The 115,343-nt window shown below is 65.9% G+C and carries 101 protein-coding genes, 2 tRNA genes, 1 other RNA gene and 2 pseudogenes (2 of these 106 cut by a window edge); 38 read left to right on the top strand and 68 right to left on the bottom strand.

The features are described 5' to 3' along the window. A protein-coding gene (locus tag BJL86_RS05545; RefSeq protein ID WP_075844869.1) for a hypothetical protein crosses the window boundary here: on the bottom strand, positions 1-590 show its beginning. It extends 1,621 nt beyond the left edge of the window; the window shows 590 of its 2,211 coding nt (coding positions 1-590); it begins with the start codon at positions 588-590; its stop codon lies beyond the left edge, outside the window. A gap of 484 nt (positions 591-1,074) precedes the next feature. Between BJL86_RS05545 and BJL86_RS05540 the strand changes: the two genes are divergently transcribed. After that, a complete protein-coding gene (locus BJL86_RS05540; protein ID WP_067478686.1) occupies positions 1,075-3,192 on the top strand; it encodes an ATP-dependent DNA helicase in 2,118 nt (705 codons plus the stop codon). Positions 3,193-3,201: 9 nt separating this feature from the next. On the opposite strand, the gene BJL86_RS05535 is transcribed toward BJL86_RS05540, so the two are convergent. Then, the gene (locus tag BJL86_RS05535) at positions 3,202-3,558 is read right to left on the bottom strand and encodes a winged helix-turn-helix transcriptional regulator (protein WP_231887339.1); all 357 of its coding nucleotides are present in this window, start codon (positions 3,556-3,558) and stop codon (positions 3,202-3,204) included. Between the two features lie 67 nt (positions 3,559-3,625). Between BJL86_RS05535 and BJL86_RS05530 the strand changes: the two genes are divergently transcribed. Further along, a complete protein-coding gene (locus BJL86_RS05530; RefSeq protein WP_075844868.1) occupies positions 3,626-4,105 on the top strand; it encodes an anthrone oxygenase family protein in 480 nt (159 codons plus the stop codon). A gap of 82 nt (positions 4,106-4,187) precedes the next feature. Next, positions 4,188-4,856, top strand: coding sequence for an O-methyltransferase (locus BJL86_RS05525; protein WP_067475027.1), 669 nt, complete (start codon positions 4,188-4,190; stop codon positions 4,854-4,856). A gap of 40 nt (positions 4,857-4,896) precedes the next feature. Here the strand turns inward: BJL86_RS05525 and BJL86_RS05520 are convergent, their stop codons facing one another. The 4 genes from BJL86_RS05520 to ctaD all read right to left on the bottom strand — a co-directional run bounded on the left by BJL86_RS05520 (position 4,897) and on the right by ctaD (position 10,360). Further along, positions 4,897-6,276, bottom strand: a complete 1,380-nt coding sequence (locus BJL86_RS05520; protein WP_067474989.1) for an MFS transporter — start codon at positions 6,274-6,276, stop codon at positions 4,897-4,899. Positions 6,277-6,437: 161 nt separating this feature from the next. After that, positions 6,438-7,253 (bottom strand): aminoacyl-tRNA hydrolase, encoded by an 816-nt coding sequence (locus BJL86_RS05515; protein ID WP_156515322.1) that lies wholly within the window; start codon positions 7,251-7,253, stop codon positions 6,438-6,440. Next, positions 7,246-8,469 carry a phosphoserine phosphatase SerB gene (serB, locus tag BJL86_RS05510; protein WP_067474984.1) on the bottom strand — a complete coding sequence of 408 codons (1,224 nt, stop codon included), beginning with the start codon at positions 8,467-8,469 and terminating at the stop codon, positions 7,246-7,248. Before serB ends, BJL86_RS05515 begins: the two co-directional genes overlap by 8 nt. Before the next feature lie 193 nt (positions 8,470-8,662). Further along, positions 8,663-10,360: an aa3-type cytochrome oxidase subunit I gene (gene ctaD, locus BJL86_RS05505; RefSeq protein ID WP_067474981.1), complete on the bottom strand. Its 1,698-nt coding sequence runs from the start codon at positions 10,358-10,360 to the stop codon at positions 8,663-8,665. Positions 10,361-10,582: 222 nt separating this feature from the next. Between ctaD and BJL86_RS05500 the strand changes: the two genes are divergently transcribed. Further along, positions 10,583-11,716: an ABC transporter substrate-binding protein gene (locus BJL86_RS05500; RefSeq protein ID WP_156515321.1), complete on the top strand. Its 1,134-nt coding sequence runs from the start codon at positions 10,583-10,585 to the stop codon at positions 11,714-11,716. A gap of 100 nt (positions 11,717-11,816) precedes the next feature. Here the strand turns inward: BJL86_RS05500 and nrdF are convergent, their stop codons facing one another. The 5 genes from nrdF to ykgO all read right to left on the bottom strand — a co-directional run bounded on the left by nrdF (position 11,817) and on the right by ykgO (position 16,596). Then, entirely contained in the window at positions 11,817-12,836 is a 1,020-nt protein-coding gene (gene nrdF / locus BJL86_RS05495) for a class 1b ribonucleoside-diphosphate reductase subunit beta (protein WP_067474978.1), read from the bottom strand. 75 nt (positions 12,837-12,911) lie between these two features. Beyond that, positions 12,912-15,017, bottom strand: coding sequence for a class 1b ribonucleoside-diphosphate reductase subunit alpha (nrdE, locus tag BJL86_RS05490; protein WP_197487590.1), 2,106 nt, complete (start codon positions 15,015-15,017; stop codon positions 12,912-12,914). A 56-nt stretch (positions 15,018-15,073) separates the two neighbouring features. Continuing rightward, positions 15,074-15,529 carry a class Ib ribonucleoside-diphosphate reductase assembly flavoprotein NrdI gene (gene nrdI, locus BJL86_RS05485; RefSeq protein WP_067474976.1) on the bottom strand — a complete coding sequence of 152 codons (456 nt, stop codon included), beginning with the start codon at positions 15,527-15,529 and terminating at the stop codon, positions 15,074-15,076. Between the two features lie 70 nt (positions 15,530-15,599). Further along, a complete protein-coding gene (nrdH, locus tag BJL86_RS05480; protein WP_067474973.1) occupies positions 15,600-15,833 on the bottom strand; it encodes a glutaredoxin-like protein NrdH in 234 nt (77 codons plus the stop codon). Between the two features lie 640 nt (positions 15,834-16,473). Next, a complete protein-coding gene (gene ykgO, locus BJL86_RS05475) occupies positions 16,474-16,596 on the bottom strand; it encodes a type B 50S ribosomal protein L36 (protein ID WP_003852698.1) in 123 nt (40 codons plus the stop codon). 158 nt (positions 16,597-16,754) lie between these two features. On the opposite strand from ykgO, the gene nadE reads away from it, so the two are divergent. The 3 genes from nadE (at position 16,755) to BJL86_RS05460 (ending at position 19,072) form a co-directional block, all read left to right on the top strand. Further along, the gene (gene nadE, locus BJL86_RS05470) at positions 16,755-17,627 is read left to right on the top strand and encodes an ammonia-dependent NAD(+) synthetase (RefSeq protein WP_082908532.1); all 873 of its coding nucleotides are present in this window, start codon (positions 16,755-16,757) and stop codon (positions 17,625-17,627) included. A gap of 83 nt (positions 17,628-17,710) precedes the next feature. Continuing rightward, entirely contained in the window at positions 17,711-18,283 is a 573-nt protein-coding gene (locus tag BJL86_RS05465) for a dihydrofolate reductase family protein (RefSeq protein ID WP_067474968.1), read from the top strand. A gap of 84 nt (positions 18,284-18,367) precedes the next feature. Continuing rightward, positions 18,368-19,072 (top strand): hypothetical protein, encoded by a 705-nt coding sequence (locus BJL86_RS05460; protein WP_067474965.1) that lies wholly within the window; start codon positions 18,368-18,370, stop codon positions 19,070-19,072. Here BJL86_RS05460 and BJL86_RS17555 read toward each other — a convergent pair. Next, positions 19,069-19,419: a dihydrodipicolinate synthase family protein gene (locus BJL86_RS17555; RefSeq protein WP_231887228.1), complete on the bottom strand. Its 351-nt coding sequence runs from the start codon at positions 19,417-19,419 to the stop codon at positions 19,069-19,071. The genes BJL86_RS05460 and BJL86_RS17555 overlap by 4 nt on opposite strands. A 57-nt stretch (positions 19,420-19,476) precedes the next feature. Continuing rightward, a complete protein-coding gene (locus BJL86_RS17550; protein WP_231887227.1) occupies positions 19,477-19,971 on the bottom strand; it encodes a dihydrodipicolinate synthase family protein in 495 nt (164 codons plus the stop codon). A 156-nt stretch (positions 19,972-20,127) separates the two neighbouring features. On the opposite strand from BJL86_RS17550, the gene BJL86_RS05450 reads away from it, so the two are divergent. From BJL86_RS05450 to BJL86_RS05410, 8 genes and pseudogenes are all read left to right on the top strand, one after another. Then, positions 20,128-20,916 (top strand): SGNH/GDSL hydrolase family protein, encoded by a 789-nt coding sequence (locus BJL86_RS05450; RefSeq protein WP_231887226.1) that lies wholly within the window; start codon positions 20,128-20,130, stop codon positions 20,914-20,916. Continuing rightward, complete coding sequence (locus tag BJL86_RS05445) at positions 20,913-21,677, top strand: SGNH/GDSL hydrolase family protein (RefSeq protein ID WP_231887225.1); 765 nt, start codon at positions 20,913-20,915, stop codon at positions 21,675-21,677. The genes BJL86_RS05450 and BJL86_RS05445 overlap by 4 nt, the downstream gene beginning before the upstream one ends. Positions 21,678-21,852: 175 nt before the next feature. After that, positions 21,853-23,382 carry a CitMHS family transporter gene (locus BJL86_RS05440; RefSeq protein ID WP_067474962.1) on the top strand — a complete coding sequence of 510 codons (1,530 nt, stop codon included), beginning with the start codon at positions 21,853-21,855 and terminating at the stop codon, positions 23,380-23,382. A 30-nt stretch (positions 23,383-23,412) separates the two neighbouring features. Continuing rightward, positions 23,413-25,098 carry a sensor histidine kinase gene (locus BJL86_RS05435; RefSeq protein ID WP_231887224.1) on the top strand — a complete coding sequence of 562 codons (1,686 nt, stop codon included), beginning with the start codon at positions 23,413-23,415 and terminating at the stop codon, positions 25,096-25,098. 12 nt (positions 25,099-25,110) lie between these two features. Then, positions 25,111-25,797: a response regulator gene (locus BJL86_RS05430; protein ID WP_067474955.1), complete on the top strand. Its 687-nt coding sequence runs from the start codon at positions 25,111-25,113 to the stop codon at positions 25,795-25,797. Positions 25,798-25,941: 144 nt separating this feature from the next. Next, positions 25,942-27,228: pseudogene (locus tag BJL86_RS05420) on the top strand (IS3 family transposase). A 647-nt stretch (positions 27,229-27,875) separates the two neighbouring features. Further along, a complete protein-coding gene (locus BJL86_RS17840) occupies positions 27,876-28,535 on the top strand; it encodes a class I SAM-dependent methyltransferase (RefSeq protein ID WP_075844865.1) in 660 nt (219 codons plus the stop codon). Between the two features lie 523 nt (positions 28,536-29,058). Next, a pseudogene (locus tag BJL86_RS05410) lies at positions 29,059-29,344 on the top strand (ArsR/SmtB family transcription factor); the annotation flags it as partial. On the opposite strand, the gene BJL86_RS17545 reads toward BJL86_RS05410, so the two are convergent. The 6 genes from BJL86_RS17545 to BJL86_RS05380 all read right to left on the bottom strand — a co-directional run bounded on the left by BJL86_RS17545 (position 29,313) and on the right by BJL86_RS05380 (position 33,783). Continuing rightward, positions 29,313-29,690 (bottom strand): cation efflux transmembrane domain-containing protein, encoded by a 378-nt coding sequence (locus BJL86_RS17545; protein ID WP_082908531.1) that lies wholly within the window; start codon positions 29,688-29,690, stop codon positions 29,313-29,315. The pseudogene BJL86_RS05410 and the gene BJL86_RS17545 sit on opposite strands and share 32 nt — an antisense overlap. Continuing rightward, the gene (locus BJL86_RS05400) at positions 29,690-30,076 is read right to left on the bottom strand and encodes an ArsR/SmtB family transcription factor (RefSeq protein WP_075844864.1); all 387 of its coding nucleotides are present in this window, start codon (positions 30,074-30,076) and stop codon (positions 29,690-29,692) included. Before BJL86_RS05400 ends, BJL86_RS17545 begins: the two co-directional genes overlap by 1 nt. A 232-nt stretch (positions 30,077-30,308) precedes the next feature. Next, positions 30,309-31,055, bottom strand: coding sequence for a M23 family metallopeptidase (locus BJL86_RS05395; RefSeq protein WP_231887223.1), 747 nt, complete (start codon positions 31,053-31,055; stop codon positions 30,309-30,311). Between the two features lie 334 nt (positions 31,056-31,389). After that, the gene (locus BJL86_RS05390) at positions 31,390-32,631 is read right to left on the bottom strand and encodes a trans-sulfuration enzyme family protein (RefSeq protein WP_067474949.1); all 1,242 of its coding nucleotides are present in this window, start codon (positions 32,629-32,631) and stop codon (positions 31,390-31,392) included. A gap of 172 nt (positions 32,632-32,803) precedes the next feature. Next, positions 32,804-32,876: transfer RNA gene (locus BJL86_RS05385), tRNA-Ala, on the bottom strand. A 142-nt stretch (positions 32,877-33,018) separates the two neighbouring features. After that, positions 33,019-33,783: a DsbA family protein gene (locus BJL86_RS05380; RefSeq protein WP_067474946.1), complete on the bottom strand. Its 765-nt coding sequence runs from the start codon at positions 33,781-33,783 to the stop codon at positions 33,019-33,021. Between the two features lie 253 nt (positions 33,784-34,036). On the opposite strand from BJL86_RS05380, the gene BJL86_RS05375 reads away from it, so the two are divergent. Next, positions 34,037-35,005, top strand: a complete 969-nt coding sequence (locus tag BJL86_RS05375) for an arsenic resistance protein (RefSeq protein WP_067474943.1) — start codon at positions 34,037-34,039, stop codon at positions 35,003-35,005. A 26-nt stretch (positions 35,006-35,031) separates the two neighbouring features. Here the strand turns inward: BJL86_RS05375 and BJL86_RS05370 are convergent, their stop codons facing one another. From BJL86_RS05370 to prfB, 9 genes are all read right to left on the bottom strand, one after another. Then, on the bottom strand, positions 35,032-35,730 hold the full coding sequence (locus BJL86_RS05370; RefSeq protein WP_067474941.1) for a hypothetical protein: 699 nt from the start codon (positions 35,728-35,730) through the stop codon (positions 35,032-35,034). A 34-nt stretch (positions 35,731-35,764) separates the two neighbouring features. Next, the gene (locus BJL86_RS05365) at positions 35,765-37,315 is read right to left on the bottom strand and encodes a serine/threonine-protein kinase (protein WP_067474938.1); all 1,551 of its coding nucleotides are present in this window, start codon (positions 37,313-37,315) and stop codon (positions 35,765-35,767) included. A 196-nt stretch (positions 37,316-37,511) separates the two neighbouring features. After that, positions 37,512-37,887: a transfer-messenger RNA gene (gene ssrA, locus BJL86_RS05360) on the bottom strand. Between the two features lie 35 nt (positions 37,888-37,922). Next, on the bottom strand, positions 37,923-38,990 hold the full coding sequence (locus tag BJL86_RS05355; protein ID WP_231887222.1) for a zinc-binding dehydrogenase: 1,068 nt from the start codon (positions 38,988-38,990) through the stop codon (positions 37,923-37,925). 24 nt (positions 38,991-39,014) lie between these two features. Continuing rightward, entirely contained in the window at positions 39,015-41,111 is a 2,097-nt protein-coding gene (locus BJL86_RS05350; protein WP_067474933.1) for a RecQ family ATP-dependent DNA helicase, read from the bottom strand. Next, complete coding sequence (gene smpB, locus BJL86_RS05345; protein WP_067474930.1) at positions 41,108-41,620, bottom strand: SsrA-binding protein SmpB; 513 nt, start codon at positions 41,618-41,620, stop codon at positions 41,108-41,110. Before smpB ends, BJL86_RS05350 begins: the two co-directional genes overlap by 4 nt. A 95-nt stretch (positions 41,621-41,715) precedes the next feature. Beyond that, positions 41,716-42,567, bottom strand: coding sequence for a hypothetical protein (locus tag BJL86_RS05340; RefSeq protein WP_067474927.1), 852 nt, complete (start codon positions 42,565-42,567; stop codon positions 41,716-41,718). Between the two features lie 11 nt (positions 42,568-42,578). Then, a complete protein-coding gene (locus BJL86_RS05335) occupies positions 42,579-43,433 on the bottom strand; it encodes a mechanosensitive ion channel family protein (protein WP_067474924.1) in 855 nt (284 codons plus the stop codon). Positions 43,434-43,494: 61 nt separating this feature from the next. Beyond that, complete coding sequence (gene prfB, locus BJL86_RS05330) at positions 43,495-44,595, bottom strand: peptide chain release factor 2 (RefSeq protein WP_067474921.1); 1,101 nt, start codon at positions 44,593-44,595, stop codon at positions 43,495-43,497. Positions 44,596-44,727: 132 nt separating this feature from the next. Between prfB and BJL86_RS05325 the strand changes: the two genes are divergently transcribed. The 4 genes from BJL86_RS05325 (at position 44,728) to BJL86_RS17090 (ending at position 48,634) form a co-directional block, all read left to right on the top strand. After that, complete coding sequence (locus BJL86_RS05325; RefSeq protein WP_067474918.1) at positions 44,728-45,540, top strand: inositol monophosphatase family protein; 813 nt, start codon at positions 44,728-44,730, stop codon at positions 45,538-45,540. A 107-nt stretch (positions 45,541-45,647) separates the two neighbouring features. Beyond that, complete coding sequence (locus tag BJL86_RS05320; RefSeq protein ID WP_067474915.1) at positions 45,648-47,009, top strand: acyl-CoA dehydrogenase family protein; 1,362 nt, start codon at positions 45,648-45,650, stop codon at positions 47,007-47,009. Positions 47,010-47,046: 37 nt separating this feature from the next. Then, positions 47,047-48,249 carry an acyl-CoA dehydrogenase family protein gene (locus BJL86_RS05315; protein ID WP_067474912.1) on the top strand — a complete coding sequence of 401 codons (1,203 nt, stop codon included), beginning with the start codon at positions 47,047-47,049 and terminating at the stop codon, positions 48,247-48,249. 211 nt (positions 48,250-48,460) lie between these two features. Then, positions 48,461-48,634, top strand: coding sequence for a hypothetical protein (locus BJL86_RS17090; RefSeq protein WP_156515320.1), 174 nt, complete (start codon positions 48,461-48,463; stop codon positions 48,632-48,634). An 83-nt stretch (positions 48,635-48,717) separates the two neighbouring features. Here BJL86_RS17090 and BJL86_RS05310 read toward each other — a convergent pair whose 3' ends face one another. From BJL86_RS05310 to BJL86_RS05300, 3 genes are all read right to left on the bottom strand, one after another. Continuing rightward, positions 48,718-49,476 carry a S1 family peptidase gene (locus tag BJL86_RS05310; protein WP_231887221.1) on the bottom strand — a complete coding sequence of 253 codons (759 nt, stop codon included), beginning with the start codon at positions 49,474-49,476 and terminating at the stop codon, positions 48,718-48,720. 295 nt (positions 49,477-49,771) lie between these two features. After that, entirely contained in the window at positions 49,772-50,614 is an 843-nt protein-coding gene (locus BJL86_RS05305) for a mycofactocin-coupled SDR family oxidoreductase (RefSeq protein ID WP_067474911.1), read from the bottom strand. A gap of 247 nt (positions 50,615-50,861) precedes the next feature. Continuing rightward, complete coding sequence (locus BJL86_RS05300) at positions 50,862-51,203, bottom strand: transglycosylase family protein (RefSeq protein ID WP_067474908.1); 342 nt, start codon at positions 51,201-51,203, stop codon at positions 50,862-50,864. Positions 51,204-51,638: 435 nt separating this feature from the next. Here BJL86_RS05300 and BJL86_RS05295 point away from each other — a divergent pair, with 435 nt between their 5' ends. Beyond that, on the top strand, positions 51,639-52,004 hold the full coding sequence (locus tag BJL86_RS05295) for a VOC family protein (protein ID WP_067474905.1): 366 nt from the start codon (positions 51,639-51,641) through the stop codon (positions 52,002-52,004). Between the two features lie 170 nt (positions 52,005-52,174). Here the strand turns inward: BJL86_RS05295 and BJL86_RS05290 are convergent, their stop codons facing one another. Next, complete coding sequence (locus BJL86_RS05290) at positions 52,175-53,680, bottom strand: peptide MFS transporter (protein WP_067474902.1); 1,506 nt, start codon at positions 53,678-53,680, stop codon at positions 52,175-52,177. Between the two features lie 106 nt (positions 53,681-53,786). Between BJL86_RS05290 and BJL86_RS05285 the strand changes: the two genes are divergently transcribed. Beyond that, positions 53,787-54,647 (top strand): class I SAM-dependent methyltransferase, encoded by an 861-nt coding sequence (locus BJL86_RS05285; protein ID WP_067474899.1) that lies wholly within the window; start codon positions 53,787-53,789, stop codon positions 54,645-54,647. Positions 54,648-54,725: 78 nt separating this feature from the next. On the opposite strand, the gene BJL86_RS05280 is transcribed toward BJL86_RS05285, so the two are convergent. The 3 genes from BJL86_RS05280 to BJL86_RS05270 form a co-directional block, all read right to left on the bottom strand. Further along, positions 54,726-54,799 (bottom strand) — tRNA-Met (locus tag BJL86_RS05280). A gap of 67 nt (positions 54,800-54,866) precedes the next feature. Beyond that, positions 54,867-57,938, bottom strand: coding sequence for a UPF0182 family membrane protein (locus tag BJL86_RS05275; protein ID WP_075844863.1), 3,072 nt, complete (start codon positions 57,936-57,938; stop codon positions 54,867-54,869). A gap of 156 nt (positions 57,939-58,094) precedes the next feature. Then, a complete protein-coding gene (locus BJL86_RS05270; protein ID WP_067474896.1) occupies positions 58,095-59,273 on the bottom strand; it encodes a YlbL family protein in 1,179 nt (392 codons plus the stop codon). A gap of 148 nt (positions 59,274-59,421) precedes the next feature. On the opposite strand from BJL86_RS05270, the gene BJL86_RS05265 reads away from it, so the two are divergent. Beyond that, positions 59,422-60,996: a zinc-dependent metalloprotease gene (locus tag BJL86_RS05265; RefSeq protein WP_067474893.1), complete on the top strand. Its 1,575-nt coding sequence runs from the start codon at positions 59,422-59,424 to the stop codon at positions 60,994-60,996. A 24-nt stretch (positions 60,997-61,020) separates the two neighbouring features. On the opposite strand, the gene BJL86_RS05260 is transcribed toward BJL86_RS05265, so the two are convergent. Then, positions 61,021-61,644 carry a M48 metallopeptidase family protein gene (locus BJL86_RS05260; protein ID WP_075845152.1) on the bottom strand — a complete coding sequence of 208 codons (624 nt, stop codon included), beginning with the start codon at positions 61,642-61,644 and terminating at the stop codon, positions 61,021-61,023. 77 nt (positions 61,645-61,721) lie between these two features. Here BJL86_RS05260 and BJL86_RS05255 point away from each other — a divergent pair, with 77 nt between their 5' ends. Both BJL86_RS05255 and BJL86_RS05250 read left to right on the top strand, forming a co-directional pair. Continuing rightward, positions 61,722-62,669: a hypothetical protein gene (locus BJL86_RS05255; protein WP_067474887.1), complete on the top strand. Its 948-nt coding sequence runs from the start codon at positions 61,722-61,724 to the stop codon at positions 62,667-62,669. Next, positions 62,666-63,991, top strand: coding sequence for an ABC1 kinase family protein (locus tag BJL86_RS05250; protein ID WP_067474883.1), 1,326 nt, complete (start codon positions 62,666-62,668; stop codon positions 63,989-63,991). The genes BJL86_RS05255 and BJL86_RS05250 overlap by 4 nt, the downstream gene beginning before the upstream one ends. 25 nt (positions 63,992-64,016) lie before the next feature. Here BJL86_RS05250 and BJL86_RS05245 read toward each other — a convergent pair whose 3' ends face one another. Continuing rightward, positions 64,017-66,143 (bottom strand): ATP-dependent DNA helicase UvrD2, encoded by a 2,127-nt coding sequence (locus tag BJL86_RS05245; RefSeq protein ID WP_067474880.1) that lies wholly within the window; start codon positions 66,141-66,143, stop codon positions 64,017-64,019. Between the two features lie 192 nt (positions 66,144-66,335). Between BJL86_RS05245 and BJL86_RS05240 the strand changes: the two genes are divergently transcribed. Continuing rightward, the gene (locus BJL86_RS05240; protein WP_067474877.1) at positions 66,336-66,626 is read left to right on the top strand and encodes a mycoredoxin; all 291 of its coding nucleotides are present in this window, start codon (positions 66,336-66,338) and stop codon (positions 66,624-66,626) included. A gap of 8 nt (positions 66,627-66,634) precedes the next feature. Here BJL86_RS05240 and nudC read toward each other — a convergent pair whose 3' ends face one another. The 9 genes from nudC to BJL86_RS05195 form a co-directional block, all read right to left on the bottom strand. Further along, on the bottom strand, positions 66,635-67,606 hold the full coding sequence (gene nudC / locus BJL86_RS05235; RefSeq protein WP_067474874.1) for an NAD(+) diphosphatase: 972 nt from the start codon (positions 67,604-67,606) through the stop codon (positions 66,635-66,637). 54 nt (positions 67,607-67,660) lie between these two features. Beyond that, positions 67,661-68,737 (bottom strand): potassium channel family protein, encoded by a 1,077-nt coding sequence (locus BJL86_RS05230; protein ID WP_067474872.1) that lies wholly within the window; start codon positions 68,735-68,737, stop codon positions 67,661-67,663. Positions 68,738-68,810: 73 nt separating this feature from the next. Continuing rightward, a complete protein-coding gene (locus BJL86_RS05225) occupies positions 68,811-72,308 on the bottom strand; it encodes an ATP-dependent helicase (RefSeq protein WP_082908535.1) in 3,498 nt (1,165 codons plus the stop codon). Then, positions 72,305-75,700 (bottom strand): PD-(D/E)XK nuclease family protein, encoded by a 3,396-nt coding sequence (locus BJL86_RS05220; RefSeq protein ID WP_067474866.1) that lies wholly within the window; start codon positions 75,698-75,700, stop codon positions 72,305-72,307. Before BJL86_RS05220 ends, BJL86_RS05225 begins: the two co-directional genes overlap by 4 nt. Positions 75,701-75,778: 78 nt before the next feature. Continuing rightward, complete coding sequence (locus BJL86_RS05215; protein WP_231887219.1) at positions 75,779-77,062, bottom strand: MFS transporter; 1,284 nt, start codon at positions 77,060-77,062, stop codon at positions 75,779-75,781. Between the two features lie 38 nt (positions 77,063-77,100). Then, positions 77,101-78,027 (bottom strand): hypothetical protein, encoded by a 927-nt coding sequence (locus BJL86_RS17540; RefSeq protein WP_231887218.1) that lies wholly within the window; start codon positions 78,025-78,027, stop codon positions 77,101-77,103. Between the two features lie 118 nt (positions 78,028-78,145). Beyond that, on the bottom strand, positions 78,146-79,360 hold the full coding sequence (locus BJL86_RS05205) for a ThiF family adenylyltransferase (protein ID WP_067474862.1): 1,215 nt from the start codon (positions 79,358-79,360) through the stop codon (positions 78,146-78,148). Then, positions 79,360-80,358, bottom strand: a complete 999-nt coding sequence (locus BJL86_RS05200) for a DUF3152 domain-containing protein (protein WP_067474860.1) — start codon at positions 80,356-80,358, stop codon at positions 79,360-79,362. The genes BJL86_RS05205 and BJL86_RS05200 overlap by 1 nt, the downstream gene beginning before the upstream one ends. Before the next feature lie 80 nt (positions 80,359-80,438). After that, positions 80,439-80,666, bottom strand: coding sequence for a DUF3107 domain-containing protein (locus BJL86_RS05195; RefSeq protein WP_067474857.1), 228 nt, complete (start codon positions 80,664-80,666; stop codon positions 80,439-80,441). Positions 80,667-80,918: 252 nt separating this feature from the next. Here BJL86_RS05195 and BJL86_RS05190 point away from each other — a divergent pair, with 252 nt between their 5' ends. Together BJL86_RS05190 and BJL86_RS05185 are read left to right on the top strand one after the other, a co-directional pair. Next, positions 80,919-82,412, top strand: a complete 1,494-nt coding sequence (locus BJL86_RS05190; protein ID WP_067474855.1) for a DEAD/DEAH box helicase — start codon at positions 80,919-80,921, stop codon at positions 82,410-82,412. Between the two features lie 78 nt (positions 82,413-82,490). Beyond that, positions 82,491-83,882 carry an Rv3212 family protein gene (locus BJL86_RS05185; RefSeq protein ID WP_156515319.1) on the top strand — a complete coding sequence of 464 codons (1,392 nt, stop codon included), beginning with the start codon at positions 82,491-82,493 and terminating at the stop codon, positions 83,880-83,882. Here the strand turns inward: BJL86_RS05185 and BJL86_RS05180 are convergent. Further along, positions 83,879-84,295, bottom strand: a complete 417-nt coding sequence (locus BJL86_RS05180; RefSeq protein WP_231887217.1) for a hypothetical protein — start codon at positions 84,293-84,295, stop codon at positions 83,879-83,881. The genes BJL86_RS05185 and BJL86_RS05180 overlap by 4 nt on opposite strands. A gap of 789 nt (positions 84,296-85,084) precedes the next feature. Between BJL86_RS05180 and BJL86_RS05175 the strand changes: the two genes are divergently transcribed. After that, on the top strand, positions 85,085-85,333 hold the full coding sequence (locus BJL86_RS05175; protein WP_067474849.1) for a WhiB family transcriptional regulator: 249 nt from the start codon (positions 85,085-85,087) through the stop codon (positions 85,331-85,333). 109 nt (positions 85,334-85,442) lie between these two features. On the opposite strand, the gene BJL86_RS05170 is transcribed toward BJL86_RS05175, so the two are convergent. Then, on the bottom strand, positions 85,443-85,658 hold the full coding sequence (locus BJL86_RS05170) for a biotin/lipoyl-binding carrier protein (RefSeq protein WP_067474846.1): 216 nt from the start codon (positions 85,656-85,658) through the stop codon (positions 85,443-85,445). Between the two features lie 260 nt (positions 85,659-85,918). Here BJL86_RS05170 and BJL86_RS17835 point away from each other — a divergent pair, with 260 nt between their 5' ends. Both BJL86_RS17835 and BJL86_RS17085 read left to right on the top strand, forming a co-directional pair. Next, on the top strand, positions 85,919-85,993 hold the full coding sequence (locus tag BJL86_RS17835) for a 50S ribosomal protein bL37 (protein WP_414836068.1): 75 nt from the start codon (positions 85,919-85,921) through the stop codon (positions 85,991-85,993). A 119-nt stretch (positions 85,994-86,112) separates the two neighbouring features. Next, positions 86,113-86,355 (top strand): hypothetical protein, encoded by a 243-nt coding sequence (locus BJL86_RS17085; RefSeq protein WP_156515318.1) that lies wholly within the window; start codon positions 86,113-86,115, stop codon positions 86,353-86,355. 61 nt (positions 86,356-86,416) lie between these two features. Here BJL86_RS17085 and BJL86_RS05160 read toward each other — a convergent pair whose 3' ends face one another. Continuing rightward, entirely contained in the window at positions 86,417-87,073 is a 657-nt protein-coding gene (locus tag BJL86_RS05160; RefSeq protein WP_067475004.1) for a sigma-70 family RNA polymerase sigma factor, read from the bottom strand. Between the two features lie 180 nt (positions 87,074-87,253). Here BJL86_RS05160 and BJL86_RS05155 point away from each other — a divergent pair, with 180 nt between their 5' ends. Beyond that, on the top strand, positions 87,254-87,778 hold the full coding sequence (locus BJL86_RS05155; RefSeq protein WP_067474840.1) for an aminoacyl-tRNA deacylase: 525 nt from the start codon (positions 87,254-87,256) through the stop codon (positions 87,776-87,778). Here BJL86_RS05155 and BJL86_RS05150 read toward each other — a convergent pair. Then, positions 87,775-88,596 (bottom strand): SOS response-associated peptidase, encoded by an 822-nt coding sequence (locus tag BJL86_RS05150; protein ID WP_067474836.1) that lies wholly within the window; start codon positions 88,594-88,596, stop codon positions 87,775-87,777. The genes BJL86_RS05155 and BJL86_RS05150 overlap by 4 nt on opposite strands. Positions 88,597-88,676: 80 nt before the next feature. Between BJL86_RS05150 and aroA the strand changes: the two genes are divergently transcribed. Beyond that, complete coding sequence (gene aroA / locus BJL86_RS05145; RefSeq protein WP_067475002.1) at positions 88,677-90,008, top strand: 3-phosphoshikimate 1-carboxyvinyltransferase; 1,332 nt, start codon at positions 88,677-88,679, stop codon at positions 90,006-90,008. Next, positions 89,975-91,030, top strand: coding sequence for a ribosome small subunit-dependent GTPase A (rsgA, locus tag BJL86_RS05140; RefSeq protein WP_067474833.1), 1,056 nt, complete (start codon positions 89,975-89,977; stop codon positions 91,028-91,030). Before aroA ends, rsgA begins: the two co-directional genes overlap by 34 nt. 6 nt (positions 91,031-91,036) lie before the next feature. On the opposite strand, the gene BJL86_RS05135 is transcribed toward rsgA, so the two are convergent. The 3 genes from BJL86_RS05135 to BJL86_RS05125 form a co-directional block, all read right to left on the bottom strand. Next, a complete protein-coding gene (locus BJL86_RS05135; RefSeq protein WP_067474830.1) occupies positions 91,037-91,555 on the bottom strand; it encodes a DUF6912 family protein in 519 nt (172 codons plus the stop codon). Positions 91,556-91,641: 86 nt separating this feature from the next. Beyond that, complete coding sequence (locus BJL86_RS05130; RefSeq protein WP_067474827.1) at positions 91,642-93,102, bottom strand: wax ester/triacylglycerol synthase family O-acyltransferase; 1,461 nt, start codon at positions 93,100-93,102, stop codon at positions 91,642-91,644. Positions 93,103-93,112: 10 nt separating this feature from the next. Next, a complete protein-coding gene (locus BJL86_RS05125) occupies positions 93,113-93,553 on the bottom strand; it encodes an HAD family hydrolase (RefSeq protein WP_075845151.1) in 441 nt (146 codons plus the stop codon). A gap of 228 nt (positions 93,554-93,781) precedes the next feature. On the opposite strand from BJL86_RS05125, the gene BJL86_RS17080 reads away from it, so the two are divergent. Continuing rightward, positions 93,782-94,375, top strand: a complete 594-nt coding sequence (locus BJL86_RS17080) for an Rv3235 family protein (protein WP_156515317.1) — start codon at positions 93,782-93,784, stop codon at positions 94,373-94,375. Positions 94,376-94,398: 23 nt separating this feature from the next. Here the strand turns inward: BJL86_RS17080 and secA are convergent, their stop codons facing one another. From secA to BJL86_RS05060, 12 genes are all read right to left on the bottom strand, one after another. After that, positions 94,399-97,164, bottom strand: a complete 2,766-nt coding sequence (gene secA / locus BJL86_RS05115; protein WP_067474998.1) for a preprotein translocase subunit SecA — start codon at positions 97,162-97,164, stop codon at positions 94,399-94,401. A 256-nt stretch (positions 97,165-97,420) separates the two neighbouring features. Beyond that, the gene (hpf, locus tag BJL86_RS05110; protein WP_082908525.1) at positions 97,421-98,170 is read right to left on the bottom strand and encodes a ribosome hibernation-promoting factor, HPF/YfiA family; all 750 of its coding nucleotides are present in this window, start codon (positions 98,168-98,170) and stop codon (positions 97,421-97,423) included. Between the two features lie 226 nt (positions 98,171-98,396). Then, positions 98,397-99,110 (bottom strand): ComF family protein, encoded by a 714-nt coding sequence (locus tag BJL86_RS05105; RefSeq protein WP_075845150.1) that lies wholly within the window; start codon positions 99,108-99,110, stop codon positions 98,397-98,399. Positions 99,111-99,114: 4 nt separating this feature from the next. After that, on the bottom strand, positions 99,115-100,872 hold the full coding sequence (locus BJL86_RS05100) for an LpqB family beta-propeller domain-containing protein (RefSeq protein ID WP_067474822.1): 1,758 nt from the start codon (positions 100,870-100,872) through the stop codon (positions 99,115-99,117). After that, a complete protein-coding gene (mtrB, locus tag BJL86_RS05095; RefSeq protein WP_231887215.1) occupies positions 100,869-102,671 on the bottom strand; it encodes an MtrAB system histidine kinase MtrB in 1,803 nt (600 codons plus the stop codon). Before mtrB ends, BJL86_RS05100 begins: the two co-directional genes overlap by 4 nt. Continuing rightward, entirely contained in the window at positions 102,668-103,348 is a 681-nt protein-coding gene (gene mtrA / locus BJL86_RS05090; protein ID WP_067474816.1) for an MtrAB system response regulator MtrA, read from the bottom strand. The genes mtrB and mtrA overlap by 4 nt, the downstream gene beginning before the upstream one ends. A gap of 48 nt (positions 103,349-103,396) precedes the next feature. Next, positions 103,397-104,059 carry a dTMP kinase gene (locus BJL86_RS05085; RefSeq protein WP_082908523.1) on the bottom strand — a complete coding sequence of 221 codons (663 nt, stop codon included), beginning with the start codon at positions 104,057-104,059 and terminating at the stop codon, positions 103,397-103,399. Positions 104,060-104,066: 7 nt separating this feature from the next. Next, positions 104,067-105,530 (bottom strand): adenosylhomocysteinase, encoded by a 1,464-nt coding sequence (ahcY, locus tag BJL86_RS05080; RefSeq protein ID WP_067474813.1) that lies wholly within the window; start codon positions 105,528-105,530, stop codon positions 104,067-104,069. 73 nt (positions 105,531-105,603) lie between these two features. Next, the gene (gene manA / locus BJL86_RS05075) at positions 105,604-106,821 is read right to left on the bottom strand and encodes a mannose-6-phosphate isomerase, class I (protein ID WP_067474810.1); all 1,218 of its coding nucleotides are present in this window, start codon (positions 106,819-106,821) and stop codon (positions 105,604-105,606) included. A 110-nt stretch (positions 106,822-106,931) separates the two neighbouring features. Continuing rightward, positions 106,932-108,068, bottom strand: coding sequence for a hypothetical protein (locus tag BJL86_RS05070; protein ID WP_075844861.1), 1,137 nt, complete (start codon positions 108,066-108,068; stop codon positions 106,932-106,934). After that, positions 108,061-109,455, bottom strand: a complete 1,395-nt coding sequence (locus BJL86_RS05065; RefSeq protein WP_075844860.1) for a phosphomannomutase/phosphoglucomutase — start codon at positions 109,453-109,455, stop codon at positions 108,061-108,063. Before BJL86_RS05065 ends, BJL86_RS05070 begins: the two co-directional genes overlap by 8 nt. A gap of 151 nt (positions 109,456-109,606) precedes the next feature. Then, positions 109,607-109,993 (bottom strand): DUF3499 domain-containing protein, encoded by a 387-nt coding sequence (locus BJL86_RS05060; RefSeq protein ID WP_067478741.1) that lies wholly within the window; start codon positions 109,991-109,993, stop codon positions 109,607-109,609. Positions 109,994-110,250: 257 nt separating this feature from the next. On the opposite strand from BJL86_RS05060, the gene BJL86_RS05055 reads away from it, so the two are divergent. After that, positions 110,251-110,697, top strand: coding sequence for a metallopeptidase family protein (locus BJL86_RS05055; protein WP_082908768.1), 447 nt, complete (start codon positions 110,251-110,253; stop codon positions 110,695-110,697). A 72-nt stretch (positions 110,698-110,769) separates the two neighbouring features. Here the strand turns inward: BJL86_RS05055 and BJL86_RS05050 are convergent, their stop codons facing one another. Then, on the bottom strand, positions 110,770-111,078 hold the full coding sequence (locus BJL86_RS05050; protein ID WP_067478744.1) for a WhiB family transcriptional regulator: 309 nt from the start codon (positions 111,076-111,078) through the stop codon (positions 110,770-110,772). A 191-nt stretch (positions 111,079-111,269) separates the two neighbouring features. Between BJL86_RS05050 and cofD the strand changes: the two genes are divergently transcribed. Next, positions 111,270-112,250: a 2-phospho-L-lactate transferase gene (cofD, locus tag BJL86_RS05045; protein ID WP_067478747.1), complete on the top strand. Its 981-nt coding sequence runs from the start codon at positions 111,270-111,272 to the stop codon at positions 112,248-112,250. Continuing rightward, entirely contained in the window at positions 112,247-113,614 is a 1,368-nt protein-coding gene (locus tag BJL86_RS05040; RefSeq protein ID WP_232229012.1) for a coenzyme F420-0:L-glutamate ligase, read from the top strand. The genes cofD and BJL86_RS05040 overlap by 4 nt, the downstream gene beginning before the upstream one ends. Here BJL86_RS05040 and manB read toward each other — a convergent pair. Both manB and BJL86_RS05030 read right to left on the bottom strand, forming a co-directional pair. Then, on the bottom strand, positions 113,596-114,666 hold the full coding sequence (gene manB, locus BJL86_RS05035) for a mannose-1-phosphate guanylyltransferase (RefSeq protein WP_067477861.1): 1,071 nt from the start codon (positions 114,664-114,666) through the stop codon (positions 113,596-113,598). The two genes, BJL86_RS05040 and manB, sit on opposite strands and share 19 nt — an antisense overlap. 26 nt (positions 114,667-114,692) lie before the next feature. After that, positions 114,693-115,343, bottom strand: the 3' portion of a protein-coding gene (locus tag BJL86_RS05030; protein WP_067477864.1) for a glycosyltransferase family 2 protein. The gene runs 246 nt beyond the window's last position; the window shows 651 of its 897 coding nt (coding positions 247-897); its start codon lies beyond the right edge, outside the window; it ends in the stop codon at positions 114,693-114,695.

Below are 115,343 nucleotides of genomic sequence, written 5' to 3'. Positions count from 1 at the left end.
AGCGAATCAGAATCCAGCGAGCCCTTGCCGTCCTTGAGCGAGCCAAGAGCAGCCAGCGAACCGGCCTCTCCGGAGGATCCGGCATCGAGGAGCGAACCGAGGTTCAGCTCACCGAGCGAGCCTTTATCGAGCGAGCCTTCGCCGATCTTGTCCAGCGAACCGAGTTTGTCCGATGAACCCCCCTCGAGCGAACCCTTATCCAGCGATCCCTCACCGATCTTGTCCAGCGAACCGAGCTTCAGGTCGACGAGGCTGCCGAGCGGAGCGAGCGAGGCGAACGGAAGAGCGAACACGGAACCGATTCCGTGCGACGATCCCTTGTCCGTGCCCTCCGATCCGGACTCGGATCCCTTGCTGCTTCCCTTGTCGCCGATCTTGCCGAGCGAAGCGCCGTCGAGGCTTCCGTGATCGATCGAGCCAAGTCCGCTGCCGCCGCACTCACACGGCTTGGGGTTTCCGTGGTGACCCGTTGCGCCGGCGGTCGGAGCGACCACCGCGCTGATCCCCAAGGCGCCGATTGCCGATGCGGCAGCTACGTTGCGCGCGGTGAACGTGCGCTGCTTGCCTTTTCTCTGGTTGACACTTGCCATCGAGAACCTCCGATTGGATTTCTTTTCGTTCGCAAAGATACCGTCGGTATCTTTCAGTGCTTAAGACTAACCATAGAAATGCAAAAGTGGAATAGAACATTCGCTGAGCCCAGCTGGATTGAGAGCGAGGAAAGCCAAAATTCGGCCGACCGAACGACACTTCGCAAATTCCGTTTCAGGCCATCTACGTGCAAAGTTGTCGCCACCCCCTGCTCGCAAGAGGGCCGGACGACCGATTTGAAACCGCCGCGCCCGGCTGACGAATTTTCCGAGCACAACTCGCATGCCCACCATCCCCGCAGCGGTTATTCACACGTTCCCCGCTGTGACCAGGCGGCAAAAGAACGGGGAAGCGGTATGTTTCGGCGGCAACGTTGGAGGTCTCCCGCTCGAGGCCATGTGAGGCACACCGAGTCTCCACGCGCCCTCACGAGAAGCGTGCGCCGTTTACGTCCCCAAGTGGCAGCCGACTACCATTGCCCGCGTGAGCCCTTCCGATCTACCCAGCGTGCCCGAGCTTCTAGACACCGCCGTGGCCGCGCTCGGCGGGACGCGGCGCGAGGGGCAGATTCGGATGGCCAAAGCCGTGGGCGACTCGATGTCCAGCGGCGAACATCTCGCCGTCCAGGCAGGCACCGGTACCGGTAAGTCCATGGCCTATCTCGTCCCGTCCATTCGGCACGCGGCGACCTCGGGGACCCCGGTCGTCGTGTCGACCGCGACCTTGGCACTACAGAACCAGCTCGTGGAACGAGACCTGCCACGACTGGCGGAGGCGCTCGAACCGGAACTCGGGACCACCCCCAGCTACGCGATCCTCAAGGGCCGCGGAAACTACCTGTGCCTCAACAGGGTCCGATCGGGTCCGGCCGATCAATCCGAAGAACTCGACCTCTTCGACTCCCCGGCGCAAGGCGCTCCCGCCGGCGGTCCGACGTCATGGCTGGGTAAGGAGATCTCGAGGCTCCACGACTGGGCGGACGAAACGGAGACCGGGGACCGCGACGAACTGGAGCGCGGCGTGTCCGATCTTGCCTGGCGCCAGGTCTCGGTCACGGCGCGAGAGTGCATGGGTTCGCTGTGCCCGGATTTCAACGACTGCTTCGCCGAGGCCGCCCGCGAGGAAGCGGCGCAGGCCGACGTCGTCGTCACCAACCACGCGCTGCTCGCGATCGACGCGATGACGGACGCGGCAATTCTTCCCGAGCACGACGTCGTGGTGATCGACGAGGCGCACGAGCTGTCCGACCGGGTCACCGGGGTGTCGACCGCCGAGCTCACCGGCGCGGCGGTGTCTGCCGCGGCGAAGCGTGCTCGCAAGTACGCGTCGGACTCCACCGTCCAACGGCTCGAGGAAACGGCCGACGGACTATCGATGGCCCTGGCCGAGGCCAAGCCCGATCGCTGGGATCACATCGACGACGACTGCGAAATGGCGATCGGCGCGGTCCGAGAGGCCGCCGCCAATGCCCGCGCCACCATCGCCGCGGCCAAGCCCGGCGAGGCCGCCAACGACCCCGAGGCGACGTCCGCCCGCCGCAAGGCGGCTGCGGCGCTCGACGAGATCGCCGAAGCGGCCGAGCGCATCCTGGCGTCATTCGACCGACCGCTCACCGAGCGCCTGGAAATCGTCTGGCTCTCGGACGAGAACCGCCGCGGGCTCGTTCTCCGCGTCGCGCCGCTGACCGTCGCCGGCCTGCTGCGCACCCGGCTGTTCGCGGAGTCCACCGTCATTCTCACCTCGGCAACCCTCACGACGGGCGGGAACTTCGCAGCGCTCGCAACCGCGTGGGGCCTGCCTAGAGCCACCGAGACCTCGGGCTCGGCCGGATCCGCGTCAAGCTCGGCCGAACTCATCCCCGCAGAGAAGTCTCTGGGGTCCGCGGACTCCGAATCAGGCGCCTCCGATGAGGTCCATCTCCGCTGGACGGGCATGGATGTCGGCTCGCCCTTCGACTACGGGACCCACGGGATCCTCTACGTCGCCAAGCACCTCCCGGGCCCCGGGCGGGACGGCGCCTCGGAGGAAACCAAGGCGGAGATGGTTTCTCTCGTCAAGGCTGCGGGTGGCCGGACGCTCGGACTGTTCTCCTCGATGCGCGGAGCAAAGGAAGCCGCCGAGGTTCTCCGCGAGCGGCTCGATACCCCGGTGTTGCTGCAGAACGAGGACTCGATGCCCAACCTCGTCCGTCGTTTCGCCGAGGATCCCGCGACCACGCTCGTGGGCACGCTCACCCTGTGGCAGGGCGTCGACGTTCCCGGTGATTCCCTGTCTCTCGTGCTCATCGACCGCATCCCGTTCCCCCGCCCCGACGATCCGCTGTTGTCCGCCAGGCAACGGGCGATCGGCTCCCACGGCGGCAACGGTTTCCTCGCGGTCGCGGGCAATCACGCGGCGCTCTTGCTCGCCCAGGGGGTCGGGCGACTCATCCGCTCGACCAACGACCGCGGCGTCGTTGCGATCCTCGATTCACGCTTGGTGACGGCGCGCTACGGAAGTTTCCTGCGTGCCTCGCTCCCCCCGTTCTGGGAAACGACGGATTCGAAGGTCGCCCACGGTGCGCTCGAACGATTGAACGCGGCGTCCACGGCCAGTTCGTAGCTTCCGCGGCTACCCGATGCGAGCCTGGTGCGCTCTCCCCCACGCGCACAGCTGCTCCACGAGCGGGCCGGCGGTCGCCCCATACTCGCTGATCTCGTAGGACACATGGAGCGGCCACGTGCCATGGTCGGTGCGGACGACGAGACCGTCGTCCACGAGCTCGGCGAGTTGGCGCAGGAGTACCGCCTCGCTCACCCCGGAAATCTCCCGGCGCAGCTCCCCCGGTCGCATCGCACCATTCTCGTGGAGCCGCCATAGGATCGACCCCTTCCAGCGCCCGGAGAGAACCCCCATCGCCGTATCCACCGGGCACTGCGGCTCCGCGAGTCCCCGCATTTCCTGGTCGCTACTGCTGTGTTCGAACACGTCGCCGAGGGTACTGACTTACGAATAAGTACTGTTCGGACGCGCCGCGCGCATCGTTGAATGGGGCATGCCCTCTTTCGAACTCGCCTCCGCTGTCATCGCCCTGTCCGTGTTGTCCTCGCTCACTGGTGTCGAGTTCTGTGTCGCCGCGTTCTTCCATCCGGTCGCCGCTCGCCTGCCCGAACCCGCAGCGATGGCGGCGCGCGCCCTCAGCGCCGCACGGCTTGGCGCGGCCATGCCGGCCTGGTACGCGCTCGCCGCACTCACCGCGCTCCTCGCCGCGTGGGGAGCCGTCTCCCCCGCTGCCACGTGGATGTGGTCACTTATGACGGCGGGCCTCGCACTCATCATTGCCGCCACGATTCTCGTGCTCGTGCCGATCAACTCGGCCATCGCGCGCGGCGCTCGCGAAGCCGGCGCGGCCGCCGATGCGGCCGAGGCCCGCCGCATGCGCGGCGATATCGCCCGGTGGGATCGCCTCCATCGGCTGCGTTCGCTCGCACTCGCCGCGGCGGTTGTGGTCGAAATGGTGGCCGTCCTGGTGTGAGCCTCGTTCTGCGGTGTGGCAGAAAGACTTTGGGCCGGCGAATCCCTTCCTCCGACGTCATGGGTCTGCTTGAATGAGCGCCATGAGCGAAACGAGCTGGCGAGCGGTAGACGCGTTCTTGTCCGGTCGGCTGTGCCCCGACGACGATGCCGTGCTGATGGCGCGGGAACGCGCCCGCGCGGCAGGGCTCCCCGACATCGAGGTATCCGTGTCGCAGGCTCAGCTCCTGGCGCTGCTGTGCCAGATGACCGGGGCGAAACGGATTCTCGAGTTCGGCACGCTGTTCGGGTACTCCGCTATCACCATGGCGCGCGCGATTGGCGAAGAAGCCGATATCACGACGTTCGAGATCGACGAGGTCCACGCAAAGGTGGCGCGGGAGAACTTCGAGGCCGTGGGGGTTGCCGGGCAGATCGAGCTCGTCGAGGGCGTCGCCGCGGACAATGCCCGCGCGCTCATCGACTCGGGCGCAGAGCCATTCGACCTCGTGTTCATCGACGCCGACAAGCCGAACAACCCGATCTACGTCGAGGCTGCGATCGAACTCGCGCATCCCGGCACGCTCATCGTCGTGGACAATATCGTGCGCGACGGCGCCGTGATCGACCCCGATCCTGCCGACGAGAAGGCCGTGGGCGCGCGAGCGGCGGTGGACCTCATCGCCGAGCATCCGCGCCTCGAGGCGACCGGTATCCAGACGGTCGGGACAAAAGGATGGGACGGATTCCTCCTCGCCCGAGTGTCCTCGTAGGCGGGAAAGAATCCGTCCCCGGTGGCGAGCGCTGCGGCTGCTAGATTTCGGTCATCTCCCGGTCGCGGGTCTCGCGCATGATGATGAGCGAGATCAACGTGAGCGCGCCGAGGAACGCCAGGTAGAACCCGACCGGTGTGGGCGAATGAAATTCCGACACAAGCCACGTCGCAACGAACGGGGTGATCGCTGCGCCAAGGATCGAGGCGACGTTGTAGGAAATGCCCGAACCCGTGTAGCGCACGTTGGTGGCGAACATCTCCGGCAGGACCGCCGACATCGGTCCGAAGGTGAGCCCCATGAAGAACATGCCGATGCCGAGGAAGATGCCGACTTGCAATTCGGTGGTGCCTTCGCCGAGGAAGAACTCGAAGCTCAGCCCGTAGACGATGATGAGCACGGTCGCCGCGATGAGCATGGGGCGGCGGCCGACCTTGTCCGCGATCCAGCCCGACAGCGGCACGCCCGCGACGAAGAACCAGATGGTGATGACCTGGAGGATGAGGAAGTCGAGGTACGGGATTCCCAGTCCGCCGTTCTCCGGCTTCGCAATGCCATAGGACAACACCCACGCGGTGACGAGGTAGAACAAGCCGTAGGTCGCGAGCATGACGAATGTGCCGAGGATCAGCGTGCGCCAGGCGCTCGTGAACACCTCGCCGAGCGGGACGCGCACCTTCTTGCCCTCATTGAGAGCCTTCTGGAACACGGGCGTCTCGTTGAGCTTGAAACGGACGTAGAGACCGATGGCGAGCATGACGATCGAAAGCAGGAACGGCACACGCCACGCCCAGTCGATGAAGCTGCCCTCGGATTCGGTGATGTCGTGGCCGGTCAGGAGCACGAGGACCAGGAACAGCCCGTTGGCGAGGATGAACCCGAAGGGAGCACCGAGCTGCGGCCACATCGCCGCCCACGCACGTTTGCCCGGCTGGGCGTTCTCGGTCGCGAGCAGCGCGGCGCCGGACCATTCGCCACCGAGGCCGAGCCCCTGGCAGAAGCGGAAGATCGCGAGCAGAGCGGGCGCGGCGACGCCGATCTGCGCGTACGTCGGCAACAGGCCGATGAGGAACGTGGCGATACCCATGGTGAGAAGGGAGCCGACGAGCGTGGCCTTGCGGCCGATGCGGTCGCCGAAGTGCCCGAAGATGATCGAGCCGAGAGGGCGCGCGACGAATGCGAGCCCGAACGTCGCGAACGAGCTGAGAAGCGCGACGGTATCGCTTTCGCCCTTGGGGAAGAACAGGTACGGGAACACCGCGACGGTCGCGGTGGCGTACGCGTAGAAGTCGTAGAACTCGATCGTGGTGCCGATCGTCGACGCGACGACAACTCGACGACGCTGAACCTTCGGCGGGATCGAATCCGGTCCGGAATCGGCGCCGGAGATGGATGCTACGTCCGTAGAGACCTCGGCCATGCGCGGCTCCCCTTTCTTCTTTTGGGTCCATCTCTGGACGAAAGGGTCCGCGGCGAAGGCGCAACCGGGAGGAAGGTCGTCCGTTGAGAGGGTCGGGAATTGTTACCTGGAGCACTTTACGCCCACGGATTCGGTAAGTGGAAATAAACCCGAATCTTTTTCTAGACGCCTTTCGCGGTCTCCGGATCCACACCGATCACGGTGAGCGACCCGGGCGCGACCTCCGTATACCCGGCGTCGCGAACGCCCGCGTACCCCGGCCTCCCCGCGTCGACGGCGGCCTTCGCCCCGGCCCAATCCTCGCGATCTGCGCGGCGTGCATCGATCGGCATCCCGTCGTCTATCCACCGGGACACGCGCTCCTCGTCGAGCGCGGCGAGCAGGAGCATGATCGCATGCCCCGCTTGCGCAGCGGCCTTGCCCGCGCTCATCTCCAGCTCGCCGTCAACCAGCAGTATGACGGCGGACGGTACATCCGCCCGGCCCTGCGGGGTATCCGTCGGCGCATCGGTGCCGCCGACCTGGAGCCGCTGGATCAGCGGATCCACGGCGTCGAGGGGACCGGGGACGAACACGCGTGCCGCAGCCTCGCCCTCCCGCGCCTCGACGCCGGCAAGGGTTTCGGTCGCGGTCCAGTGGCTACCGCGGGCGCGGCGGGCTACCTTGCGCATTTGAGAGCCGACCCACGCCGTGTACGCCTCGTTCCACTCCCCGCCGGGTGCGACCCGAGCGTCGAGGCAGAAGCGGGCCACCGCGCGGGCGGCGGCCGCGAGGATCAGCGAGCGGCCGGGGCGGTCGTCGAAAACCTTGGGCAGTTCGAGCGCGATCTGCATTGCGCGGGGACGCTCGGGCGGCGCGAACCGTGGCGGCCCGCCTGCGACCTCGCGCAATTTAGCCAGGCACCACCCGCGTTGTTCCCCTCGCGCAGGCAGCCACTGCATCGGGCCGGTCGCCCCGGCCCCTGCGTCCTCACTCAAGAGGCACACGCCGGAACGTATTCGCCGCGCGATCGGCAGCCTCGATTTCGTCGCGCGTGATCCCCATGAGGAAAAGTGCCGCGTCGAGGAACGGCTTGGACAGCGAGGCGTCTGCGACCTCGCGCAGAGCCGGCTTCGCACAGAACGCGATGCCGAGGCCGGCGGCCGAGAGCATGTCGATATCGTTCGCCCCGTCGCCCACTGCCACGGTCTGGGTGAGAGAAATCCCGAGGTGGTCCGCGCAGCGGCGCAGGTATTCGGCTTTGGCCTGGCGGTCGACGACCTCGCCGACCACGCGACCGGTCAGCACGCCGTCCTCGATCTCCAGGGTGTTCGCCTTGTAGAAGTCGAGACCGAGATCGGCGGCCAGAGACTCGATAACCTGGGTGAACCCGCCGGAAACCACCCCGCATCGAATGCCGAGGCGCTTGAGGGTCCTGATGGTCGTGCGCGCACCGGGCGTCAGGGTGATCTCCGCGGCCACGTCGTCGATGACGGTGGCAGGCAGGCCCTGGAGCGCCCGAACTCGCTCGTGGAGAGACTCGGCAAAGTCGAGTTCCCCGCGCATCGCTCGCTCGGTGACGGCGGCGACCTCGGCCTCCCGGCCTGCCCTCGCAGCGAGCATCTCGATCACCTCGCCCTGCACGAGCGTCGAGTCGACGTCGAACATCACCAATCGCTTGGCGCGGCGCGCGAGCCCTGCCCGCTCCACCGACAGGTCGACGCCCAGACGGTCCGACAGCGGAGCCAGCGCCATGCGCAGTTGCTCGTCACTCGACCGGCTTCGGTCCGAGGTCGACACCTCGAGCTCGAGGCCCGTAACCGGGTAGTCGGCGATCCGCTTGATAGCGTCGATATTCACATCGATTGCGGCGAGCGCCGACGCCACCCCGCCGAGTGCGACGGCGGACACCGGCTGACCGAGAAGCGTGACGACGTGCGTGCTGGGCCCGGTGTGGGGATCCGGGGAATCGAGATGGATCGACGCTTCCTCCCCGAGATCCTCGGCCACTTCTGCGACCTCGCGCCTCATCTCGTCCGCCTCGCCGTTCGCGTCGACGAATAGCCCGAGGGTGAGATGCCCGTTGACCACGACCTGCTCGACATCGAGGAGATCGGCTCCGTGCGAGGACAGGACGGACACCACCGATGAGGTGACGCCAGGATGGTCGGGGCCGGAAATCGTGATCAGCAGCGTCGATTTCGTGGTGCTCACGGCACCTACCTTTCGGGAGGGTGGATATGTGTGTCTGAAAGTTCGGGGCGCACCCGGTCGAGCCCGCGCGACCCCTACCAGCCTAGCCGCCGTCGGATTTCGCCGATGAGGCCGTGAAACGAAAGTGGCGCATGCCCCAATTCCGGGACATGCGCCACTTGTCGTCACATTCTGTTCACGAAGGTGCGGCGAGCTAGTGCCTGCCCCCCACGTGAGCTTCGGCGCGGTTGCGCTCGATCATGTGCGGGTAGTGCAGTTCGAACGCCGGGCGCTCCGAGCGGATGCGCGGCAGCTTGACGAAGTTGTGGCGCGGCGGCGGGCAGCTCGTGGCCCACTCGAGCGAGTTACCCGCACCCCACGGATCGTCGGTGGTGACGATCTCGCCGTAGCGCCAGCTGTGGATGATGTTCCAGATGAACGGCAGGAACGAGATACCCAGGATGAAGGCGCCGATCGTGGAGATCATGTTGAGCACCGTGAAGTTATCGGTGGCCAGGTAGTCCGCGTAGCGGCGGGCCATGCCCTGGTTACCGAGCCAGTGCTGCACGAGGAAGGTGCCGTGGAAACCGATGAACATCAGCCAGAAGTGCCACTTGGCCAGGGTCTCGGAGTACATGCGGCCCGTCATCTTCGGGAACCAGAAGTACACGCCGGCCATCGTCGCGAACACGATCGTGCCGAAGAGCACGTAGTGGAAGTGCGCGACGATGAAGTACGAGTCCGAGATGTGGAAGTCGATCGGCGCGGACGCCATCATGACACCGGTGAGTCCACCGAAGAGGAACGAGGTGATGAAGCCGCAGGCGAAGATCATCGGAGCCTCGAAGGTGATCTTGCCCTTCCACATCGTGAGGATCCAGTTGAAGAACTTCACGCCCGTCGGGACGGCGATGAGGAACGTCATGAACGAGAAGAACGGCAGCAGCACGGCTCCGGTCACGAACATGTGGTGCGCCCACACGGCCATAGACAGGGCTGCGATGGAGAGCGTCGCGAAGATCAGGCCCGCGTAGCCGAACATCGGCTTGCGCGAGAATACCGGGAAGATCTCGGAGACGATTCCGAAGAACGGCAGGGCGAGAATGTAGACCTCGGGGTGCCCGAAGAACCAGAACAGGTGCTGCCACATGATGGCGCCACCGTTCTGCGCGTCGAACAGGTGCCCGCCGAACTGGCGGTCGTAGTACACGCCGAGCGCGGCCGCGGTGAGGATCGGGAAGATGAAGAGGATCAGCACGGACGCGACGAGCACGTTCCACGTGAAGATCGGCATGCGGAAGAAGGTCATGCCCGGGGCGCGCATGCACACGATGGTGGTGACGAAGTTGACGCCACCGAGAATCGTGCCGAGGCCGGACACGCCGACACCGAGGATCCACAGGTCAGCGCCCACCTGCGGCGAATGGACGGCATCGCCGAGCGGCATGTACATCGTCCAGCCGAACGCGGCGGCACCGCCCGGGGTCAGGAAGCCGACCAGGGTCAGTGAGGCGCCGAACACGAACAGCCAGAAGCCGAACGCGTTGAGGCGCGGGAACGCTACGTCGGGAGCACCGATCTGCAGCGGCATGATGTAGTTCGCGAAGCCGACGACGATCGGGGTGCCGTAGAACAGCAGCATGATCGTCCCGTGCATGGTGAACAGCTGGTTGAACTGCTCGTTCGACAGGAACTGCATGCCGGGCAGTGCGAGCTCGGCACGGATCAGCAGCGCCATGAGGCCGCCGATGAAGAAGAAGACGAAACATGCGGTGATGTACATCAGACCGAGCTGCTTGTGGTCTGTGGTCGTCAACATCTTCCAAATGAACGAGCCCTTACGACCTGTCCCGGTCGGCGTCCCAGCCGGGTGGTCCAGCTCGTGCACCGGGCGCGGTGCCACTGTGGTCATGGGGCTCCTCCTGAAAGTCTTGCCCTGGTCAAATGCTCACCGAAACGTCGAAGCCGTCCATCTTGACTGCATATTTCGAACATCACGGATGTGCTGGCAATAATCTTAGACCCCGCCACTCGGTATTGGACATCGACCCCACCCCTTTCTGTGTATTTCTTAGGCCTCCGTTTGGGAGTGTCCGTGTCGCCACCTTCCGCCCGCGTCTCTTAACCTGGTGAGGTGCGTAATTTCACTGTTGACCGAGCCCGCCGTCTCCCGTCGCTCGAGGGCGCGAGAAAGGCCGCTCCGGCAGCAGTCGGCCTCCTGGCCCTCGGGGTCGCGCTGAGTGCCTGCGGCCCCTCGCCAATGGACATGGAGGAACATCCGATCACCGAGTCGACGCCTTCGCGCGCCGCCGGGGAGGAGCTCCTCCGCTCCGGCGACCCGGAGGAGGCCTGCCCGGAGGAGCCGTTGCGCGTCGATTCCGGGTCGACGGTGTCTGTCGCCTCCTCGCCCGGCGATGACGCCGACAAGGTGCGCGTCCCCACCGAGCCCGAGCGAATTCTCGCTCTCGGTTACGGCGCCGCGGACACGGCCTGCGCGCTTGGGCTCCAAGACCGGGTTGTCGCCACCTCGCCTTTGCCCGCGGACGCGAACGCCGTGCTCCCGCCTCGGCTCACATCAGTGCCCATCGCCGATCCGGCGACTTCCGAGTTCTCGTCCCAGGTACGGGATCTCGACCCCGACGTCATCCTCGTAGGCGCCGACGCCGGCGTTACCGCGGCCGAACTACGGAAGACTCTGGGTGACGACGGGGCGCCGATCATCTCCTACGAGGATCCGGGTGCCGAGGTGCCGTGGTCGGAGTCCGCCCGGGTGGCGGCGGCCGCGCTGGGCCGTGAAAAGGCGATGGACACGCTGCTCACCGACTTCATCGGTTTCTACGAAGGCGCCGCGGAGGCTTCCACGCCATCGGATACGCAGGTGTCGGTAGTGCAGTTTGACGGCGGAGAGCCGCGAATCGCGGACCCGGATATCCTCGGCGTGCGTATCCTCACCGCGATGGGCGCGCAGCGCCCGCCGGCGCAGCTTCTCGAAGATGGCGAACCGGTGGATCCGCCGGACTACTCCCCCATTGCCGGCGACGAGCTGTCAGGGGATGTGGTCTTCGCGATCAAGCCACCGGGCCCGAACGGCGAGGCCGAGATGCGCTCGGTCTTCGAGTCCGAGCGTTGGGAGGAGCTGTCTCCTATGAAGAATCGTCGAGTGTTCGTCGTCGAGCCTTCGGTGTGGCAGGGCCGCGGGATCGTCGCCGCACGCACGGCGGTCCAGGACATCGCCGCTAATATCAATCGCTACTCCGCAGACGGATAGTTTGTCCTTTTATATAGGAAACAAGAACGGCGGCGCCGCTCCCTAACGGTCGAATGACCGAGCAGGTAGCGGCGCCGCCGCGAGCCATGTTGGGTGAGTGCTAGAAGTCCCAGTCCTCGTCTTCGGTTGCCACGGCCTTGCCCATGACGTAGGAACTGCCGGATCCGGAGAAGAAGTCGTGGTTCTCGTCGGCGTTGGGGCTCAGCGCCGACAGGATCGCCGGATCGACGTCGGTCTCGTCCTTCGGGAACATCGCCTCGTAGCCAAGATTCATGAGCGCCTTGTTGGCGTTGTAGCGCATGAACTTCTTGACGTCCTCGGTCCAACCGACGGCGTCGTAGAGATCCTCGGCATAGTCCGATTCGTTCTCGTACAGCTCGAACATGAGCTCGAAGGTGTAGTTCTTGAGCTCTTCGCGCTCGGCCTCGGTGAGCTTTTCGAGCCCGCGCTGGTACTTGTAGCCGATGTAGTAACCGTGCACGGCCTCGTCGCGAATGATGAGCCGGATGATGTCCGCGGTGTTGGTCAGCTTGGCCCGCGAGGACCAGTACATCGGCAGGTAGAAGCCCGAGTAGAACAGGAACGACTCGAGAAGCGTCGAGGCGATCTTGCGGTGCAGCGGATTCGTTCCTGCGTAGTCCTCGAGCACGATCTTCGCTTTGCGCTGGAGGAACTTGTTCTCCTCGGACCAGCGGAAGGCTTCGTCGATCTGCGGGGTCGAGCAGAGCGTGGAGAAGATCGTCGAATAGCTCTTCGCGTGGACCGACTCCATGAAGGCGATGTTGGTGTACACGGCCTCCTCGTGCGGGGTGATCGAATCCGGGATCATCGACACCGCGCCGACGGTCCCCTGCATCGTGTCGAGCAGGGTCAGCCCGGTGAACACGCGGATTGTGAGTTGCTGCTCGAGATCGGTCAGCGTCTGCCACGACTGGATATCGTTGGAGACCGGCACCTTTTCTGGCAGCCAGAAGTTGCTGGTCAGACGATCCCAAACCTGGTCATCGACATCATCGGAAACGCGGTTCCAGTTAATCGCCGACACGCGGTCGACGAGGTTGGGGCGAACCCCTTCGGCAGGGCTGTGCGAGCCGGGAGCGTGCTGCTCGGTGGAGGTCACGTGAGGTGCCTTTCTAACGAGGTTGAACCGAAATTCCGCTGGCTTCGGTTACGGAGACATGGCGAGATTTGACGGTCACAGCATGCAGCTGACGCAACCCTCCACCTCGGTGCCTTCAAGTGCGAGTTGGCGCACGCGGATGTAGTACAGCGTCTTGATGCCCTTGCGCCATGCGTAGATCTGCGCACGGTTGACCTCGCGGGTGTCCGCCGTGTCCTTGAAGAACAGGGTGAGCGAGAGCCCCTGGTCGACGTGCTGGGTGGCGGCAGCGTAGGTGTCGATGATCTTCTCGTAGCCGATCTCGTACGCGTCCTGGTAGTAGTCCAGGTTGTCGTTGTTCAGGTAAGGCGCCGGGTAGTAAACGCGGCCGATCTTGCCTTCCTTGCGGATCTCGATCTTCGAGGCCACAGGGTGGATCGAGGACGTCGAGTTGTTGATGTAGGAGATCGACCCCGTCGGCGGAACGGCCTGCAGGTTCTGGTTGTAGATACCGTGCGCCTGCACCGATTCCTTGAGCTCGCGCCAATCCGACTGCGAGGGGAGCTCCACCTCGGCATCGGCAAACAGCTGGGCAATGCGCTCGGTGGCCGGCGCCCACTCCTGATCGGTGTACTTGTCGAAGAACTCGCCGGAGGCGTACTTCGAATCCGCGAAACCGGCGAAGGCGGTGCCTCGCTCGATCGCGATCTGGTTCGAGGCGCGAAGCGCGTGGAACAAGACCGTGTAGAAGTAGATGTTCGTGAAGTCCACGCCCTCTTCAGAGCCGTAGTAGATGCGCTCACGGGCGAGGTAGCCGTGCAGGTTCATCTGGCCGAGGCCGATGGCATGCGACTGATCGTTGCCCTTCTCGATCGACGGCACCGAGGAGATGTCGGTCTGATCCGACACCGCCGTCAGACCACGGATCGCGGTTTCGATCGTCTTGCCGAGGTCCGGGGAGTCCATCGACTTGGCGATGTTCATCGAACCGAGGTTGCAGGAGATGTCCTTGCCGATCTCCGAGTACGACAGGTCGTCGTTGAACGACGACGGGGTCGACACCTGGAGAATCTCCGAGCACAGGTTCGACATGGTGATCTTGCCCTTGATCGGATTCGCCCGGTTTACCGTGTCCTCGAACATGATGTACGGGTATCCGGACTCGAACTGGATCTCGGCGAGCGTCTGGAAGAACTGGCGCGCGTTGATCTTCTTCTTCGAGATCGCCTTGTTCTCGACCATCTCGTTGTAGTGCTCGGACACGTTGATGTCGGCGAACGGCTTGCCGTAGATGCGCTCGACGTCGTACGGCGAGAACAGGTACATGTCCTCGTTCTTCTTCGCCAGCTCGAACGTCACGTCCGGAATCACAACGCCGAGGGACAGCGTCTTGATGCGGATCTTCTCGTCGGCGTTCTCGCGCTTGGTGTCGAGGAACTTGAGGATGTCGGGATGATGGGCGTGCAGGTAGACCGCACCCGCGCCTTGGCGTGCACCGAGCTGGTTGGCGTACGAGAAAGAGTCCTCGAGCAGCTTCATCACGGGGATGACGCCGGACGACTGGTTCTCGATGTGCTTGATGGGTGCGCCGTGCTCACGGAGATTCGACAGCAGCAACGCCACACCGCCGCCGCGCTTGGACAGCTGCAGCGCGGAGTTGATCGAGCGGCCGATGGACTCCATGTTGTCCTCGATCCGCAGGAGGAAGCAGGACACGGGCTCGCCGCGCTGCTTCTTGCCCGAGTTCAGGAACGTCGGGGTGGCCGGCTGGAAGCGACCCGCGAGGATCTCGTCGACGAGGGCCTGCGCGAGGGTTTCGTCGCCCTCGGCAAGTGCCAGCGCGACCATGCACACGCGGTCTTCGTAGCGTTCGAGGTAGCGCTTACCGTCGAAGGTCTTGAGCGTGTACGACGTGTAGTACTTGAACGCGCCGAGGAAGGTCGGGAACCGAAACTTCTGCGCGTAGGCGTTCTCGAAAAGCGAGAGGACGAAGTTGCGCGAGTACTGCTCGAGCACCTCGGCCTCGTAGTATTCCTTTTCCACGAGGTAGTCAAGCTTTTCGCTCTGGTTGTGGAAGAACACCGTGTTCTGGTTGACGTGCTGCAGGAAGTATTCGCGTGCAGCCTCACGGTCCTTGTCGAACTGGATGTTTCCATCGTCGTCGTACAGGTTGAGCATCGCGTTCAGCGCGTGGTAATCCATGCCGCTGGACGCCGTCGATGTGTTTTCTGCCGTTTCCGCGCGGTCTACCGCTGGTGCTACCAAAACTCGTCCAATCCCTTGCGGACGTTGTCCACGTCCTCTTGCGTTCCCATGAGTTCGAATCGGTACAGGTAGGGCACGCCCAGCTTGGCAGCTACTGCCTCGCCGGCCGCACCGAACGATGCGCCGAAGTTGGAGTTTCCCGCCGCCAGGACCCCACGGACGAGGTCCCGGTTGGTTTTATTGGCGAGAAACTTCTTGACCTGTCGCGGTACGTGCGACCCCTCCTTGCCGGTGACCGACAAGCAACCCCCGTAAGTGGGAGTAATCAAAACAAACGGCTCGGACATTTCCGGCATCTGCTCCGAGGAATAGATCGGAATCCGAGTCGAGGCGTAGCCGAGCTTGCTCACGAAGCGTTCGGTATTGCCCGAGACGTTGGAAAAATAGACCACATGCACGGACTTTTCCGCTGCACGCGGGACCGAATCGAGATATGCGATGCGGTTCATATGTGTCGCCTCCAGGACGCTCAGGTCACTTCCCCATGATTTCTGCGCCCGACGTGCGATCGACCGCAGGTCAGGCTGCGGCGGTGGCGAGAGCTTTGATGCGATCCGGACGGTAGCCGGACCAATGGTCCTCGCCTGCCACCACGATCGGGGCCTGCAGGTGGCCGAGAGCCATCACGTACTCGCGAGCGTCGGAGTCCTCGGTGATATCCACGACCTCGTAATCCAGACCCTGCTTGTCGAGAGCACGGTAGGTGGCATTGCACTGCACGCACGCCGGCTTGGTGTAAACGGTGATGCTCATAGCGACTTGAGGCCTTTCTTCACGCACTGGGAACGACGAAACTTCTGTCCGGATGCGGCTCTTGTGATTATTCGAACATCGACGGCGAACCTGTGGAATTCGCGCGCCCTCTATGGAGATTCAACACCTCCACAGGGCCTGGAATTCCCGCCGGCTCGTTGTGTCCGACTCAATGACCGCAACGCCTTCAAACACTACCCGTTGTGTTCAGAAGGTCAACCGACCACGACATATTGGTCTTACACGCATGATATTCCCAGGTCGCCGTCTCACCTTGTGGACCCCCGTTCCGCCATAACAGCGTTTCGAACGACACCGATGTTGTTTCCCGCGCGCCGTTCGAACGCGAAACCCGATACAGAACCCATCATGACGGCGGAGTCCGACAAGATCTTTGCCCACACCTTGTCCACCGTTCGTCCACATCTGGTCCACAGATACGTCCACAGGGTTTCGACATCCGCGTTCGAACGCGCGATTTCGGGGGAACTAGGGGGCACAGCGCGTGCGGGGACACGAAACCTTTCCCAGAGAATGGTTCGACCGGCTAGCGGGCTATTGGCCAGGCGACAAATAAAAGGCGCCCGCCGTCCCGAAGGGGGATGGCGGGCGCCTGTGGCACGTTGGCGTGCCTTCGCTCTTAGCCCTGGCGGGCCTTGAAACGCGGATCCTTCTTGTTGATCACGTAGACCTTGCCGCGGCGGCGCACAACCTGGGCGCCCGGCTTGTTCTTCAGCGACCGAAGGGACTTGCGGACCTTCATGGGGCGCTCCTTTCTGCTAGCCGATATGTCTCTCGTCGCCGCTGCGGCACAGCAACCGGTTTTCCGGTTCGCGCGCACGGCAAAGCGATGACATGGAACTTGGTCATAGTAGCGGCTCGGAAACCCAATTGTCATATCAGCCGCCTAGGATCGACCGCATGACAGACGCTCACTCCCCCGCTTCCGCACCTCGTCCCATGCAGCGCGAAATCGCCGGGGCGCTGCATGTGCAGCCAGACATCGACGTCATAGGCGAGATAAACGAACGGGTCGCGTTTCTCGCAGACTACCTCGCCGCGTCACACACCTCCGGCTTCGTCCTCGGGATCAGCGGCGGGCAGGACTCGACCCTGGCGGGACGGCTGTGCCAGCTTGCCGCCGAAAAGGTCAGGGATGACGGCGGACGTGCGCAATTCGTCGCGGTCCGCCTTCCCTACGGCGTGCAGTCGGACGAGGCCGATGCCCAGACGGCCTTGCAATTTATCCGGCCGGACGAGTCGTTGGTCGTCAATATCAAGGAGGCCGCAGATGCGTCTGCCGCGGCGTCGGCCACGGCCGTCGGCGACGTCGAGGGAGGTGCTGGCGAGATCCGCGACTTCGTGCGCGGCAATATTAAGGCCCGCGAACGGATGGTCGCCCAATACACGGTCGCGGGGCAGCTCGGCATGCTCGTCGTCGGCACCGATCACGCGGCCGAGGCTGTCACAGGTTTCTACACCAAGTACGGCGACGGCGGCGCGGACCTTACTCCCCTTACCGGGCTCACGAAGCGCCAAGGAGCCGCGATCCTGCGGGAACTCGGCGCCCCGGAATCGACGTGGACGAAGGTCCCCACCGCGGACTTGGAGGACGATCGCCCCGCGCTTCCCGACGAGGAGGCACTCGGAGTCCGGTACGCGGAGATCGACGACTACCTCGAGCAGCGCGAGGTCTCCGATGCCATCGCCGAGCGCATCGAGCATCTCTATCGCATATCCCGTCACAAACGGGCAATGCCGGCCGCCCCGCAGGACGACTGGTGGAGGGACTGAGTCCGCGCCGTGTTGAACGCACGCAAGGACAAATCCACGCAGCGGCGGCTCGATAGAATTCGATCCGAATAGAGGAGATCCGCATGCAGCAAATAGTCGTCACCGCGTTCATGTCGCTCGACGGAGTCATGGAGGCACCTGGAGGGGAGCCCGGGTATCGGAACTCCGGGTGGACCTTCAACGGGATCGACTTCGATCCGGCAGCGTACGAGATCAAGGGGCGCGAGCAGGCCGAGGCCGGCGCCCTGCTGCTCGGTCGAAAGTCCTACGAGGCTTTCGCGCCTGTGTGGCCCGAGATGGACGAGTTCGCCGAGTACAACGCGATGCCCCGCTACGTCGTCTCGCGCACGCTTGAGCAGGTGGACGCACGCTGGCCTGCGACGATCCTGCGTTCGGTGGACGACGTCCGTGCGCTCAAGGAGGAGGGCGAAGGCGGCCCGATCATCGTGCATGGGAGCGCCACGCTGGGCGCTGCCCTCGCCGATGCCGGGCTCGTCGACCGCTATCACCTGCTCGTGTTCCCTGTCCTTCTCGGCGCCGGGAAGCGGCTGTTCTCAGAGGAGGACAAGGACGCCACTCGCCTGCGTGTCCGTGAATCGGAGACATACGCCAACGGAATACAGAAGCTGGTGTACGACGTCATCGGAACCGAATAGGCGCACCCTGGCGGGCACCGGAAAGTGGGGCCGGCAAGCCGCAGGCCGTGCGGAATCGGCGCCGGCAAGTTAGCGTTGTGCTCCATGAAACGGTTGACAAGCACAGCAGCACTAGCCGGGCTCGCCGCGACACTGATGGTCGCACCCGCTGCGGCCGCAGCCCCTGGCGACACAGGTTCGCTCACGGTGCCCGAGCGCACGCAGATCGCGGTGGGCACGCCCCTCGGGCCGATCGGCACGCCGGATATGCACGAGGCCAGGCCGGCACTGTCGATCGTCAAGCTCTACATGGTCGACTACATCTGGCAGCACGGCGACGGCACCGACACCGCCGACCTCGAGCGGATGATCAAGGCCTCCGACGACGCCGCCGCGCAGCGCATGTGGGACAAGTACGGCCCGGTTTCGGTATCGGCGCCCGCGGAGGCTTACGGCCTCACCTCCACGTGGCCCGGCGACAACTGGGGCACCTCGTTTACCTCCACCGCGGACGTGACGACCTTCCTCAACGCGAAGATGCTCGACCCCGATACGCCGATTCTCGACTGGATGCGCGACGCGGATCCGGTCGCCGCGGACGGGACCGAGCAGAACTGGGGCACCTCCCAGGTGCCCGGCGTGCGGGGCACCAAGTGGGGCTGGTCGGACTACGGCGACAGCGAAGTCGCCTCGGCGAGCTTCGGCCTGGGCTTCACCATCGCCGCGAACACCTGGGGCTTCCCCGACGACCAGACCGCGGACGTGCTCAATTCGGTCAACCCGGCCGCCGTGATCGCCCCCTCGGCCTAATCTGCCCCGCCTGCGAGACCCAAGCGGTCGACAATTTCGGCTACGCGGGCGGCATCCGCCGCGAAGAGGCCTCGAATCGGCCGAGGCAGGCTCGGCGCTTCGATGAGGCCGAGGTACTCCGCGATCGCGGCGGTGACGCGGAGGCTGCCATGCTCGGCCATGAGATCCCACACCGGTCGCAGTCGTTCCGACGTCGCGAGCGCGGCGTCGGCGTCGCCGGAGAGAGCGGCACGGGTGATCTTGAGCGCCGGCGCGGGCAGCGTGCCGCCGATCACCGAGAACCAGGACTCGCACCCCGCGAGGAGCCCTGCGGCGCCGAATCCGTCCCCGGAAACTCCGAGCGCCACGCTTGAAGGGATACGTTCGCGCAGCTCGGATACGCGCTGCGCCGCCGCGCCAGGCTCCTACGGCACCCCGGGAAGTTTGATCGCGGCGACATTGGCGAGCCGCGCCAGCGCAGCGTACAGCTCGTCGGTGAACTCGAAGCCGGTAGTCGCCGGATTGTCGTACACCACCAACGGAACCGAGAGCTCGCGGTCGACATCCTCGTACAGCCCAAACACATCGTCGACCGTGAGCGGCTGGTAGGACACCGGCGCAAGAAGAACGGCGTCAGCCCCGGCCGACTGGGCGTCATCGACGTGGGCGAGTACATGCTCGGTGCGCAGAGCCCCCACCCCGACGATGACCGGCGTCCCCGCCGCCCGCTCGACGGCCTGCGCGGCGATCCGCGCGCGCTCCGCGCGGTCGAGATACATATAGGAGCCGGTCGAGCCCAGCGCGCCGATCGAGTCGACTCCCGCGGCCACCAGGCGATCGATTAGCCGCGCAAAGGCCCCGTCATCCATGCCATCTCGGCCGACCGGTGTCAATGGAAAAGCGCTGAGACCACGAAACATCTGCTGTCCTCCTCAATCCCCCGGCCCCGGTGCGCCGCGGACCATTCACACGTGCCCGCGCGAACGGGCGTAGGTTACATAGTCGGGTTATATAAGCGACAGTACGTTTCTCGGCGGGATCCGCGTGCTGCGCCGTCATTGGAAAGGACTCTTGCGTTGACTATTCGCTATGTCGCGATCGGAGACAGTTTCACCGAGGGCGTCGGAGATGAGCGACCCGACGGCACGCCTCGCGGCTGGGCCGATCGCCTTGCCGGCGCGCTCGCCGCGGTACAGCCCGCGCCGGTGTATTACGCGAACTTCGCGATCCGCGGGCGCCTTCTCGATCCCATCATCGACGAACAGCTCGACGTAGCGCTGTCGCTCGAACCGCTCCCCACCCACCTCACCCTCAACGGCGGCGGCAACGACATGATGCGCCCGAAGCACGACATGGCGCATCTGGTCGACCTCACCCGGGGAGTCATCGAGCGTTGCTGCGAAGCCGGGGTCACGCCCGTGATCCTCAGCGGCGCGGACCCGTCTTCGCGCCTGCCCATGGGCAAGCTGCTGCACCGCCGGGCCGGAATGCTCACCGACGCGATCTCCGAACTCACCGCCGAGACCGGCACCACGTTCGTCGACGCCTTCCACGACACCGAGATTCGCAAAGCCCACTACTGGTCGGGCGATCGACTCCACCTGGGCCCCGGAGGACACGCGCGCGTCGCCTCGCTCGTGCTCGAGGCCTTCGAACTCTCACTCCCCGCAGACGAGGAAACGGTGGTGACGGAGGCGAAGCGGAGCCCGCTCGGCGAGGCCCGGTATTACCGCGAACATGTCCTACCCTGGGTCGGGCGCCGACTCACCGGACGGTCCTCCGGCGACGGCCGTGAGGCGAAATTCCCGAACTGGACGCACATCGAACGGCCGATAGGGGAAGAAGAGGAGACTCGATCAGCGTGACCATCCGCTACGTCGCGATTGGAGACAGCTTTACCGAGGGCGTCGGGGACGAGTACCCGGACGGGACGCCGCGAGGCTGGGCGGACCGTCTCGCCGAGCAGCTCGCCGAGAACCGCGGCGAGCCCGTGCACTACGCGAACCTCGCGATCCGCGGTCGTTGTCTCGGCCCCATCGTCGAGGAGCAACTCGAGACCGCGCTCGCGCTCGACCCGGCGCCGACGCACCTGTCGGTGCACGGCGGCGGCAACGATTTCCTTCACGCCCGCATCGACGAACGTGCGCTCGTCGAACTCGTGCGCCACGTCGTCAACCGTTGCAACGAAGAAGGAGTTCGCCCGGTACTCCTCAGCGGCGCAGATCCCTCCTCCCGACTCCCCTTCGGCCGGGTTTTCCACCAGCGTGCCGCCGACTTCACCGTCGCGACCAAGCAGGTCGCCGAGGATTTGGGCGCGTCGTACGTCGACGTGTTCAACGATTCCGCCATCCGCGACGCCCACTACTGGTCCCCGGACCGTCTCCATCTCAACCCCGCCGGTCACGCGCGCGTCGCATATTTGGAGATGCGCGAGATCGGCCTCGACTCCGGCGAGGTCGAAGCGCCGCCCGAAGTTCGCCACACGCGAGGAGCGCTCGCAGAAGCGCGCTACTACCGCGAATACGTCTGGCCGTGGGTCGCGCGGCGGCTCACGGGGCGCTCCACCGGCGATAATGTGACCGCGAAGTTCGCGGATTGGAAGATCTTCGAGCCCGCGCGCGGCTAGCGGCGGGCGTTTCCACGGCGTCCGGCGTCATAGGTAAAAAGAGCGAGCAAAACGAGCAAAACGATAGTTACGCGCACAAGCGTGACTGTGACCAGCATTACAACGAGACTTGTGTCACATACCTGCCAGAGCAGAGGCGGGTTCAACAGCACAGAACGATCGAATCGAGTGAGTAATGCTGGTAGTTCTCGGCCTCGCAATGGTCGCCGTATTCATGTACCTCATCATGAGCAAGCGCGCGACGCCCGTCGTGGCGCTTCTCCTCGTCCCCGTGGCCTTCGGTCTCTTCGCCGGAGCCGGCCTCGGGGTCAGCGACATGATCATCGATGGCATCAAGGACCTCGCGCCCACCGCCGCGATGCTCTTCTTCGCGATCATCTTCTTCGGCATCATGATCGACGTCGGTCTCTTCGACCCGATCGTGCGAGGGGTGATCAGGCTCGTCCGCGAGGATCCCGCGAAGCTCGTCGTCGGCACCGCGATCCTGACCGCGGTTGTCTCCCTCGACGGTGATGGTTCGACGACCTTCATCATCGTCACGTCCGCGCTGTTGCCGCTGTACCTCAAGCTCGGCGTCTCCCCCGTCGTACTCACTGTGGTCGCCGGCCTCGCCAACGGCACGATGAACATCCTCCCGTGGGGCGGCCCGACCGCGCGAGCGGCCGCCGCCCTCAATATCGACGTCTCCGAGATCTTCCTCCCGATGATCCCCTCGCTCGTCGTCGGCATGCTCGTCGTCTTCGGCTTCGCCTACCACCTCGGCCTCATGGAGCGCCGCCGCATCGGCAAGATCGAGGTCCGCGAGTCCGTGCTCGTGTCTGCGGCATCGCCGTTCGAGAAGCGCAGCACCGAGTCGGTCGCCGCCGTCGGCGGGTCCACCAGCGAAACCACGTCGTACTCCTCCGTCGCCGTCGCCACGCGCCCCAGCGACACCACCCACGCCAATGACGGCGGACGGCGCACTCCCACCGGCGGGTCCGGGCACGGCTCGGACGCGGGAAGCGATAACGGGACGGGCGGCTCGCGTGGCGGTTCGGACTCCGAGGGCAACGCTTTCGGCGGGGTGCTCGATCCCGACCGCGACACGCTGCGCCCGAAGCTCCTGTGGGTCAACGCAGCGCTGACCATCGCGCTGCTCGTGGTCCTCGGGCTCGACATCGTCGCGATCCCCGTGCTGTTCATGATCGCCTCGGGTCTCGCGCTGGTGATCAACTTCCCGCGCGTCAAGGATCAGCAGGACGCCATTACCCGCCACTCCTCATCGATCGTGTCGGTCGTGGCTATGGTGCTCGCGGCAGCCGTGCTTACCGGCGTGTTCACCGGAACCGGCATGGTCGACGCGCTCGCCCACTGGCTCACCGGCGCGATCCCGGACTTCATGGGGCCGCGCTTGGCGATGGTCACCGGCATCCTGTCGATCCCGATGACCTTCCTCATGAGCAACGACGCCTTCTACTTCGGCGTGCTCCCGATCCTCACCGAGACCGCGGGGCAGTACGGGATCACCGGCGCCGAGATGGCCCGCGCGTCCATCACCGGCCAGCCGGTCCACATGCAGAGCCCACTGGTGCCGGCGATCCTCCTGCTCGTCGCGTTGTCCTCGGTGTCGCTGGCCGACCACCACAAAAAGGTGCTGTGGCGCGCCGTCATCGTGTCTGCGGCGATGCTGCTCGTCGGTGGACTCGTCGGCGTGATTCCGTTCTGATCGCGCTGCGCGTGCGCCTATTCTGACCCCATGACCCAACACGAGATGAAGACGCGACCGGCCCGGCGGGCTGGTCGCGTCTCGCTTGTCGCGCAGATCCTCGTGCTGCAGGTCCTCGTGCTTGTCGCCAGCCTCGCCGTCATCGCCACATGGCAGATCAGCCGCACCGACGACAAGTTGCGCGAAGAGTACGCAGAACGAGCGCTGGCGGTGTCGCGCGCCGTCGCCAGCGACCCGGAAGTCCGGGAAAAACTGTCGGCGACTTCAAGCCTCGATGTTCCACCCGAGGAACTCGTCGGCGGAGACATGCAACGGATGGCCGTCGACATCGCTCGCCGTACGGGCGTGCTGTTCGTCGTCATCGCCAATCGCGAGGGGATCCGCCTCGCGCACCCCGACCTGGACAAGATCGGGTTCCACGTCTCCACCGATCCAAGCGGCGTTCTCGATGGCGAGGAAATCCTCGACACCGACCGGGGAACCCTCGGCGAGTCTGTGCGAGGCAAGGCGCCGGTCCGCGATGTCGACGGACGGATCGTGGGATTCGTGAGCACGGGCATTTCCACGCAGGAAATCGCCGACGAGGCTCGCGGCGATATCGCCGTCACCATCGGCATCGCCGCCTTGGCGTTGTTCGTCGGTATCACGGCCTCGTGGCTGCTCGCGCGCCGTTGGCGGCGCCTCACTCTCGGGCTCCAACCCGACGAACTCGTCGACCTCGTCACCGATCAGCGAGCCGTCCTCGGTTCTCTCGCCGATGGCGTGGTGGCCATCGGGCGCGACGAGCGCCTTCGCGTGATCAACGATCGCGCCCGCGAGTTGCTCGACATTTCGGCGCCTGTCGGAACGCCGAAAGACGAACTCTCCCTCTCCCCTCGTCTTCTCGGGCTTCTCAATGATCCGAATCCGCGACCGATCGCCGCGGGCGTCGGAGAGCAGATCGTGCTCGCCTCCTCGCACAGGGTCACCGTCGACGGGCGGGATCTCGGCGTCGTCCTGTCCGTCATCGACCGCACGGATATCGAGCAGCTGAGCCGGGAGCTCGATTCGATCAAGTCGATGAGCGAGGCGCTGCGCGCCCAGCGCCACGAAACGGCGAACCGCTTTCACGTCCTGTCCGGACTCCTGCGGCATGGGCACAGCGACGAGGCTCTCGAATTTCTCACCGAGATCATCGGGCGGCGTGGCGCCTCGGAGCCCTCCGGTTTGGACAATGTCGCCGAGCCCCATCTGCACGCCTTCCTCGACGCGAAGACGTCGCTGGCGCGCGAGCGCGGCGTGGAGCTGAGCATCGGCGGACAGACGTGGGTTGCCGGCGCTCTCGTCGATCCCGTGGCGGCGACGACTGTCCTCGGTAACCTCGTCGACAATGCCATCGACGCGGCCGCCGGCGACCTCGGCCGGGTCGAGGCCGGCGATGAGATTCGCGCGAAGGTTGAAGCCGAACTTGTCACCGACGACGGCACGTTGTGGATCACGGTGGCGGACTCGGGACCCGGAATCGGATTCGACGATCCGTCGCAGGTATTCACCGAAGGCGCAACGTCCAAGCCGGATGACGTGCCGGGCGGACACGGGATGGGGCTGGCGCTGGCGCGGCAGATTTGTCGCCGCGCCGGCGGTGATATCCAGGTCGTCGACCCGGGCGGCGATCCGGACGGACTTGGTGGCGCGGTATTCGTCGCGGAACTTCGCGACGTGATTTCGGAAGGGTAGGGACGAAAAGCAATGGATTCGACCACGTGCGAGCTGGGCGTACTCATCGTCGACGACGATTTTCGGGTCGCCAGGCTGCACGCCGCTATCGTCTCCGCGATGCAGGGATTCACTGTCGTCGGGCAGGCGGGAACGATCGCGGAGGCACGCGCCGAGCTCGCTGCGGCTCCTCGCGGCACCATCGATCTCGCGCTGCTCGACGTCTATCTCCCCGACGGTTCCGGGATCGATCTCGTCGCCGAGTTCCCTTGCGACAGCTTCGTCGTCGGCGCCGAAACCGATAGCGAGGCGGTCCGCTTGGCGACCCGTTACGGTGCACTGACCTACCTCATAAAACCGTTCGACGACACCGAACTCGCGCGCCGGCTCGCCGGCTACCAGCGCTACCGCGCGCTACTATCCGAGGGCAATATCTGCCAAAGGCGAGTAGACGACGCACTCGCGGCCATTCGATTCGGGACTGCCCGCCGCGACCGCCCCCAGCAGACTTCGCCGACGGAGGAACGAATTCTCGCGCTCTTCACCGAGGCCGGCACCAGTCTCTTCGCCGACGACGTTTCGGAGGCGATCGGCATCGCTCCCCCGACCGCTCGGCGCCACCTCGCGCAGCTTGTCTCCGCAGGGCGACTCAAGATGACGCTGCAGTATGGCGGGACCGGCCGCCCGCGCCAGGAGTATCACCTCGATACCGGCCAGTGAGTACAGTATGACTGTTTGTGCTGTTCGTGCTGTTTGGCGACGTTTTTGTGGTGCCGAGTTGTGTGGTGGTGAGTTGCCGATGACGAGGGTGTCAAGCGCCCCAGGTTTGATACCGCATCCTTTTTAGTTGGAAGGATGTATGTCATGCCGAAGAAGATCGATCCCGCGCTCGGTGAACGCGCTGTCCGGTTGGTGCGGGAGCACCGGTCGGAGTGTCCCTCGCTGACGGCCGCTTCAGCGGCCGTCGCCCGCCAGGTCGGTGTGGGCAACGGTCCGTGCGCCGGTGGGTACTGCAAGCAGATATCGACGACGGGACCCGCGAGGGGGGTGACCAGCGCAGAGTATGCCGAGATCAAACGACTCAAGACGGAGAACAGTCGCCTGCGGGAGGACGTCGCGATCCTAAAGGGCGGGGACGACTTTCTTCGCGGGGAACCAGGCCCCCGCAACCGTTGATGCTGGGCTTCATCGACATGATGAGAGCTAAAAGGTCGCGCGGCCTGGTCGATCATCCGGGTCCTGCGTGAGCAGGGCGTGAAGATCGCCGCGCGCACCTACCGAGCCCACCGGCAAGGCGTCGTTGCGTCGCGAACGATCACGGACGCGCAGGCTCATGATGTAGTCCGTGCGGCAGCGTGGACCGTTGTCGAATGCCACGGGACGATGCATCGTGTGCTGACCCCCGAAGGCCTCTACGGGCGTCGGAAGATGACTGCCCTGATCCGCCTAACCTCGATGCCCGATGCGTCGCGGGGTGCTGTCGACCGTGGCATGCGAGCGCTCGGGCTCTCGGGGATCCGTCGCGTCAAAGGCGTGCGCACCACGATCCCCGGGAAAGACGGGATCCGTGCCGGCGACCTTGTGAATCGCGGCTTCACTGCGCCGCGCCCGGACCACATTTGGGTGATGGTCTTCACCTACTGCCGAACGTGGGCGGGCTGGGTCTAGGTCGCGTTCATCGTCGACGTGTTCTCTCTACGGATCCTGGCCTGGCGCGCGCAGACCGCCAAGCACGTCGAGCTGGTGATGATCCCGCTGCGCATGGCCTTGTCGGAACGAGCGCGTGAAGGGCACCCGATCCGGCCCGAGCAGCTCCGCGCACATTCGAACGCCGGGCTTCAATACGTCTCCCTGGCATACACCGACAAGCTCACGCTCGACGGTATCGCTCCCTCTATCGGGTCCGTCGGTGACGCGTTCGATAACGCACTGATGGAGACGATCAACGGGCTCTTCAAAACTGAGTGCATCCGCACGACGGTGTTCCACGACGGGCCCTACAAGACCATCAGCGACGTCGAGTTCGCGACCGCTGGCTGGGTCGACTGGTACAACACCCGTAAGCTTCACTCGAGCCTCGGCTACATTCCACCCGCCGAGTTCGAGCAAGCCCACTACGCGACCCTCAACCGAGAACCGCAACCCGCATAAGAGCGGCAGAGAACCTGGGGCGCTTCATCTCTACGTGGGAAAACCGCGTAAACCGCCTCGGAAGATTGGATCAGTCTGAATGTCTTTGAATCGCCTGTAAGTGTTCGTGGTGGCCAGCACGGGGCTGGCCACCACGAACACTTACACGCGGTTCACTTAGAACGCTATAGGATTACAAGGCGCCCACTACTCTGGCGACGCGGCAAACCTGATTGCGCAGCATCCTAGTTGTATTCGTATGAACGACGATGTGCAGTCATACGCTGTCGGTGTTGATAGAGCCTACGTAGAAGTCGCTGCAGAGGTGCTTTCCCTCTTATCCGTATCCGGGTCATCCTCGCGTTGGGCGAGGGCGAACGAGCAGTCGGCGGTTTGGTCAGCAAGCTCAACTAGGCCTCTTGGCGTCCGTTGGATACGAGACCATCAAGAACCCGACCGCCAGATTGACAACGCAGCCGCGGGTGTCTCCGAATTTCGCAGCAGTCCTCAGTGTTTCGCCTCGGCCCATGCACCTGGGTATGCGTCGAACACCTCCACAGTGAGATCTGAACTTGTATCTTGGAGGGGACAGGTCGGACGAAAATGAGCCCGCGTCGCTTGGGGTGTCAAGAATAGTGCACGCCGACAGAACGCGAGGAGTATCTAAAATGTCACCAGACGAGACTCTTGCACCTATCCGCGAGGATGAACATTCGCGACGCTTTGCTCGCGCCTACGATTCGGCGAATGCGCGCTCTGAGCGCAAACTCGAAAACGTGCGCTCGTCACTTCTTCGGCACGCGTCGGGCACCGTCATCGAAATCGGGCCAGGCACCGGAACGAATCTAAGCTTTTATACCGGAGTCGAGCATGTCACTCTCGTTGAGCCTTATCAAGCCATGCGAAAAATACTGTCCGGTCGCGTATACACCGCCCAGCACCCGGGACTATTCTCGATTGTCGACGGGCGAGCCGAAGCTATCCCAGCAGCATCACACACGATCGACACAGTCGTTTCAACCCTAGTGCTGTGTTCTGTCCCTGAACTCGACCGAACACTCACTGAAATCCGGAGAGTTCTCAAGCCAGAAGGGAACCTTGTGTTCCTTGAACACCATGTCGGCGTCGGCCTTAGAAGTAGAGCCCAGCACATACTCACCCCATTGATGAGAAAGTACGCCGCCAACTGTCACCTGGACAGAAACACACCTCAGGCAATATCGGACGCGGGCTTTTGCGTACAGCGAATGATCACGATCCCGACAGATCTGTCACTTCGTGTGCTACCAAACTGGCCATTGACAGCTGGCATCGCGACCCCATCCTGACCAAAAGGGGCGAGGCTGCGGTGGCCCGACCTGCGTGCGCCGACAGCAAGACGTCCAACCGAGCCACCAGCCGGACGGAACCTCGAGAATGCTGCACGTAATGGCGACACTCTGACCTCCCCTAAGGGTCGGTTTCCAGCCTCCTCGCCGTGAAGCAATCACCTCCAACAGCTCTAGCCACTCAACGCATCGTCAACTTGCACGTCGCGGCAGCAGCAATCTGGATATCGATCACAGGTACGCACGATCATGCACCGATCGACTACACATCCACAGTCCGCACAGGCCATCCCGTGCCCTTATACTATCGAGCGTCGTCGACCATGACGTGAGCAACGAGCTTCTTCCCGCATCGGCAGCGCCGACCTATCCGCCGGTATCTCGCGTCTACTGTCAGGTCTCTACGATCGCACGGTGCCCCCTTTATTTCGTAGTCCCCTTTCTTCTCTTCGGCCATCGCAGATGGTTCAGTATCTGCTGTATAGTTCATTCGGTATTGACTGTTGCTTCTCGTGTGGACGTGATGCACCGGTTGGGTCGAGCGATGGCCGATACGACCCGCTCTCGAATCCTATTGACCTTGCTGGATAGAGCATCCTACCCGGCAGAACTCGCCCGGGGGTGGAATTGACACGTTCCAATGTGTCGAACCACTTGGCGTGTTTGCGGGACTGCGGTATCGCGGTGGCCGTGCCCGAGGGACACCAGATTCGGTACGAGATCGCCTCGCCGACCCGCATCTGGCGTGGACGCTGAACGCACTGCTCGAGGTGCCCCTTACGGCCGACACGAACACCCCGTGCGTAGATACAGTCGAGCAATTCCCTCGACAGCGGTGTAAATGCCCATGGCCAATAGCAGCGTTGCTTGTCCCAGAGCTGCCACGACCTCAATTCGGGCAAAATCCCAGGTCCGTTTACCAGTTGCAGGCCGAAGCATCGCCGTTGCAGCTATGAAGGCAACGAGTAGTCCCGATGCGTCCACCAGAGCGTGCGCCGTGTCTGTCAACAGCGCGAGATTCCCCGTTAATACCGCGCCGACAGCCTGCGCAAGCACAATGATCGCCGCTATCGCAAAAGCAATAGCCAATCGGCGACGAGATCCTGAGCCCGAAAGGGACGAGTGACTATGTCCACGGGAAGATTCCGCACTCATTACGGCTCGACTCCCGTCGCATCTTGCTGATTGCTGTGCAATTGATGCTCCCGCAGTGACAAGCTCACTCTTGAATTAACGAGCAAGCAATCCGCAGAAGCCAAGAGAGTGCCCAACCGCTCTTCATCTGCAATGGAAAACCAGGAGGCCCTACCCTCTGCCCGGACTGTTACAAGCCCACAATTGCGCAAACACGAGAGGTGCTTACTCACAGTGGACTGCGCAAGATTTATATGCTCTACGAGATCACGAACTCGAAGCTCGCCATTAGACAAGTGCTCGAGAACCGCCAACCTCGTTGACTCCGCCAAGGCATGAAATAGCGCAGCAAGCAAATCTCCAGAGACAGCCGGCGGAGAGGGTTCAAAAACCTCATTGTTCGACACATGGCGGTGATATCGTTAAATAGCGATTACAATCACGGCCCGTTCCGCCGTCGTCTTCAACTAGCGTATGTAGCCATAAGTTCGCCTACGACTACATACCGTTAACGACTCTCCGAGTCCAATCGAATTGCCAATCGTGGCCGGATATACTTGCCCCTGACACGCAAGTGCCTTCCCGTAGAGTGGCGAGGTACCCCTCCGGGGAAGGGCTCAGTCATTTGACAGCGACCAGCTAGACGATTACACCATTCCGCGCGAGCCACGGTACCGGGTCTGTCCAGTTACCACCAGCGTCCTGCACGCCGAAGTGCAAGTGGGGACCAGTCGAGTCACCGCGATTGCCCACAGTGCCAATTACGTCGCCCGCTTGCACTCGCTGGCCCTTCTGCACAAAATTCTCATTGTTGTGGCCGTATTCAAGCAACTCACCCTCGTCGGTGCGAATACGGATCCACAACCCATACCCGGATGCGGGACCGGCCTCTTCAACAACTCCCGATTTCGCCGCGTAAAGAGGTGTGCCAATTGGAGCACCGAAGTCTGTTCCGTTGGTGAACGTACCCCACCGCGGTCCGAAGCTTGAAGTCACCGCGCCCACTGTCGGAGCATGCGCCGCACCCCCGGGAATAGCGTCTCCAAATGAGCCCAGATCCACTCCAGCTGCGCCAGCAACGTCGCCATACTCCTCGACTACCGGCACCAGCTCGTCGCCGAGGAAATCGTTGGCCATCTGACCTGCAGCTTGCTGAACCTGGTCTGACGTTGGAAGTTCGGCCGACTGCGCAGCCGCAATCGGACTCGCAGCAAACGCCGCCCCTCCGGCGATTGCCGCCCCGGCGAGGACGCTAACGGAGGTGCGACGCCTACCCGCGTTATCCCTCTGGGAATGGCGATGAGCCATTGTGGAATCGCTGACATACCCGATCCGTTTGGCGAGGTCCGCGACTGTCACTTCGTTTGGATTGTGCTTCATTTCCATCCTTCATAGAGCTACTTCTGCTCCAGGGGGTACAAGTTCCTCTAGGAATGTAACAGATCGATATCTGTCATGTCACGGGCTCTTATCAAATTGCCAGTGCAACGCTGCTTACCGCAACAGCGAAGCAATCAGGGATCCCGGGGCACAACCGGCGTACTGCGCCCCCTAACGGCGCAGTGGGATGGGTACCGAGCCAGCCACCACGAATAATCTATAGAAACTCACCATTTTCCGAGGTGAGCCGTCGGCCGCTCCTAGAACCAGGCCATGGACGTGCGCTGTATCGTCCCACGCGACACAGCGACATAAAGACGTCGCGAAACAGCAAAAACAGTCATGCGTATGGCCTCGGCGAAACGCTCGCACTATTCGCACACGCGTCCAGCGCCTGCTCGAAGTCGGCGATGAGATCATCGGGATCCTCAAGACCGACCGACAACCGGAGGTGCCCGAAGGTCTGGAATTCCTCCGGGTAATGCTCGGCTCCGCCACGGCCGGACGGCCCGACGTGCACGATGAGTGTCTCGTCGTGCCCGATCGACACCGCCGAGGTGGCAATACGAAGCGCGGCGACGAAGCGGTTCTGCAGATCGCTGTCGCCGTCGAGCGCAAACGCGAGAACCCCGCCGAATCCGAAATCGCCGAACTGCCGACGCGCGAGCTCGTGCTGCGGATGCGACTCGAGACCGGGGTAGGCCACATAGGCGATAGCGTCCTGCTCGGACAGCCACTGCGCGACCTTCGCCGCCGACTCGACGTGTTGGCGCAGCCGCAGCGGCAGAGTCACCGAGCCGCGCATGATCAGCCACGCGTTGAACGGCGAAATGATGCCGCCGACGTCGACAATCGCATCCCCGCGCACCCGTGCCACGAGTTCGGACCCGCCGATTACCGCGCCGCCCATGGCATCACCGTGACCGTTGATGTACTTGGTCAACGAATGGATCACCAGATCCGCGCCGTCCGCGAGCGGACAGTACAAGGGCGGCGGCGTAAAGGTGGAGTCGACCGAAAGCAGGGCTCCGCCGTCATGGGCGATCTGGGCCAGGGCCGCGATATCGGCGACCCTCGTGGTCGGATTCGCGATGACCTCGACGTGCACCAGCTTGGTGTTTTCGCGCATCGCCACGGCCACTGCGCTCGGATCGGAGGCATCGACGAACGTCGCCTCGACTCCCATCCGCTCGGGCAGCAGCTCGTCGAACAGGCGCCACACCGCCTCGTAGGTCACGTCGGAGACGACGACGTGATCGCCAGGGCGCAGCAGCGTGAAGAACGTGCCGTGCAGTGCCGCGACGCCGGTCGCGAACACCGCCGCCGCCTCACCGCCCTCGAGCGCGGCAAGCTTGTCCTGCAGCGCGGACTGATTGAGCGCGCCATTGCGCGTGTACACGAGCCGATCGGCCGTGGACCAGTCCATGCCGGACGGATCCTCGGGAAGCAGATAGGAATTCGCCATGACGATCGGCGTGCGCACCGCCCCAGAATCGGAGTCGATTCGGTTGCCGCCATGCACCGCCCAGGTCGCATCGCTCACGGTCGTGGCGTCGTGCTTATCCGGCGCGTTCTCCCTCATTGCGTTCCCACCTTCCGCATTTAGTCAATGCAACCAGTATGACGCCGGACGAAGTTGGCCCTCATAGCGGCCGCGCATTCGCGGGCCTTTGAGCGCGGAACAAGCAGGACTCGATAGGTACAAAAAAGTGTCGGCGCACCGGATTTCCGGTGGGCCGACACGTGATTCTCGGTGGAGCTAAGGGGATTCGAACCCCTGACCCCCTCACTGCCAGTGAGGTGCGCTACCAGCTGCGCCATAGCCCCGTATTTACTTAAGTCGGTCCGATGCCGACTCGAAAAACTCTACAACAGGCGGATCGCGCGAGCCAAATCGCGGGCGGGGTGCTCCATCCTCGGAACCGCCCCGCCCGCCGAGCGGACGCGAGGTCCGCCGTCATCGCCGGTGTTACGCGGCCATCGCTTTCTGGATCCAGGTCGGGTCACCGATTTCGAGCTTCTCGCCGTCCTTGGCCACAGTCGGCGTCGCCATGTCGAACTTGGAGTCCTGAAGCGCCTGCTGCGAGACGGTAGCGGTCTCCGAAGCTTTGTCGAGGTTATCGCCGCCCTCAGCGCCGATGCCCTCGATGCACTTGGTCGACTCGTCGCCGGCGCCGGCGGACTTGGCGTCCTCGGCGATCTCGGACTGCGTGCGGTCTCCGCCGCCCTCGGCCGGCTGGTTGGTGAACCATGTCGAGCGCGCGTCAAGGTAGGTCTGGAGGTCCTCGTTGACCGCGACGCACTGGGACGCGGCGATCATCCGCGTCGAGTAATCGCCTTGTGCCGACTGCTGGTCGAGGAAGTTGACGTAGTGATGGACGACCTGCAGGTCCCCGGCCGTGATAGCCTCGGTGAGCTGCTCGCCGTACTTCTGCTCCATCTGCCCACACGCCGGGCACATGAAGTCCTCCCACACGTCGATTTTCGGCGCATCCGGATTACCGACGGTGACAGCACCTTGGTCGGAGATGGAAATCTGCGGGTCCGCGGTTTCGGCGAAATTGAGGGACACGGCCTCCCGTTTGAAGGGCCCGATTTCGTTCTGCGCGGCGACGACCACGGCGACGACCGCGATCACGATGATGCCGGCGATGGCCGTCAGCGTCATCCACATGCCTCGGGACGACGATCCGTTCAACGCCTTGCTCGTGGCGCTCTGTGACTTCGTGTTCACGTATTCCTCAAACCCTTCTTCGGCGCGGCCCGGGTGGCAAGCGCTGTGCTTTCACATCCACCTGGTAGTGGATTTGTCATCTAACGACAGTACGCATTTCGCTTTCACGAGCCTAGTTCCCAGTACCATTCAAGGGAAACTTCAGAGCCGATACTCAGTAAATGTTTGTTTCCGGCCGCTCATCCCTCAGCCGCTCCCCAGGCTGGCGCCCGTATAGCCTGAATACAGCGAGCGCGAAAGGGGCAGCGAGGCGATGTCGTGGGCGGAGAGACTGCAGGGAGTTCTCGTCGCGCTCGCCGCTCTGGCCGGCATCGCGGTCGGCCTGGCCACCGATGTCGGAGACTTCGGCGAGTATCTCGTTCTTCCCTGCCTCGTGGCGATGCTCACCGCAGTGTTCGTGCAGATGGATCCTTCCTATGTCGGGCAGGTGCGGGACGCCAAGCCCGTCGTGGTGGCCTCGCTGGTGCTCAACTTCGTGGTCACACCGCTCCTGGCGTGGGCGCTCGGGTCGTGGCTGCTCGCCGATCAACCCGACCTGCGCATCGGGCTACTCCTCCTTCTCGTCACTCCGTGCACCGACTGGTATCTCGTCTTCACCTCGATGGCGCGCGGGCACACCGGCGTCGCGGCCGCCCTGCTACCGGTCAACCTCGTGCTCCAGCTCGCGTTGCTGCCGATATACGTGTTGTTACTCGGCGGGAAATCCGCCGCCATCGAACTCACCACACTTGTCGAGTCGGTGTTGTTGGTGCTGGTCGTGCCGCTCGCGGCGGCGGTCGTCCTGCGCGCCCTCGCCCGCCGCATACCTGACCCCGCCCGAGGCACGCAGCGCCTCACGGATGCGGCGGCGTTCGCCGTCATGCCGCTGCTTCTCCTCGCCGTCGCCGGAATGTTCGCCTGGCAGGCGCAGGAGGTCGCCGACAATGCAGGGGTGTTCTGGAAACTTCTCGCGCCGCTCGCGATCTTCTTCGTGCTTGCACCACTACTGGCAAGTATGACGGCGGGCCTGCTGCGCGCCCCCGGCCCGGAGCGCGTCGCGCTGGTGATGACCACCACCGCCCGCAACTCCCCCATCGCGCTGGCGATCGCCGTTGCGGCATTCCCGGACAGGCCGCTCATCGCGGTGGCGCTCGTCGTCGGCCCTCTCGTCGAACTCCCGGTTCTCGCTGTCCTCGCGCAGATCGTCCGTCTCCGCAGCCCCGCGAAGCACGAGACCGCCTGAACCAGAACGATCCCGGCAGTGCGGAATTAGCAAGGAGATTCCCAGTTGGTCGAGCGGTCGAGCCGCCGCGCATTGAGAGCGTTCGTGTCGCCGCCGGCCGTGGCCTCCGCCGAGCAGAGCGCGTCAAAGTTGTCGCCAAAGTCCTGCACGACCGCGTAGATCTGAGCACCTCCCGACTCGCCGCGGATCGACGGGCACACCCCGGGCGGGTAGACGACGGCTCCGGGATTGCCCGCCAGCGCGGCGTTGATCTCGCCCGCGACGTCACCGCTATTGCCCATGACCGACTGGACGATGAGCACGCCTCGCCCGTCGCATTCGGGCACGACCTGTGCAGACGCCGGCACTCCCGATATGAGTGGGTAGTTCGAGCGGCCGGCACCCGCGCCGTCCATCGGTCCACTCGGTGCCGTCGTGGGTTCGACGGTCTCGGTGACAGTCGTGTTTCCGGACTCGGTCGTCGTGGTCGATCCGTCTGCCGCCCCCGTGTTCTGCTCGTTCGACGCGGCCTCTTCATTTGTCGTGACGGCGAAGCTCGGATCATCAGCTAGAGAATCGGAATCTCGCTTGTCCGTCACAAACCACACGATTGCGGCGGCGACAACGATTACGATGACTACGGCCAGAACGATCGAGGCGATGAGCGGACCGCGTGATCGCCTCGGCTCGTCCCACCCTTCGAAGGGGGCGCCATTGGGGTGATTGGAAGGTCGCGGGGCGGTCATCGTCTCCTCCAGTCGAGGCTAGAAAGCTCGGCGATCAGCATGTGGGCAGTTCCAGCCGATCGGATTTCGCGTTCGCGCTGCTGATCAACAGCGCAAACCGGTCGAGATTGCCCTCTGGCAGAAGCGCGTACGTCGGTCGCTCGGAGCCTGGTACCTCGGCACTGGCGATCGTGCACGCGTCGTTTCCGAGCCCTTCGGGGTCCGTCAAACTCACGCGCGAGTCCCGGTTCTCGCGGCTACCGTAGTCCGCGACCACCACCGACGCGCTTTCGCTCGCGCACACGATCCGCGCATCCTGCCCCTCGCTCGGTTCTCGCGACCCGCAGGTAAGCCCCTTCCACCCGGAACCGTTTTCGCGGTCGGAAACGATGCCCGGGAACGCGTCCGCGATCTTCGCATCCGCATCGGACCAAGACGGCCGGAAGACGAGGAACCATGCCGCCGCGGCCGCCACGAGCAGCAGCACGAGCAGTGTAGCCAGCGACGCGACGACGACGGTTCCGACCGAACTTTGTCGCTGCATCGGCCTTTGAGAGTAGTGAGGAGGTGGCGCCGCGTAATTCGGCTGCATGGGCATGGGTGCGCTGTTCGGCACGTATTGCCTGGTCGCACGGTCACCTGACGGCGGGACGTGGGTGCGCGTCGTGGCCTGGGCGGAATCGGCGCCCGACAATGCGTCGATAAACGCGCTCGCCGTCGGATGCCGATACGCCGGCGCCTCCGCGAACGCCTTTGAGAAAACGCTTGACAGTTCGTCGCGGACGCCATTTTCGCTCGCCGCTACGGTGAGTTCACGCAACCGCGGCATCGGTCTTTCGCCTCGCCACTCCCCTGTCGACATCGTGTCCTTGAGGGTGTTGAGGGTGAGCATCTCGAACGCGATGAGAGCCAGCGCGTAGTTATCGCTGGATGCCGTCGGCTGATTATGCTGCGACGTATCGGCTCCGTGCGAACGGCCCGGATACAGCTCTGGCGCCGTGTACGCCTCTGTGCCGATCATCATGTCGAGGGTCGTCATACGTGTTTCGTCCGGCGTGAGACTGATCCCGAAGTCAGTGAGAAGGCTGCGGGCCTCGAAACTCGAGTGCTCCTCGGGCACGAGAATATTTCCGGGCTTCACGTCCCGGTGAACGATTGGCGGCTTGACCCGAAGATGGAGATAGTCGAGCGCAGAAGCGATGGGCCGCAGCAGCGCGACTGTCTCCGTGACGGTGAACGGCTCGCCGCGTTCCCGCCTGCGGCGAATTTCGTCGGCCAGCGTCTGCCCAGGAACATAATCCATCACGAAGTACACCGAACCGGCGTCGGTCACGCCCGAGGAATGGATGGACACGATCGCCGAATGCCGCGTGTTCGCCACCATCTGCATCTCGGAGTTGAAGCGTGCGAGAGCGGCATTTCGTCCGCCCGAATCGTCGGTGTCCGCTCCGACGGCACCTGCCGACAGCTGCTTCACCGCCACATGCCTACGCAGCGCCGGGTCAAATGCCTTGTACACCACTCCCATCCCGCCGTGTCCGATCTCGACAAGATCGGTGAGCCCGAACCGCTGCGAGAGGTGGGCGGCAAGATCGGTGGATTCCATAAATGTGTTGATCCTCGAACGTCGTGCTCGAACGCGTACGCGCTCAATCGGTCAGTGGGCGTCGAGAAGAATGTTAGCTGCTCTCGCTCGTGGTCAGGCGAGAATTAGCGACCGAGCAGCCTATTCGCACCGGTAGACCTACGGACATCTCGGAAACGAGAAAACCCCCGGCTCGAAAACCGGGGGTCTCTCACTGCGGTGGAGCTGCGGGGAATTGAACCCCGGTCCTGTGCAGCATCGGTAGGGCTTCTCCGTGCGCAGTTCGCTAACTGCCGTTACTCGGATCTCGCCAACCCGCGAACTAGTCGGCGAAGGCGATCCCAGTCACTGTGAGATGTCCCGAACGAGCCCGTGACCAACTCGAACGGTAATCCCTCTAGCTGATGCCAGGAACCGGGGCGAGGGCGACCCCGGGCTGACAGACTTGCAGTCGCTGATTAGGCAGCGAGTGCGAAGTCGCGCTGATTGTTATCGGCGCTTAATTGGTTGCCATGACGCTTAACGGTGGTCTCTGGCCTGCACCGGCACGCTTCCCCTACGTCAACTCACACAGTCGAAACCACATCAGCCCCGTAGGCCCGACCACAAGTGGCCAGGAGAGTGAACTCTACTCCACGTCAGAGCCTTCGGCAAGATATGGAGTTTCGCCCTTCGGGAACGTCACGACGATCTTTCCGCGTGCGTGCCCACCTTCGACAACGCGCATGGCGTCGTGCGCATTCCCAAATGGGATGACGTCGGACAACGAAATCTCGAAATCCCGGCGCCGCGCGCGCTCGGCGATGTCGCCGAACACCTCGGACGTGCGCCGCCTGCGCACACCGGATCCGCCCACCTCGGCGACAGTCTCCTTGTCTGCGAGGCTCCGGATCCGCCTGCTGCGACCGTTGCCGCCGGCCGATCTATCCACCAGCGCCGCGAGCTCGCGCAGCGCGTCCCCGCCGACGCAGTCGATCAAAGCATCGACGCGCGAAGGCCCACTGACATTGCGCACCGCTTCGCTCACGCGCTCGGCCAGACCGGGCCCGGACGGTACGTGGCGAACGCCGCGTAGCTCGACGAAGTCCTTCTTCTCCTCGCTGGCTACACCGAAAACGCAAGCTCCGGCCATCGCGGCGAATTGCGCCGCATGGATTCCCACTCCGCCACCTGCTCCGAGCACGACGACATTCTCGCCGTGACCGATATCGAGCTCGCTCACCGCGTCGAACGCGGTGCCGACGGCCACGGGAATGCACGCGGCGCGCTCGAGGCTCAACCCCGACACCGCTCCCGCGACACTGGATTCTTCAAGCAGCGTGCGCTCCCCCAACGCGCCGACCCCCTCGGCGCACGAACCGAAGACTGTCGCGCCCACGGGAAAGGCCGGTGGAATTGGCTGTCCCGGCCGCACGCGCGCAGCCGCAAACTCCTCGCTCTTCGGAGAACGCCACGAATCGACGACGATCCCGGCGGCCTCTCGCCCCATCGCCATGGGGAATTCGACGGGAAATCCCGCCTGCCGCGCACCGGAACGCACCTTGATGTCGGCCGGATTCACGCCTACGGCGACGGTTTCGATGAGCACGGTACCCGGACGCAACACCGGCTCCGGAACGTCGAGAAACTCCTCGACCTCCGGCCCTCCGTACGAGTTGAATCCGTAGATCTTCATCGTCACCCGCTCCCGTTTCAAGTTCGTATGCGGCCTCCACGCGGATTATCCCCGAATGGCCAGCGCGAACGGCAGCACGGCCTCCGCCCCTGCGAGCCGCAGCTCCCGGGCGCACATCGTCAGCGTCCAACGACTTGCGACGACATCGTCGACGAGCAACACGGTCCGGCCCGCGACGGCCTCGGCCTGCTCCGGGCTCAGCATGAACGTTCCGTGCACGTCGCGCAGCCGGAATGCGCTGTTGACGTCGGGCCCGCCGTGCTCGCGGACCTGCGTGATGTCGCCGAGGTCGTCGAGCTTGCCGGTCGCCGCAAGCTTCGCGGCGAGCGAGCGCACCGTCCGCGGCCGCCGGGTGCTCGGCACCGCGATGACGCTGTCGGGGCGCTGAGCCCACGGCCACTCGGCCAGCACCTGTATGCACAGCTTCCCGATATCTTCGGGAACGTCGCCGTCATCCGCGGATGGGGAAAGGAACTCTCGCAGCCGCTGCCCAGGCCCGAGGTCGGTGAGGCGTGCGATCGCCCGTCCGGGTTCTGCCCGCTCGCCCGGCGGGATCTTTCCCTTGAGTTCGACGCCGAGGTTCGGCATGCCCGTGGGCCACTGGGCTCGCGGGTCGATCACTCGTCCCACTGCGGCGAGGGCGCGGCGGGCGGTGCGCTCGGCATCCTCACTCACCTCGCCGGACCACCACACTCCACTACAGTTGTCGCAACGTCCGCAGTCGCGTGGGTTCGGATCGTCGAGCATCTCGGTGAGGAACCGCATGCGGCACTCGCCGGTGGCCTCGTAGTCCTCCATCGCACGCGCTTCGGCGCGGCGCACCGCGAGCACCCCGTCGTATCTTTCCGCGTCGTATGTCCAGCCGGCGCCGGTCGATTCATAGCCGCCGCGCACGCGCCTCACCGCGCCGTCGACGCTGAGCGTCTTGAGCAGCAGTTCGAGCCGGTTTCGTCGCGCTCCGACGCGCGTTTCCAGCGCCGGCACCGACAGCGTGCCCTCGGCCTCGAGCGCACGCAGTACCGCCTCGGCGTCCTCCTGCGAGGGCATCGACGCGGTCGCGAAGTACTCCCAGATCTCCGCGTCCTCCGCGCCGGGCAGCAACAGCACATCCGCGGATGACGTCGCACGTCCCGCACGCCCGACCTGCTGATAATACGACACCGGAGACGAAGGAGCGCCGACGTGAATGACGAAACCCAGGTCGGGCTTGTCGAATCCCATGCCGAGGGCGGACGTCGCCACGAGCGCCTTGAGTTCGTTGTTCTTGAGTTTGCCCTCGAGGCGTTCGCGTTCGTCGGGATCGGTGCCTCCGGTGTACGCGGCGACGTCCCACCCCGCGTCGCGCAGCGCGGACGTGGTGTCCTCGGCCGCGGCGACGGTAAGCGTGTAGACGATGCCCGACCCGTTGAAGTCGCCGAGGTGCTCGGCGAGCCACGCGATGCGCGAGGCCGCCGATCGCGTCGTCGGCGCCACCCCGAGCCGCAGCGAGGTGCGGGCGAGCTCACCGCGCACGACCAGGGTGTCATCACCGAGCTGCTCTGCGACGTCCCGGGCCACCCGCGAGTTCGCGGTGGCTGTCGTCGCGAGCACCGGCGTGCCGGCGGGCAGCTCGCGGATGATGGAGCTGATGCGCCGGTAGTCGGGCCGGAAGTCGTGGCCCCAGTCGGAGATGCAGTGCGCCTCGTCGACGACGATCATGCCGGTGTCGGAGATGATCTCGGGCAGGATCGTGTCGCGGAAGTTCGGGTTGGTCAATCGCTCGGGAGAGACGAGCAGAACGTCGACCGTACCCTCCCGCAGCTCGGCGTGGACCTCGTCCCATTCGGTGGCGTTGGCAGAGTTGAGCGTGCGCGCGGTAACCCCAGCGCGGGCGGCCGCGGCGACCTGGTCGCGCATGAGAGCGAGCAGCGGCGAGACGATGAGCGAGGGACCGCGCCCTTGCGCACGCATGAGCTTCGCCGCGAGAAAGTACACCGCGGACTTTCCCCAGCCGGTGCGTTGAACGACCAGCACGCGGCGGCGCTCGGCGACGAGGGCCTCGATCGCCTCGAACTGGCCGTCGCGCAGCTGCGCATCCGGGCGTCCAGTCAGCGACGCGAGGAGCCGGGTGGCGTCCTGGAGGAGCTGACCGTCCGTCGTCATCCCGGGATGCCCTTGATGCGGCGGCCGACCTCGCGCACAGCCTCGCGTTCCATGGTGCGACGGCGGAGGGTCTCGCGCTTGTCGTGGATCTGCTTACCGCGGGCGATGGCGAGCTCCACCTTGACCCGGCCTTGACTGAAGTAGAGGGACAGCGGCACGAGAGTGGCGTTGCCGTCGCGCGTCTTGCCGAAGAGCTGGTCGATCTCGCGGCGATGCAGCAGAAGCTTGCGGGCGCGCTTGGGCGCGTGGTTCGTCCACGAGCCGTGCGAGTACTCCGGGATGTGGAGCCCCCGGAGCCACACCTCGCCTGCATCGATCGTCGCGTAGGCATCGACGAGCGAAGCCTTGCCCTCGCGCATGCTCTTGATCTCCGTGCCCACGAGCGCCACGCCGGCCTCGAATGTATCGAGGATCGTGTACTCGTGCCGCGCCTTCTTGTTCGAGGCGACGATCGAGCCGTCCCGCCCGAGCGAGGACGCGCCCTTCTTCTTCGATTTGGTCTTGGACATTTCGCCCTCCCTTCGGTTGCTTCGGCCCGTGCGGGCAGAAGATCCACCGTAGTACTACAGGCGGCGAATGCCAAGCACGAACTTCGGGTTCGATTCTAGGCGGCGCCCGTTCCCCCGGATTCTGCGGTTCCCGCGGACTGTCCGGTGTCGGCGCCCTGCGCCGTGCCGCCCTCGGCACCCTGGCCGGAGGCGTCGCCCTGAGTGCCCTGACCCGTCTGGCCTCCGGTCCCATCGGTACCGCCGGTGCCGTCGCCGGTATTCGTGCCGGAGTCGCCCGTGCCGCCGGTCTGCGATCCGTTCTGTCCGGTGTTGCCCTGGGTGGGCACCTGCGAATCGCCCGCGCCCTGGTTACCTGCCGTGGGTTCGGCCGACTCGGCGCCGGTCGGCGCGGTGCTGGCGTCCTGGGTGCCCGTCGGCTCGGCCTCCGAAGTCTCCGTCGCCGAGGACTCGCCGGTCGGCTCGGTCGTCGCCGAGGGGTCGGCGGTTTCCGATGCCTCCGCGGGATCGTTCGCGGGCACCGTCACCAGCGGATCCTCCTTGACCCACAAGTACAGAAGCAAAACGAGGAGGAACGAGATCATCAGGATCGCCGACGAGCGCGACATGCTCACGAATTGGCGGGTGATCTTCCACCGCTCGCCCCAGTCGAGTTCCTCGTGCTCCTCGCTCTCGTGCCCGGCGGGCCCGTGTCCCTCGCCTACTTCGCCGTCGCCCGGCTCGTGGGTTACCTGCGGATCCCACGGGTCGTCGTCGGCCTCGGTAGAGGTATCGGCGGCGCCGGTGTCGTCCTTCGCGTCTACGGGGTTCTCGTTTCCCGTGATCTTCCGCATCGGCCGGGTTTCATCGATACTGTCGCCGCGCGTCGCGCCGTCTCCTGCAGGATCGGTACGTCCGGCGTCAGAGGCGGGTTCGGTGTTCTTGCCGTTCAAATCTTTATCGTCTGCCACCGTAAATCCTCCTAGCTGCTCTGCTCGCCGGCGCCGGCCTTGGACAGCGCGCGCATGCGGCGGGAGATGACCGAACGCATGCGGCGGGAGACCTCCCACTGCTTGCCCGGCAGCGTCCGCACGAGGATGCGGATCACGGTCTCGTCGAGGTTGATCGACTCGACGCCCATCACGGTCGGCTCGTCGAGCAGGAAGTCCTTGATGTAACGGTCGTCGACGATCTCGTGGCAGACCTCCTGAAGCGCCTCCTGCGCCTCGCCGATATCCGTTGAGGCCGGGACGGGCACGTCGATGAGCGAGCGCGCCCAGTCGCGCGACTGGTTGGTCGTGCCGACGATCTGGCCGTTGGGCACCGTGACGACCTCGCCGTCGATGGTGCGCAGTTTGGTCACGCGTAGGGTGACGTCCTCGACCGTGCCGGACACCGTGGTGCCGCCGTCAATGGTGACCGTATCGCCGTAACCGTACTGGCGCTCGGCGATGATGAAGAAGCCCGCGAGGAAATCCTGCACGATCTTCTGCGCGCCGAAACCGATCGCCGCGCCGAGGATGGTGGCGGGCGCGACCAACGCCACGAGGTTGACGCCGAAGCGCAGCAGAATCTGGACGACCGCCAGCACGTAGACCAGCGCGATCGCCACATACGAGACGACCTGCACGAGCGCGTGCAGATGCTTGGAGTCCTCCGACAGCACGAGATTGTCGCTCTCGGCGTGACGGTTATCGATGCGGCCGGTCCACATCCTCGCGACCTTCTTGATGATGCGCGTGGCGATCATCGCGATCATGACGATGAGGACGATCTCCAGGCCCTGATTCCTGAGCCAGAAGAGCATCGAGTCGAAACCTGAATCAAGTGTCAGCATGATGTGTCTTTACTACCCCCGCATTTCACAAACGACGCGGCTGTGCCGTCCCTCGTGCTTACTAGTCGTCGTCCCTCATGCGCCACCTGATACCCGCTTCGAGGAATCCGTCGATGTCCCCGTCGAGCACGGAGGTGGGGTTATTGACCTCGAATTCGGTGCGCAGATCCTTGACCATTTGGTACGGGTGCAACACATAAGAACGCATCTGATTACCCCACGATGCGTTACCCCCGGCGCCGAGGGCGTCGAGTTCGGCGCGTTCCTCCTGGCGCTTGCGCTCGAGCAGTTTGGCCTGCAGCACCTTCATCGCCGCGACCTTGTTCTGTAGCTGAGATTTCTCGTTCTGACAGGTCACCACCACGCCCGTGGGAATGTGGGTGAGCCGCACCGCCGAGTCCGTGGTGTTGACGCTCTGCCCGCCTGGGCCGGAGGAGCGGTAGACGTCGACACGGATATCGTTTTCCGGGATCTCGATCGAGTCGGTCTGCTCCACGACCGGAAGCACCTCGACCTCGGCGAAGGAGGTCTGGCGCCTGCCCTGGTTGTCGAACGGAGACAGCCTCACGAGCCGGTGCGTGCCCTGCTCCACCGACAGGGTCCCGTACATGTACGGATCGTGCACCACGAACGTCGCGGACTTTATCCCGGCCTCTTCGGCGTAGGAGGTGTCGTACACCTCGACTTTGTGTCCGGCCTTCTCTGCCCAGCGGATGTACATGCGCATGAGCATCTCGGCGAAATCGGCGGCATCGACGCCACCGGCACCCGAGCGGATGTTGACCACCGCGTCGCGCTGGTCGTACTCACCCGACAGCATGGTCTTGACTTCCATCGCCTCTATGTCGGCGCGGAGCGCATCACGCTCGGAATGAGCCTCCGAAAGCGCGTCGTCGCTTTCCTCCTCTGCCAGCTCGAACAGCAGCGGCAACTCGTCGAGCCGCTGGCGAAGGCCGCGGACACGGCGCAGGTCGGCCTGCACGTGCGACAGTTCGCTGGTGACCTGCTGGGCGTGGTCCGGGTCGTTCCACAGCTCCGGGTCGGACGCCTTCTGCTCCAGCTCGTCGACTCGCGCCGCCAGCTCCTCGACGTCCATCACCTTCTCGACGGTGGTGAGCGTCGAATCCATATCCGCGATATCGGAAGAAATGTCGGCCTGCATGGGCGTCAATGCTACCCGGCCAAACCCTCAGGCCCCCGAACCATGCAGGCCACGGGAGGCTTTGCGCGAAGTTTCCTCCGACGTCATACAGCGACAACCTTCCCGCTGCCGGGCGGGGGTAGCGTCGGGTCCATGGCTACGGTTGGATCGACCACACCTATCCCCCAGCACGCACCTTCCATCGAGTATGACGACGGAGAGCTCGCCGCTCTCGCCGTCACCGAAGCGGGGCGCGTGGCACGGTATCTCCGCGAGAGCGGGCTGGAGGTGGAGCAGAAGACCTCGGTGAGCGACGTGGTCACCGAGGCCGACCGCGCCGCCGAGCACTCGATCACCTCGCTGTTGCGTCGTCACCGCGCCGGCGACGGGATCCTCGGCGAGGAAGGCTCGCTGGTGGAGGCGCAAAACGAGCGGCGCTGGGCCGTCGACCCGGTCGACGGGACCTACAACTTCGTCTCCGGCTCCGACTATTGGTGCTCGGCAGTCGCGCTCTCGGGCCCGGACGAATATCTCCTCGGCGCGATCCACCGCCCCGCCACGGGCGAGACGTGGGTCGGCGGCAGCGAGATCTCCGCCCGCCGCGGGGCGACACCGCTCCGTCCGCTCGCCCCCGGCGATCTTGCCGACGGCTGCCTGGCCACATATCTTCACCCCCCATTTCTGTCGGAACCAGACCTCGCGGAGCCCTTCCGCCGTGTGAGCCAGGGGGCGGCGACGATGCGAATGCTGGGTTCCGGTTCGCTCGACCTCGCCGCCGTGGCGGAGGGCAAGTATTCGGTGTGGTGCCAGCACTCCTGCCCCGAATGGGACTGGCTTCCCGGAAAGGCGCTGGTAGAAAGCGCGGGCGGCCGGACATCGGTGGTCGAGGTCGCCGGATACGACTGGTTCGTCGCCGGCAGGCCCGGCGCGGTCGAGCAGGCCGTGGAACTTCTCGCCGGGGGGTAATTTCTTCGCTGTTCTCGTGGACACGGCACAGGTTTGTGTAAAAAACCCTACTACCGAGTAAGGTAAGGACGTCAGTTTCCACCCGCGAACGAGAACAGCTGGTGACGATGAGCAACAAGAAGAATTCCACCCCGGGCAAGAACCCGACCAAGGTCGACGCGATCGGCGCAGCGATGCGCGTGCTGTCCACCGTGGCCGGTTCCGACTTCGCAGAGAAGTACGGACTCCGCAAGCCGGTCGATCGGGTCACTTACCAGGCCACCAAGACCGGTTTCAAGACCCTCGGCGCGGCCAACCGCTCCTTCAAGAAGGTCTCCGGCGGCAATAAGCCGAATCCTCTTCCCGACACCCCGCGGACCGATCTTTTCGATCTGTCCCTCGGGGACGAGCAGAAGATGATCCAGGAGACGGTGCGCGACTTCGCGACCGACGTCATGCGCCCCGCAGCGCACGATGCGGACGAGGCCGCCAAGGCTCCCGAGCCGCTGGTCGAGCGTTCCGCCGAGATCGGCGTGACGATGATCAACGTCCCCGAGGAGTACGAGGGTGTCGCCACCGAGCGCGGCGTCGTCACCAACTCCCTTGTCGCCGAGGCGCTCGCCTACGGTGACATGGGGCTCGCTCTGCCGATCCTCGCGCCGAGCTCCGTCGCCGCGACGCTGAGCCAGTTCGGCTCCGAGTCGCAGCAGAAGACCTACCTGCCGGCGTTCGGTTCCGAGAACGTTCCGGGTGCCGTCGTGGTCGTCAACGAGCCGACCCCGATGTTCAACCCCTTCGAGCTCACGACAAAGGCGAAGAAGACCTCCGGCGGCTACTCGCTGACCGGCGTCAAGTCCCTCGTCCCGATCGCCGATTCGGCCGAGCTTTTCATCGTCGCCGCGGAGTACGAGGGCGCGCCAGCTTTCTTCATCGTCGAATCCGACACCGACGGCCTCGTCGTCGAGGCCGATCCGTCGATGGGTCTTCGTGCTGCCGGCATCGGCCGCATCAACCTCAACGAGGTAAACGTTCCCGCCGAGGCGATCCTCGGAGGCGAGACCTCGGCCGAGGACCGCAACAAGGCCTACCGCGACATCATCCGCCTGTCCCGCCTCGGCTGGGCATCGCTGTCCGTGGGCACGTCGCAGGCCGTGCTCGACTACGTCATCCCCTACGTCAAGGAGCGCGAGGCGTTCGGTGAGCCGATCGCTCACCGCCAGGCGGTGGCGTTCATGGTCGCCGATATCGCGACCGAGCTCGACGGTATGCGTCTGGTCACCTGGCGTGGCGCCTCCCGTGCAGAGCAGGGCGAGGACTTCGCTCGCGAGGCCGCGCTGGCCCGCAAGCTCGCCACGGACAAGGGCATGAAGATCGGCCTCGACGGCGTTCAGCTGCTCGGCGGCCACGGCTTCACCAAGGAGCACCCGGTCGAGCGCTGGTACCGCGATCTGCGGGCCGCCGGCGTCGCCGAAGGTGTCGTCGTCCTGTAATCACCGCCTCTTTCCAAGCGCGAAGGAACAGTCAACAATGATCAATCTCGAACTTCCTAAGAAGCTGCAGGCGGCGCAGAATCAGGCGCACCAGGTAGCTACGCAGATCTTCCGTCCGGTCTCTCGCAAGTACGATCTCGCCGAGCACGAGTACCCGGTCGAGCTCGACACCCTCGCCAACCTCATGGCCGCGATGGAAGACGCGGGTGAGGCGGCTGCGGGCGCGAAGGGCGGCCGCGGCAACAAGGAGTCCAAGGGCAACCAGAACGGCGGCAACATGATGTCGCTGCTCAATGTCATGGAAACCTGCTTCGGCGACGTCGGACTCACCCTGTCGGTCCCTTACCAGGGACTCGGCAACTCCGCCATCGCCGCTGTCGCCGATGACGAGCAGCTCGAGCGCTTCGGCAACGTGTGGGCCTCGATGGCCATCACCGAGCCGTCGTTCGGTTCGGACTCGGCCGCCGTGTCCACGACCGCGAAGCTCGATGGCGACGAGTACGTCATCAACGGCACGAAGATCTTCATCACCTCCGGCTCGCGCGCCGACCACATCGTCGTGTGGGCGACCGTGGACAAGTCCGCCGGCCGTGCGGCGATCAAGTCGTTCGTCGTTCCACTCGATCACCCGGGCGTCAACCTCGACCGCCTTGAGCACAAGCTCGGCATCAAGGCCTCGGACACGGCGCAGATCACGTTCGACAACTGCCGTATCCCGAAGGAAAACCTCATGGGTGATCCGGAGGTGCGCACGGACAAGGGCTTCGCCGGCGCGATGCAGACCTTCGACAACACCCGTCCGCTGGTCGCGGGCATGGCTGTCGGCTGTGCTCGTGCCGCACTCGAGGAGATCCGCGGCCTCATCGAAGAGGCCGGCTACGAGATCGACTACGACGTTCCCTCGAACCAGCAGCCCGCCGTGGTCGCCAAGTACCTCGAGATGGAGTCCGACTGGGAGTCCGCCTACCTGCTCACCCTCCGTGCGGCATGGATGGCCGACAACAAGCTCCCGAACACCAAGGAAGCCTCGATGTGTAAGGCCAAGGCCGGCCGCACCGGCTCCTCGGTAACCCTCGGAGCCGTCGAGCTCGCCGGAACCTACGGCTACTCGGAGCGCTCGCTCCTCGAGAAGTGGTCGCGCGACTCGAAGATCCTCGACATCTTCGAGGGCACCCAGCAGATCCAGCAGCTGGTCATCGCCCGGCGCGTGCTCAATCTCTCGTCTTCCGAGCTCAAGTAGGAGGCTCGCCGCGGTAGCGCGGCGTCTCCGCCGTCACTACTCCCCGGGGTAGGCCCTGAGATTTCAGGTCCGCCCCGGGGAGTAGTCGTATTTACGCACCCCTTGAATCCCTCCCCCGACGCCGCGTGTGGGATGCGCCCCGCATGCCCGGCGTATTAGTATCGAATTCTCTCGCTGGGGGGGCGAGAGGTTCATACAGGGGGAATTTCATATGCACGAAATCGAAGTCGATTTGGCACGTCCGGAAGCCGGTTCTTTCGCGACGGCGTGGCCGAAGATCGTCACGGCCCATCTACCCGGCGGTGGGACCTCGCAGGCGACGTTCCACTCCGATGGCCGCGTCGAGCTGTCCGAAAACGCGGCGCGGGCGGGCGTCTACAGGTAGTCCACGGACGCTGGCGAACACGTCGAAGGCGCCGCCCCGAATTCTTCGGGGCGGCGCCTTCTCGTTCGTATGCGAGGCGCGGGCTAGGCCATCCGGAAGCCGGTGCCCGGCCAATTGCGCGCCGCGACGTCGTTGACGATCGCGTCGAACGTCGTCCCATAGGCGGGCAGGAAGAACGGGTGCTGCCACGAGATGAAGCACTCTGGAAGGACGTTGCCCACCGAACCGACGCCGGCGTCCTGCGCCAGCGGCGGCATGGTGCCGCCGTTGAGCATGCCGACGAGGCGGTCGCCGTTCATCACCGGTCCGCCGGAATCGCCCCGGCCGGCGCACACCTGCGAGTAGATCGTGTTGTCGGCGACCTGCCATGTCGGGCCACAAGTAAGGCCCGTCGAGGCGCCGAGCTTACAGATGTTGTCGCCCTGGTTCGGTGGCGCGCCGCGGTCGGCAACGCCCGCCTGGCGGACGAGAGTGACCTTGTTCGGGTCGACCTGGACGACCGAGTAGTCGAGGATCTCGTTGCGGGCGACGACGTGGCCTGTGGTGCCGGCGCCCGGTACCTCCACGGCCTCGCCGACCGCAGAGCTGCAGTGTCCCGCCGTGAAGACGATCGCCCGGTTAGCGTTATCCCATCCGGATGCGGTGGCCGTACACAGAGCCTTGCCGCCATCAAATAGTAGCGGCGTACCGCCGCCGAGAACGGGACGAGCCTCCTGCGCCTGCGCATTCGGTGCGAACGCGGTGGCCGACGTCAACAACGAGCCGACCAGGGCGACGGCGAAGAGCATGGCCCATAAGGCGCGCGCGGAGCTGGGGATGAGGCGCAGGGACGTGACCCGCATACGGTCTCCTTTCGGATCCCGCCCAGGCGGCGGGAAAGCACAACTACCCGGTAAGTTTAATGCACTCACCGACAAATTCCGGATTTCGTTCAACGACTCTCATACTCCCCTTACTCGTCTCCACGCCACATACGACGTGCGATTCGCAAGAAACGGCGATCCACCAGCAACGATCCCTCGCTAGTGGCGAGACTGAGAAACTCTTCACCTTCCATGCGGCAGACCGGCTATCAACTTTGGCGTGCAGATATCCGCCCTATTCGGGTGCGCGCTCAGCAGGAGTGAGCCATCAGCCTCAGTGCACCGACGCGGCGCCGTCGACCGGAATTTCGCCACCGGAAACGTAGTAGGACTGATCGGAAGCGAGCCAGGCAACGGCATTCGAGACGTGTACCGGTTCGATCCACGCTTTACCGAACGGATTGAGCCCGGCGAACGCAGCCTCGGCATCCTCCGCCTGCGGGGACTCCAGGTCGGGCCGGAAGAGTCCATAGGTTTTCGCGTTCTTCACCATCGGGGTGTCGATGGAGTTCGGGTGAATCGTGTTCACGCGGATCCCGAGCGGACCGAGCTCGTTGGCGAGCACCTTCATCAATCCGACGATCCCGTGCTTGGCCGTGGTGTAAGCGGCGACATTGGCCAGCCCCTTGAAGCCAGCCAGCGAGGAGATGATGATGACCGATCCGCCCGCCCCGGCGGCGATAAGATGCTCCGCGGCCGCAGCGTACGTATGCCATACGCCGGTGAGGTTGATGTCTTGGATATCGTTCCAGGAGCGCTCGGGAATCAGATGGGTATCCTGGCCGAACGTGAAGATGCCCGCATTGGCCACGACGATGTCGAGCGAACCGAGCTCGGCCACCCCCTCGCTTACGGCGAGCTTGAGCGCCTCGAGATCCCGAACATCGGCCTCGCGGGCCACAATTCGTCGCCCCAGAGCCTCGACCTGGCGGACGGTCTCCTCCATGTCCCCTGGCTGTGCGATGTCATAGAAGCCCTCCAAGGACCCCACGGGCGTAGTGATATCGACGGCGATGATGTCCGCACCGTCCTGTGCGAGGCGCACTGCGTGGCTCCTGCCCTGCCCGCGCGCAGCTCCCGTGATGAATGCGACCTTGTTATCCAGATTTCCGGCCATGACGGCACCCGCTCTCCTGATTCGACAGGGAACTGAGTGCGCGCCCACGACGTGGACTGTGTTTCACATCACAGCCCTGCTCCGTCCAGATTACCGAGCGATCGCTCGGCTTGTGCCGGGTGGCGGATTGCGCCCCCGAAAGAGCTGGTACGGAAATGCCGATGGCCCCGGCCTCCATCGAATGGAAGTCGGGGCCATCGACGCCGAGCGCCGCGCGGTAGCGCGGGCTTGCGCGGCAATGCGCGTATTACGCGACGGGGCCGCCGCAGTTCGGCCATGCTCCGGCGCCCTGCGTGGCGAGGACGCTCTCGGCAACCTGGATCTGCTGCTCGCGGGTCGCCTGGTCGGCGGTCGGCGCGAACTCGGTGCCCCCGTTGGCGGCCCAGGTCTCCGGCGTGAACTGGAGGCCACCCTGGAAACCGTTTCCGGTGTTGATCTGCCAGTCACCGCCGGACTCGCAGGCGGCGACCTGGTCCCATGCCTCCGGCGCCGCGGCGTTGGCGGCCGGGCCGGAGAGGAGTGCACCGCCGCTGGCGATGGCACCGGCGAAGAGTGCACCTGCAGTGAGTCGTGCGAAACGGTTACGCATCTGTTCGGACCTCCTTGGGGTCGGTCAGGAAGATGTTTTCCTTCAATCTCGTTTCGGTCACCCGGCCGTAATGGCTTAGTGACCAATCCGTGATCATTTTCGGACTGCCGCGACGCTACTCATGCAGTCGATTCGCATGCAAACCATTTCGCCCGATTCGGCCCCGAGTCCCGCCATGTGGACGTCGCCGGGCGCTGCGGCAAACCCCGCTGGATGACGTCGGAGACGCTGCGCTCTCCCGGCAACCGCGATCTCGGGCTACATCCGTGAAATTCCTGGCATACGGCAATTCTCGGGTCTCGGCTTCTGCGCGCTTCCGGGGTCTCGCTCCGCTCGCAGCGCCGGGCGGTCGCCGGCCACGCGACGCCGGGAGCGGCGGTGATTGTGATGGTGCTCACTCCGGCGTCATTCTGGGGTTTCGGGCACGATGGGTGCATGGACCTTCGCCGCGCAGTCCCTATCCTCACGGTCGCCGATGTGGCCGCTGCCGTCGCCGAATACGAATCGCTCCTGGGGCTCGACGTGCTCATGAATCTCGGGTGGATCGCAACCCTCGGCACCGCAGCGCCGGGTGGCGGCGCGGGGATGCCGCAGTTCAGCGTCCTCACGCGCGACATCTCGGCCCCGGTCAACCCCGACCTCTCGCTCGAGGTCGACGACGTGGACGCCGCGTTCGCACACGCTCGGGCCGCTGGCGCCGAGATCGTCCACCCGTTGCGCGACGAAGACTGGGGCGTGCGCCGCTTCTTCGTGCGCACCCACGACGGCCACGTCGTCAACGTGCTTTCCCACCGCGAGTAGCCGCGCGCGGGCGCTTCACCCGCTCTCGGCCCGGGGGAACACAAGTCCGGTCCGGCCGATTCACTGCGCGCGGGCGGAAAACCATAGGCCTGCCGCAGTGAATTCGGCCTGAGGTGTCGAGGCGCACGGGAACACCCGCCGACGCCGCCGCACCGGCGAAGGCAACGCTTCTAGCGCACCCCATGCATCATGCGCACGATGGGCTTGGCGATGAGCGCCATGACGATTCCCAGCACGATCGAGGCGATGCCGATCCACATGAAGTACTGGTTCGTCGCCGCGGAGTCGTCCGGGTTGTAGAAGCCGGCCAGCCAGCCCGAGGCGGACGAGCCGATCGCGACGGACAGGAAGAACAGCGCGACCATCTGGGAGTTGAACGCGGTCGGGGCGAGCTTCGTCGCCAGCGACTGCCCCAGCGGGGACAGCAGAAGCTCGGCCATCGTGAACAGGAAGAGCACGCCGACCATGACGTACATGGGGATCAATCCCTCGGTGAAGGGGATGAACACGAGGAACGCAATACCCATGATGACGTTCGACAGTGCGAACTTGTACGGGGTCGAGATCTGGCGGTCGCCGAGCTTTAGCCACATTGCCGAGAACACGCCGGCGAAGACGATGATGAACAGCGGGTTGATCGATTGCACCCAGCCGGGCGGGAATTCCCAGCCGAGGATGTTGCGGTCGAGGGCCTGGTCGGCGAGCACCGCGATCGAGGTGAACTGCTGCTGGAACAGCGCCCAGAAACCGCACGAGGCGAGGAACATCGGGATAAAGGCGATCACGCGCGAGCGCTCGACGGCGTCGATCTCCTTGGACGAAAGAATCATCCCGAACAGGACGACGGCGGCGATCAGCGTCACGACCGTGACGGTGCTCGCGAGGTTATCGAACGTGAGCAGACCGGTGAGCGCCGAGATGAGGATCGCGGCGATGACGACGACGGCCGCGCCGGCAACGCGGAGGATCTCGAAGCTCGTCGCCGGATTCGGTGCACCCTTGGGGATCGAGCTCAGCGTGCGGCCGCGCATGGCGACGTACTGGATGAGGCCGGCGCCCATGCCGATCGCGGCGAGCGCGAAGCCCCAGTGGAAGTTGGTCGCCTCCCACAGCGCGTTCGTGAGCAGCGGACCGAGCAGGCCGCCGATATTGACACCCATGTAGTAGATCGAGAACGCCGCGTCGCGGCGCATGTCGGACCGGCGGTACATGGCGCCAACGACCACCGAGGTCGTGGCCTTGAGCGTGCCCGAGCCAATCGCCACGCAGACGAGGCCGATTCCGACACCGGCCATCCCGGGGATCAGCGCCAGAGCGATGTGTCCGGCCATGATGAGAACGGCCGCACCGGTCAGCGTTCGCTCGGCGCCGAAGAGGCGGTCGGAGACCCAGCCGCCGAAGATGGCGGAAAGGTAGACGAGCCCGCCGTACGCACCGACGATCGACGTGCCGACCGCCTCGCTGTACCCGAGTCCGCCATCGGCGACCGAATAGTAGATGTAGTAGGCGACGAGCGCCTGCATGCCGTAGAAGCTGAAGCGCTCCCACATTTCGATTCCGGAAAGATTGGCCAGACCCCAGGGGTGGCCGAAGAAGCCGTGCTCCGAATCGGCGAGCGCCGGCTTCTCCTCCTCGGCCGGCGAAGAATCGCCGGGAAGGGACGTTGCATTAGACATGCGCGAAATATTAAGCCTCTGTTTGCCCAATTAAAATCTGTGCAGGCGAGACGTTTGAACTTCGCTCGATATTTCCTCACCTCCACCGCGCGTATCTTCGTGAAGTATGAACAATGACTCCGCCGCCACCGAGTGGGAATCCAAAGCCGCCGAATGGGTGCGTCACCGAGACATCTACGACAGGGCGTTCGCCGCCGTCACCGATGCCGTACTGGCGCGCGCCGACCTCCGGCCCGGCCACCGAGTGCTCGATGTCGGCTGCGGCGCAGGCACGCTCCTCTCCCGCGCCCACGAGCTCGGCGCGCTCCCCTACGGCGTGGACATCTCTGCGCCCATGGTCTCAGCGGCCCGCGAGCGCGTACCTGCCGCCACCGTCGTCAGCGGCGACGCGCAGGAAGCCGATCTCCTCACCGAAACGGGCTCGGCCCCCTTCGACCGCATCGTCTCGCGTTTCGGTGTCATGTTCTTCTCCGATCCGGCTGCAGCCTTCGCGAACCTTCGCCGCGCCTGCGTCCCGGGCGCACGCATCGCTTTTGCCTCGTGGCACCACTCGGCCGAGAACATCTTCGGCCATGGCCTGCGCCGGGTCGCCGCCACGCTCCCCGCGGGTACGCTGCCGCCTGCCCCGGGCATCGACTCCCCCGGTCCGCTCGGGCTCGCCACGGCCTCGAAAATAGGAACAAGTATGACGCCGGGCGGTTGGACCGACATCAAGGCCACGCCCGTAAGTGTCGAGATAAATTACGGGACCGAAGAATCAACAGGGGTCGACGAGCGGATGCAGATCGCGCTCGCCGGCAACACCGGACGCGCCCTCCGCGAGGCCATCGTCGCCGAACGCGGCGAGGCCGGCTGGTCCGAGGCGCTCAAGACGATCCGCGCGGATGTCGCCGACAGTATTACCGATGGCGCAGTCCGCTTTACCGACACCGTGTGGATCGTCTCCGCCATAAACCCGGGCTCCTAAGCCCCCTGCCCCCAGGGCACCCGGGCGCAACGCAAAAGTCCCGGTCTTCGATTTCTCGAAGACCGGGACTTTTCTTAGTAGCGGGGACAGGATTCGAACCTGCGACCTCTGGGTTATGAGCCCAGCGAGCTACCGAGCTGCTCCACCCCGCGTCGGCTTCACCTACGTTACGTGGAGGTGAATCCTAAAAGCAAATCGAGGCGTGAGCTGCGCTTTTGGCTAGTTACCTCCGGCGGCGTTGTAGGCGTCGACGGCCTGCTGGAGCGCGTCGAGCGCCTCTCCGAGGTCCCCGAGATCGCCTCCGGACTGCGCGTCCTCGACTTGCTTCAGCGCATCCTCGAGCTCGCGTACCGCGCCCGCCTGGCCCGCGCCCGCCTGGCCCGCGCTCGGCGACGGCGTCGACGGCGCCGAGCCCTCGCTCGTGCCCGCGTCGTCCGAGCTCTCGTCGGCGGGACGCGTCTCGGTATCCGTCGGCATCTCGCCATCTGCCGCCGTACCGGTTTCGCGCGGCGAGGAGTCGATGTTGACCTGCTGCAGCGCCTCGTAGACCGAGCGTCCGTAGCCGACCTGATCGTCGTAGAACATCATCACGCGCAGCAGGCGCGGGAAGCTGGTCTCCTCGCCGTCACCGGTATTTCGCTGTGCGTAGATCGGCACGACGTACATCACCGAGCCGTCATCGAGCGCGAGGGAGAGCATGTTGCCCTCGGTGATGCGCGCTGTCTGCGTCCACAGTCGACGGTCCTCGGCCACGCGCGGGGCACTGAGCATCGAGTTCTGCGCCTGCGTGGGACCGACCCTGGGTTCGGGCGACGGCCCCTGGGCGCGGACTGTGAGCTCGCCGTAATTGTTCGGATCCGAGCTAGCCGTCATGTGCGCGGCGAAGATTTCTCGCTGGAAGCCACGGAAGACCGACTGCAGCTGGAACGACGGCTCCCCCGTCTTCGGGTCCGCGGCGACCACGTAGCTCGAGGGCTGCGGCACGAAGTCATCCGTTGCCTCGATGCCGCCGGTCGGCCCGTCGTTGTTCGTCGCGGCGGTCGGGCTCTGCGGAGCCGCGGCGTTCTGCGCCGCCCGCTGATCACCCCGCGAAGAAAGGTCCGCCGGGATCGACCAGAACGCGTCGTTGGTGAAGAACTGGCTCGGATCCGACACGTGGTATTTGGCGATGAGCTGTCGCTGGGTATTGAACAAATCCTCCGGGTATCGGACGTGCTCCAGCAGTTCCTCGCTCATCTCCGAATGCGGCTTGACCAGCCCGGGGAACGCCTTCGACCAGGTCTTGAGGACAGGGTCGTTCTCGTCCATCTCGTAGAGGTCGACCGAGCCGTCGTAGGCATCGACGACCGCCTTGACCGAGTTCCTCGCGTAGGACACCTCGTTCGTTCCGAGCACCGCGCCGGTGTTCGGGTCGCGGTCCGGCTCGCCGAGGGCGACGCGCTGACCGTATGGGTAGGAGTCGAGAGTCGTGTACCCGTCCACGATCCACTTGACTCGGCCGTCGACGATCGTCGGGTAGGTCTTCTCGTCCGTCGTCAGCCACGGGGCGACCTTCTCCACGCGCTCCATCGGGTCGCGGTCGAAGACCACCTTCGAGTCGCCGTCGATCAGATCGGAGAACAGGATGTTGCGCTCAGTGAAGCGCAGTGAGAACGCGAGCCGGTTGAGCAGCCCGCCGATCTGTACGCCGCCATCTCCTGAATAGGTGTATCGCTCGGTGTCGGTGTCGTACTCGCGCGGATCGCCCGACGCGTTGACGATCGCGTAATCGTCGTCGACCGAGCCAACGAGCGGCCCATAGTAGATGCGCGGCTGCTCGACTTGGGCGGGCGGGTTCGCGCCCTCGCGTCCGGCGACGTCGAGAGTCGTGTAGCTCGGGAAGCCGCCGGAATCGGAGCCGGCGTCGTCTGCGAGCTCGTTGACGCGGTCCGCCGGGGCCATCACGAGCCCGGTGCCGTGCGTGTACACGGTGCGGCGGTTGATCCAGTCCTGCTGGTTCTCGCGCAGCGTGTTCGGGTTGATCTCGCGCGCACCCACCACGTAGTCCTGCATTTCGCCGTCGACGTTGTACCGGTCGATCGACAACTCGTCGGGGAAGCCGAAGAAGTTACGCAGCTGCTGTTGTTGCGTGAACGTCGGGCTGAGGACCGTCGGGTCGAGCACGCGGATATTCTCCAGCGTGGCATTGGTCTCCGAAGCTTCCTCCGGATTGGCAGCCGGTTGGCCCCATTCGTAGTCGTAGTTGACTTTGTCCGGCCCGACTCCGAAGGCGTCGCGTGTGGCCGCGATATTTCGCTCGATGTACTCGCGTTCCTTCTCGGCGCGGTTCGGGTTGACCGAGAATTGCTCGACGAGCAGCGGGTAGGCCGAGCCGACGACACCGGCGGAGAAGATGAGCAGGACCGTCGCGATCGCCGGGATGCGCAGATCCTTGAACACGACGACGGCGAAGAAGGCGATGGCGCAGAGGATCGACACGGCGAACAGGAAGATCTTCGCCGGCATCACGGCGTTGACGTCGGTGTAGCCGGCACCAGTGAAGGTCTGCCCTTCCGAATACATCAGCTCATAGCGGTCGAACCAGTACGCGACGGCCTTGGCGAGAACGAACATCCCCGCGAGAATCGCCAGCTGGATTCGCGCGGCCTTGGAGAAGACCCCGTCCTTCGCACCGATTCTGATCCCGCCGAAGACGTAGTGAGTAAGCGCGCCCGTGAGCAGCGCCAGCACGATGAGCACCATCACCCACGTGAGCACGAACCGCCAGAAGCCGAGCTGGAAGGCGTAGAAGGAAATGTCCATGCCGAACTGCGGATCGGTCACGCCGAACGGTGTCGAATTGAAGAACGCAATCGCCGTCTGCCACTCGGCCTGTGCGAACAGCCCCGCGAGGAGACCGATGAGTACCGGCGGGACGGCGAGCATCCACTTGCTTCCCGACTCCACCGCGTTCTGGTAGCGGGCGAGCGCCTCCTGCCCGGGACCGCGCACGAGCACCGGCCGCTTGCGGTAGGCGATCGTCGCCGAGCCGATCATCGCGCCGGCGACGAGGATCGCGACGATGAAGAACAGCGCGATCCGCGTGAGGATCTCCGTCCGGAACACCTGGGTCGCGTCAAGCGAACCGAACCACAGGAATTCCGTGTAGGTGTTGTTCAGGCGGGGCACAACCTGAATGAGCACCAGGAGCGCGACGACAACGCCGAGAATCGTCTTGGACCGTCCGGTGAGCGGGGCTCCCTGGCGGGGGCCGACCGGTCCGCGGGGACTGTCAGTATTACCGAATCGCAAGGGCGATCCCTTCTCAAGAGCAAGCCGGGCCGCGGGTGCGCGGCAGCGCCCAGGCCCGAAGGTACAACGTGAGATTCACTTTACGCAGCGAACCCGCACCCGCGCCGTGTGCATTAAGCAAGCGCCCCCGACCCCCGCAGTACTACCCCGTGATAACTATCCCGTCGTACAGGTCTGCGGCTCGCGGCCGGAGCCCAGCGCGTCCAGCGCGTCGACCGCGTCGTCGAGGGTGCCGACCTTCACCAAGTCGATGCCCTCCGGCGGATCCGTCATCGCCTCGGCGCAATTGTCGGCCGGCACGAGGAATGCCGTGGCCCCGTCGTCATGCGCGGCAACGATCTTGTGGCGGATTCCGCCAATCGGCCCGACTTCTCCCTCCCCGTCGATCTCGCCGGTTCCGGCGATGTGTTTGCCGGCCGTGAGCTCCCCGGGGCTGAGCTTGTCGACGATCGCGAGCGCGAACATGAGCCCGGCGCTGGGCCCGCCGACCGAATCGTCGAGGTTGATCTTCACGTTCGTCCCGTTCGCGGGCAGGTCCCCGACCATCACGCCGAGGTAGCCCTGGTCCGGTTCGGTGCCCTCCTCGGGGTCGCCCGGAGTGAGCTTGACCGTTTCTTCCAACTTCTCGGTGCCGCCGGAACCCGGCCCCGCACCATCATCACCGGATGACGTCGCAGGCCGCTCGAATTCCACGTCGAGCTCGTCCCCGGGACGCTTGGCGGAGACGTACTCGACCAACGCGTTCGAGTCGGCGATCTTCTTCCCGTCAATGGTGAGAATGCGGTCGCCCTCCTCGAGCAGCCCGTCGGCCGCGCCGCCCTCGACGATGCCCCGCACAGTCGGCACCATCGGCAGATCCAGGTGGCGGAACGCCGCGGCGGCCGCGGAATTCTCCGAGCCGACCATGAGCTGCGCGTTCTGCTCGTCGACCTGCTCCTGCGTGCGATCGGGCGGAAACACCTGATCCCGCGGGACAACCGTCTGCTTCGGGTCGAGCCACAGCGTGAGCGCATCGGCGAAGCGCAGGTTCTGGTGGACGGCGACGGTGGTCATATCCAGCACGCCCTCGGTCGAATCCGGCTCGGCGCCGGTGATCTCGACGATGGGCCGGGCGACGGTGTCCTCGTCGCCTTCGCCGCCACCGCCCGATGCCGTTCCCCCAGCGCCGCCCATCGGGTCGTCGACCGACCCCTCGGGCACCTCGACCGTGCCGAGCGTGTCGAACACCGGGCCGGGCCCCATCGCGACGAGGGGAACGCGAACGGTGAACGAGGCAACGACAGCGAGGGCCAGGGTCACGAAAGCGACCAGGAGGGTGCTGATTCTGCGGCTCACGCGGACCAGCCTATCGACCCGACCGGACAATCCCGCGCTTTGCCGCCGGGTTTTCTCGTCGATCCATGCGGTATTCCCGGTTACGCCCAGCGCGAACAGCCCCCCTGAGGCGGTGCTTTCGCGCCCATGGGTTCGGTAGCGTGGTGGCATGAATCAGCCCTTCGGATTTTCAGCTTCTTCAGGCGACGACGGTGAGGACTCGTCTGGAAAGGGCAACGAGAAAAACAACGGCAGCGGCGGCGATGGCAGCGGCAACGGCCAGCAGCAGCCCGGCGGTTTCGGGTTCGGCTTCGGTTTCCCGGGCGCCGGCGGAACCGGCAATGCCGGCGGTGGCTCCGGCGGCCAGCAGCCGCCCGGTGGATTCGGCGGCGATCTCGGCGCGATCCTCAACCAGTTCGGCCAGATGCTCGGCTCCATGGGCACGGCGATGAATCAGTCCACGGATGACCCGGTTAATTACCAGCTCGCCGAGAACATCGCGCTCGGCCAGCTCGCGAAGGACACTCACGCCACGGAGAAGCAGAACTCCGCCGTCACGGAGTCGCTGCGCCTCGCGGAGTTGTGGCTCGACGACACCACCGAGTTCCCCACGGCGACGCATCGCCAGGAGGCGTGGACGCCGCGCACCTGGGTCCAGAAGTCGATGGATTCGTGGAAGGAGATCGCCGGCCCCATGGCAGAGCAGGTCGGCGGCGCGTCCAAGGAGGCTATGCCCGAGGAGGCCAAGCAGATGGCCGGCCCGCTGTTCGGGATGCTCGAGAAGGCCGGACAGGTCGGATTCGGGATGCAGCTCGGCCAAGGCCTTGCCGCGCTCGCCCCGGAGGTGCTGTTCGCCTCGGAGATCGGTCTCCCCTTCGCCCCCGAGGGCACGGCAGCGCTCCTGCCGAAGGCGGTCTCGGATTTCGCAGAGGAGCTCGAGCTTCCGGCGCAGGAGGTAATGGTGTTCTGCGCGGCGCGCGAGGCTGCGCACGTGCGGCTCTACGCGGCCGCGCCTTGGCTGCGTTCGCGCATGGTCGCGACGATCGAGGAGTACGCGCGCGGCATTCGCATCGATACCTCGTCGATGGACGACCTCGCGGGGAAGATGAACTCCGGCGGATTCGATCCGTCGATTCTGTCCGACCCGCAGAAGATGCAGGAGATGCTCAGCGGCGGCGACATCGGTCCGAAGATCTCGAACGTCAACGAGCAGGCTGCGAAGCGCCTGGAAACGCTTCTCGCTCTCGTCGAGGGCTGGGTCGACGTCGTCGTGTCCGCCGCGATCACCGATCGACTGCCGAGCACGTCGGCGCTGCGCGAGACCTGGATTCGCCGCCGAGCGACCGGTGGCGCGGCCGAGAAGACGTTTGCGGACATGGTCGGGCTCGAGCTGCGCCCCCGCATGGCACGCGAGGCCGCGACGATGTGGCAGCGCATCACCGATTCGGTGGGCACCGCCGACCGCGATCGCCTGTGGTCGCACCCTGATCTGCTCCCCGGCGCCGAGGACATCTCCAATCCCGCGGCCGTCATCGACCGGATCCTCGCCGCTGATGAGGAAGCCTCGAAGGTTGCCGGCTCCCCGGATGCGGCGGACTCGTCCGAGGGGGGATCCGGCCCTGTCGATCCGTTCGAGGAGATCGAAAACTACCTGCGCGAACACGCCGGCGAGGAGCCCGGCGGATCCGACAAGGACAACGAATCAGGTGACGGCGCCGGTCCCGATTCCCCGGAGCAGCGCTAGCGAGCCGGACGCTCCGCCAGGCGGCTAGTGGTCGTCGGGTTCGCTCCAGTCCTCCGGCTCCGCGCCCGACATGTCGGGCGCGGTACCGGCGACGTCATCCGCGAAAAGCGACCAGGCCTGCAGGAACCCGTGCGCCCGTTCGACGTGCGGGAAGGCTCCGACGCGGCGCCAGAATTCCGCCGTGTGGCCGTGCGTGCGAAGGTGCGCGAGCTCGTGGACGAGGATGTAGTCGAGCACATACCCGGGGGCGCGCTGAAGCGAGCTACTCACGCGGATAGTGCCAGTCGCCGGCGTGCAGGATGCCCACCGCGTGCGCATCGGAGCGACCCAGGTGATGGACCGGAGGTCGTCGATCACCGGCTTCCCGCGCGGGGTGTCCAGCCATTTCTCCGCGAGCTCTCGAGCCCTGCGCCGCAGGTAGGCGTCTGATCCACGGGTATTCGAACGTCCGTGTTTGCGGGCGAGGCTGGCGAGCATATTGGTCACGTGTCCCCGCTCCTCGGCGCGCGAGAGCCCAGCCGGAACCCGAACGACCACCCGATCGCCCTCGACCCGCGCGGACACCGTGCGCTTGCGCCGCGACGACCGCACGATGTCGACCGACGGGTCGTCGGGGTCGGTGGGAAACGCGCCGGGTTCGGAGTGCATTCGCCCAATGTAGCGCGGCGCGCGGCCGCGAAAGTAGCGCCCCCATGGCGCACCCGGGTCGTGGAAGTGTTTCACCCATGACGCCGGTCACGCTCGTCCCGCAGGCCTATCCCGCTCTCCCCGCGCGCACCATTGCCCTGTGCCGGGGCGAGGAGGAGCTCCAGTTCGGGTTGAGCGACGATGTGGCGCTCACAGTTCCGCTCCCCCGCGGAGTGCGGGCGCGGGACATGCTCGCTGTTCTCCATCGCCTCGACGGGGAAACCCCGCTGCCGCACGCACTCGCATCCACGTCCCTTTCCTCTACTTACGAGAATGTCATCTCCGAGCTCGTGGAATCGCTGGTGGCCGAGGGTGTACTGGAACGTGGCCGGGCGGTGCCGGATCCGTGGGAATCCGCGCCCGGGCGTGGACCCCAATGTCCTCCGGAACCGGGTGGCTCCGTGGTTCACATGGTCGGGCGCGGGGACATGGCCCGCCGCGTCGAAGCCCCGCTCGGCCAGGCCGGGTTCCGCTGCCAGTGGTCTGAGAGGCTCGGGCTTCGCCTCGACCTCGAGCGGCCGCCGTGGCAGCGTCTGGGCCCGGCAGACATCGTCGTTCTCGCCGATGATCTGGTCCCGGATCCACTCGTTCTCGACGCGCTCGCCAGGAGTGGTACTCCTCACATTTACCTCGCCTGCCGCGATGGCAGGGTCGTCGTCGGTCCGACGGTGGTGCCGGCACGCACGGCGTGCCTTCGTTGTGCGGACCTGTATAGGACCGACCGCAATCCGCAGTGGCCGGCGATGTCGGCGCAACTGCTGTTTACCAGCGGATGGGCACCGATTCCCTCCCGCGTATCGGCGGTCGCGCTCGTGTTGGCGGAGATGAATACGCTCCGCCGCAGCGGCGCGGAGTCCATGCTCACCCTCGGTCATTCTGTCGAGATCTCGGTCGAACAGGGGCTGTGGCGGCGCCGCAAATGGCAACCCCACTCACGCTGTGGGTGCGGCGCCTCGGAGGCCGACTTTGGCATAGTGGTGGCGTGAATGAAGTACGCCGCAGTTCGAGGTCTCGGGCCGTCAAGCTGGCAAGTTTGCCTCTTGGCGTCGCGGGCAATGCGGCACGCTCAATCGGGCGGCGTGCCGTCGGCCGAAGCGATGGCGAGCTGAGTCAGGAACTCCTGGATTCGGCCGCCGATCAGGCGTTCGCAGTGCTCGGCGAGCTCAAGGGCGGGGCGATGAAGGTCGGCCAGGCCCTCAGCGTCTTCGAGGCGTCGATGCCCGAGCGATACGCCAAACCCTTCCGCGAATCGCTGTCGAAATTGCAGGCCGAGGCGCCCCCGTTGCCGCCGGAGACCGTTGCACATGTTCTCGACCAGCAGCTGGGCACCGCCTGGCGGAAGCGTTTCACCGACCTGGACCTCAACGCGGTCAAGGCCGCCTCGATCGGCCAGGTCCACCGCGGAGTCTGGTCTGACGGTCGCGAGGTAGCTGTCAAGATCCAGTATCCGGGCGCGGACGATGCACTGTTGTCGGATCTGCGTCAGATCCGCCGAGTCGCCCCACTCATGCGCCCGCTTTCGCCGGGAACCGACATCAAGGCCGTCGTCGACGAGCTGAGCGAATCCGCCGCCGCGGAACTCGACTACCGTTCCGAGGCGGACAACCAGCGCCGCTTCCACCGCGCTTTTGCCGATCACCCGCAGATCAGCGCTCCCGCCGTGCTGGCCAGCGCCCCGAAGGTCGTGGTCTCCGAATGGGCCGAGGGCGAGCCGTTGACGAAGGTCATCGCCGACGGAACTCCGGAGCGGCGCGCGCGTGCGGCCGAGCTCCTCACCGAGTTCCAGTTCGCTTCACCGTCACTGGCCGGCGCGCTGCACGGGGACCCGCACCCTGGGAATTTCCTCATCGCACAGGACGGCACGATGGTCGCCCTCGATTTCGGCGCGATCATCGATCTTCCCTATGGTTTCCCCGGCGCCCTCGAACAGATGATGGGTCTCGCGCTCGCCGACCGCGGCGAGGACCTGCTCGAGCTCATGCGCTCGGAGGGCTACCTCGCCAAGCGCGCCGACCTTTCGGCCGACTCCGCGATGGCTTTCCTCCGGCCGTTTATCGAGCCGCTACACAGCGACGAGTTCTCGTTCAGCCGCGAGTGGATGCAGAACATCGCCGCGGTCTACGGCGACGTCACCGGCGAGCAGTTCCGCGTCGAGCGTTCGTTTTCGCTTCCTCGCAAGTACGCGATGATCCACCGTGTGCTCGGCGGTTCGGTCGGCATCTTGTGCCAGCTGGAATCGACCGTGTCATACCGCGCGACGGTCAAGCATTGGATGCCGCACATCTTCGACATGGCCGACGAGGCCTGACCCGCGCCGCGGAGCAGGACGAGCCCTACTCTGCGAGAAGAGTCAAGACCGCGGGACCGAAAGCGTCTAGCTTGTGCGATCCGATTCCCTTGATTCGGCCGAGTTCGCGCGTATTTGCCGGCCGCGCCACGGCGATGGCGGCGAGAGTGTCGTTGGAGAAGACCGTGTAGACCGGTTTTTCTCCGGCGACGTCGCGGCGCCACGAGCGCAGGCGGTCGAACATTTCATAGTCGGCATCGGTGGCGCAGTCGGAGCAGTAGCTGAAGCCCTTACGGTCCGGCGGGACGTCGGAGCCACAGTTCTTGCACCCGTCAGTGCGCTTGCCCGAATTTCCGCGCGGGATGAGGGCCTCTGCGCGCAGTTCGTCCGGCATGACCTCATCGAGCAGGCCGCTCGGCTGCCGGGTTGCGCGGCCGCCGGGGTTCCGTGCCTTGGCCCATGAGACGTAGAGGTGTTCGCGCGCGCGGGTGACGCCGACGTAGAGCAGGCGCCGCTCCTCCTCGACGGCCTCAGGGCCCTTCTTGATCGCGTGGCTGATCGGGATATTCCCCTCGTGCGCACCGATGAGGAATACCGCATCCCATTCGAGCCCCTTGGCCGCGTGGATGGTCGCGAGAGTGACGCCGTCAGTCTGCGGCGCGTGACGCGCACTCGCCCGCTCGCGCAAAGCGGCGACGACCCCGGAGAGGGTTCGCCCTGCTCCGCTTTCCGGGTCGACCGGTTGCGCGGCGAGCTCCTCGGCGAGACCTGCGAGGGCGTCGAGGGCGCGCCACTTATCGCGCGCCTTCTCCCCCGAAGGCTCCGCATCGGTCAGCCCCACGGGGTGCAGTGCGGCGCGCATCCGCGCGGACACCTCTTGGGGCGTGGTGTCGGCGGCGGCCACGTCGGGGTTGCCGGCGAGGCGGACGAATACTGTCATCGCCTGCTTGATCTCCGGCCGGTCGAAGAACCCTTCTCCTCCCTTGACCAGGTAGGAGATGCCCTGCGAATCGAGCGCCGCCTCAATACGTTCGGACTGGGAGTTGACGCGGTAGAGCACCGCGATCTCGGAGGCGGCGACGCCGCAGGCGATGAGCTCGGCGATCTCCGCGGCGACGCCCGCGGCCTCCTGGTCCTCGTCCGGGTACTCGGCAAGCTGCGGGAGTGGGCCCGGCGCGCGCATGCCGCGGAGGGTGAGGCCGGCGGCCTGGAATCGCTTCGATCCGCCCTTGATGACGCCGTTGGCGAAGTCGACGATCTGAGGGGTCGAGCGATAGTCCGATTCGAGCTTGACCTGCACCGCATTATCGTGTTGCGCGCCGAACCGCAACAGGTAGTTCGGTTCCGCGCCTGCGAACGTGTAGATCGTCTGATTGACGTCGCCGACAACGGTGAGATCGTTGCGCGGACCGAGCCAGGCGCGCAACAGGCGTTCCTGACTCGGGGTGATGTCCTGGAACTCGTCGACCACGAAGCAGCGGTAGCGGTCACGGAACTCGCGGGCGATGTCGGGCACCTCCTCGAGGGCGGTGGCCATATAACCGAGGAGATCGTCGAAATCCAACAGCCGCACCTCTCCGGCGACCTTGAGCTCCTCGTACGTGCGGTAGATCTCGGCCACCTGCTCCCGACGCACCGGCGTATCGCGTTCCAGCGCCCTGGCCCGCTCGGCGTAGGCATCGGGGGGAACCAGCGAGGATTTCGCCCAATCGATCTCGGAGATGAGATCTCGGAGCATGTCTGTCCCCGCGTCGAGGCCGGTACGGCGTGCAGACTGCGCGACGGCGCGAAACTTGTTGTCGAGCAGTTCCCATTGCGTATCGCCGTACGCTCGCTGCCAGAAGAAGCGGAGGTTGCGCAGGGCTGCAGCGTGGAAGGTGCGTGCCTGGACCGTCCCCGTCCCGGCCTGCAGCGTACCGAGAGACGCCAACCGGCTGCGCAGCTCGCCGGCAGCGCGGGAAGTGAAGGTGACGGCGAGGACCTGATCGGCCCGTACGTGTCCCTGTTCGACGAGGTAGGCGATGCGACGCGTGATGGTGCGGGTCTTGCCCGTGCCCGCACCGGCGAGGATGCAGACGGGACCGCGGGGAGCGAGGACGGCTTCTCGCTGTTGCGGGTCGAGCCCGTCGAGAATGTTCGACAGGCCCCCGGTGGGCTTTACTTGCGCTGCCATCTGAGCCCGGCCCCGCCTTTCCCACGGCACGTGCGCCGTCATCTATAAGTACTTCTGTGGTTCTGTTTCGTCTGCCCACCCTATGATGGCAGCCGTCCCCGACAAACTGGGTGCACTAGTGCGGCGGCCGTGATGCGCAGTAGCTGTGACTCGACGCGGCGGCGATTTGGGGACGTGGGTAGATTTGTGACCATGACTGCTGAATCGACCGCTGTCCCCGGCGCCCCGCGCGATTTCACGATGTTCACCACGAGCTGGTGCCCGTTCTGCCAGCGTCTGAAGAAGCTGCTCGACGAATCTGAGACGCCGTACACGGAGATCGATGTCGAGGCCGATTCAGACGCCGCCGCATTCGTCGAGTCCGTGAATGACGGCAACCGGGTCGTTCCGACATTGCTGTTCTCCGACGGATCGACCGAGACGAACCCCGGCGCATCGAAGGTGCGCGCGAAGCTCGACGAACTCGCCGCTGCTGCCGAATAACCTCCGGCTCAGCTGGGACGGTCGTCCACTCCCAGTTCGAGCTCGTCGTTGACGGCGGCCACCCATGAGTCGATCATGACCCGAGCGATGGACACCCCGGTGGGGAGCACCATGTTCGGATCATCCCCGCGCAGTATCTTTTCGACGTCGCGCACGTCGAGCCACAGCGATTCGCTGATCTCGCCGTCGCGGTGAGCGATCTTCTGGTTCGGATCGGCGCGCGCGTGGAACCCGAGCATGAGTGAGCGCGGAAACGGCCACGGCTGGCTTCCGAGATAGCTGGGGTCGGACACGTCGAGGCCGACCTCTTCGAAGATCTCCCGCTTGACGCAATTCTCCAGCGATTCGCCGGCCTCGACGAATCCAGCGAGGACCGAGTAGAAGTTCTGGGTCCACTGCGAGTTGCGGGACAGCAAAATCTTGCGGTGCCCGTCGTGGACGAGGCAGATCACCGCGGGATCGGTGCGTGGGAACTCTTCGATATCGTTGCTCGGATCGAATCCCGCCCAACCCGATTGTGTGCGAGTGATGTGGGCTTCCGGGTTCTTACCGAAGGTGTTGAGGCGGTGCCACGCGAGTAGTGCCACCGCCTCAGCGGCGAGCGCGGCGTCGTGAGGGAGCAAGAATTCCCCACTCGAGCGCAGGTCCGACACTCCTTGATCGCCCAGCGAGTCCGCCTGCATCGCCCAGATGTGGCGCCCGTTCGGCGCGATGCCGAGGAACACGGCGAGGTGCGGGGGCCGCTCGGCGACATCGAAGGCCGGATCGAAGGAAAGGCGCAGGCGCTTGCCACCCCGATCGCCTTCGCCGGGGTTTTCGACGACTTCCGTGCGGAACCGGCCGCGTTCGTCGACTCGCATGACGAGCGCGGTCGGCCACTCCTTCTCCAGCTCTTCGGTGTTTCCGCGAAGATGCGCCGCGCGGTTTACCGACACGGCGGAGAACAGCGGTTGTTCGATGAGCGAGAATTCGTGCGGCATAGGTGACGTCCCTAACGTGCGTTGTCGAGAGGATTCCCGGCCACCTGTAAGTGACTAGTCGTTCCCGACCATCCGGATATACAGCAGCCGATCCCCCGACTCGAGCGCATCTGCGTCCGGTTCGTTGACCTTGATCAGCGTACCCTTGCGCACTACGCCGAGGACCATCTCCTTGAGATGGCGGGGCGAGCCGCCGACTTCGTTGTCCTCGACCCTGCGTTCCGCGATCGAGAAGCCCTCGTCAGGGGTGAGGAGGTCCTCCATCATCCCCACCACCGTCGGGGTGACGGTCGCCAGCCCGAGTAGGCGGCCGGCGGTTTCCGCGGACACGACCACCGAGTCCGCCCCCGATTGCTTGAGCAGGTGCGTGTTCTCGGATTCTCGTACGGTGGCGACGATCTTCGCGTTCGGAGCCAGCTCTCGAGCAGACAAGGTGACCAGCACTGACGAGTCGTCCGAGCTGAGAGAGACGACCACTGCACGCGCGCGGGTGACGCCGGCGAGTTTGAGCACATCCGATTTCGTGGCCGAGCCGGACACCGTCACGAGGCCGCGCGCCGCGGCGGCCTTGAGCGCCTGGGGGTCGTTGTCGACGACGACGATCTCGGAGGCCGAGATCTCGTCGGCGAGCAACGCGGCGACGGCGGAGCGTCCCTTGGTTCCGTAGCCGACGACGACGGTGTGGTTCCGCAAGGTGGTCCTCCAACGTTGGATCTTGAGGGCTTGCCTGGACTGTTCTGTGAGCACCGCAAGGGTCGTCCCGACGAGGATGATCAGGAAGATCAGTCGCAGCGGGGTGAGAATGACGATGTTGACCAGCCGGGCGCTTTCGGTCACCGGGGTGATATCGCCGTAGCCCACGGTCGATAGGGACACCGTCGTGTAATAGATGCAGTCGATGAGCGACATCCCGGGCTCGCCGTTGCCATCCTGGTATCCGTCGCGGTCCAGGTAGACGACGATAACGGCGATCGCGATCACCAGAAACGCGAACCATAGGCGCTTGGCGATGATCCGCCACGGGCTGGCGACGTGGTCCGGGATCGAAACGATCCCGACGAGCGCGTGGTCGGGGCTTTCGTCTAGCGGGTCATCGACGCGAAAGCGGTTGCGCAGGCGCGACCTTCCCACTTCCGACCCCCTTTGCAACGGCTCAACACTGGACTAGCTAACCATAGACACGCCGACGTCGCTGCGCGCGGCATTACCGGCCGGTTCGCCCGCTTTTCTCGCCGCCAGCCGGATTACCCGCGGCGGCGACTTCGTCGTCCCCGTCCCCGAGCGCCCGTTGCACCTGTTCGGCGTCGATGGTCTGCTCGAACCGGCGCTCGAACGCGGCGGCGAGTTCGGCCTCGTCCGGCAGGGTCTCCGGATAGACGTCCTCCCCGCTACCGATGTAATGGAACGCTCCACGGATGCGGTCGAGCGGCACCGGCGTACCGGTCTCTTCCTCTTGGATCCGCGCCCACGCAATGCGATAGATCGCCAGCTGGATCGCAACGTCCTGGCGATGCTTGCGGGCGCTCACCGAATCCGGGGACTTCGCACCAGGTTTCGCGCCGGTCTTCCAATCGACGACGATCCAGTCCTCGCCGTCCCGGAACACCGCATCCATTTTCCCGACCTTGATCTGCCCACCGATCGACACGGCGAACGGCACCTCCACCGCGGCCGCGGTCTTCTGCGCCCAGTGCGAGGCGAGGAACTGCTCGCGCAGCGCCTGCTGGTCGGCTTCCTCCCAGTCATCGCCGCTGCCCGGGAGCTCGTCGTCGGCGATGAGAAACTGTGTGGCCGCGGTGAAGTACTCCTCCACCCACGCGTGGAACGTTGTCCCTCGCCGCGCGAACTGGTTCGGCTTTTGCGGCATCGGCCGCATCACGTTCACCGCGAAACTCGCCGGATCCCGCTCCAGCGCGACGTGCTGAGTCGCGGTCAGCCGCGCCGGAATCTCCACATCTATGACGTCGGACGCCGCGCGCCGCGCCTGGCGGATGTGGATCAGCGCCTCGCTCAGCCAGGCGGCGGTGAGCGGGTCGGAGAATTCCGCACCCGCAGCCGCGGCGACCTCGGCGATGCTGGATTCGGAGAATGAGCCGAGATCGACCGGCGAGGACGACGCCACCTCTCGTTCGGCACCGGACACCGCGGCGTGCGAGGCCGGATCGTCGCCCGCACCGCCGGCGTCGTGCTCGGGCCATATTCCCCTGGCGTTCGCGTTCTCCAGCGGGTTCTCGTCGCCGGGGTCGGTGACCCATTCGTCGATTGTCGCCACGTGCGGTGCGTCGAGCACGGTGTCCCGAAGTTCTTGGAGGAACAGCGACGGGCCGAGCGGTTTCTGCACTCCCTCGCTCCAATGGTGCGCAGAGACGAGCAACTCACTCATACTTCGCGTCAACGCCACGTAGAACAGCCGGCGGTCTTCCTCGCCGACTGTCGACTTGAGCTCGTTGATGTGCCCGGTGAGCAGCTCGTCGAGTTCCTTGTAGTTCGTCGCCTCCGCGATATCCACGACCGGAACCCCGCCGGGGTTGTCCTCGGTTCGCCTGTCCCCGCGTAGGTGGGAGGGAATCTCCCAGCAGTTGCGCACCCAGTTGGACGGTGCCTTGTCCTTCGGGAATCGCCCCTTGATCACGTGGGGAACGGCGACGATGTTCCACTCGAGGCCCTTCGCCGAGTGGACGGTGAGGATCTGCACGCGCCCGTCCTGCGGGACGATTTCTTGCGCGAGTCCTCGCTCCACTCCGCGGGCGACGTCGAGGTAGTCGAGAAACGCCTGGACCGACGCGTCGGGGTTGCTCGCGAAGTCGGCGGCGCGACGCGCGAGGGTGTCGAGCTGTTGCCGACCCTCGCCTTTGCCGAGCTTCGCGCGGACGCGCACCTCGACGTCAAGACCCAACGCGTTCTCGGCGACGGTGAGCACGTGCGCCGGGCCCTGATCGAGCCTGTCGCGCACGGCCGAGACGATGGTGTCGAATTCGGTGAGCGCCGCGCGTCCTTCCGGGGTGAACGAGCCGCGCGCGCCCGGGTTGTGGGCCGCGTCCGCGAGTCCGGCGTTGTCGATATTCTCCAGCTCGGCAAGGGAGGCGAAGTCGGCGCGAAGCTTATCGATTCCCGGTGCCGCGTCCTCACCGGTCCCGTCTGGCCGGTAGGAGATTTCCTGCGCGCGGCGGTGCAGCGCTGCCAGGTCTGCGGCGCCGAGCCGGAAGCGGTCCCCCGCCAACAGCCGCATCGCTGCCTCGTCGTCGCCGGGGTTCGCGGCGACGCCCATGAGCGCGAGGACGTCCGAGATCTCGGGCACGTCGAGAAGCCCTCCCGAGGATAGGACTTCGACCTCGAGCCCCTCCGCCCGAAGCGCGCGCGCCAGGGGTTCGGCGTCGGCATTTCTTCGCACGAGTACCGCCGCCGACGGGGGTTTGCCGTGATCGAATTCGTACGACCGGTACTTGTCGGCCATCCGTGAGGCGATCCATTCGCGCTCGTCGTCGACAGTGGCGAATACGCCGAGGCGAACATCGCCGCGCCCGGAACCCTCTTTGGGTTCGAGCACCGGGACCGTGGCGCCGCTGTCCTTGTTCTTGTTGCGCAGCTGCGCGGTGACGCTGTTGGCGAGCGTGAGCACTTCCGGCGGGTTGCGCCACGACGTCGAAAGGTTCCGCTGAAGAGCCGGTCCTTCGGCCCGCGGGAAATCGGTGAGGAAGCTGTCGAGGTTGGACGCGGAGGCACCACGCCAGCCGTAGATCGACTGCATGGGATCGCCGACCGACGTCACCGCGAGCGGTTTCCTCTCGCCGCCACCGAAGAGGCTCGCGAGCATGACGCGCTGCGCCTGCCCGGTGTCCTGGTACTCGTCGAGCAGGACGACGGAGGTGAGGCGGCGCTCGGCGTCAACGACTTCGGGGAAACGCTCGGCAAGCTGCGCGGCGTAGGACATGCGCATGCCGAAGGTGAGCTTCCCTTCGCGGCGCAGGCGATCGTGTACGGCGTCGACGACATCGAGGAGAGCAAGCCGGTCCTCTTGTGCGGCCGCAGCCGTTTGCAGGTCCTTCTTCGCCGCCTTCGTCTCCAGCGACTCGACGGCCTGGGACAGCAGGTCCTCGTCCTCGCGCACGACGTCGGTGGTGATGAGGTGCCCGGAGATCTGCTCCGCGAGCGAGATGACCCGATCGACGACGGTCCCCACCGACCACGGGAACGGACGGTCCCATTCGGAGACGATCGAGTGCACGAGAATGTACAGGTCCGTCTCGTTGATCACCGTCGCGTCGGGCTCGACGGGGATGAGGAGGCCGTGGCTCGAGAGCACGTCGCCCGCGTATGAATCGTAGGTGGAGATCCGGGGCTGCTCGGTGCGAATGGCTTCGGCGATATCGCTGACCTCGTCGCCTCGGGAGACGAAATCGTGGCTGCGCGCGAATTCATCGAGCCGCATTTGGACGCGGCGGGACAGCTGCTGCGCCGCCTTCCGCGTGAACGTGAGACCGAGGATCTGGCCGGGCCTGGCTTTCCTCGTGGCGACGAGGTACACCACGCGCGCCGCCATCGTCTCGGTCTTGCCCGCACCGGCACCCGCGACGACCAGCGTCGGCTCCGGCGGCCCGTCGATGACCTTTGACTGCGCTTTCGTCGGGTCTTTGCCGCCGATGGCGCGGGCGATATCGCCCGGCGTGAGCTCTTCTAACGGCTTCTTCGCAGTGTCGCTCAACGTCCGACCTGCCTTCCGGTGTTCTGGGTCGGGCACATGCTCGCCGCCGAGCACGACTCGCACGCCTTGCTCGTGATCGCCGGATAGTCAGGCCCGATCGACAAGGCACCCGCCGCCGTTGCGCGCCGGATCAACTCCAGGTGCGTCTGCGTCCCCATCGCCGGCTGCAGTCGCTCGTTCGCGCCCTTCTTGACTGCGGCCTTCTGATTCACGTAGACGAGCACGCCACCGGCGACCTTGTTGACCGGGTCGTCTGCCGCTGCTTCATCGGTGGCCGTGGCGCGGGGTGCGAGCTCGCCGCCAATAGCGCCGAGCCGCGAGGCCAACTGGTAGAACGCGAGCTGCGGGTTAGCCTCCGCCTCCGCGCCGGTGACCGCCTTCCCACCGGACTTGAAGTCGACGGCCCGGAGGTACCCCGATTCGTCCCTGTCGAGCCGGTCGATGCGCCCACTCACCGACACGCTGACCGCGGGCACGGCCTCCTCATCGACCTCGACGGAAGGGCCGCCTGGGTACAGCTCCATCCGGAAAGGCACCTCCACGCCGACCTCGGTATATCCGCCCTGGTTCGCGACCCAACCACGGATGAGTTTCTCGGAGGCGAGGATGTCCTCGATCTCGGTGTCGAGGACCCAGCCGGCCGCGGGCGACATCGCCGGCCAGAATTCGCGCACCGCGCTCTCGATCTGTCCTTCGCCCACGCCGGATTGGACGGCCTGGGCGATGGCGTGCACGACGTTGCCCTTGAGCAAGGGCATCTCGGTACCCGAGGACATCTGCCTGCCGATGAACCACCGCAGCGGGCACGTCTCGAGTTCTTCGAACGCGCTGGGCGAGATCCGCGCGCGGGGGCCCTTGTCCTTCTCGGGCACCGGGGAGCTGTTCGATGATACGGGTGTGCTGCGGTACCAACGGCGCGCGGAGGCGGCTCCGAATCCCGATGTCCGCAGTGTCGCAAGAATCCGCGCGGCGGCATCGGACTCCGCCGCGCCGGGAGCGGTCTGGAGCTGGGCGCGCAGGTCCGCCACCAACGCGCCCGGGGTGAACATGCGGTGCCCCTCGGTGAGGGTCTCTCCCGCCGCGTCGCCCGCCGCCCATCTGGGGACGCCGGCGCGCGCCAGTTCGTCGATGAACTGCGAGGCGGCGAGATCCTCGCCGTTGTCGACTGCGGTGAACAGGATGTTCTCGCGTGCCCGCGACGCAGCGAGCACCGCGAGTTTGCGCTCGTCCGCGGCGGACGCCGCCATCCCGGCGGCCTCGCGCTGGGCATCGGACAGGTCCTTCATATGTGGGCGGTCGAGCAGGTCGACGAGGAGCTCCAACTCGAACAGGCCGAACCGGCGCCTGGGCGAGGGCCACACGCCTTCCTGGACACCGGCGACGACAACCACGTCGTACTCCGCGGCGACGGCGTTGTGTGCGCTGAGAAGACTCACGGCCTTCCTATTCGGCCGGCGCCCCGCGCGGCGCGGGGCGGGCAGCTCTTGCTCGCGCATCATCTCCACGAACTGGCGCAGCGAGCCTCGCGGCATCTGCTCGACGAAGTCCGCGGCGTGGTCGAACAGCCCCATGACCGCGTCGGCAGAGCGGTCCGCGGCGCGCCCGGCCACTCCCCCTCCTCCTGTGACCGCGCGCAACGAATACGCCTTGTTGCTCGAGTGCCACAGATTCCACAGCACCATCTCCACCGAATCGCCGGCGGCGATGGACGCGGCGACTACCGCGCGAAGCGCGCGGATGCGCTCCACCGGCGTCGACAGGCGCCCGTAGGCGTCCTCGCCGAGAATCGTTGCGGGTTCGTCCTCCCCGAGGAGGAGGTCGCGCACCGCCGTCATCGAACGTTGTGGCGTGCCGCTCGCGGTGGCGAGGCGGCGAAGGGTGCGGCGCAGGTCGCGGAAATCGGCGGGGTCCGCCTTGCCGAGCGGGCCCATGAGCAGGGTGCGCGTGTCCTGCTCGTCCGGCGTGCGGAGGACGGATTCGATGACGTCGAGCAGCGCCCGGACCATCGGGTCCTCCGCGGGCGGGACCTCCGCGCCCGCGTCGAGGATGGGGATGCCGACGGAATCGCATTGGCGCTGGAGAAGCTCGGCGCCGTCGCCGACGGTGCGGAAGACCACGGCCATCCTGTCCCACGGCACCTCGTGCACGTGGTGCATTCGCAGGAGGTAATCCGCCACGACGGCCGATTCCTCGGAGGCGGAGCGCTCGGTGCGGTACGACACCACGGGCGCCTCGTGCGGGCCGGCGGGCGTGCCGATCGCCGGGATATTCCGGCGCCAGCGCGCGGCGCCCGGGAGGCGCTGGGCGAGGATGCCCGACGCGGCCGCAGCAGCGGGGCCGCGGTGCACCCGGGCGAGCTCGACCTCCCGGGCGCCCTGTTCGGAGAGTTTCTCGGCGAACTCGTCACTCGCCCCGCGGAACCGGAAGACCGCCTCGTCCCCGCTGTGCGCGGCGATGACCGAGGCACCCGAGCGCGCGATCGTGGCGATGAGTTCGCCCGCCATGGGATCGATGAGCTGGGCATCGTCAACAACGACGAGGTCGATGGCATTGGCGCCGGTGAGTAGATCGGGGTCCGCACCCAGCTCGTCGATCGCCCGGCCGACGAGCTGTGCGGGGTTGAGTGAGGTTGGGAACGCGTCCTCGGACGCGGACGGCGCCGTGCGCAATTCCATTTCCTGCTCGTGGCGCGCGGCGAAATGCGCAGCCGACTCCCACAGCGGCCGACCGTGACCGGCGCCCAGCTCGGTGAGTTCCTCGGGGGCGACATTTCTTTCGGTCAGACGCAGGACGACATCGCGCAGCTCGCGCGCGAATCCACGCGTGGCCAGGGCGGGACGTACATGTTCCGGCCACTGCCCGCCGCCGTCCTCGGAGTAGCCGAGGAGAGCCTGACGGAAAATGGCATCGTGCTCCGCACCGGTAAGCAGGCGCGGGGCCGGCGCTCCCGCGCGGGATGCCGCCATAGCCACGATCGCGAAGGCGAGCGAGTGAACCGTACGGACCTGCGGTTCGACGCTTGCCGCCGCAGTGCCCTCCGGAACATTCGCGGCCACGGCGGAGGCTATGAAGCGGCGAAGCTGATCCACCGAGCGCGCCGAGCTGCCCAGCACCGCGATGCGACCGCCCCAGATGCCGCTCGCGATGGCCTCGGACACCGCCGCGGCAAGGAGCGTGGACTTGCCGGTTCCTGGCCCTCCGCGCACGAGCCACCGGTTCTCCCGGGCGGGGCGCTGGGCGAGGGTGCGCGCCGCCTCGAGCAGCGCGGACGCGCCGGCATCCTCGGCCCAACCGCCCTGCGATAGGCCCGCAGAGCGCACGGGTTCGGCCCTGGTCCACCTGATACGGGGGCCGGGGCCGAGCTCGCGCGCGGATCCGTCGTTCGACGTCATGGGTACAAACTTATTGCACCGCTCCGACAGAATGTTCGCCCCGCCCTGGTGGCGCCGCGAACGTGCGGATCAGGGGTGTCAGGAGTTCGCGGGCGAGGCCGGTTCGAGCTCGTCCTCGAGCATGCGCGGCTGGCAGGCGATCCACGCCGAGGTGCACAGCACGACCAGCGCGACCACGAGGAAGATCAGCGGCAGTGTGAGCGAGCCGCCGAGGTCCCACAGCCAGCCGAACAGCAGCGGCCCGAGGCTCGCGAGGATATAGCCGACGCCCTGCGCGAAGCCCGACAGCGCCGCCGAGCCCGCCGACGTGCGCGTGCGCAGGTTGATGAGCGTGAGCAGCAGCGGGAAGGTGAGCGGCCCGGCGCCGAGCAGCGCCACGAGCAGCCACGGCGCGGCGGTCGGGAACCACAGCAGCCCCGCGAACGACACGAGGTATACGGCCGACGCGAGCGCGAACATCGAGAACGGATTCTCCAGCCTGCCCGCCACGATCGGCATGGCGATCGCGAAGACCAGTCCGATCGCGGAGAACAACGCCAGCGCGGTGCCGCCGGCGGACTGGCTCAGCCCGATCTCCTCCTCGATGATCCGCGGCAGCCACGTGAAGAACGAATACGTGAGCAGCGAGTTCGTGCCGAATGCCACCGCCATCGCGATCCCGAGCGGAGACCTCCACGCCGGTAGAGGCTTGTCCCGCTTGGCGCTGCCCCCGTAAGACTGGGCATTGTCGCTGGATGACGTCGGGCTCGCGGGCCTTCGGGACGCTGCGAGCTCGGCGATCCACGGACCCATGGCGACGAGGCCGAGCAGCGCCCAACTGCCGAGGGACATCCGCCAGCCCAGCGCGTTCGCCATCGGCACGGTGATGAGCGCCGGGATGATCGTGCCGAGCTGGAGGCCGGTGGTGTAGACCATGCTCATCGACGACACCTTGTTCGCGAAGTACTTCTTCACCAGCGGCGGGCAGACGATGTTGCCTAAGCCGGCGCCGAGCAGCGCGATGGCCGAGGCGATCGTGAGAATCGGGGCGCTCGGGGCGACGGCGCGCAGGGCCGACCCGACCGTCACCATGGCCATTGCGATGACGGCGACCTTTTCGAGCCCGAGGCGCGCGACGAGTCGGATCGCGACGAAACCGGCGAGGCCGAACATCAGGGTCGGGATCATCCCGAGCACGCTCATGCCCGTCGTACCCAGGCCGAGGTCCTCGTCGATCGGGGTGAACAGCGGACTGACGGCGGTGACGGCGGGGCGCAGATTGAGCGAGACGAGAACGATGCCGAGGAATGCAACGAACCCGCCGGCTCCGAACAGCACGACCTTGCGCGTGCCCGCGGCGGACTCTGGCCTGGAGGTATTCACGTAGCACTCGCCTTTCGACCCGCGCCGAAAGGCGGGCCCTAGAGATTGTGCGCGGACCTGGCGAAGCGGTCGACGATCTCCGTGGCCGACCGAAGCCCTGCGAATGCGGGCTGGCTCGAGTCGGGGTGGAGTGCATGCACGCTGAGCCGATACGCCATCGCGCACACGACGTTCTTCGACCAGCCTGGGACGAGAGCCCATCGCCACAAGAGATCTTCTCCCGCTGCCTTTGCGGAGAGCAAGTCTACGGCCGCGATCGCCTGTCCGCGAATGGGATCGGCCGGAGCTGTGACCACGTCCACGAGGAGGGGCCCGTCCTCGGTGAAGCGGAGGGAGTGGGCCAGGTCGATGTGCGCGACGGGGGCGTCCACCGCGCGGGAGGGCGAAGGCTGCCGGGAGGACTCGGCACGTCCGGCGTCATCGATCGAATCGCGCAGGCGGGCCATGCCCGTGGCGGCGATGAGGGCCTCGGCACGGTGTCCCTCGAACCGTTCGCCGCCCTGCTCCATGTGAAATTGCAGGCCCGAGTCGAGGTCTCGGGATGGCTCGCCGGACCAGGCGGCCTCCATCGCATGGTCGAACACCGCCGCCGGACGCCACAAGGCATCGCTGGAGCGGCGGCGCGGGAGGATGACTCCGGCAAGCGCGCGACCGAGGTAGTCGCCGAGCGCGATGATCTCGTCCGGGCGCGCGAGGAGTTCACCGCGGGCGTAGCGGTCGGCACGCCAGCCGCCGACGACGTAGCGGCCGTCCGTGCCGCGCATGGCCCGGGCGACTCCGACCCCATCGAGGGTGAGCTTTTCGCGGGCGCGGGCGGATAGGGTCGCGACGGTGGCGTCGGCCACGCGCGAACAGACGACATCGCCGACCCGCCAACGGGCGGCGGTACCGGGTTCCGGCACGAAGTCGCCTTCGGGCACGCCGAAGACCCTGCGGATCTGTTCGGGCACTGGCTGCGGGCTCATCGTCGTCGCTTTCTGCGTCGGGTGTGAAGAAGACTTACAGACGAATTTATACCTGCTGCTCTGCAGGGGTCACCGTCGCCTCGCCGCGTCGCCGGGGCAATTGCCGCGCACCGAGCGGTCAATAACGCGGCAGCGTGGGATCGATTTCGTCCGACCACGCGTCGATTCCGCCTGCCATGGACTCCACCCGCTCGGCGTCCGCGCCGCGATCGATCATCTGCTTGGCCGCATTAGCGGAGCGCGCGCCGGCCTTGCAGTAGACGACGACGTGCTCCCCCGCCCCGAGCGCCCTCGACAGCGGGCTGGTCGGATCGTCGAGCGCCGCGCCGAGTTCGCCGAGCGGCACCCAGATCGACGGCTCGATGGCGGCGACGGCGCGCTCGCCCGCCTCGCGCACGTCGAGCAGCACCGTTCCCGGTGAACCGAGCCGACGCGAGACCTCGGCGACCCCGATCTCGGTGACTGCGGACCCATCGCCCGCAGGCGTGCCGGCGAGCGAGACCTCGCAGGATTCCCCGCCCACGGCGGGCGCGAGCGCGGTCGCTCTCTTCCGGTCCGGGTCCGCCGTAACACGGAGGCTGCGCTGCGAGGTCGAAAGCGAGTCGATGAGCACGAGCCGCCCGAGTACCGGCTCGGCCACCCCGGTGATGAGCCACAGCGCCTGCATCGCCATGAGCGAGCCGACCTGCCCGGTGAGCGCGCCGAGAATCCCTGCCTCGCCGCAGGAGGGCACAGTGCCTGGCGCCGGTGGCTGCGGGTACACGTCCCGGAGGCTGACGGGCTCGTAGCCGGCGGGCGGCGCGGACCAGAACACCGCGACCTGCGCGCGGTATCGGTCCAGGGTGCCCCACACGAGCGGAGTCCCCTCGATCTCGCAGGCATCGGCGACGAGATACCGGGTCGCGAAGTTGTCCGAGCCGTCGACGACCACATCGCACGCGGCGACGTATTCGCGCACATTGCTCGGGTCGAGGCGCTCCACCTTGGCATCGACCTCGACGAGATCGGTGAGGTCGGCGAGGCGCCGCGCCGCCGATTCGGCCTTCGGCATCCCGAGGGTCGAGGATCCGTGGATGACCTGGCGGTGCAGGTTGGACACCTCCACCACGTCGTCATCCACGACCGTGAGGTGGCCGACGCCCGCCGCGGCGAGATACGACAGCAGGGGCGAACCGAGTCCACCCGCACCGACGACGAGAACTCGGGCGGCGCGTACGCGACGCTGCGCCTCGGGGCCGAAATCACGCAAGATCAGATGGCGCGCGTAGCGCTCGCGCTCGGGCAGGGTCAGCTCGGGCCCCGGCTCGACGAGCGGCGGAAATGCTGTGGCCATTACACCTCCGGGAACGGCCAGGCGTTCGGGCGGCAGGTTACGTCGTCGTCCGGCGCATAGCCGCCCGGGTCAAGCGAGTGGAGATCGGAGTTCTTCAGGCTGAGCGTCTGCTGCATCATGATCGGCGCGAGACGGCCGTCGCCCGGACACGGGTCATGCTGAGGGTGCCCGACGGCGTGGCCGACCTCGTGATTGATCTGGTACTGCCGGTACAGCCCGATATCACCTTCGAATGACGTCGCACCCCGCACCCACCTGGCGAGGTTGAGGTACACGCGCTCGGTGTCCGGGTTGTAGCAGGAGGTCTCGAGCTCGATATCGAAGCCGCAGGCCTCCCGCACCGTCTCGGGAGTGGCCAGCGAGATGCGGAACTTGGGGCTGGCGTCACCATCGACGCGCTGGAACTTGACCTTGCCGTCGGCGGTCCAGCTCTTCGGGTTGTAGAGCGTCGCCTCGATCATCTGGGCGATCGCGTCGTCCCCACCGAAATCGCCGGTGTCGATGCCGTCTTCGACCTCGATGGTGAAGTCGTTGAGCTCGCCCGAGTCCTGCCCGATCACGTCGGAGGTTCCTGGCACGACATAGAACGAGCCGGCGCCCGCCTCGAGCACCGGTCCGCCGGGCGGGAGCTGGCCCATTTCTGGAATCTCGCGGTTCGGATCATCATCCGCCCCGGGAATCGGGCCCGGGTTCGAATTCTCGATCTCGCCGCTGCTACCGGTTTCGGCGACCGACGGGCTGCGCACCGCATCGGCGATCACGGCGACCGTGATGATGATGAGCACCGGGATCGCGTACGCGCGCCATCCCCAGTTGTCGACGAACCGGCGAAGCGCGCCGCCCTTACCGGGAGTGCCGCCACCTCGGGCGGAGGTCGCCGCGGACTGCACGCGTGTTTCCGGGTCCCACGATGCGCGCAGCGGACCATCTCCTCTGCGCGCCTCTCGCGGCAGCCTCTGGCTGTGCGGTGTCGTGCCACCGGTATGGCGGTTCGCCATCAACCACGTTCCTTTCCGCGCGCAGGGCCCAGTCTCGTCGAATTCCTACCCAGGGTACTAGGCCCGGTGCGCGGGAACGGTTAGCGCGACCCGAATCCGACAGATCGGGGCTTATCGGTTCCGAAATCGAGGTAGGCGATCGCGGAGGGGTTAATGAGCAGTGTCCGGCCGTCTTCCTTCTCGAACTCCATGAACTGCGCGGGCGATTCCGCGGTCTCGGCAACCTTCGCACGCACATCCTTTTCCTCGAGCTCGGTCTTGACCTTGAGCTCGCGGCCGCTTTCCTTGAGTCCGATGGTGAGCAACATGTCCTTAATTCCTTTCGTTCAACCTATTCGGGCGCCGCCACCGGCTCGCCGAAACGTCGTCGATGACGCCGCGCGGCCGCCCTCGGCAGGGCCCTCCTAATATTTTCTACCCGCTTCGCCGCATGCGAGGCGGCCCGGTGAGGCGCTTGGGGGCGCAGCTTAGGCGTTAGGATTGACATACATAAAACCTATTGACGTCGATGCAAGGTACAAGCCCGGGCGCGCGATGCGCCCCGCGGCGAAAGGACACGTTTGAATACGACCCCCGCTTCCGCCGACCCCGCCGGGTCTTCGTTCGCCGACCTCGGTGTCAGCCCGGAGATCTGCGCGGCCCTCGAGCGCCGCGGCATCACCTCCCCCTTCGCGATTCAGGAGCTCACTCTCCCCATCGCCCTCGACGGACGCGACATCATCGGCCAGGCCCGTACCGGCATGGGCAAGACCTATGGTTTCGGTGTGCCGCTGCTCAACCGCATCGCCTCCGGCGAGGTGAAGAAGCTCGACGGCACACCGCGGGCGCTGGTCGTCGTCCCCACTCGCGAGCTATGCATGCAGGTCACCTCCGACCTGAGGATCGCGGCCGAGGACCTCCAGGTTCCCAAGACGCCGCGTTCGCGCACCTCGAAGCGCCCGCTCGTGGTCGAGGCGATCTACGGCGGTACCTCGTACGACGGCCAGAAGGACGCCCTATCCTCGGGCGTCGACGTCGTCGTCGGCACGCCCGGCCGCCTGCTCGATCTCGCCAACCAGAAGGTCCTCAACCTCTCCGCCGCGGAGATCCTCGTGCTCGACGAGGCCGATCAAATGCTCGACCTCGGCTTTCTTCCGGACGTCGAGTCGATCCTGCGGCTGGTGCCCGAGCGCCGCCAGACGATGTTGTTCTCGGCGACGATGCCGCAGGAGATCCTCACGCTCTCTCGCCGCTTTCTTTCCAAGCCGATGCACGTGCGCGCGGAGTCCGCGTCGAGCACCCCAACCCACGAGGTCGTCCGCCAGTTCGTCTACCGGGCACACAATCTCGACAAGGTCGAGATGATCTCCCGCATTCTCCAGGCCGAAGGCCGCGGCGCGACGATGATCTTCACGCGCACCAAGCGAAGCGCGCACAACGTCTCCGAGGACCTCAAGGAGCGCGGCTTCAAGGCGACCGCGATCCATGGCGATCTCGGACAGCAGGCACGCGAGCGCGCGCTCGATCGGTTCCGCACCGGCAAGGCCGACGTCATCGTCGCGACGGATGTCGCCGCACGCGGCATCGACATCGACGACGTAACCCACGTCATCAACTACCAGTGCCCGGACGACGAGAAGACCTACATCCACCGCATCGGCCGCACCGGCCGTGCCGGGCGCGACGGTATCGCGATCACACTCGTGGACTGGGACGACCTATTCAAGTGGAACCACATAAACAAGGCTCTCGAGCTGGGCAAACCGGAACCCGCGGAAACCTATTCCAGCTCCCCACACCTGTATTCGGACCTCGATATCCCCGAGGGGATCACTGGTCGCGTCGCCCCGCCGTCAACAGATAAGGCCAATGACGGCGGACGTGGCAATTCCCCACGAGGGCGTTCCTCGCGAGGCGGCGGCAACCGTCGCCGCCGTTCCGGTTCCGTCTCGGGGTCCGCGCCGGCGTCCGAGCAGGGCCCATCCGCCGACTCGGGAGGGGAATCCTCCGGCAGGCGCCGTCGCCGCCGCACACGCGGCAACGCTCGTCCCTCCGGTGATTCTTCGAATTCCTGAAGGACCGCCGCGTATCACCCGGCTTCGCCGTAGCGTCCGCCGCCGACACCTGCACGCCACCCGCCAAGGACTCACTTCGTGCCCAGTACTCCAATCCCCGGACAGCCATCCCCCGATGGACCCGCGCCGGAAGAGGCCGCCCCGGAAGGCGCCGAGCCTCACCGCCGGGGCGCCTCACGTCGACGTTTCGGCGTGCCCGGGCTTTTCGGCGTGCCCGCCGAACGGGCACGGACGGCGGACTTCCTCGCTGTGGGCGCCATCGCGGTGATCGTGGTGCTCGTCGCGGTAATTGCGCTTGTCACCGGTTCGGCACGTACGGCCGAGCATCACGAAGCAGCGGAAACGCAGCCCGATTACGCGCCGTCGAACACCATGCCCACGTCACTGCGCGAGGAATGGGACGCGCCGAACGACACGGTGGGCACTCCGCTGGTGTCTTCGTCGAATGTCATCACGACGAGCGAAAACGCCCTCACGGCATGGGAAGCCGGTATCAAATCCGAGGAGTGGTCGTACTCGCGCGACACCCCGCTGTGCGACGCGACCTATTTCGACTCCCGAATAGTCACTGTTTTCCAGGGGCCGGCCGGGTGTAGCGATGCCACCGCATTTCGGGCTTCTGATGGAAAGTACGACGGAATCCGCCAGAGCGCCTTCTCCGAGGACATGACCGCCTGGACGAGCTGGTCTCATATGCTCGTCCTCGGCCCCGACCGGCTCGAACTATGGCGCGACGACCTTGTCCGCACCGTCGAATACGGTCACGTTCCCGCCCCGCAGGAAACGGGGCAGCAGCCCCGCAGCGGCTGCTCGTTCCAGTCGGCGAATCTCAACTCGGAGAATTTCGCGGTCGCCGAGCGCTGCCCGGGCGAAGACACCGTACGGATCACGGTGTCCAAGGCTGTCCCGGAGGACAGCCGCGTGCCCGAGGAGGTGTCCTCGACGCTCACAGATCTCGATCAGTTCCACTACATCGGCTTGACCGAGTCCAACGACTCCGTGGGCCTCGCCCTACGCGGCAGTGAATGGATGTTCGTCCGCGTCGACTCCGGCGGATCCGCTACGTCGCTGGGCACACTCGACCATGAGCCCGCCCTCAAGCCGTCGCCCGAGAATGTCTCTCGAGATCCTGCCCAGTTCCGCTGGTTCGACGGCGAGACGACGCACGCCTTCGACGCTCGCATCGGCGACATGCAGTGGTCCATGCAGGGCGCGACGGGCCCCGGGCACGGCTTCGGTTTCACTCCGGCGGAGCAGGACGAACGATTCACTCCCACGCAGGCGATCGTGCCCTCCCGCGATGCGCTGAATTTCGTCGACATCGACACCGGCGAGGTGGACAGTTCCTTCGAGTTGGACCTCCGCTCGCAGCGCGACGAACCGGTCGGACTCGCCCAGATCGGCAATATCCTCTACGTCCAGAAAGATGGGCTTCTCACGGCGTATCAACTCACCGATTCGACCAGTTAGGCTGCGTACCACTCCAGCGACTCGCGGCGAAAAAGGCACACGAGAACGACGATCGCTGATGCGCCGACGATGACTCCGGCGGCCCACTGCTCCGAGCCGACGCCAAGGTAATAGGAAACGGGAAGCAGCACCAGCTGGGCGATGATGATCAGGCCACGCCCCCACCGCTTGTTTCGGAGAAGCCCGATGGCGGCCGCCGTCACCGCGCCGCCCATGATGACGAACCAGATCGCCGTTCCGTATCCGCTGATCTGCACGGTCTCCTCCCGGTGTCCGAGCAGCGCGTGCACGACGAGATAGACAGCGAATCCGAGCAAGACGAGGCCCTGCACGGTGGCGATGCCACCGGCGATGCGCACGCCCGGCGGCACGAAGTCACGCGGGTACGGAACCGGCTCGGAATTGTTAGTCACCACTCAAGGCTAGGACACTCGCGGGCACCGAAGCACGGCTACCCGCCTGTTACGCACGAACGGTCGAACTTCCGCACCCAAAGAATTAGCGTTACCTAATTTAAAGTAGGCGGTGTTTGTAGACATTTCTTGCGCGGAAATTCCCTTTCTCGGTGTGGGAATTGGGAACATATCTTCAAATCCGCTGGCATTACGTCTCTTCGAGAGTCGAACGAGACACCTGAGAGAAAGAAAAGCAAGTTGACTTCGCTACCTGCGACAAGGGTGCGACAACGCCGAGAACCCCGCCCGGCACCACCAACGGAGTCCGGCGATCGCGGGCGCACGATTTGACAACGGCGATTTCGTCATTTTCTTGAGTGAAGTACGCCACTTCGAGGCGAAAATCTATTGACATCAATTCAGAACGTGGCACGATATCTCGTAACAGCGCAGTAACGCAGAGTTTGCCCAGCCTTCACCAAGGCTTCCGAAACTGCCTCGCAGAATAGGACGCGCCAGCCTCTACAGCGATGTAGGGCCGCACGCACAGCGGAGATCGCATAAGTCACGCCGAGAGAAAAACGAGCAACTGCTCGCATGCCTTCTAAGGAAGGTATCTCCCCCGCGCTTTCGGTCCCGCGGCACGCTCTTGTGTACGTCTCAACACCGGGTCCATCAGCCGCACAGAACATGGTGGCGCAATAGCGCCCTCTATTCTGCTGCGCCGACAATTCGGCCCCGGGGCTTGGGAAGCTGCGAAGACAAAGGCACGAGCATTGAATTCAGCTTCACTTCAAGGAGAGTCTAATGGATTGGCGCCACAAGGCCATCTGCCGCGATGAGGATCCCGAACTGTTCTTCCCGGTCGGTAACTCCGGACCCGCCCTTGCCCAGGTCGGCGAGGCGAAGAAGGTCTGCAACCGCTGCCCGGTCGCATCCGACTGCCTCGCCTGGGCCCTCGAGTCCGGCCAGGATGCCGGCGTCTGGGGTGGAATGAGCGAGGACGAGCGCCGTGCGCTCAAGCGCCGCCGCACCCGCGCGCGCGCCGCGGTCTAACGACCCCGCGGCCGGGATTCACCGGCCCGCCTGCATAGCTATTCGACGTGCGAGGTTTCGTGTTCACCACGAAGCCTCGCACGTCGCTTTGCATGCCGGGCCGAACCGGCTATTCGATCTCCACCAGAAGATCGCCGGCCTGAACGACGTCCCCCACTTCGACCGAGATCCCCGTAACCTTCCCGCCGGTCTCGGTGAGCACGGGAATCTCCATCTTCATCGACTCAAGCAAGATAACCGCCTGTCCGGGCTCGACCGTATCCCCTACGGCCACCTGGACCTGCAGAATGCTCGCCACCATTTCGGCGGATACCTTCTCGGCCATGGGTTGCTCCTCACCGCCACACCGGGCGCGCTCACTCAATCAACAGCGTGTGTTATCTAGCAACCATGAAATCACAGTTCGTCCCTCGGGCGTGTATTCACCCCTTCACGGTCACCTGCGTCCCCGCCCCTCACCGAACTGTTTAGCCGGAAACACTCGGCGCACCGAATGGACTCCGATGCAGCCTTTTTACCGTCCTCGCTGTTCTGCGTGCGATAATCGACTCCTTGTTCTTTGTTCGCGAACGGAAAGGAGTCACCATGGGCAAGCGTGGTCGTAAGAAGAAGGCTCGCCGCAAGTCCAATGCCAACCACGGCAAGCGGCCTAACTCCTAACGGAGCCTAGAGAAAACGGCGCCCGCCGGTCACCATCTTCGGTGGTGACGGCGGGCGCCGCTCAATTCACAACTATCTGCCCGTCAGTCGGTCCTGTACCGGGTGCTGCGGGACTGTTGATGCATAATCCGAGTCCCATCGGCGTCCTGCTCGATCACGGTACGAGACGAATAGCACGTTTCCTGGAACCATTGGTCGACCTTCCGCCGCAGCTGCTCCGGCGCTCTCTCATTGCACGAGCGCGACAACATCCGCTTGAAGAGCTCGTCGGCGGCGACGGTATCGGCACAGTCGGGACAACAGTTCTCCAGCTCGTGCCGAATCTCCCTGCACTGTTCCTGCGTGCCAGGCTCGGCTTCTAGTCGAAGCAGCTCGCGCCGAAGCGCGTCGCAATGGCCCCCTGAGTTGTGAGCTCCCATCGTCCTACGCCTCCTCTCTCGCGAAACCGCGATCGACCGCGACGTCGTGGAGAGACTCACGCAATTGCTTGCGACCGCGGTGCAGGCGGCTCATCACGGTGCCCAACGGCGTGTCCATGATGTCGGCGATCTCCTTGTACGGCAGCCCTTCGACGTCGGCGTAGTACACCGCCATCCGGAACTCCTCGGGAAGTTCGGCCAGCGCAGTCTTGATCTCATCGTCCGGAAGCCTGTCCATGGCCTCCACTTCGGCTGAGCGAAGCCCCGTGGAGCTGTGCTCGGCAGCGGCCGCGTACTCCCAGTCGCTGATCTCCTCGGTCGGATACTGTGCCGGTTGGCGCTGACGCTTGCGGTAGTGGTTGATGTACGCGTTGGTGAGGATGCGGTGCATCCAGGCACGGAAGTTCGTGCCGCGCTTGAAGGTGTGGAACGCGCTGAAGGCCTTCGCATACGCCTCCTGGACCAGGTCCTCGGCGTCTGCCGGATTGCGCGTCATCCGAAGCGCCGCGCCGTAGAGCTGGTCGAGCAGAGGCATGGCGAGTTCCTGGAACTCGTCCGCCTTCTCGGCGTTCGTCGGGGACTTCTCGTCCGTCACCCGGGCTCCTTTCGCAGACCGTGCGTACGAGTCTAGACGCACGACCCCGCCGACTGGCTCACGCATGTCGCCAGAAACCCTGGGCGATTCGAGCACGCTGTTCACCGGCAATCTCCCTCCCCGCAGAACGCATCGATTCACCCCGATTCAACGCAGCGCCGGGGAAAGGTATTCCCGAGTCCGGGCGCCGAAAATCCCGCGCCGCAGGACCTGGACCATCGTCCCGCGGGAGTAGTCTCGATACTCATGGGCAAGAAGTCGAATGCCGCCGCGACGCCGGCACTGCGGGTCCTCTCCGAGGCGGGGGTCCGGCACACGACGCACACATACGAATCCACCGGCACCGATTTCGGGGCCGAGGCCGCGGAGGTCATGTCCGACCGCGCGGAGGCGCCGGCGGAGCGGATCTTCAAAACACTCGTCGTCGCACTCTCGGGGTCGGGTTCCCCGAGCGCTCTGGGCGTAGCGATGGTGCCCGTCGACGCGCACCTCGACCTCAAGGCCGTCGCCGCCACCTTCGGCGCGTCCAAGGCATCGATGGCAGATAAGGACGAGGCGCAGCGGGTAACCGGATACGTGCTCGGCGGCGTTTCTCCCCTCGGGCAGAAGAAAGCCCTGCCGACCGTGATCGACGAGGCGGCGGAGCTCGCCCGCCTGTCGGACGAGTCGATCTTCTTCTCCGGCGGCAAGCGCGGGCTCGAGATCGAGATGGCTCCCGCCGACTTCATCGCGCTAACCGGCGCGAGAATCGCCGGTATCGCGACACACTAGCCGGCGTGGAACCACTCGGGGCTGGGCACGGGCTCGAGGAGTTCGGGACCGTCGTTGCGGACGTTCGACACCGCCCGCGAAACCGGACGGATCTCGATGGTCTCCGCCCACGCCGTCAGCTCGTCGCCGTCGACGAGGTCGAGCGGGACGGTGATGATCTCGGGATCGAGCCACGCGTCGAGCTTTTCCGGCGGCACGACGAGCGGCATGCGGTGGTGGACCGCGCGCAGCGGTCCAAGGGCCTCGGTGGTGAGGATCGTGCACGAGTACATGACCCGTTCCGGATGCTGTTCCGCGTCGCCGGAGTCGGCGTGGGCGAAGAGATCGGGAGCGGCGTCGTCATCGGCGGCGGGCATGGTCCAGCGCTCCCACAGCGCCGCCATGTGCAGCCCCGAGTCGCCGGGTAGCGACATGAAGAACGGCTGCTTCGGCCCCTTCTTGCCGCCTTCTTGCTGGGCGGGTGCGGGCACCCATTCGTACCAGCCATCCATCGGCACCACGGCATGACGGCGGCGCACCGCGGAGCGGAAGGACGGCTTGGTCGCGGCGGTCTCGGACCTGGCGTTGAAGAGATTCGGCAGGTCCCGCGGATCCTTGGTCCACGACGGGACGAGCCCCCAGCGCATCGCGAGGAGCTCGCGGTTCTCTTCGCCCGAGGTAAGCGCCGGGATCGTCGTGGTGGGAGCGATGTTGAAGCGCGGCGCGCGCGGGCCCTCGGCGGGGACGTTGCCGGCAGCCGGCTTGGAAGCCAGATCAAGCGCGTCGAGGTCCACCGCGAGTTGCGCCGGGTCCGATTGCAAGGAGTATCGCCCACACATGCGTCCAATCGTGCCACGACTTGGGCAGGTGGAGGCGACCATTCACCCGCACGGAAGCCGGGATGGGCGACAATGGGGACATGAATAACGCCCCCGCCGAATCCGCGGCCCACTGGAGCGCGCCGACCGCGCCCGCCGCCGTCCGCGCGAGTGTGCGCGTACCCGGTTCGAAATCGCTCACCAACCGGGCGCTCGTACTTGCCGCGCTCGCCGACTCCCCCTCGACGCTGACCGGGACGCTGCGTAGCCGCGATACCGAGCTCATGATCGGGGCGCTGCGCTCGTTGGGTGCGCACATTTCCGGCGACGGCGATACGGTGACCGTCGCCCCGGGGCCGCTTCATGGGGCGGAAATCGACTGTGGCCTGGCGGGAACGGTGATGCGCTTCGTACCCCCGGTTGCCGCGCTCGCATCCGGGGAATCGGTGTTCGACGGCGATCCGGCCGCGCGCACCCGTCCACAGAGCACCATGCTCGACGCGCTGCGCGCGCTCGGGGTCGGCGTCGACGGCAACGCGCTGCCGTTCCGGCTCACCGGCACGGGGCGGCTCGCCGGCGGGGAGATCGAGCTCGATTCCTCGGCGTCCTCGCAGTTCGTCTCCGGCCTGCTGCTCGCGGCCGCCCGGTTCGATCAGGGCCTTCGGATCCGCCACGTCGGCAAGGGCGCGGTTCCCTCCCAGCCGCATATAGACATGACCCTCGAGGTTTTGCGTTCGGTGGGCGTCGACGCGCGCAGCCCCGCCGAGGGCGTGTGGGAGGTCGCTCCAGGACCGATCGCGGGGCACGACTGGGTGATCGAGCCGGATCTTTCGAATGCGACTCCGTTCATGGCGGCCGCCGCCGTCACCGGCGGTGAGGTTCGGATTCCGTTGTGGCCTCTGTCGACGACACAGGCCGGCGACGCCTTCCGGGACATCTGCGTGCAGATGGGCGCGGACGTTCGTTGGGAGGACGTCGATGAGTCGGCCGGGGTTGCCACGTGCGTGGTGACCGGTCCGCCTGCGCTCGGCGGCACGACGAGCGGACTGCGGGGAACGACACTGGACCTGTCCGCGGTCGGCGAGCTGACGCCGACGATCGCCGCGCTCGCCGCGGTTTCCACCGGAGAGACGTCGCTTCGCGGGATCGCACATCTGCGGGGGCACGAAACCGACCGGCTCGCGGCGTTGGCTGCCGAGATTCGCGGGCTCGGAGGGCAGGTCGACGAGCTCGAGGACGGACTACGAATCTTTCCGCGGCCGCTCCAGGCCGGAACGTGGCATGCCTACGCCGACCATCGCATGGCGACGGCCGGGGCGATACTCGGGCTCATCGTGCCCGGCGTGATGGTCGATGACATTGCATCGACGTCGAAAACCATGCCCGACTTCACCGGACTATGGGACGCGATGCTCACCGGGGGCGAGAAGTAGTGGCACGGCGCGCGGCCGATTTCGACGAATCCGATGTCCGGGTGCGCCCGGGCAAGGGGTCGCGCCCGCGCTCCAAGCGGCGGCCCACACACGACGACGCGCGCGCGGCGATGGTCGTGTCCGTCGATCGCGGCCGGTGGGGTTGTGTCCTCGCGGGCGGCGACGACGCGGGGGTCGAGGTCGTCGCGATGCGTGCGCGTGAGCTCGGCCGCACGCCGATCGTTGTCGGCGACGAGGTCGGAATAGTCGGCGATATGTCAGGCGCACCAGGCTCGCTCGCCCGCATCGTCAAGGTGTCCGAGCGTTCCTCCGTGCTGCGGAGAACCGCCGACGACAACGACCCTTTCGAGCGCATAGTGGTCGCCAATGCGCGGAACCTGCTCATAGTCGTCGCCGCGGCCGATCCCCCACCGCGTACCGGATTCGTCGCCCGCGCGCTCGTCGCGGCCTACGCCGGCGGGCTGCAGCCGGTTCTCGGCATCACGAAATCGGATCTCGCCGATCCGGAGAAGTTCGCCGCCGAGTTCACCGCTCTCGACCTTCCCGTCGTCACCGTCGGCGTCGACGACGAACTCGGCGATCTCCGAGACATGCTCCGCGGAGACGTGTCCGCGCTGATCGGCCACTCCGGGGTAGGCAAGTCGACGCTCGTCAATCGCCTGGTCCCCGATGCCGATCGCGCGACCAGCGCCGTGTCCGGAGTCGGAAAGGGGCGCCACACGTCGACCAAATCGGTCGCGCTTCGTCTTCCCGGCGGGGGCTGGGTTATCGACACGCCGGGAATCCGCTCGTTCGGACTCGCGCACATCAAGCCCGAGAACGTTCTCGACGCGTTTTCCGACCTTGCCTCGGTCGCAGAAAATTGTCCGCGCGGCTGCACGCATCTCGGCCCTCCCGCGGACCCCGAGTGCGCGTTCGACGAGATCTCCGATCCGGCTGTCCACCGGCGGGCGATGGCCGTCCGCGAATTGCTGGCCACGCTGGAATCCAACGACCAGTGGGCACTCGGCCCCACCGAGTAGGGCTGCTCAGCCGAGTTCGACGAGGAACGGCAACTCGACGGGGTCGAACCACGCGAGATCGAGATCGACGGCGTCGCCGACGGTCAGCTCGGCGTCTTCTTCTCCGAGGTCGGCTTCGTCGATCACTTCGACGGCCTTGACGACGGTGTCGGCGTTGCTGTCGAGATCGACGTGGATGGCGCGGAGCACCTTGTTCGCCACGACCGGGGTCTCGAGGCGGACGACGGCGTCGTCGAGATCCGGGCGCAGCGTGACCGCCCGATCGGGGAGATCGACGCTCACGACCACCCGGCGAGCGGGAACTTCGGCGTCATCGGTACCGACGCCCTCGGCCTGCAGCAGGCGCAGGCTCGCCCGGGATGCCTCGGTAAACGCGACGTGTTCGATCTCCTCCTGGTCGCCCTCGGAGAAGGATTCGGTGAGCGTCGGAGTCGCTGCGAACCCGGTGCCGCTGCGCACCGGCATCTCGCCGTCGTCGACAAGGGTGCGGAGCATGGAAAAGGTGGCGGGAATGAATACGCGCACGGTGGCTTCAGGTGTCCTTTTCTTACGTCGATGCTCCGGGCGCGGCCCGGAACGCTTCCTCTCGTGCCAACGTACCGGCGGCTCTATTAATTCGTCTCCGCGCGGCGACCGCGGGAGAGATACGGTTCGGTTTCCTCGAGTTCTTCGATGGACGCGGCGATAAGCTCGCCGATCTCGTCGACATCGGGAACCACGGACCGGTCCGAGGTGAATCCGGCGTACACAGTGCCGTCGTAACTGGTGAGAGCAACGGCAAGCCCCTGTCCTGGAAGGAGCGCGGGCACCGGATACATTTCGAACAGCTCGCCTTCGGCCCAGTACATGCGGTGCTGTGGCCCCGGCGCGTTCGTGACGATCAGGTCATAGCTGCCCTCGGGGACGAGCCTCGCCGCGCGCACGCCGAGAGCGTGCAGGGTGCTCGGGGCGAAGCCGCCAAAACCGGCCATCGCCTGCGCGCCGACGGCATTGGGTGCGCTTGCGAACGCCGCGGTCTCGCGAGCGATCTGGGCCAGGCGCACGCGCGGATTCGTCTCGCCCACCGGCAGGGGCATCACGACCGAGGCCATCTCGGTGTCCTCCACACCGGCGGCATCGAGCAGCTCCTCGCCCAGTGGGGACTCCTCGCCGTCCTCGGTGGATCCTGCCCGCACCGCGAGCGGCACCATCACGTTGAGCACGTCGGAGGTCGCCAGCGGCCGGCCCCACGACTGGATCCATGAGCGCAGCGCGCCGCACAGAACACTGAGCACCACGTCGTTGACGGTGCACTGGTGCCGCCGCGCGATCCCGCGCACCGAGGCGAGAGGGAAGGAGGCGAGGCCGACTCGCGAACCGGTGGCCCGGCGGGTGTGGAAGGTCTCCGCGACGCCGCCGTGGCTGGGGCGGAGCGGCGCGGTTGCCGCGCTCACGATGGACATCGCGGCCTTCTCGGCCCTCTCGATTCCGCCTGCCATACGGCGCAGCGGATCGAGCGGATCGGCCACGAGCGAGGTCAACGCGTCGACGACGAGCACACCGTTACTCGGCGTGCTGGACGGTGTCCATGTCGGCACCTCGATCTCGTCCTTGTTCGCCGGCGTATCTCCGAGCACGATCTGGGTGAGGTCGAGAAAATCGCGTCCGTCGACCAGCGCCTGGTGCGTCTTCGACAGCACGGCGATGCGGCCGTCGGCGAAGCCTTCGATGAGGTAGAGCTCCCACAGCGGGCGGGATGTCTCCAGCGGCCTGTCGATCAGCCGTGCGACGAGTTCCGCGAGCTGGCGGAGCCCGCCGGGCTCGGGCAGCGCGCTGCGCCGTACGTGGAAACTCAGGTCGAAATCCTGGTCATCGACCCACACCGAGCGGCCGAACATCAACGGCACCGAGCGGATCTTCTGGCGGTAGCGAGGCGCAGAGGCCAGCCGGGAATCGACGAACTCCATCAGGGTGTTCATGTCCCAGCCGCGTGGTCGTTCGATCACGGAGATCGAGCAGATAGCGCCGCTTCGAGACAAAGCGGTGTTACTGCCGATCAGCGCAACGTCGGATACCTCAATACGTCTCGCCATGCCGGCCCCTTTAGCGGTTTAGACCAAACAGGCTCCGCAGCTCGACTGCTTGTCGCTCCAGCGCCTGGTAGAACACGCCGATCATACCGATCTGGACAGCCCCATGGACGTTTTCGATCGCATCGTCCACGAGCACGCACTCCTTGGGGCTGAGGCCGAGCTGATCCGCCGCGCCCTCGAACGCCTGCGGGTCCGGCTTTTCCACCCCGGTCTCGCCCGACAGGAACACATTCTCGACGCCGTACCACGCGGCATCGGCCTTCACCCGTTCCGCGCCCGGGCCCTCGGGCTCATTGCTCAACACCGCGAGCTTGACGTCGCTGTCGCGAATCGCGCCCAGCAGCTCCCGCCAGCCCTGTCGATCTTCCTCCGTGCCGTCAAGCACGCCGACGTAGTCCACGATTAGTCCTCGCATGCCCACAACTTTATGCTGCTTTGGTTTAGCCTGCATGCGCCCGGGTCCCCGCCGGGCCACCGCGCCGCGTCGGCGCTCCCCATGCGCCGCCACGCGGAGGCGTTTTCCCAGGCCAATGACCCACCGCGCATGACGTCGGACCTGCAGTGCACCACATGTAGCGACCCCATCCCCCGATCCCCGGGCACTAACATCGGCAGACACAACCGCGAAAACTGCAGCGCCGGTAGCGGCGAGCACATCGGAGGACTCATGCCCGCGCACATGGCACACGCCGCCCCACCCGCGCCCCCGGAAGGAGTCGGGGCGGTCGAGCGGGCTGTCCCCTGCGAACCGGAGTGGGAGGTCGATACGGGCGCAAAGCTGTTCCGCGTCCACCGCGAAGCCGCCCGAGACGGGCCTAGTGGAGCCACGGCCGAGACCGGGACCAACGCCCATCCGTCGGACGCTCGCCCCATAAAACCATCCGGTTCGGCGGAACACGCGTCTGCGCCGAAGACATCTCCTCCCATCTCCCATGTGGATGCCGAACAGGCGGCACGCCGGGTTCTCGTCGCGGTTCTGGAGGTCATCGACGGCCGGCGTTCGCCCGCCACCTTGTCGCCCCTGCTCGCCACTGCTCCGCTGCTGCAGGTGACTCGCCTTGCCAAGGTCAGGCACCGCCCGGCGAACGCCGCCCAGGTACGCACCGTCCATGCCACAGTTTCGAGGTCACAGGCACATACGCAGAAGGCGCACACCTCGTGGATCGAGGTGTGCGCCACATATGCGCGCGGGCGGCGACTGTTCGCAGTCGCCGCCCACATGGAGGCCAGGGATGGCCGGGTCACCTGTACCGCGCTGCGCATGCCGATTTAGCTCAGGCGCAGCGCTCTGTCAGATCAGCGGTTGGCCTTGCGCTTCTTCTTGGACGCCGCCTCGGCGTCGAGAGCGCTCAGTCGCTCGCGGCGAGCCGCACGCTTTTCCTCGCGTTCGGCGGCGCGGCGCTCCGAGCGATTGTTGCCCGAGACGGCCTCGTCGATCTCGGCAGCGTCGCCGGACTCGTTCGGTCCGGTGAACTCCAGCTGCTTGGTGTCGACTCCACCCATTCCGCTCATCGCGAGCGCGGCGGCCTGAGCCGCCGACGGCCCGGTCTGGACCTCCGGCAGCTTCGCGTTGAACACGAAACCGACGGTCTCCTCTCGCAGCCCCTCGAGCATCTGGGTGAACATGTCGAAGCCCTCGCGCTGGTACTCGACGAGAGGATCGCGCTGCGCCATCGCGCGCAGACCGATACCTTCCTTGAGGTAGTCCATCTCGTAGAGGTGCTCTCGCCACTTACGGTCGAGCGTCTGGAGCATGATGTTGCGCTCGAGGTCGCGCATCGACTCGTCGGCGCCTTCGCCGGTCAGGCCGGATGCGGCGATGACCTCCTCCTCGCGGCGGTCGTACGCGGCGTAGACGTCGTCGAGCACGGCCTCGCGGAGATCGCTGGCGCTCAGGTCTCCTGCCGGGCCGTAATCGGATCCGTCGTGCAACTCATTGTAATCGATTCCCACCGGGTAGAGCTTGCCGAGCGCCTCCCAGAGCTTGTCGAGATCCCAGTCCTCGTAGTAGCCCTCGGACGTCGCTCCGGCGACGTACGCCTCGACGACTCGGTAGATGTAGCTCTCGATCTGCAGGTGGATGTCCTCGCCTTCGAGGATCTCGTTGCGCTGCTTGTAGATCTCCTTGCGCTGGGCGTTCATCACCTCGTCGTACTTGAGAACGTTCTTACGCATCTCGAAGTTCTGCGCCTCGACCTGCGACTGCGCGTTCTTCACGGTGCGCGAGACGATCTTCGCGTCAATCGGGACATCGTCGGGCAAGCGCATCCGGTTCATGATGCCCTCGACCGCCGCACCGTTGAAGCGACGAAGGAGTTCGTCGCCGAGCGAGAGGAAGAAGCGGGATACACCCGGATCGCCCTGTCGACCTGAACGGCCGCGAAGCTGGTTGTCGATGCGGCGAGAGTCGTGGCGCTCGGTGCCGAGCACGTAGAGACCGCCGGCCTCGCGAACCTTCTCGCCCTCTTCCTTTGTCAGGCGCTTCATCCGCTCGATCTCTTCGTCCCACGCGGCCTCGTACTCTTCCGGGTTCTCCACCGGATCGAGTCCTCGCTTGCGGAGATTGAGGTCGGCGAGGATATCGGGGTTACCGCCGAGCACGATATCGGTGCCGCGGCCGGCCATGTTCGTCGCCACGGTCACGGCGCCGGGGCGGCCGGCCTGGGCGATGATCTGTGCCTCCGAGGCGTGGTACTTCGCGTTGAGGACGTGGTGATCGATGCCCCGCTTGTTAAGCAGACGAGACAGGTACTCGGAGCGATCGACGCTCGCCGTACCGACGAGCACCGGCTGCTTCTTCTCCACCCGCTCGGCGATCTCCTCGACGACCGCAGCGAACTTCGCCGCCTCGGTCTTGTAGATGAGATCGGACTGATCGTCGCGCTGGACCTCCCGGTTCGTGGGAATCGGGACGACGTCGAGCTTGTAGGTCTGGTGCAGCTCGGCAGCCTCGGTCTCGGCGGTACCGGTCATCCCCGCGAGCTTGTCGTAGAGGCGGAAGTAGTTCTGCAGCGTGATCGTGGCGAGAGTCTGGTTCTCCGCCTTGATCTCGACGCCTTCCTTCGCCTCGATTGCCTGGTGCATGCCCTCGTTGTAGCGGCGCCCGTCGAGCACGCGGCCGGTGAACTCGTCGACGATGACGACCTCGCCCTTGCGGACGATGTAGTCCTTGTCCTTGCTGAACAGCTCCTTGGCCTTGATGGAGTTGTTCAGGTAACTGATCAGCGGCGAGTTCGCGGACTCGTAGAGGTTGTCGATACCGAGCTGGTCCTCGACGAACTCCACGCCCGCCTCGTGGATACCGATGGTGCGCTTCTTCTGGTCCGCTTCGTAGTGCTCATCGAGCTTCATGAGCGGCGCGAGGCGCGCAAATTCCTTGTACCAGCGCGTCGACGTGGCATCGGCGGGTCCCGAGATGATCAACGGGGTACGAGCCTCGTCGATGAGGATCGAATCGACCTCATCGACGATCGCGTAGTTGTGGCCGCGCTGGACGCGCTGGGAAATGCGCATCGCCATGTTGTCGCGCAGGTAGTCGAAGCCGAACTCGTTGTTCGTTCCGTACGTGATATCGCAGTTGTAAGCCTCGCGGCGTTGATCAGGAGACTGCTGAGAGACGATCGCATCGACGGACAGTCCGAGCCACCTGTGCACGCGGCCCATCCACTCCGAGTCACGCTTGGCGAGGTAGTCGTTGACGGTGACGACGTGGACGCCCTTGCCGCCGAGAGCGGTGAGGTACGCGGGGAGCACACAGGTGAGGGTCTTGCCCTCACCGGTCTTCATCTCCGCCACATTGCCCGCGAACAGCGCGATGCCGCCGACGACCTGCACCTTGAAGTGCTTCTGCCCGAGCACGCGGTACGAGGCCTCGCGGGCCACCGCAAACGCCTCGATGAGGAGATCGTCGAGGGACTCGCCCTCTTCCACACGCTTTTTGAACTCGTCGGTCTTGCCCTGGAGCTCGGCGTCGCTCAGCGCTTCCATCTCATCGGACTTCGCGATGACGGCCTCGGCAAGACCCTTATAGGCCTTGAGTTTCCGGCCTTCGCCAACGCGCATGATCTTTTGTAGAACGGCCACAGCTAAATACGTCCCCTGAGGTTTGGTCAATATGTCTCATGTGCCCGCGAGGGCATCCGCCGGTCGGCGACCTGCCTGCCACCTCGAAAAAGAGCGGCATCGTGTCCGCGCGGGAGCACGCCTTCGCCCATCGTAGTCGCCTTATGGGCTGAGCTCCATACCGACGGCGCACACGACAACGGCGCCCGCACCCCTCATACAGGGACGATGCGGACGCCGAAGTTCCCTCGTGTCGTCAGCCGAGGAGCGCGGAATCGTCGCGCTCGTCTGATCCGGGGCTCGTCGTGCCCTCCTCATTCAACGAAATCAACCCGTAGTCGAAGGCCTTGCGCCGGTAAACGACACTCGGAAGACCCGTCTCCACGTCGCGGAACAGGTAGAAATCGTGGCCGACCAGCTCCATCTGGGACAGAGCGTCGTCAACCGACATCGGTTCGCCGCTGTAGGACTTGTTGCGGACCACCTGGCCCGGCCCCTCGTCGTCGTGCTCGTCGGCGGCGTCGCTCGCGGTGTTTTCCTCGATCGCCTCGATCGACGCGGACATTTCCGAAAGCTCGGCGGTCGCCTCTGCCACGGACGTCGGGCGGCGGTGCCCCGAGTGGCTGATCTTCTTCCGCGTCCGCGCCTTACGAATCTGGCGCATCAGTTTGGCCACCGCCGAGTCGAGTGCGTTGTAGAAGGTGTCTTCCGCGGCTTCTGCGCGGGCGACCCCCGACCGCGAACGCACCGTGATCTCCAGTCGCTGCGCGGTATCACCGTGCCGCGGATTCTTTTCGTGCAAGAGAACGACGTCGAATCGAGTGATGGTGTTGGGATTCATCTTCTCGACCGGCGAGAGCTTGTTGTGAATGCGGTCGACGAAATGGTCGGGAACCTCGACATTTCGGCCGCGAATGCGCACCGTGGCCTCGAGTTCCTCGGCACCTTCGACCTCGGGACCATCGAAGGTCCGGGGATCAAGCTCGACTACGGGGGTCTTCGACATAGGAAGCTCCTCCTACTCCGGCCTCGCGGAATGCGGTCGCAGGTCCACGAGGCAACGTGAACTGTCTTGACCAGGAAGGAAACCCCGACCCCGCGGCTAGAGTTAACCGGAAGAGGAAGAACTGTATTCCTTCCCGTAACTCACTTTAACCCTTCTCGACGCGCGGGTGTCGCGGTCGATCGAATTTGCTCGTGCCATGTTTCGCGGGCACCCGATCAGGCCACGATCACGCTGCGCGCAAGGCCACCGCGGAATCGGTTCTCAGCCCGATCCGCGCAAGCGCGCGTACGCATTCGGCCATCGTCGCGCCGGTGGTCACGACGTCGTCGACAACAATCACGTGCCGCGTTCCGTCCCGCATCTGCGCCCACACTTTCGCGGGGTCGTCGCCACCGAGGATCCGCAGCGGCGCGGCGACGATACTTCCGGCGAGATTCTCCGCACGCGCACCGGCCGACAAGCCCGCGGCGTCGCGCACCCTCCCCCGCACCTGCAACGCCTGTGTCATGACGACGGAGCCGGGCGGAAGCGAGGCCGAGAGCACCCGCGTCGTTCGCTCCGTCCAGCGTGCGATGTGGTCGAAGCCGCGACGGCGGATGGCGGACGCGCTCGCGGGCGCGGGCACGAGGGCCAGCGGAGTGTCATGTGGCTCCGGGATCTCGCCGAGGTCGATGAGCTCCCAGAGCAGCTGCGCAGCGCTGTCACCGAGCCCTCGGGATAGCTCGGTGCGTCCCTGTTCCTTGTAGGCGTTGATCACCGCCTGCGAGGCTCCGCCGTACCGACCGCAGGCGAACACCGGAACCGGCACGTCTGCGCGCAGGCGAACGCGTAGGGGCGAGCCGCGCAACTCGGTCCGGCATGCCGCGCACAGCGCCTCGCCGCGAACGCCGCAGCCCGCGCACGTCCTGGGCGCGACGAGGTCCGCGATGGCGCCGAGCATGTCGTTAGCCGCGGACCACCGGGAACGCACGGATACCGGACAGGCCGGGCACCTCGCGCCAGTAGCGTTCGGATTCCTCGACCTGGGTATCTAGCTGCAGAAGCGAGCGTTGGTCGAGCGCGTAAATGCTCTTCCCGGTCGCAGCAACCGCGTCGATGCGGGCGGAGATATTGCGGCCGGACTGAGACTCGGTCATCGCGCCGTCGACGGTGATCCGGGCGACCGGGGCCTCTACGGCGGAGCGCCCCACGAGCACAGATTCCCTGTCGAGCCAGCCCACCGACGTCACCGTGTTCTCCAGCGCCTGCCCGATGCGCAGCGGCGGCCCCAGCTCGGGCGTGCCGCGGTCGCGATAGGAGATGACCGACAGATACGCCTGCCCGTCGGCGACGAAGAACAGCCGTACGCCGGTCGGGTCGAGCGCCATGTCGGTGACATTGCCGTCGATATCGTCGAGCGAGTCCTGCCCGACCTCCCCCGCCGACGAGGGGTCCGTGGCGTTGGACAGGCGCGAGATGCGGCCGCCGGCGCCGAGGAACCACAGCGAGTCGTCGACGTTGCTCCACGTGGGTGAAGTGATGCCGGGGCCGCGAAGAATATCGGCGGGTTCGCCGTCCACGGGGCCGACCTTGAGCACAGCGCCTTCGGCATTGGGGCCGTCGCCGGCGACGAGCGCAAGATCCTCGCCGTTCGGGCTGAGACGGGCGTAGCGGGTGTCGGGGATTTCCGACCACTCACCGCCGAAGCGCTGCGCGGACTGCCCCGTGAGGCGGACGAGTCCGTCGCCGCTGGTGAGCACGTACTCGAGCTGAGGCGAATCCGGATCGGGATCGAAATCGGAGACGTCCTCGGCACGCCAGCCGCCCGCGCGCCGCTCGTCGATGGGCGCGCCATCTCGTTCGAGCCGGTAAGGGCCCGGAATGTCGGCGTCATTAAGCGTCCATACCACCTGCGCCGCGAACTCCTGGATTTCCTCGCTCGACATTGTCGGCAGGCCCTGGAAGTCGACGGTCGTGCCCTCCCCCTCGGCACCCGTTTCCGAGGGCCGCACCGACACCGACGGGCCGAGCCGATTGGTGACGGAATCGGTGAGCGACGGGCGTGGGTCGCCGGCGATCATGTTGAGCAGCGACGGCGCGACCTCGCGACTCGATGCGCTGAGCCAGCGCGGGTCCGGCACGAGCGCGTCGCGATCGGGGTCGAGGAAATAGAGATTGTGCATGGAGTAGTTCGTGTAGAACTCTGTGCGCTCCATGATCACGCCCGGAGGCAGTCCCTCGATGCGCCACTGGTTGTCGACTCGCACGAGCTCGATTTCCGCAGTCACCTCACCCTCGCCGGCGGTGAACACGCCTCCCTCCTCGAGCACTCCGACGCGCTGTGCGCGGAGGGTGTAACTTGCGCGGTCCTCGGTGCGCCGGCCGGCGGCGCTGAGATTGGCGCGCAGCACAACCGTCGCCGATTCGGCGTCGTTCCATTGCTCGTTCGCCTCGGGTGTGAGGAACTGCCGCGCGGCGGCGTGGCGCTGATCAGGGAGGGCCGAAGCCTTGATGAAGTCGCGCACGAGCATGTCCGGTTCCTGGTTCGGCACCGGGGTGGGGACGTCCTCGTTGCTTTCGCGCGGGGCGAACGTGTCGATGACTCGCGGCGTTGACGACGAGGGCAGCGTCACGCAGCCGGTGAGACCGGTGATCGCCGCGACCGCTACTGCCGCGAACGGGAGGACTCGTCGCCTCAGGCGGATGGAACGCTTCGCCGTCATGACTCGTCCTGTCCTTTCTCGGTTCGAGCGGTGCCCTCGTCAGATGATCCGGAGTCGCCGGGCGAGGACTCGCCAAGGACCTCGGGGATCTCGGGCGTCTCGTCTCCCGTGGCTGTGGCTGTGTCTTCGTCCGTTTCCATCCCTGTGGCGTCTCCCTCGGACGGCGCCGCGCCGACGGTCTTGTCGTCCGTCAGTTCGCGCCGCTCCGAGGTCTGCACGAAATCTTGCACGTCGAACGGCGGGAGCGGAAGGGGGCTCTCCCCCAATTCAGCACCCTCGAAACGCGGAAGAGTGAGCCGGAAGAAGGAGCCGTTGCCGGGGTCGCCCCAGCAGTCGAGGGTGCCGCCGTGCAGCTTCGCGTCCTCGAGGGAGATCGCGAGGCCGAGGCCGGTGCCGCCGGAGCGGCGGACGCGGGACGGGTCGGCGCGCCAGAAGCGGTTGAACACGAGCTGCGCCTCACCGGGTTTGAGGCCGACACCGTAGTCGCGCACGCCGAACGCGAGAGTGTCCTCGTTGGCGCCGAGGTACAGCGCGACGGGTTTCTGTTCGGAGTGGTCGATGGCGTTGGCGAGCAGGTTGCGCAGCACCCGCTCCACGCGGCGCGGATCGACGTCGGCGACGACCGGATCGTCGGGCATGTGCGTCTCGATCGACGTGCCCGCCTGGTCGGCGAGGTGATAAACCGTGTCGAGCGCGTCGAAGGCCGGGGACCGCGCGTCGACGTGCGAGGTGTCGAGTTCGGCGACGCCGGCGTCGTGACGGGAGACTTCCAGCAGGTCGGTGAGCAGCGCCTCGAAGCGGTCGAGCTCGGATTCGAGGAGCTCGACGGCGCGCTTGGTCGGGGGCGAGAACTCCTCGGCGTCGTCGGAGATGATGTCGGCGGCCATGCGCACCGTGGTGAGCGGGGTCCGCAGCTCGTGAGAGACATCGGAGGTAAACCGCTTCTGCAGGTTGCCGTACTCCTCGAGGCTATGGATCTGCTGAGAGAGCGATTCGGCCATCGAGTTGAAGGCGTTACCCATGCGGGCCATGTCGTCCTCGCCGCGCACTACCATGCGTTCCTTGAAGTGCCCCTCGGAAAAGCGTGAGGCGATCGACGCCGCCTGCCGCACGGGGAGCACGACCTGCCTCGTCACGATCCACGCGATTGCCGCGGAGAGCAGGATCAGCGCGAGGCCGGCGGTGATGATCGTGTTCTGCATGATGCCAAGGGTCTGCTCCTCGGCGCTGAGCGGGAACACGAGGTAGAGCTGCAGGTTGGGAATCCGCGAGTCGGTGGGCGTTCCGATGATCAGCGCCTTGGTGACCTGGCCGCGAAACGAGACCGTCGCGAACTGGGAGGCGATGCGCCCCTGCTCGACCTGATTCTGCAGCTCCTCCGGGATCTGCGCACCGACCGGGCTGACGACCTGCTCACGCCCGGCGTTACCCGGAGCGACGAGGATCGGGTCGAACGTACCGGCTGACAGGGACTCGTCCCCTCCGGCGAGTCCGCGGTCGCCGAGCGAGTTTCGCGCGGCGTCAAGGCGAGACTGGTCGGGCGAGGCGTCGTCGGTCGCCGCGATCTGCATCTCGACCGTCCCGCGCATCCGGGAGGTCTGGTCGACGGCGGCGGACAGCTTGGATTGCAGCAGCGATTCCGTCATCTGCTGCATCAACATGAACGCGACGACAATGATGACGGTGAATGACAACGCCAACGTCGAGGACACGACGCGGAGCTGCATGGAGCGCCGCCACGCTCGCCGCACCCTGGAGATCACGTGGCGAAGCCACGCCCCCAATGCGGCTACCTTCACTGGACGGGGCCCGCCTTATATCCGACACCGCGCACGGTCTGGATGATCTCGGGGTTTTCCGGGTCCCGCTCGATCTTCGCGCGCAGGCGCTGGACGTGGACGTTGACGAGACGGGTATCGGCGGGATGGCGGTATCCCCACACCTTTTCCAGCAGCACTTCACGGGTGAAGACCTGTCGCGGCTTGCGGGCCAGCTCGACGAGCAACTCGAACTCGAGCGGCGTGAGCGGAATCGCCTCGCCGTCGCGAATCACGGTGTGCGCGGGGACGTCGATCGACACGTCTGCGATGTGCAGCACCTCGGCCGGCTCGTCGTCGCCGCGGCGCAGGCGCGCACGGATGCGGGCGACGAGCTCCTTCGGCTTGAACGGCTTGAGGATGTAGTCGTCGGCACCCGATTCGAGCCCGAGCACCACATCGACCGTGTCGGTCTTCGCGGTGAGCATCACGATCGGCACCCGCGATTCGAGGCGGATGTCCTTACAGATATCGATGCCGCTCTTGCCCGGAAGCATGAGGTCGAGCAGTACAAGGTCGGGGCGGACCTCCTGAAAGGTCTCCACCGCGTAGGTGCCGTCACCCACAACGGTCGGCTCAAAGCCTTCGCCCTTGAGCACAATGGTGAGCATTTCCGCCAGCGCGGCGTCGTCGTCGACAACCAGAATCTTCGGGCTCATGACCTCTACTTTGACAGCTTCGGAATCGTTATTCGGTCTAATAGCATCTTATGCGAGCGCGGCGATGCGGTCGGCAAGCATGGCCGCCGCATCCTCCGGCGGCACGCCGAGTTCCGCGCGCCACCACGGAGCGGTCCATTCCGTTTGGGCAAGTCTCTCATACGCCGCGGCGGTATCGGCCTGCAGCCGTGCATCGGTTTCGTAGGCGTCGAGCTCACGGCTGGCGTCGTCCGCGGCGCGCGCATCGGCCCGCCGCCGAGCCTCGGTGACCGGGGTCGGAAGCAGGATATAGCCGTCCGCCCGCGGGACGCCCATCTCCTCGTGCTCCATCGCTTCAATCCATCCGATGACGTCGGAGAAGCTTCGCTCCCCCAGTCTTGCTGCGGAATAGGCGGCATTGGACGCGACATAGCGGTCGCAGAGCAGCACGTCGACCTCGCCTTTCGCGGCGAGGAGGTCGGGCGTCGCGGCCTGGCGATCGAGCGCGAACAGCAGCGCCATCGCCTCCGGCGAACCGGAAACCGGACCGAGGCGGCCGCGCAGGGCGCCGGCCGCCAGGTCCGCATGGTGGGTGCCGTAGCGGGGGAATGCTCGCCGCGCCGAGCTCAATCCGCGCGCATCCAGCGCGGACTCGAGCGCGGAGACCAGCGTATTCTTGCCGGCTCCGTCGATGCCTTCGATCGCGACGAGAATCCCCACGTCCGACGTCATCCCCTGGCTAGTAGCGGTAGTGCTCGGGCTTGAACGGGCCCTCGACGTCGACGCCGATGTACTCCGCCTGGTCCTTGGCGAGCTTCGTGAGCGTGCCGCCGAGAGCCTCCACGTGCAGACGGGCGACCTTCTCGTCGAGGATCTTCGGCAGGCGGTACACACCGATCGGGTACTGATCGGACTTGGTGAACAGCTCGATCTGCGCGATGACCTGGTCTGCGAAGCTGTTCGACATGACGAACGAGGGGTGGCCGGTGGCGTTGCCCAGGTTGAGCAGGCGCCCCTCGGACAGCACGATGATCGAGCGGCCCGTCGAGGCGAACTCGAACTCGTCGACCTGCGGCTTGATGTTGATCCGGGTGACGTCGTCCGACGCCTCGAGTCCGGCCATGTCGATCTCGTTGTCGAAGTGGCCGATATTGCCCAGGATGGCCTTGTTCTTCATCGCCTTCATGTTCTCGAAGGTGATGATGTCCTTGTTGCCGGTGGCCGTGATGATGATGTCGGCATCGGCGATCGCCTGGTCGACGGTGACGACGTCGAAGCCGTCCATCATCGCCTGCAGCGCGTTGATCGGGTCGACCTCGGTGACCTGCACGCGCGCGCCCTGGCCCGCGAGCGCCTCGGCGCAGCCCTTACCGACGTCGCCGTAGCCACACACGAGGGCCTTCTTGCCGCCGATGAGCGCGTCGGTGCCGCGGTTGATGCCGTCCAGCAGCGAATGGCGGGTGCCGTACTTATTGTCGAACTTGCTCTTGGTGACCGCGTCGTTGACGTTCATCGCAGGGAAGGGCAGCACGCCCTCTTCCTCGAAGTGGTAAAGGCGGTGCACGCCCGTGGTGGTCTCCTCGGTGACGCCCTGAACCGCATCCGCGATCTTCGTGTACTTGTCGGAGGACTGGGCGACGGAGGCGCGCAGCAGCTCGTGAAAGACCTTCTCCTCCGCGGACCACGCCGGATCGGTGTCCGGGACGCCGCCGGCGGCTTCGAACTCCTTGCCCTTGATGACGAGCATCGTGGCATCGCCACCGTCGTCGAGGATCATGTTCGGCTCCGCACCGGGCCAGGTCATGATCTGTTCGGAGCACCACCAGTACTCCTCGAGCGTCTCGCCCTTCCACGCAAATACGGGCACGCCGGCCGGTGCCTCGGGCGTGCCGTTCTTCCCGACGACGACCGCGGCGGCGGCCTCGTCCTGCGTGGAGAAGATATTGCAGGAGGCCCAGCGCACCTCGGCGCCGAGCGCGACGAGTGTTTCTATGAGGACCGCCGTCTGCACGGTCATGTGAATCGATCCCGCGATCCGCGCGCCTGCGAGCGGCTGGGATTCCGCGTACTCCTCGCGCAGCGACATAAGGCCCGGCATCTCGTGCTCGGCCAGGCGGATCTGCTGCCGTCCGGCGTCAGCAAGAGAAAGGTCCTTGACCTTGAACTCGAGATCCCCCACGCGCTCTACCTGCAATTCGCTCATATCCTTCGGTCGTGCCTTTCTGCTTTGACAACTATTGATCCACGCGTCGGGATATCGGCGCGTGCCTAGGCGTTCATGTGCGCGGCAGCTGAGCCACGCGAATCCGGAAGATCTCCGATCCGGCTTTCATATCGAGGCTACCGGCAGAGGCTTCGGCGGCGATCCACGCGCCCGCACCGGCGGCCAGTTCTCCGGCGCGTCCTCGGGTGCACACGATGATCTGCGGCCCGGAGTCGTCCAGCTCGACGCGGCAGTCGGACGAGGCCCGGATCCGGGAGACGTGGAACTCCTCCGCGGCGGTCGGGTATCTCTCGACCTCGAGGGCATCCGCGGGCTCGGCGTTCGGCGGGAATTCCGGGGAAGTCGTCACGACCGGCCGGGCGAGCGGCGAGAAATCGAGCACCCGAAGGAGCTCGGGGACATCGATGTGCTTGCTCGTGAGGCCACCGCGCAGAACATTGTCCGAGTTCGCCATCACCTCGATGCCCATACCGGACAGGTAGGCGTGCAGGCTGCCCTCCCCGAGGTACAGCCCCTCGCCCGGGGTAAGCTCGACGAGGTTGAGAAGCAGCGCCCCGAGCACCCCGGAATCGCCCGGGTACTGCTCGGAGAGTTCGAGGATGCCCTTACACACGCTGAGCATCTCCGCGGGCACCGACCCGTCCGCGAGCATGTGCACGAGCCGCGAGACCACGTCGTCGACAAGTTCCGCCGCCGAACTGCGGGGCAAGGTGATGAAGCTGGTGAAGATGGCGCGCAGCCCCTCGTCGTCCCGCTGGGCATCGAGCATGTCCCTGTAGGGACGCAGCCGCTCGCAACCGATGATGTCGAGAATCCTGATCGTGTCATCGGGGGGCCGGAATCCGGCCAGCGCGCGAAACGGGCTGAGCGCGACGATCAGCTCGGGCTTGTGGTTGCGGTCCCGGTAGTTCCTGTTCGTCGCGTCGACCGCGATGCCTTGCGAACTCTCGCGGTCGTAGCCCTCGGCGGCGATGGCGCGCGAGGGGTGCGCCTGGAGGCTGAGTGCGCGATCCGCGGCAAGCAGCTTGACCATGAACGGGAGGGTGTCCTCGTAGGCCTCCGCGGTGTCGTCGCCGAGCGCGCGGATCGGGTCCGCCGAGATGATCTCGTTGAGGCCGACCCCATCGATCGTGGCCGGGCCGGTCGGGTGGGCACCAAACCAGCGCTCGGCGATCGGGTATTGGGCGGGCGTCGGCTCCCCGGACAGCCGTGGAAGTGCGACGCGGGACCCCCACGCGTATGTCCTCTCGGCCGGCGACAAGATGTCCATTCCGCTTCGTCGCGCCCCTTCTCTTTCACCCGAAGCGGCACCTAGCCCACTCCGGTATCGGTCTCGTTCCATGTCGGTCGCGTGTGTGCGCATATGTCCTCGAACACCCGCTAGGCCGCGACGAGCGCGTAGGCGGCTGCGAGTTCGCAACACGCGCTCAAGGCCATCGCCTCGACGACGAGTTCGTCGAAGCTCAGCTCCTGCGCTGGAGCCGATGGGTCTCGGTCGACGGACTCTTGCCCGGCCTCCCGCATATCGATCCAGGACACGACGCCGAGGCCGGCGGCGAGGTGTGCCACCCTTTCGGCGCTTACGGCGAGCGCCAGACCGAAGTACGTGGGGCGAAGTCCGCTGTGCTTCGGTCCGTCGATGAACTCGTCGTGGAAGATGTCGTCGGCGGCTCCCGCTGGGCCGGAATCCTTGGCTGCGAGAACCGGGCTCACCCGAAGCGCGTCCGCGAGCGGCGAGGTCGTCGTGGGCCGTCCCGATTCGGTGAACGCCTGGGCCACGCGACCGGCAACGGCTCCCGCAACCTCGTCCTCGAAGACGATCTGCGGCGCACTCGATTCCGCAACCTCGCGGGCGAGCAGCTTCGCAGGGTTGACGGGAACGGCGAGTTCCGGCCCATTTGCCGAGAGCCGCTCGTCGACGACGTCCGCGGCCGCCTCGATATCGATCCCGGACACCCCGAGAGCCGAGAACAGGGCGAAGCCCACGGCGAGGTGCCGCAATATCGCGCGCTCCGGCGCGACGAAGGCAAGGGGCTCGATCCACGAGACGCCGGATTCGCCGACGTGTGCGGCCGGGCCCTCCTTGGGCAGATCACACAGCACGTCCGCGCCGCGCTTGCGGGCCACCTCGATCGCCTCGGCCTGCACGGGATCGCCGGCGTCGGCGCCGGAGACCACAACGACGTCCAGAGCGCCGACCCAGGCGGGAATTCGGTGTTCGATCACGACGGGGAATCCGGGGAACTGCTGGTGCGAGGCGAGAACCGACGTCACGATTCGGGCCGCCGCTGCCGCCTGGCTCGACCGGCCGACGACCCACACGACCGCGCGCGGGCGCGCGCCCCGTAGCCCGTCGAGGGCACCCGAACGTACCGCAGTGGCCACCGCGCGGATCTGTCCGCCTCCGGTCGCCGCTCCGAGCACCGCACCCGAGGTGTCGGCAGCGCGAATGGCGTCCGCGTCGTCGAGGAGGTCCTCCCCGTGCGAGGGAATCGTGGGCAACACCGAATCAGGCACGAATAATCGCCAACACTTCCGCCGTGAGTTCGTCGACGCCCGCCCGCGTCGGCGCCTCGGCATTAAGGCGCAGAAGCGGTTCGGTGTTCGAGGCGCGGATGTTGAACCAGGTTCCCTCTCCGAGGTCGATCGTGATGCCGTCTAGCCGGTCGATCGCGCGGGCACGCGAGGAAAACATGTCCGCTACGGCCTCCATCCGCTCGCTTTGCGCTTCGGCAGAGGGCAGCTCGGAGTTGATCTCCCCCGAGGCCTCGTAGCGTGAGTACTCGGCCATGAGCTCCGACAAAGGGCGATCCTGTCCGCCGAGCGCGGCGAGTACGTGCATCGCCGCGAGCATGCCCGAGTCGGCGCCCCAGAACTCGCGGAAGTAGTAGTGCGCCGAGTGCTCGCCTCCGAAGACGGCCCCCGTGCTCGCCATCTGTCCCTTGATAAAGCTGTGCCCGACGCGCGTACGCACTGCGATACCGCCGGCCTCATGAACGATCTCGGGGACCGTATGGGAGGTGATGAGGTTGTAAATGATCGTCGCACCCGGCTCCTGCGCCAGGGCGCGCCTCGCGACAAGGGCGCTGATCGCGGACGGTGAGACCGGGTCCCCGTTCTCGTCCACGACGAAACACCGGTCGGCGTCGCCGTCGAACGCGAGGCCGATGTCCGCACCGCGCTCGCGGACGAGCTGCTGCAGGTCCACGAGGTTCTTCGGTTCCAGCGGGTTCGCCTCGTGGTTCGGGAAATTACCGTCGAGCTCGAAGTACAGGGGCGTGATCTCGAGGTTCGGCAGGTTCAATACAGCGGGGACGGTGTGGCCGCCCATTCCGTTACCCGCATCGACGGCGACCTTGAGCGGCCGGACCCCACTCAGGTCCACCAGGGACCGGAGGAACTGCCCGTAGTCCTCCAATACATCGCGCTCCGAAAGGGAACCGGCGGGGCCGTCGAAAGCGGGGACCCCGGCGACGAGTTCTTGGGAGATGACGTCGAGCCCCGAATCCTGTCCGACGGGCTTGGCGCCGGCGCGGCACAGCTTGATGCCGTTGTACTTGGCGGGATTGTGGCTGGCGGTGAACATCGCGCCCGGACAATCGAACGTGCCCGAGGCGAAGTAGAGCTGATCGGTCGATGCCAGGCCGATGGATATGACATCCAGGCCCTGCGACTGCACTCCCTCACCGAAGGCCGAGGCCAGCTCGGGGGACGATTCGCGCATATCGTGGCCCACGACGACCTGGGCCGCGCCCTCGGAGCCCATGAGCTTGCCGAACGATGCGCCGACATCGCGAACGAATGCGGCATCGATCTGCTCGCCCACCACCCCGCGAACGTCGTACGCCTTGATCACGGCGGCGATTTGCTCAGGCGTACGCGCCGCGCTCGAACCGTTCGACATCAACACACTCCACTCGTTCGGCGACTATTCCGATGCTCGTGCGGACGCCCGGGACGGCTCCCGAGAAGTCCTCACGAAATAAGACTGACCATGGTTTCGTCCTCAAGGCTACCGCCCCAGAACATACTGCAGGTATGCATCTTATCTTCGTTTACTCGTCGGGGTGCACTACCCGTAGATGAGCTCGCCTACCTGGGGTTTTCTGATCGTCCCCCGGACGCTGCCTGCTCTTGAGTCGGCGAAGCCATTCCGGATCCGCCGACGTTCCCGATGCGCCCTGCGTCGTATCGACGACCGCGTCGAGGAGCGCAGTGAGATCGGGGTCGGAATCTATCTCGAGATCGGGGTGGCGCACCATGTTCCACCCGCGGGGCGGGGAAATGCGCAGCGCATGAGTCGCGCACAGGTCCCAGGAATGGGGTTCTTTCTCTTGTGCGAGCGGCCCGACCACGGACGTCGATTCGGCATAGTTATACGTCAAGGTCGCCACCGCCCGATTGGGGCAGGCGGCTCGTACGCATCGCCGAACTGTACTCACGACTTCCCAGCGTAGACCCGGCCGGCGCCGACTGCAGGAGCGACTCGCCGGGCGCGCAGGTCGCACACGGCGCGGCCACGGCCACTAAAGTTCGGACCATGAGTCAGTCGGCGCGCGGAGGCGTGGGCGGCGGAAAGCCCGCGCAGGCCCAATGGAAAGAGATCCCCGGCATCCCGGGGCGCGACGAACCCCTGGTGGGTTCGACCATCGTGATCCGCCCCTTCCCCACGGACTCGCGCCGTCCCACACCTCGCAGAGTGACGTCGCGCAGCGCCGCCCGCCGTGGCGCCGGAGTTCGTGGCCCCATTCTCCCGCCCGAGGTGCCGCGGTGGCGCTCGCGTTCGGGCGATTTCGACGCCGCCGTGCTCGAGGCGTTCGCCCAGATCGACCAGCTGTGGCACGCGGAGCTGACCAAACTCGATCTCGCCGTCGACACCGTCCCCCGCATGCGGTTGCGGGCGGGGCAGTCGTGGCCACCGGAGGTCATCGCCGACGCGCAGGTGCCCCTCGGCCGTCTCATCCCGGCGGGGGTCGACCGCACAGGCCAACCAACGAGGGCGCGGGTCGTCGTGTTCCGCCAACCGCTGCTCCGGCGCACCGATTCGCAGGAGGAGATCGTCGAGGTCGTCTACGGGCTACTTGTGGAGCTGGTCGCGCTGTACCTGGAGATCTCGCCGGACGCCGTCATCCACGGCCCCGATTAGCGACTTCGCGGCGACGGCAGAAATGACGAAAACCCGGCCCACGGAGGCCGGGCAGACGACGCGGGCGGAAAGCTACTGGCCCGAAGCCTTCTTGAGGCGACGGCGTTCGCGTTCGGACAGGCCACCCCAGATACCGAAGCGCTCATCGTTCGCGAGAGCGTATTCCAGACATTCGGGCTTGACCTCGCACCCGGTGCAGATGCGCTTGGCTTCGCGAGTCGAACCGCCCTTTTCGGGGAAGAACGCCTCCGGGTCGGTCTGTGCACACAGGGCGCGGTCCTGCCAGCTTTCCTCTGCTTCCGCGAACAAAGCACTGACTTCGAGATCCAGGAATGTTGCGTCCTTCGGCGCGTGTGTAGGCCGTTCTAGGTCCACGCTCATCCCTTTCCATGCTTTTGCGGTCTCAGCTGTTTCTCGCCGGATGTTCCGTACCCCACCGTTGTCGTTTCGAGGGGGAATGACACACATGTGATTACACACTTGTCGGCTAGGCGCGTCAAGTGAATGCCCAATGACACAGGTTTTCCTAAGGCGCGCGCGGCGGTGCCGCAGCCATGGTTAGGCTGGTCTGCGTGAAGCTGTGTGTATTGGTCGGCGGAGTCGGCGGCGCGAAGTTCCTCATGGGCGCGCGCGAGCTGCTCGGTACCGACACCCCCGGAAGCCCCCATACCATCGATGCGGTCGTCAACATCGGCGACGACGCCTGGATGCACGGACTGCGCATCTGCCCCGATCTCGACACGTGCATGTACACCCTCGGCGGCGGAATCGACACCGAACGCGGCTGGGGCCACAAGGGCGAGACCTGGAACGCGAAGGAAGAGCTCGCCGCCTACGGCGTCCAACCGGACTGGTTCGGCCTCGGCGACCGCGATATCGCCACCCACCTTGTTCGCACGCAGATGCTCGACGCCGGTTATTCGCTCACCGATGTCACCGCGGCGCTGTGCACACGGTGGAAGCCCGGCGTCACGCTTCTGCCCGTTTCCGACGACCGGAGCGAGACGCACGTGGTGGTCTCCGATCCGGCGCACGCAGATGCGCCCAAGCGCGCCATCCACTTCCAGGAGTGGTGGGTGCGCCACCGTGCGGAGATCCCGACCGAATCCTTCACCCATATCGGCGCGGAACAGGCCACACCCTCCCAGCAGGTGCTCGACGCGATCGCCGGAGCCGACGCGATCGTCTTCGCCCCGTCGAATCCGATCGTGTCGATCGGCGCGATTCTCGCGATCCCCGGGGTGCGCGCCGCGCTGCGCCAGGCGAAGGCCCCGATCGTCGGAATCAGCCCGATCATCGGCGGCGCTCCCCTGCGCGGCATGGCCGACCGCTGCCTCGAGGTCTCCGGGATCGAGACCTCCGCGTCCGCCGTGGCGCGCTGGTACGGTTCGCGCTCGGGTGCGGGCCTGCTCGATGCGTGGCTCGTGGCCCCCGGCGATCACGCCGCCGTCGACGGTGTCGACGTTCGGGAAGCCCCACTGCTGATGACGACGCCGGAGCTGACCTCCACCATGGTCGCCACGGCTCTCGAGTCCGTGGGCTGCGCGCCGTGAGCGAGCACGCCGCCGCTGGTCCGATCGAGATCTGGGCGCCCGACGGCCTGCCCGATTTCCGGCCGGGCGACGACCTCGCGGGCGCTCTCGCGCGCGTACTTGGGGACTCGCCGCAGGGCCTCGCCGACGGTGACATCGTCGTACTCACCTCGAAGGTGCTCTCGAAGGTCGAGGGGCGGCTTGTTCCCGCCCCCACCGATCCGGAGGCCCGAGATGTGTTGCGCCGCCGATTGATCGATCAGGAGACGGTGCGCGTCGTCGCGCAAATTAAGCGGACGCTTATCACCGAGAACGCGCTCGGGATCGTGCAGGCGGCGTCGGGCGTGGACGGTTCGAACGTGGCCGCGGACGAGATCGCGCTTCTGCCCGAGGACCCCGACGGCTCCGCTCGAGCGCTCGCCGCCTCGCTCGCAGAGCTCACCGGGTGCCGGGTCGGCGTGCTCGTCACCGACACCATGGGGCGCGCGTGGCGCACCGGCCAGACCGACGCGGCGATCGGCGCCGCCGGGGTCACCGTGCTCGCCGGGTACGCGGGGATGGTCGACGCCGCCGGGAACGAGCTGTTCGTCACGGAGATCGCCGTGGGCGATGAGCTCGCCGCCGCCGCGGACCTGGCGAAGGGCAAGACCGGCGCGCGCCCGGTCGCCGTCGTCCGGGGTTGCGCGCACCTGGTGACGGGAGCGGCGACGTCATCCGGGGCCGGGGAACTGATCCGCGAAGCCGGGTACGACCTGTTCCGGCTCGGCACCAACGAAGCGCTCGCGGCCGGCCGCGTCGAGGCCGTGCCCGCGCGGCGTTCGGTGCGCGAGTTCGCAGCCGACCCGGTACCGCCCGAGCTGCTCGAGCAGTGCGTCGCCGACGCGCTCACCGCGCCGGCGCCGCACCATTCACACCCCGTCCGGTTCGTCAGGGTCGCCGGCCCGCGGCGCACCGCACTTCTCGACGCGATGGCCGCGGCGTGGGAGGAGGACTTGCGCGCCGACGGGTTCTCGGCGGATCAGCGCGCCGGTCGGATGGCGCGCGGGGACATCCTCAGGCGCTCCCCCGAACTGGTCCTGGCGTTTATCTGTGAGGACGCCGGTCCGCACGACTACCCCGATGCGCGGCGCGCCGCGTGCGAGGAGACGATGTTCACCGTGGCGGGCGGCGCCGCCGTGCAGTCCCTGCTCGTCGCGCTCGCGGCACGCGGGCTGGGATCCTGCTGGGTCGGTTCGACGATCTTCGCCGCTGAGGTCTGCCGCGCCGAACTCGACCTCCCGGAGAGCTGGCGGCCGCTGGGATCGGTCGCCGTCGGCTACCCCGCAGCGCCGGTGCCGGAAAGGCAGCCCTCCGCCGCGGGCGAGTACTACATGTCCGTGGAGTAGCGGATCCCGCCGTCGGGGATCTCCACGCCGGGCCACACGCGGGCGCCGCGCAAGAGCTCGCAGCGCGCGCCGATATCGGCTCCGTCGCCGATGACGCCGTCGCGGACGAGAGCCCGCGGTCCGATACGCGCGCCGAAGCCCACGATGGAACGCTCGACGACGGCACCTGCCTCGATCTTCGCGCCATCGAACACGACCGCGCCGTCGAGCCGGGCACCGGCGCCGATCTCGGCGCCGCGCCCCACGACGGTCCCGCCGATGAGCACCGCGCCGGCACCGATGCCTGCGCCCTCGTGGACGAGCGATTCGCCCTTCGCCTCGGGAAGCGCAGGCGACGGCGCGATCCCGCGCACGAGGTCGGCAGACCCGCGGACGAAGTCCTCCGGTGTCCCCATGTCGCGCCAGTAGGCGGAATCGACGTGCGCGAACACGCGGCGCTCGTCGGCGATGAGCTTGGGGAACACCTCACGCTCGACCGACACCGGCACGCCCGCCGGGATCTCGTCGATCACCTCGCGCTGGAAGACGTAGGTGCCCGCGTTGATCTGGTCGGTCGGCGGGTCCTGGGTCTTCTCGAGGAACTGCTCCACGCGGCCGTTCTCGTCGGTCATCACGCAGCCGAAGGCGCGCGGGTCTGCGACGCGAACCAGATGCATGGTGACGTCGGCGGAGTTCTTCTCGTGGGTGTCGAGCACGTGGCGCAGATCGGTACCACCCAGCACGTCCCCGTTGAACACCATGATCGTGTCCGCGGTGAGCGCGTCGGCGACGTTGCGTATGCCGCCGCCGGTGCCCAGTGGCTCGTCCTCGACGACGTAGGCGATCTCCAGGCCCAGCTCCGACCCGTCGCCGAAATGCTCTTCGAACACCTCCGCCTTGAAGGATGTCCCGAGCACCACGCGATCGATGCCGGCGGCTTTGATGCGCGCGAGCAGGTGGGTGAGAAATGGTAGTCCCGCGGTCGGCAGCATCGGCTTGGGCGCTGAGATCGTCAGCGGCCGCAGGCGCGTACCCTTACCTCCGACGAGAACGACGGCCTCGGTGGTGCTCATGTTCGTCCCTTCGAAATTCCCTGGTTCTATTTCGGCGCGCGCTGCGCCGCGCGCAGAGCGACTCGCTGCCGCAGGCGGAGCCCCAGCCAGAGTGTCCACCGAAGCGGCGCGAGCAGCGGGCCCCGGTGGCGGTCCGCCTGGAAACGGTAGGCGCTGGCGTGATGCGCCGGAAGCATTTTCTCCGGCACCGCGTTGGCGGCGTGACCCTGGTCGTGGTTGATCACGGCGCCAGGCACGTAAACATTATCCCAGCCGGCACGGTGCAGTCGGTCCCCGAGATCGGTGTCCTCGAAATACATGAAGTATCGCTCGTCGAACCCGCCGACCGCCTCGAAGGCCTCTCGCCGGATGAGCAGGCACGAGCCGGACAGCCAGCCGGCGAGGCGCTCGTGGTCCATCTCCTCGCCCTGGCGGTAATCCCGGGACCACGGATTTGCAGGCCACACCGTCCCGAAGAGCGCGTGTCCGATGCCTGTCCGGAGGCGCGGGACCGCCCGTGCCGACGGGTACGTGCTGCCGTCGCCTTCCACGATCCGCGGCCCGAAGGCCCCTCCCCGGGGGCAGCGGCGTCCGGCGTCGACAAGCGTGTCGATCGAGCCGGGCCCGAACTCGACATCCGGGTTGACGACGAGGATCCATTCGGCATCGATCCGGCCGGCGAAAGCGGGGCCGGACAG

Source organism: Dietzia timorensis (assembly GCF_001659785.1).
Lineage (GTDB): Bacteria > Actinomycetota > Actinomycetes > Mycobacteriales > Mycobacteriaceae > Dietzia > Dietzia timorensis.
The sequence above is the reverse complement of the archived record's forward strand: the minus strand, read 5'-3'. Positions and strand labels throughout refer to the sequence as shown.

Excerpts from the sequence above, each read along its gene's own strand:
- BJL86_RS05530 (WP_075844868.1), top strand. The coding sequence starts at position 3,626 with ATGCCCTCTTTCGAACTCGCCTCCGCTGTCATCGCCCTGTCCGTGTTG.
- BJL86_RS05525 (WP_067475027.1), top strand. The coding sequence starts at position 4,188 with ATGAGCGAAACGAGCTGGCGAGCGGTAGACGCGTTCTTGTCCGGTCGG.
- BJL86_RS05520 (WP_067474989.1), bottom strand. The coding sequence starts at position 6,276 with ATGGCCGAGGTCTCTACGGACGTAGCATCCATCTCCGGCGCCGATTCC.
- ctaD (WP_067474981.1), bottom strand. The coding sequence starts at position 10,360 with ATGACCACAGTGGCACCGCGCCCGGTGCACGAGCTGGACCACCCGGCT.
- nrdE (WP_197487590.1), bottom strand. The coding sequence starts at position 15,017 with ATGGATTACCACGCGCTGAACGCGATGCTCAACCTGTACGACGACGAT.
- nrdI (WP_067474976.1), bottom strand. The coding sequence starts at position 15,529 with ATGAACCGCATCGCATATCTCGATTCGGTCCCGCGTGCAGCGGAAAAG.
- nrdH (WP_067474973.1), bottom strand. The coding sequence starts at position 15,833 with ATGAGCATCACCGTTTACACCAAGCCGGCGTGCGTGCAGTGCAATGCC.
- ykgO (WP_003852698.1), bottom strand. The coding sequence starts at position 16,596 with ATGAAGGTCCGCAAGTCCCTTCGGTCGCTGAAGAACAAGCCGGGCGCC.
- nadE (WP_082908532.1), top strand. The coding sequence starts at position 16,755 with ATGACAGACGCTCACTCCCCCGCTTCCGCACCTCGTCCCATGCAGCGC.
- BJL86_RS05465 (WP_067474968.1), top strand. The coding sequence starts at position 17,711 with ATGCAGCAAATAGTCGTCACCGCGTTCATGTCGCTCGACGGAGTCATG.
- BJL86_RS05460 (WP_067474965.1), top strand. The coding sequence starts at position 18,368 with ATGAAACGGTTGACAAGCACAGCAGCACTAGCCGGGCTCGCCGCGACA.
- BJL86_RS17550 (WP_231887227.1), bottom strand. The coding sequence starts at position 19,971 with ATGTTTCGTGGTCTCAGCGCTTTTCCATTGACACCGGTCGGCCGAGAT.
- BJL86_RS05440 (WP_067474962.1), top strand. The coding sequence starts at position 21,853 with ATGCTGGTAGTTCTCGGCCTCGCAATGGTCGCCGTATTCATGTACCTC.
- BJL86_RS05435 (WP_231887224.1), top strand. The coding sequence starts at position 23,413 with ATGACCCAACACGAGATGAAGACGCGACCGGCCCGGCGGGCTGGTCGC.
- BJL86_RS05430 (WP_067474955.1), top strand. The coding sequence starts at position 25,111 with ATGGATTCGACCACGTGCGAGCTGGGCGTACTCATCGTCGACGACGAT.
- BJL86_RS17840 (WP_075844865.1), top strand. The coding sequence starts at position 27,876 with ATGTCACCAGACGAGACTCTTGCACCTATCCGCGAGGATGAACATTCG.
- BJL86_RS17545 (WP_082908531.1), bottom strand. The coding sequence starts at position 29,690 with ATGAGTGCGGAATCTTCCCGTGGACATAGTCACTCGTCCCTTTCGGGC.
- BJL86_RS05395 (WP_231887223.1), bottom strand. The coding sequence starts at position 31,055 with ATGGAAATGAAGCACAATCCAAACGAAGTGACAGTCGCGGACCTCGCC.
- BJL86_RS05390 (WP_067474949.1), bottom strand. The coding sequence starts at position 32,631 with ATGAGGGAGAACGCGCCGGATAAGCACGACGCCACGACCGTGAGCGAT.
- BJL86_RS05375 (WP_067474943.1), top strand. The coding sequence starts at position 34,037 with ATGTCGTGGGCGGAGAGACTGCAGGGAGTTCTCGTCGCGCTCGCCGCT.
- BJL86_RS05370 (WP_067474941.1), bottom strand. The coding sequence starts at position 35,730 with ATGACCGCCCCGCGACCTTCCAATCACCCCAATGGCGCCCCCTTCGAA.
- BJL86_RS05365 (WP_067474938.1), bottom strand. The coding sequence starts at position 37,315 with ATGGAATCCACCGATCTTGCCGCCCACCTCTCGCAGCGGTTCGGGCTC.
- BJL86_RS05350 (WP_067474933.1), bottom strand. The coding sequence starts at position 41,111 with ATGACGACGGACGGTCAGCTCCTCCAGGACGCCACCCGGCTCCTCGCG.
- smpB (WP_067474930.1), bottom strand. The coding sequence starts at position 41,620 with ATGTCCAAGACCAAATCGAAGAAGAAGGGCGCGTCCTCGCTCGGGCGG.
- BJL86_RS05335 (WP_067474924.1), bottom strand. The coding sequence starts at position 43,433 with ATGCTGACACTTGATTCAGGTTTCGACTCGATGCTCTTCTGGCTCAGG.
- prfB (WP_067474921.1), bottom strand. The coding sequence starts at position 44,595 with ATGCAGGCCGACATTTCTTCCGATATCGCGGATATGGATTCGACGCTC.
- BJL86_RS05325 (WP_067474918.1), top strand. The coding sequence starts at position 44,728 with ATGGCTACGGTTGGATCGACCACACCTATCCCCCAGCACGCACCTTCC.
- BJL86_RS05320 (WP_067474915.1), top strand. The coding sequence starts at position 45,648 with ATGAGCAACAAGAAGAATTCCACCCCGGGCAAGAACCCGACCAAGGTC.
- BJL86_RS05315 (WP_067474912.1), top strand. The coding sequence starts at position 47,047 with ATGATCAATCTCGAACTTCCTAAGAAGCTGCAGGCGGCGCAGAATCAG.
- BJL86_RS17090 (WP_156515320.1), top strand. The coding sequence starts at position 48,461 with ATGCACGAAATCGAAGTCGATTTGGCACGTCCGGAAGCCGGTTCTTTC.
- BJL86_RS05310 (WP_231887221.1), bottom strand. The coding sequence starts at position 49,476 with ATGCGGGTCACGTCCCTGCGCCTCATCCCCAGCTCCGCGCGCGCCTTA.
- BJL86_RS05305 (WP_067474911.1), bottom strand. The coding sequence starts at position 50,614 with ATGGCCGGAAATCTGGATAACAAGGTCGCATTCATCACGGGAGCTGCG.
- BJL86_RS05300 (WP_067474908.1), bottom strand. The coding sequence starts at position 51,203 with ATGCGTAACCGTTTCGCACGACTCACTGCAGGTGCACTCTTCGCCGGT.
- BJL86_RS05295 (WP_067474905.1), top strand. The coding sequence starts at position 51,639 with ATGGACCTTCGCCGCGCAGTCCCTATCCTCACGGTCGCCGATGTGGCC.
- BJL86_RS05290 (WP_067474902.1), bottom strand. The coding sequence starts at position 53,680 with ATGTCTAATGCAACGTCCCTTCCCGGCGATTCTTCGCCGGCCGAGGAG.
- BJL86_RS05285 (WP_067474899.1), top strand. The coding sequence starts at position 53,787 with ATGAACAATGACTCCGCCGCCACCGAGTGGGAATCCAAAGCCGCCGAA.
- BJL86_RS05265 (WP_067474893.1), top strand. The coding sequence starts at position 59,422 with ATGAATCAGCCCTTCGGATTTTCAGCTTCTTCAGGCGACGACGGTGAG.
- BJL86_RS05260 (WP_075845152.1), bottom strand. The coding sequence starts at position 61,644 with ATGCACTCCGAACCCGGCGCGTTTCCCACCGACCCCGACGACCCGTCG.
- BJL86_RS05255 (WP_067474887.1), top strand. The coding sequence starts at position 61,722 with ATGACGCCGGTCACGCTCGTCCCGCAGGCCTATCCCGCTCTCCCCGCG.
- BJL86_RS05245 (WP_067474880.1), bottom strand. The coding sequence starts at position 66,143 with ATGGCAGCGCAAGTAAAGCCCACCGGGGGCCTGTCGAACATTCTCGAC.
- BJL86_RS05240 (WP_067474877.1), top strand. The coding sequence starts at position 66,336 with ATGACTGCTGAATCGACCGCTGTCCCCGGCGCCCCGCGCGATTTCACG.
- nudC (WP_067474874.1), bottom strand. The coding sequence starts at position 67,606 with ATGCCGCACGAATTCTCGCTCATCGAACAACCGCTGTTCTCCGCCGTG.
- BJL86_RS05220 (WP_067474866.1), bottom strand. The coding sequence starts at position 75,700 with ATGACGTCGAACGACGGATCCGCGCGCGAGCTCGGCCCCGGCCCCCGT.
- BJL86_RS17540 (WP_231887218.1), bottom strand. The coding sequence starts at position 78,027 with ATGAGCCCGCAGCCAGTGCCCGAACAGATCCGCAGGGTCTTCGGCGTG.
- BJL86_RS05205 (WP_067474862.1), bottom strand. The coding sequence starts at position 79,360 with ATGGCCACAGCATTTCCGCCGCTCGTCGAGCCGGGGCCCGAGCTGACC.
- BJL86_RS05200 (WP_067474860.1), bottom strand. The coding sequence starts at position 80,358 with ATGGCGAACCGCCATACCGGTGGCACGACACCGCACAGCCAGAGGCTG.
- BJL86_RS05195 (WP_067474857.1), bottom strand. The coding sequence starts at position 80,666 with ATGTTGCTCACCATCGGACTCAAGGAAAGCGGCCGCGAGCTCAAGGTC.
- BJL86_RS05175 (WP_067474849.1), top strand. The coding sequence starts at position 85,085 with ATGGATTGGCGCCACAAGGCCATCTGCCGCGATGAGGATCCCGAACTG.
- BJL86_RS05170 (WP_067474846.1), bottom strand. The coding sequence starts at position 85,658 with ATGGCCGAGAAGGTATCCGCCGAAATGGTGGCGAGCATTCTGCAGGTC.
- BJL86_RS17085 (WP_156515318.1), top strand. The coding sequence starts at position 86,113 with ATGCATAATCCGAGTCCCATCGGCGTCCTGCTCGATCACGGTACGAGA.
- BJL86_RS05160 (WP_067475004.1), bottom strand. The coding sequence starts at position 87,073 with ATGCGTGAGCCAGTCGGCGGGGTCGTGCGTCTAGACTCGTACGCACGG.
- BJL86_RS05155 (WP_067474840.1), top strand. The coding sequence starts at position 87,254 with ATGGGCAAGAAGTCGAATGCCGCCGCGACGCCGGCACTGCGGGTCCTC.
- BJL86_RS05150 (WP_067474836.1), bottom strand. The coding sequence starts at position 88,596 with ATGTGTGGGCGATACTCCTTGCAATCGGACCCGGCGCAACTCGCGGTG.
- aroA (WP_067475002.1), top strand. The coding sequence starts at position 88,677 with ATGAATAACGCCCCCGCCGAATCCGCGGCCCACTGGAGCGCGCCGACC.
- rsgA (WP_067474833.1), top strand. The coding sequence starts at position 89,975 with ATGGGACGCGATGCTCACCGGGGGCGAGAAGTAGTGGCACGGCGCGCG.
- BJL86_RS05130 (WP_067474827.1), bottom strand. The coding sequence starts at position 93,102 with ATGGCGAGACGTATTGAGGTATCCGACGTTGCGCTGATCGGCAGTAAC.
- BJL86_RS05125 (WP_075845151.1), bottom strand. The coding sequence starts at position 93,553 with ATGCAGGCTAAACCAAAGCAGCATAAAGTTGTGGGCATGCGAGGACTA.
- BJL86_RS17080 (WP_156515317.1), top strand. The coding sequence starts at position 93,782 with ATGGCACACGCCGCCCCACCCGCGCCCCCGGAAGGAGTCGGGGCGGTC.
- secA (WP_067474998.1), bottom strand. The coding sequence starts at position 97,164 with ATGCGCGTTGGCGAAGGCCGGAAACTCAAGGCCTATAAGGGTCTTGCC.
- hpf (WP_082908525.1), bottom strand. The coding sequence starts at position 98,170 with ATGTCGAAGACCCCCGTAGTCGAGCTTGATCCCCGGACCTTCGATGGT.
- BJL86_RS05105 (WP_075845150.1), bottom strand. The coding sequence starts at position 99,110 with ATGCTCGGCGCCATCGCGGACCTCGTCGCGCCCAGGACGTGCGCGGGC.
- BJL86_RS05100 (WP_067474822.1), bottom strand. The coding sequence starts at position 100,872 with ATGACGGCGAAGCGTTCCATCCGCCTGAGGCGACGAGTCCTCCCGTTC.
- mtrA (WP_067474816.1), bottom strand. The coding sequence starts at position 103,348 with ATGAGCCCGAAGATTCTGGTTGTCGACGACGACGCCGCGCTGGCGGAA.
- BJL86_RS05085 (WP_082908523.1), bottom strand. The coding sequence starts at position 104,059 with ATGACGTCGGACGTGGGGATTCTCGTCGCGATCGAAGGCATCGACGGA.
- ahcY (WP_067474813.1), bottom strand. The coding sequence starts at position 105,530 with ATGAGCGAATTGCAGGTAGAGCGCGTGGGGGATCTCGAGTTCAAGGTC.
- manA (WP_067474810.1), bottom strand. The coding sequence starts at position 106,821 with ATGGACATCTTGTCGCCGGCCGAGAGGACATACGCGTGGGGGTCCCGC.
- BJL86_RS05065 (WP_075844860.1), bottom strand. The coding sequence starts at position 109,455 with ATGTCGAACGGTTCGAGCGCGGCGCGTACGCCTGAGCAAATCGCCGCC.
- BJL86_RS05050 (WP_067478744.1), bottom strand. The coding sequence starts at position 111,078 with ATGAGCGTGGACCTAGAACGGCCTACACACGCGCCGAAGGACGCAACA.
- manB (WP_067477861.1), bottom strand. The coding sequence starts at position 114,666 with ATGAGCACCACCGAGGCCGTCGTTCTCGTCGGAGGTAAGGGTACGCGC.